Annotated in this window: 122 protein-coding genes (1 of these 122 only partly in view); 78 read left to right on the forward strand and 44 right to left on the reverse strand. The window is 70.5% G+C overall.

Features of this window, described 5'->3' with window-relative positions:
- The first annotated feature begins 528 nt into the window (after positions 1-528).
- The 38 genes from rpsL (at position 529) to truA (ending at position 24,185) form a co-directional block, all read left to right on the forward strand.
- A complete protein-coding gene (gene rpsL / locus KME79_RS15855; RefSeq protein WP_020542315.1) occupies positions 529-903 on the forward strand; it encodes a 30S ribosomal protein S12 in 375 nt (124 codons plus the stop codon).
- Positions 904-905: 2 nt separating this feature from the next.
- Positions 906-1,376: a 30S ribosomal protein S7 gene (rpsG, locus tag KME79_RS15860; protein ID WP_055505082.1), complete on the forward strand. Its 471-nt coding sequence runs from the start codon at positions 906-908 to the stop codon at positions 1,374-1,376.
- Positions 1,377-1,466: 90 nt separating this feature from the next.
- Entirely contained in the window at positions 1,467-3,515 is a 2,049-nt protein-coding gene (gene fusA / locus KME79_RS15865) for an elongation factor G (RefSeq protein WP_246639937.1), read from the forward strand.
- Between the two features lie 110 nt (positions 3,516-3,625).
- A complete protein-coding gene (gene tuf, locus KME79_RS15870; protein ID WP_219545096.1) occupies positions 3,626-4,819 on the forward strand; it encodes an elongation factor Tu in 1,194 nt (397 codons plus the stop codon).
- Between the two features lie 261 nt (positions 4,820-5,080).
- Positions 5,081-5,389, forward strand: coding sequence for a 30S ribosomal protein S10 (gene rpsJ, locus KME79_RS15875; protein WP_030912931.1), 309 nt, complete (start codon positions 5,081-5,083; stop codon positions 5,387-5,389).
- 14 nt (positions 5,390-5,403) lie between these two features.
- A complete protein-coding gene (gene rplC, locus KME79_RS15880; protein WP_148036778.1) occupies positions 5,404-6,057 on the forward strand; it encodes a 50S ribosomal protein L3 in 654 nt (217 codons plus the stop codon).
- A complete protein-coding gene (gene rplD, locus KME79_RS15885; protein WP_148036779.1) occupies positions 6,054-6,710 on the forward strand; it encodes a 50S ribosomal protein L4 in 657 nt (218 codons plus the stop codon). The genes rplC and rplD overlap by 4 nt, the downstream gene beginning before the upstream one ends.
- A gap of 38 nt (positions 6,711-6,748) precedes the next feature.
- On the forward strand, positions 6,749-7,051 hold the full coding sequence (gene rplW / locus KME79_RS15890; protein ID WP_148037290.1) for a 50S ribosomal protein L23: 303 nt from the start codon (positions 6,749-6,751) through the stop codon (positions 7,049-7,051).
- 187 nt (positions 7,052-7,238) lie between these two features.
- Positions 7,239-8,072, forward strand: coding sequence for a 50S ribosomal protein L2 (gene rplB / locus KME79_RS15895; RefSeq protein ID WP_148036780.1), 834 nt, complete (start codon positions 7,239-7,241; stop codon positions 8,070-8,072).
- An 11-nt stretch (positions 8,073-8,083) separates the two neighbouring features.
- Positions 8,084-8,362 (forward strand): 30S ribosomal protein S19, encoded by a 279-nt coding sequence (gene rpsS, locus KME79_RS15900; protein ID WP_030451498.1) that lies wholly within the window; start codon positions 8,084-8,086, stop codon positions 8,360-8,362.
- 29 nt (positions 8,363-8,391) lie between these two features.
- Positions 8,392-8,745, forward strand: a complete 354-nt coding sequence (rplV, locus tag KME79_RS15905) for a 50S ribosomal protein L22 (RefSeq protein WP_148036781.1) — start codon at positions 8,392-8,394, stop codon at positions 8,743-8,745.
- The gene (gene rpsC, locus KME79_RS15910; RefSeq protein WP_148036782.1) at positions 8,745-9,578 is read left to right on the forward strand and encodes a 30S ribosomal protein S3; all 834 of its coding nucleotides are present in this window, start codon (positions 8,745-8,747) and stop codon (positions 9,576-9,578) included. The genes rplV and rpsC overlap by 1 nt, the downstream gene beginning before the upstream one ends.
- Positions 9,579-9,580: 2 nt before the next feature.
- The gene (gene rplP / locus KME79_RS15915; protein WP_148036783.1) at positions 9,581-10,000 is read left to right on the forward strand and encodes a 50S ribosomal protein L16; all 420 of its coding nucleotides are present in this window, start codon (positions 9,581-9,583) and stop codon (positions 9,998-10,000) included.
- The gene (gene rpmC, locus KME79_RS15920) at positions 10,000-10,236 is read left to right on the forward strand and encodes a 50S ribosomal protein L29 (protein WP_080047279.1); all 237 of its coding nucleotides are present in this window, start codon (positions 10,000-10,002) and stop codon (positions 10,234-10,236) included. The genes rplP and rpmC overlap by 1 nt, the downstream gene beginning before the upstream one ends.
- Positions 10,229-10,528, forward strand: coding sequence for a 30S ribosomal protein S17 (gene rpsQ / locus KME79_RS15925; protein ID WP_148036784.1), 300 nt, complete (start codon positions 10,229-10,231; stop codon positions 10,526-10,528). Before rpmC ends, rpsQ begins: the two co-directional genes overlap by 8 nt.
- Positions 10,529-10,785: 257 nt before the next feature.
- On the forward strand, positions 10,786-11,157 hold the full coding sequence (gene rplN, locus KME79_RS15930; protein ID WP_148036785.1) for a 50S ribosomal protein L14: 372 nt from the start codon (positions 10,786-10,788) through the stop codon (positions 11,155-11,157).
- 8 nt (positions 11,158-11,165) lie between these two features.
- Entirely contained in the window at positions 11,166-11,465 is a 300-nt protein-coding gene (gene rplX, locus KME79_RS15935) for a 50S ribosomal protein L24 (protein ID WP_219545196.1), read from the forward strand.
- Entirely contained in the window at positions 11,465-12,040 is a 576-nt protein-coding gene (rplE, locus tag KME79_RS15940) for a 50S ribosomal protein L5 (RefSeq protein ID WP_148036787.1), read from the forward strand. The genes rplX and rplE overlap by 1 nt, the downstream gene beginning before the upstream one ends.
- A 5-nt stretch (positions 12,041-12,045) precedes the next feature.
- Positions 12,046-12,231, forward strand: coding sequence for a type Z 30S ribosomal protein S14 (locus KME79_RS15945; protein WP_132337023.1), 186 nt, complete (start codon positions 12,046-12,048; stop codon positions 12,229-12,231).
- 186 nt (positions 12,232-12,417) lie between these two features.
- Positions 12,418-12,816 carry a 30S ribosomal protein S8 gene (gene rpsH, locus KME79_RS15950; protein WP_148036788.1) on the forward strand — a complete coding sequence of 133 codons (399 nt, stop codon included), beginning with the start codon at positions 12,418-12,420 and terminating at the stop codon, positions 12,814-12,816.
- A 16-nt stretch (positions 12,817-12,832) separates the two neighbouring features.
- Positions 12,833-13,375 (forward strand): 50S ribosomal protein L6, encoded by a 543-nt coding sequence (gene rplF, locus KME79_RS15955; RefSeq protein ID WP_148036789.1) that lies wholly within the window; start codon positions 12,833-12,835, stop codon positions 13,373-13,375.
- Between the two features lie 2 nt (positions 13,376-13,377).
- Entirely contained in the window at positions 13,378-13,761 is a 384-nt protein-coding gene (gene rplR / locus KME79_RS15960; protein ID WP_148036790.1) for a 50S ribosomal protein L18, read from the forward strand.
- Positions 13,762-13,786: 25 nt separating this feature from the next.
- On the forward strand, positions 13,787-14,416 hold the full coding sequence (gene rpsE / locus KME79_RS15965; RefSeq protein ID WP_132509678.1) for a 30S ribosomal protein S5: 630 nt from the start codon (positions 13,787-13,789) through the stop codon (positions 14,414-14,416).
- Positions 14,417-14,418: 2 nt separating this feature from the next.
- The gene (rpmD, locus tag KME79_RS15970; protein ID WP_080043226.1) at positions 14,419-14,601 is read left to right on the forward strand and encodes a 50S ribosomal protein L30; all 183 of its coding nucleotides are present in this window, start codon (positions 14,419-14,421) and stop codon (positions 14,599-14,601) included.
- Between the two features lie 2 nt (positions 14,602-14,603).
- Complete coding sequence (rplO, locus tag KME79_RS15975; RefSeq protein WP_148036791.1) at positions 14,604-15,059, forward strand: 50S ribosomal protein L15; 456 nt, start codon at positions 14,604-14,606, stop codon at positions 15,057-15,059.
- A gap of 167 nt (positions 15,060-15,226) precedes the next feature.
- On the forward strand, positions 15,227-16,537 hold the full coding sequence (secY, locus tag KME79_RS15980) for a preprotein translocase subunit SecY (RefSeq protein WP_148036792.1): 1,311 nt from the start codon (positions 15,227-15,229) through the stop codon (positions 16,535-16,537).
- Positions 16,537-17,187, forward strand: coding sequence for an adenylate kinase (locus KME79_RS15985; protein WP_219545097.1), 651 nt, complete (start codon positions 16,537-16,539; stop codon positions 17,185-17,187). The genes secY and KME79_RS15985 overlap by 1 nt, the downstream gene beginning before the upstream one ends.
- A 109-nt stretch (positions 17,188-17,296) precedes the next feature.
- The gene (map, locus tag KME79_RS15990) at positions 17,297-18,100 is read left to right on the forward strand and encodes a type I methionyl aminopeptidase (protein WP_148036794.1); all 804 of its coding nucleotides are present in this window, start codon (positions 17,297-17,299) and stop codon (positions 18,098-18,100) included.
- A gap of 20 nt (positions 18,101-18,120) precedes the next feature.
- On the forward strand, positions 18,121-18,546 hold the full coding sequence (locus KME79_RS15995; protein ID WP_219545098.1) for a DUF1707 SHOCT-like domain-containing protein: 426 nt from the start codon (positions 18,121-18,123) through the stop codon (positions 18,544-18,546).
- A gap of 109 nt (positions 18,547-18,655) precedes the next feature.
- Positions 18,656-19,069, forward strand: a complete 414-nt coding sequence (locus tag KME79_RS16000) for a hypothetical protein (RefSeq protein ID WP_219545099.1) — start codon at positions 18,656-18,658, stop codon at positions 19,067-19,069.
- A gap of 310 nt (positions 19,070-19,379) precedes the next feature.
- A complete protein-coding gene (gene infA / locus KME79_RS16005; protein ID WP_012887858.1) occupies positions 19,380-19,601 on the forward strand; it encodes a translation initiation factor IF-1 in 222 nt (73 codons plus the stop codon).
- Positions 19,602-19,624: 23 nt separating this feature from the next.
- Positions 19,625-19,738: a 50S ribosomal protein L36 gene (gene rpmJ, locus KME79_RS16010; protein WP_003956441.1), complete on the forward strand. Its 114-nt coding sequence runs from the start codon at positions 19,625-19,627 to the stop codon at positions 19,736-19,738.
- Positions 19,739-19,956: 218 nt separating this feature from the next.
- On the forward strand, positions 19,957-20,337 hold the full coding sequence (gene rpsM / locus KME79_RS16015) for a 30S ribosomal protein S13 (protein ID WP_148036797.1): 381 nt from the start codon (positions 19,957-19,959) through the stop codon (positions 20,335-20,337).
- A gap of 43 nt (positions 20,338-20,380) precedes the next feature.
- A complete protein-coding gene (rpsK, locus tag KME79_RS16020; protein ID WP_020542285.1) occupies positions 20,381-20,785 on the forward strand; it encodes a 30S ribosomal protein S11 in 405 nt (134 codons plus the stop codon).
- 23 nt (positions 20,786-20,808) lie between these two features.
- Positions 20,809-21,435 (forward strand): 30S ribosomal protein S4, encoded by a 627-nt coding sequence (gene rpsD / locus KME79_RS16025; protein WP_148036798.1) that lies wholly within the window; start codon positions 20,809-20,811, stop codon positions 21,433-21,435.
- A gap of 105 nt (positions 21,436-21,540) precedes the next feature.
- On the forward strand, positions 21,541-22,557 hold the full coding sequence (locus tag KME79_RS16030) for a DNA-directed RNA polymerase subunit alpha (RefSeq protein ID WP_055506403.1): 1,017 nt from the start codon (positions 21,541-21,543) through the stop codon (positions 22,555-22,557).
- Positions 22,558-22,738: 181 nt separating this feature from the next.
- Positions 22,739-23,254, forward strand: coding sequence for a 50S ribosomal protein L17 (gene rplQ / locus KME79_RS16035; protein WP_219545100.1), 516 nt, complete (start codon positions 22,739-22,741; stop codon positions 23,252-23,254).
- A gap of 67 nt (positions 23,255-23,321) precedes the next feature.
- Complete coding sequence (truA, locus tag KME79_RS16040) at positions 23,322-24,185, forward strand: tRNA pseudouridine(38-40) synthase TruA (protein WP_219545101.1); 864 nt, start codon at positions 23,322-23,324, stop codon at positions 24,183-24,185.
- A gap of 1 nt (position 24,186) precedes the next feature.
- Here truA and KME79_RS16045 read toward each other — a convergent pair whose 3' ends face one another.
- Positions 24,187-25,044, reverse strand: coding sequence for a hypothetical protein (locus KME79_RS16045; protein ID WP_219545102.1), 858 nt, complete (start codon positions 25,042-25,044; stop codon positions 24,187-24,189).
- A 1,600-nt stretch (positions 25,045-26,644) separates the two neighbouring features.
- Here KME79_RS16045 and KME79_RS16050 point away from each other — a divergent pair.
- Positions 26,645-26,893 carry a hypothetical protein gene (locus KME79_RS16050; protein WP_219545103.1) on the forward strand — a complete coding sequence of 83 codons (249 nt, stop codon included), beginning with the start codon at positions 26,645-26,647 and terminating at the stop codon, positions 26,891-26,893.
- 467 nt (positions 26,894-27,360) lie between these two features.
- On the opposite strand, the gene KME79_RS16055 is transcribed toward KME79_RS16050, so the two are convergent.
- Entirely contained in the window at positions 27,361-28,800 is a 1,440-nt protein-coding gene (locus KME79_RS16055; protein ID WP_219545104.1) for a hypothetical protein, read from the reverse strand.
- A gap of 24 nt (positions 28,801-28,824) precedes the next feature.
- Complete coding sequence (locus tag KME79_RS16060; protein ID WP_219545105.1) at positions 28,825-29,514, reverse strand: CAP domain-containing protein; 690 nt, start codon at positions 29,512-29,514, stop codon at positions 28,825-28,827.
- A 388-nt stretch (positions 29,515-29,902) separates the two neighbouring features.
- Here KME79_RS16060 and rplM point away from each other — a divergent pair, with 388 nt between their 5' ends.
- The 3 genes from rplM to glmM all read left to right on the forward strand — a co-directional run bounded on the left by rplM (position 29,903) and on the right by glmM (position 32,340).
- A complete protein-coding gene (gene rplM, locus KME79_RS16065) occupies positions 29,903-30,346 on the forward strand; it encodes a 50S ribosomal protein L13 (RefSeq protein ID WP_219545106.1) in 444 nt (147 codons plus the stop codon).
- Positions 30,347-30,464: 118 nt separating this feature from the next.
- Positions 30,465-30,986: a 30S ribosomal protein S9 gene (gene rpsI, locus KME79_RS16070; RefSeq protein ID WP_148036805.1), complete on the forward strand. Its 522-nt coding sequence runs from the start codon at positions 30,465-30,467 to the stop codon at positions 30,984-30,986.
- 1 nt (position 30,987) lies between these two features.
- Entirely contained in the window at positions 30,988-32,340 is a 1,353-nt protein-coding gene (gene glmM, locus KME79_RS16075; RefSeq protein ID WP_148036806.1) for a phosphoglucosamine mutase, read from the forward strand.
- A 36-nt stretch (positions 32,341-32,376) separates the two neighbouring features.
- Here the strand turns inward: glmM and KME79_RS16080 are convergent, their stop codons facing one another.
- The 7 genes from KME79_RS16080 to coaA all read right to left on the reverse strand — a co-directional run bounded on the left by KME79_RS16080 (position 32,377) and on the right by coaA (position 38,654).
- Positions 32,377-32,844: a hypothetical protein gene (locus KME79_RS16080; protein ID WP_219545107.1), complete on the reverse strand. Its 468-nt coding sequence runs from the start codon at positions 32,842-32,844 to the stop codon at positions 32,377-32,379.
- 2 nt (positions 32,845-32,846) lie between these two features.
- Positions 32,847-34,202, reverse strand: coding sequence for an AAA family ATPase (locus tag KME79_RS16085; protein WP_219545108.1), 1,356 nt, complete (start codon positions 34,200-34,202; stop codon positions 32,847-32,849).
- 39 nt (positions 34,203-34,241) lie between these two features.
- The gene (locus tag KME79_RS16090) at positions 34,242-34,958 is read right to left on the reverse strand and encodes an ABC transporter permease (RefSeq protein ID WP_148036808.1); all 717 of its coding nucleotides are present in this window, start codon (positions 34,956-34,958) and stop codon (positions 34,242-34,244) included.
- A gap of 1 nt (position 34,959) precedes the next feature.
- Positions 34,960-35,874 carry an ABC transporter ATP-binding protein gene (locus tag KME79_RS16095; RefSeq protein ID WP_148036809.1) on the reverse strand — a complete coding sequence of 305 codons (915 nt, stop codon included), beginning with the start codon at positions 35,872-35,874 and terminating at the stop codon, positions 34,960-34,962.
- Positions 35,871-36,728 (reverse strand): ABC transporter permease, encoded by an 858-nt coding sequence (locus KME79_RS16100; RefSeq protein ID WP_219545109.1) that lies wholly within the window; start codon positions 36,726-36,728, stop codon positions 35,871-35,873. Before KME79_RS16100 ends, KME79_RS16095 begins: the two co-directional genes overlap by 4 nt.
- Complete coding sequence (locus KME79_RS16105; protein WP_219545110.1) at positions 36,721-37,629, reverse strand: ABC transporter ATP-binding protein; 909 nt, start codon at positions 37,627-37,629, stop codon at positions 36,721-36,723. Before KME79_RS16105 ends, KME79_RS16100 begins: the two co-directional genes overlap by 8 nt.
- A 107-nt stretch (positions 37,630-37,736) precedes the next feature.
- Complete coding sequence (gene coaA / locus KME79_RS16110) at positions 37,737-38,654, reverse strand: type I pantothenate kinase (RefSeq protein ID WP_148036812.1); 918 nt, start codon at positions 38,652-38,654, stop codon at positions 37,737-37,739.
- Between the two features lie 171 nt (positions 38,655-38,825).
- On the opposite strand from coaA, the gene KME79_RS16115 reads away from it, so the two are divergent.
- From KME79_RS16115 to tsaD, 12 genes are all read left to right on the forward strand, one after another.
- Positions 38,826-40,238: an alkaline phosphatase PhoX gene (locus tag KME79_RS16115; RefSeq protein WP_219545111.1), complete on the forward strand. Its 1,413-nt coding sequence runs from the start codon at positions 38,826-38,828 to the stop codon at positions 40,236-40,238.
- A gap of 40 nt (positions 40,239-40,278) precedes the next feature.
- Entirely contained in the window at positions 40,279-40,629 is a 351-nt protein-coding gene (locus KME79_RS16120) for a holo-ACP synthase (protein WP_148036814.1), read from the forward strand.
- A 10-nt stretch (positions 40,630-40,639) separates the two neighbouring features.
- Positions 40,640-42,127 carry an NAD(P)H-hydrate dehydratase gene (locus KME79_RS16125; protein WP_219545112.1) on the forward strand — a complete coding sequence of 496 codons (1,488 nt, stop codon included), beginning with the start codon at positions 40,640-40,642 and terminating at the stop codon, positions 42,125-42,127.
- Positions 42,128-42,227: 100 nt separating this feature from the next.
- Entirely contained in the window at positions 42,228-43,358 is a 1,131-nt protein-coding gene (gene alr, locus KME79_RS16130) for an alanine racemase (protein WP_219545197.1), read from the forward strand.
- Complete coding sequence (locus KME79_RS16135; RefSeq protein ID WP_219545113.1) at positions 43,355-44,443, forward strand: alpha/beta fold hydrolase; 1,089 nt, start codon at positions 43,355-43,357, stop codon at positions 44,441-44,443. The genes alr and KME79_RS16135 overlap by 4 nt, the downstream gene beginning before the upstream one ends.
- On the forward strand, positions 44,440-44,898 hold the full coding sequence (tsaE, locus tag KME79_RS16140) for a tRNA (adenosine(37)-N6)-threonylcarbamoyltransferase complex ATPase subunit type 1 TsaE (protein WP_148036817.1): 459 nt from the start codon (positions 44,440-44,442) through the stop codon (positions 44,896-44,898). Before KME79_RS16135 ends, tsaE begins: the two co-directional genes overlap by 4 nt.
- Positions 44,899-45,104: 206 nt before the next feature.
- Complete coding sequence (locus KME79_RS16145; RefSeq protein WP_187281615.1) at positions 45,105-45,752, forward strand: hypothetical protein; 648 nt, start codon at positions 45,105-45,107, stop codon at positions 45,750-45,752.
- Between the two features lie 2 nt (positions 45,753-45,754).
- On the forward strand, positions 45,755-46,288 hold the full coding sequence (locus KME79_RS16150; RefSeq protein ID WP_187281616.1) for a class F sortase: 534 nt from the start codon (positions 45,755-45,757) through the stop codon (positions 46,286-46,288).
- A gap of 31 nt (positions 46,289-46,319) precedes the next feature.
- A complete protein-coding gene (locus KME79_RS16155; RefSeq protein WP_219545114.1) occupies positions 46,320-47,249 on the forward strand; it encodes a phosphotransferase in 930 nt (309 codons plus the stop codon).
- A gap of 51 nt (positions 47,250-47,300) precedes the next feature.
- Entirely contained in the window at positions 47,301-47,945 is a 645-nt protein-coding gene (gene tsaB / locus KME79_RS16160; protein ID WP_219545115.1) for a tRNA (adenosine(37)-N6)-threonylcarbamoyltransferase complex dimerization subunit type 1 TsaB, read from the forward strand.
- An 11-nt stretch (positions 47,946-47,956) separates the two neighbouring features.
- Positions 47,957-48,388, forward strand: a complete 432-nt coding sequence (gene rimI / locus KME79_RS16165) for a ribosomal protein S18-alanine N-acetyltransferase (protein WP_219545198.1) — start codon at positions 47,957-47,959, stop codon at positions 48,386-48,388.
- Positions 48,381-49,412, forward strand: coding sequence for a tRNA (adenosine(37)-N6)-threonylcarbamoyltransferase complex transferase subunit TsaD (gene tsaD, locus KME79_RS16170; protein ID WP_148036822.1), 1,032 nt, complete (start codon positions 48,381-48,383; stop codon positions 49,410-49,412). The genes rimI and tsaD overlap by 8 nt, the downstream gene beginning before the upstream one ends.
- 14 nt (positions 49,413-49,426) lie before the next feature.
- Here tsaD and KME79_RS16175 read toward each other — a convergent pair whose 3' ends face one another.
- The 3 genes from KME79_RS16175 to KME79_RS16185 form a co-directional block, all read right to left on the reverse strand.
- Entirely contained in the window at positions 49,427-49,891 is a 465-nt protein-coding gene (locus KME79_RS16175) for a tetratricopeptide repeat protein (protein ID WP_148036823.1), read from the reverse strand.
- Between the two features lie 95 nt (positions 49,892-49,986).
- Positions 49,987-51,606 (reverse strand): coiled-coil domain-containing protein, encoded by a 1,620-nt coding sequence (locus KME79_RS16180; RefSeq protein ID WP_219545116.1) that lies wholly within the window; start codon positions 51,604-51,606, stop codon positions 49,987-49,989.
- 191 nt (positions 51,607-51,797) lie between these two features.
- Positions 51,798-52,970 carry a class I SAM-dependent methyltransferase gene (locus tag KME79_RS16185; protein ID WP_219545117.1) on the reverse strand — a complete coding sequence of 391 codons (1,173 nt, stop codon included), beginning with the start codon at positions 52,968-52,970 and terminating at the stop codon, positions 51,798-51,800.
- Positions 52,971-53,276: 306 nt separating this feature from the next.
- On the opposite strand from KME79_RS16185, the gene groES reads away from it, so the two are divergent.
- The 4 genes from groES to KME79_RS16205 all read left to right on the forward strand — a co-directional run bounded on the left by groES (position 53,277) and on the right by KME79_RS16205 (position 56,416).
- Positions 53,277-53,588, forward strand: coding sequence for a co-chaperone GroES (gene groES, locus KME79_RS16190; RefSeq protein WP_148036826.1), 312 nt, complete (start codon positions 53,277-53,279; stop codon positions 53,586-53,588).
- A gap of 72 nt (positions 53,589-53,660) precedes the next feature.
- Positions 53,661-55,280, forward strand: a complete 1,620-nt coding sequence (groL, locus tag KME79_RS16195; protein ID WP_148036827.1) for a chaperonin GroEL — start codon at positions 53,661-53,663, stop codon at positions 55,278-55,280.
- A gap of 348 nt (positions 55,281-55,628) precedes the next feature.
- Positions 55,629-56,264: a sigma-70 family RNA polymerase sigma factor gene (locus KME79_RS16200; RefSeq protein WP_148036828.1), complete on the forward strand. Its 636-nt coding sequence runs from the start codon at positions 55,629-55,631 to the stop codon at positions 56,262-56,264.
- Positions 56,261-56,416: a hypothetical protein gene (locus KME79_RS16205; RefSeq protein ID WP_187281617.1), complete on the forward strand. Its 156-nt coding sequence runs from the start codon at positions 56,261-56,263 to the stop codon at positions 56,414-56,416. The genes KME79_RS16200 and KME79_RS16205 overlap by 4 nt, the downstream gene beginning before the upstream one ends.
- Here the strand turns inward: KME79_RS16205 and KME79_RS16210 are convergent.
- Both KME79_RS16210 and KME79_RS16215 read right to left on the reverse strand, forming a co-directional pair.
- Entirely contained in the window at positions 56,377-56,754 is a 378-nt protein-coding gene (locus KME79_RS16210) for a DUF5319 family protein (protein WP_148036829.1), read from the reverse strand. The genes KME79_RS16205 and KME79_RS16210 overlap by 40 nt on opposite strands.
- Positions 56,755-56,790: 36 nt before the next feature.
- Positions 56,791-57,804, reverse strand: a complete 1,014-nt coding sequence (locus tag KME79_RS16215) for a helix-turn-helix transcriptional regulator (RefSeq protein WP_219545118.1) — start codon at positions 57,802-57,804, stop codon at positions 56,791-56,793.
- Between the two features lie 397 nt (positions 57,805-58,201).
- On the opposite strand from KME79_RS16215, the gene guaB reads away from it, so the two are divergent.
- Together guaB and KME79_RS16225 are read left to right on the forward strand one after the other, a co-directional pair.
- The gene (guaB, locus tag KME79_RS16220) at positions 58,202-59,683 is read left to right on the forward strand and encodes an IMP dehydrogenase (protein WP_219545119.1); all 1,482 of its coding nucleotides are present in this window, start codon (positions 58,202-58,204) and stop codon (positions 59,681-59,683) included.
- A gap of 15 nt (positions 59,684-59,698) precedes the next feature.
- Entirely contained in the window at positions 59,699-60,808 is a 1,110-nt protein-coding gene (locus KME79_RS16225) for a GuaB3 family IMP dehydrogenase-related protein (protein WP_219545200.1), read from the forward strand.
- Between the two features lie 12 nt (positions 60,809-60,820).
- On the opposite strand, the gene KME79_RS16230 is transcribed toward KME79_RS16225, so the two are convergent.
- From KME79_RS16230 to KME79_RS16265, 8 genes are read right to left on the reverse strand one after another with little or no spacing between them, the layout of a single operon-like run.
- Entirely contained in the window at positions 60,821-61,801 is a 981-nt protein-coding gene (locus tag KME79_RS16230; protein ID WP_219545120.1) for a serine hydrolase domain-containing protein, read from the reverse strand.
- Positions 61,798-62,268 (reverse strand): Clp protease N-terminal domain-containing protein, encoded by a 471-nt coding sequence (locus KME79_RS16235; protein WP_219545121.1) that lies wholly within the window; start codon positions 62,266-62,268, stop codon positions 61,798-61,800. The genes KME79_RS16230 and KME79_RS16235 overlap by 4 nt, the downstream gene beginning before the upstream one ends.
- On the reverse strand, positions 62,265-62,501 hold the full coding sequence (locus tag KME79_RS16240; RefSeq protein ID WP_148036834.1) for a hypothetical protein: 237 nt from the start codon (positions 62,499-62,501) through the stop codon (positions 62,265-62,267). Before KME79_RS16240 ends, KME79_RS16235 begins: the two co-directional genes overlap by 4 nt.
- 47 nt (positions 62,502-62,548) lie before the next feature.
- On the reverse strand, positions 62,549-63,316 hold the full coding sequence (locus tag KME79_RS16245) for an alpha/beta fold hydrolase (protein ID WP_219545122.1): 768 nt from the start codon (positions 63,314-63,316) through the stop codon (positions 62,549-62,551).
- 2 nt (positions 63,317-63,318) lie between these two features.
- The gene (locus tag KME79_RS16250; protein WP_219545123.1) at positions 63,319-63,768 is read right to left on the reverse strand and encodes an SRPBCC family protein; all 450 of its coding nucleotides are present in this window, start codon (positions 63,766-63,768) and stop codon (positions 63,319-63,321) included.
- Entirely contained in the window at positions 63,765-64,112 is a 348-nt protein-coding gene (locus tag KME79_RS16255) for an ArsR/SmtB family transcription factor (RefSeq protein WP_219545124.1), read from the reverse strand. The genes KME79_RS16250 and KME79_RS16255 overlap by 4 nt, the downstream gene beginning before the upstream one ends.
- Before the next feature lie 57 nt (positions 64,113-64,169).
- A complete protein-coding gene (locus KME79_RS16260; protein ID WP_219545125.1) occupies positions 64,170-64,544 on the reverse strand; it encodes a VOC family protein in 375 nt (124 codons plus the stop codon).
- A gap of 5 nt (positions 64,545-64,549) precedes the next feature.
- The gene (locus tag KME79_RS16265; protein ID WP_219545126.1) at positions 64,550-65,116 is read right to left on the reverse strand and encodes a TetR/AcrR family transcriptional regulator; all 567 of its coding nucleotides are present in this window, start codon (positions 65,114-65,116) and stop codon (positions 64,550-64,552) included.
- Positions 65,117-65,173: 57 nt separating this feature from the next.
- On the opposite strand from KME79_RS16265, the gene KME79_RS16270 reads away from it, so the two are divergent.
- Entirely contained in the window at positions 65,174-66,136 is a 963-nt protein-coding gene (locus KME79_RS16270; protein WP_219545127.1) for a DsbA family oxidoreductase, read from the forward strand.
- 20 nt (positions 66,137-66,156) lie between these two features.
- Here the strand turns inward: KME79_RS16270 and KME79_RS16275 are convergent, their stop codons facing one another.
- Genes KME79_RS16275 through KME79_RS16290 form a run of 4 tightly spaced genes read right to left on the reverse strand, consistent with a single transcriptional unit; the run spans position 66,157 to position 69,901 of the window.
- The gene (locus tag KME79_RS16275; protein WP_219545128.1) at positions 66,157-66,984 is read right to left on the reverse strand and encodes a class II fructose-bisphosphate aldolase; all 828 of its coding nucleotides are present in this window, start codon (positions 66,982-66,984) and stop codon (positions 66,157-66,159) included.
- Positions 66,985-66,996: 12 nt separating this feature from the next.
- Positions 66,997-67,899 (reverse strand): 1-phosphofructokinase family hexose kinase, encoded by a 903-nt coding sequence (locus KME79_RS16280; RefSeq protein WP_219545129.1) that lies wholly within the window; start codon positions 67,897-67,899, stop codon positions 66,997-66,999.
- Positions 67,899-69,032 (reverse strand): N-acetylglucosamine-6-phosphate deacetylase, encoded by a 1,134-nt coding sequence (nagA, locus tag KME79_RS16285; protein ID WP_148036843.1) that lies wholly within the window; start codon positions 69,030-69,032, stop codon positions 67,899-67,901. Before nagA ends, KME79_RS16280 begins: the two co-directional genes overlap by 1 nt.
- Positions 69,029-69,901 (reverse strand): SIS domain-containing protein, encoded by an 873-nt coding sequence (locus KME79_RS16290; protein WP_219545130.1) that lies wholly within the window; start codon positions 69,899-69,901, stop codon positions 69,029-69,031. The genes nagA and KME79_RS16290 overlap by 4 nt, the downstream gene beginning before the upstream one ends.
- 127 nt (positions 69,902-70,028) lie before the next feature.
- Between KME79_RS16290 and KME79_RS16295 the strand changes: the two genes are divergently transcribed.
- A complete protein-coding gene (locus KME79_RS16295; protein WP_219545131.1) occupies positions 70,029-70,799 on the forward strand; it encodes a DeoR/GlpR family DNA-binding transcription regulator in 771 nt (256 codons plus the stop codon).
- 44 nt (positions 70,800-70,843) lie between these two features.
- A complete protein-coding gene (locus KME79_RS16300; protein ID WP_219545132.1) occupies positions 70,844-72,574 on the forward strand; it encodes a glycerol-3-phosphate dehydrogenase/oxidase in 1,731 nt (576 codons plus the stop codon).
- On the opposite strand, the gene KME79_RS16305 is transcribed toward KME79_RS16300, so the two are convergent.
- Positions 72,569-74,494, reverse strand: a complete 1,926-nt coding sequence (locus KME79_RS16305; RefSeq protein ID WP_219545133.1) for a beta-propeller domain-containing protein — start codon at positions 74,492-74,494, stop codon at positions 72,569-72,571. The genes KME79_RS16300 and KME79_RS16305 overlap by 6 nt on opposite strands.
- Before the next feature lie 118 nt (positions 74,495-74,612).
- On the opposite strand from KME79_RS16305, the gene KME79_RS16310 reads away from it, so the two are divergent.
- Together KME79_RS16310 and KME79_RS16315 are read left to right on the forward strand one after the other, a co-directional pair.
- Positions 74,613-76,115 carry a succinic semialdehyde dehydrogenase gene (locus tag KME79_RS16310; protein ID WP_219545134.1) on the forward strand — a complete coding sequence of 501 codons (1,503 nt, stop codon included), beginning with the start codon at positions 74,613-74,615 and terminating at the stop codon, positions 76,113-76,115.
- Complete coding sequence (locus KME79_RS16315; RefSeq protein ID WP_308248932.1) at positions 76,097-77,773, forward strand: FAD-dependent oxidoreductase; 1,677 nt, start codon at positions 76,097-76,099, stop codon at positions 77,771-77,773. Before KME79_RS16310 ends, KME79_RS16315 begins: the two co-directional genes overlap by 19 nt.
- On the opposite strand, the gene KME79_RS16320 is transcribed toward KME79_RS16315, so the two are convergent.
- Positions 77,763-79,118 (reverse strand): pyridoxal phosphate-dependent decarboxylase family protein, encoded by a 1,356-nt coding sequence (locus tag KME79_RS16320; protein ID WP_219545135.1) that lies wholly within the window; start codon positions 79,116-79,118, stop codon positions 77,763-77,765. The genes KME79_RS16315 and KME79_RS16320 overlap by 11 nt on opposite strands.
- A 64-nt stretch (positions 79,119-79,182) precedes the next feature.
- Between KME79_RS16320 and KME79_RS16325 the strand changes: the two genes are divergently transcribed.
- The 4 genes from KME79_RS16325 to guaA are packed head-to-tail and all read left to right on the forward strand — an operon-like array spanning position 79,183 to position 83,497.
- Positions 79,183-79,656 (forward strand): Lrp/AsnC family transcriptional regulator, encoded by a 474-nt coding sequence (locus KME79_RS16325; RefSeq protein ID WP_246639931.1) that lies wholly within the window; start codon positions 79,183-79,185, stop codon positions 79,654-79,656.
- Positions 79,657-79,668: 12 nt separating this feature from the next.
- On the forward strand, positions 79,669-80,415 hold the full coding sequence (locus KME79_RS16330) for an N-acetyltransferase (protein WP_219545136.1): 747 nt from the start codon (positions 79,669-79,671) through the stop codon (positions 80,413-80,415).
- Between the two features lie 10 nt (positions 80,416-80,425).
- Positions 80,426-81,916, forward strand: a complete 1,491-nt coding sequence (locus KME79_RS16335) for a DUF885 family protein (RefSeq protein WP_219545137.1) — start codon at positions 80,426-80,428, stop codon at positions 81,914-81,916.
- A 9-nt stretch (positions 81,917-81,925) separates the two neighbouring features.
- Positions 81,926-83,497 carry a glutamine-hydrolyzing GMP synthase gene (guaA, locus tag KME79_RS16340; protein WP_372452436.1) on the forward strand — a complete coding sequence of 524 codons (1,572 nt, stop codon included), beginning with the start codon at positions 81,926-81,928 and terminating at the stop codon, positions 83,495-83,497.
- Positions 83,498-83,783: 286 nt separating this feature from the next.
- On the opposite strand, the gene KME79_RS16345 is transcribed toward guaA, so the two are convergent.
- Positions 83,784-84,218: a CBS domain-containing protein gene (locus KME79_RS16345; RefSeq protein ID WP_219545139.1), complete on the reverse strand. Its 435-nt coding sequence runs from the start codon at positions 84,216-84,218 to the stop codon at positions 83,784-83,786.
- A 124-nt stretch (positions 84,219-84,342) separates the two neighbouring features.
- Here KME79_RS16345 and KME79_RS16350 point away from each other — a divergent pair, with 124 nt between their 5' ends.
- Entirely contained in the window at positions 84,343-85,317 is a 975-nt protein-coding gene (locus KME79_RS16350) for a CapA family protein (protein ID WP_219545140.1), read from the forward strand.
- Positions 85,318-85,332: 15 nt separating this feature from the next.
- On the opposite strand, the gene KME79_RS16355 is transcribed toward KME79_RS16350, so the two are convergent.
- The 4 genes from KME79_RS16355 to KME79_RS16370 all read right to left on the reverse strand — a co-directional run bounded on the left by KME79_RS16355 (position 85,333) and on the right by KME79_RS16370 (position 88,373).
- Positions 85,333-85,950 (reverse strand): protein-L-isoaspartate(D-aspartate) O-methyltransferase, encoded by a 618-nt coding sequence (locus KME79_RS16355; protein ID WP_219545141.1) that lies wholly within the window; start codon positions 85,948-85,950, stop codon positions 85,333-85,335.
- Positions 85,951-86,044: 94 nt separating this feature from the next.
- The gene (locus tag KME79_RS16360; protein WP_219545142.1) at positions 86,045-86,893 is read right to left on the reverse strand and encodes a hypothetical protein; all 849 of its coding nucleotides are present in this window, start codon (positions 86,891-86,893) and stop codon (positions 86,045-86,047) included.
- Positions 86,894-87,240: 347 nt separating this feature from the next.
- Entirely contained in the window at positions 87,241-87,477 is a 237-nt protein-coding gene (locus KME79_RS16365; protein WP_308248933.1) for a DUF397 domain-containing protein, read from the reverse strand.
- Positions 87,478-87,515: 38 nt separating this feature from the next.
- Entirely contained in the window at positions 87,516-88,373 is an 858-nt protein-coding gene (locus KME79_RS16370) for a helix-turn-helix domain-containing protein (protein ID WP_219545144.1), read from the reverse strand.
- Positions 88,374-88,931: 558 nt separating this feature from the next.
- On the opposite strand from KME79_RS16370, the gene KME79_RS16375 reads away from it, so the two are divergent.
- Positions 88,932-89,366 carry an ATP-binding protein gene (locus KME79_RS16375; RefSeq protein WP_372452437.1) on the forward strand — a complete coding sequence of 145 codons (435 nt, stop codon included), beginning with the start codon at positions 88,932-88,934 and terminating at the stop codon, positions 89,364-89,366.
- A 9-nt stretch (positions 89,367-89,375) separates the two neighbouring features.
- On the opposite strand, the gene KME79_RS16380 is transcribed toward KME79_RS16375, so the two are convergent.
- Positions 89,376-89,783, reverse strand: a complete 408-nt coding sequence (locus tag KME79_RS16380; RefSeq protein WP_219545146.1) for an archease — start codon at positions 89,781-89,783, stop codon at positions 89,376-89,378.
- A gap of 156 nt (positions 89,784-89,939) precedes the next feature.
- Here KME79_RS16380 and KME79_RS16385 point away from each other — a divergent pair, with 156 nt between their 5' ends.
- Entirely contained in the window at positions 89,940-90,779 is an 840-nt protein-coding gene (locus KME79_RS16385; RefSeq protein ID WP_219545147.1) for a PhzF family phenazine biosynthesis protein, read from the forward strand.
- Between the two features lie 56 nt (positions 90,780-90,835).
- Here KME79_RS16385 and KME79_RS16390 read toward each other — a convergent pair whose 3' ends face one another.
- From KME79_RS16390 to KME79_RS16410, 5 genes are all read right to left on the reverse strand, one after another.
- Positions 90,836-91,255 (reverse strand): PIN domain-containing protein, encoded by a 420-nt coding sequence (locus tag KME79_RS16390; protein ID WP_219545148.1) that lies wholly within the window; start codon positions 91,253-91,255, stop codon positions 90,836-90,838.
- Complete coding sequence (locus KME79_RS16395) at positions 91,252-91,536, reverse strand: hypothetical protein (RefSeq protein WP_148036864.1); 285 nt, start codon at positions 91,534-91,536, stop codon at positions 91,252-91,254. Before KME79_RS16395 ends, KME79_RS16390 begins: the two co-directional genes overlap by 4 nt.
- An 85-nt stretch (positions 91,537-91,621) precedes the next feature.
- Positions 91,622-91,900 (reverse strand): hypothetical protein, encoded by a 279-nt coding sequence (locus KME79_RS16400; RefSeq protein WP_219545149.1) that lies wholly within the window; start codon positions 91,898-91,900, stop codon positions 91,622-91,624.
- A 505-nt stretch (positions 91,901-92,405) separates the two neighbouring features.
- Positions 92,406-93,407, reverse strand: a complete 1,002-nt coding sequence (locus KME79_RS16405; protein ID WP_219545150.1) for a zinc-binding dehydrogenase — start codon at positions 93,405-93,407, stop codon at positions 92,406-92,408.
- A 201-nt stretch (positions 93,408-93,608) separates the two neighbouring features.
- Positions 93,609-95,801, reverse strand: a complete 2,193-nt coding sequence (locus KME79_RS16410) for a M9 family metallopeptidase (protein ID WP_308248934.1) — start codon at positions 95,799-95,801, stop codon at positions 93,609-93,611.
- Positions 95,802-95,915: 114 nt separating this feature from the next.
- Here KME79_RS16410 and KME79_RS16415 point away from each other — a divergent pair, with 114 nt between their 5' ends.
- From KME79_RS16415 to KME79_RS16425, 3 genes are all read left to right on the forward strand, one after another.
- Positions 95,916-96,869, forward strand: a complete 954-nt coding sequence (locus tag KME79_RS16415) for a LysR family transcriptional regulator (protein WP_219545152.1) — start codon at positions 95,916-95,918, stop codon at positions 96,867-96,869.
- Between the two features lie 84 nt (positions 96,870-96,953).
- Positions 96,954-99,893 carry an ATP-binding protein gene (locus KME79_RS16420; RefSeq protein ID WP_219545153.1) on the forward strand — a complete coding sequence of 980 codons (2,940 nt, stop codon included), beginning with the start codon at positions 96,954-96,956 and terminating at the stop codon, positions 99,891-99,893.
- A gap of 191 nt (positions 99,894-100,084) precedes the next feature.
- The gene (locus KME79_RS16425) at positions 100,085-103,972 is read left to right on the forward strand and encodes a S8 family peptidase (protein WP_219545154.1); all 3,888 of its coding nucleotides are present in this window, start codon (positions 100,085-100,087) and stop codon (positions 103,970-103,972) included.
- Between the two features lie 40 nt (positions 103,973-104,012).
- Here KME79_RS16425 and KME79_RS16430 read toward each other — a convergent pair whose 3' ends face one another.
- Both KME79_RS16430 and KME79_RS16435 read right to left on the reverse strand, forming a co-directional pair.
- Positions 104,013-104,687 carry a polysaccharide deacetylase family protein gene (locus tag KME79_RS16430; RefSeq protein ID WP_219545155.1) on the reverse strand — a complete coding sequence of 225 codons (675 nt, stop codon included), beginning with the start codon at positions 104,685-104,687 and terminating at the stop codon, positions 104,013-104,015.
- 98 nt (positions 104,688-104,785) lie between these two features.
- Complete coding sequence (locus KME79_RS16435; protein ID WP_219545156.1) at positions 104,786-105,967, reverse strand: acyl-CoA reductase; 1,182 nt, start codon at positions 105,965-105,967, stop codon at positions 104,786-104,788.
- Between the two features lie 254 nt (positions 105,968-106,221).
- Between KME79_RS16435 and KME79_RS16440 the strand changes: the two genes are divergently transcribed.
- The 3 genes from KME79_RS16440 to KME79_RS16450 all read left to right on the forward strand — a co-directional run bounded on the left by KME79_RS16440 (position 106,222) and on the right by KME79_RS16450 (position 109,841).
- On the forward strand, positions 106,222-107,868 hold the full coding sequence (locus KME79_RS16440) for a hypothetical protein (protein WP_219545157.1): 1,647 nt from the start codon (positions 106,222-106,224) through the stop codon (positions 107,866-107,868).
- A 98-nt stretch (positions 107,869-107,966) separates the two neighbouring features.
- Positions 107,967-108,773, forward strand: a complete 807-nt coding sequence (locus KME79_RS16445; protein WP_187281624.1) for a CDP-alcohol phosphatidyltransferase family protein — start codon at positions 107,967-107,969, stop codon at positions 108,771-108,773.
- Between the two features lie 21 nt (positions 108,774-108,794).
- The gene (locus tag KME79_RS16450) at positions 108,795-109,841 is read left to right on the forward strand and encodes a sulfotransferase family protein (protein ID WP_219545158.1); all 1,047 of its coding nucleotides are present in this window, start codon (positions 108,795-108,797) and stop codon (positions 109,839-109,841) included.
- A gap of 80 nt (positions 109,842-109,921) precedes the next feature.
- Here KME79_RS16450 and KME79_RS16455 read toward each other — a convergent pair whose 3' ends face one another.
- Both KME79_RS16455 and KME79_RS16460 read right to left on the reverse strand, forming a co-directional pair.
- Positions 109,922-110,986 carry a glycosyltransferase gene (locus tag KME79_RS16455; RefSeq protein ID WP_219545159.1) on the reverse strand — a complete coding sequence of 355 codons (1,065 nt, stop codon included), beginning with the start codon at positions 110,984-110,986 and terminating at the stop codon, positions 109,922-109,924.
- Positions 110,983-111,063: the end of a bifunctional glycosyltransferase/CDP-glycerol:glycerophosphate glycerophosphotransferase gene (locus KME79_RS16460; RefSeq protein WP_219545160.1), read on the reverse strand. It continues 2,709 nt past the right edge of the window; the window shows 81 of its 2,790 coding nt (coding positions 2,710-2,790); its start codon lies off the right edge, out of view; it ends in the stop codon at positions 110,983-110,985. Before KME79_RS16460 ends, KME79_RS16455 begins: the two co-directional genes overlap by 4 nt.

The raw sequence follows: 111,063 nt of genomic DNA on the forward strand, positions 1-111,063 counted from the left end.
TTTTTTAATACCCTCTTCCCCTACACCCCCCCCTTCCGATCGCCCCTCGAAGGAGGGCCCGGGCGCTCGCTCGTTCCCGCCCTCTTCCCCCGCACGGAGGGTCGCGCGTACGGGGGAGCGCGAAGTCGTCATCTGCCCGTCGGGGGATGTTCTTGGTATGGTCGGCAGCAGACCAGATCTCGCTATATCATGAGGCGCGAGCAGTAGCCGGGCCTCTGGTGGGATGGACCGCGCGACACCCGGAGCGACAAGGCTTCCGAGCCTAGTCGCGGCGTTTTGACGTGTCGCGAGGTCCTGGTAACCTGGACCATCGTGCCCGTAGTTTGCGGGCTCTCGATCGTGCGCTCTTCAATGGCAGCGCAGGTCGGCTTCCTAGCTCGTAGTCCTCGTGGATGTGTCAGTGCGAACAGCGCGACACGCCCGAGCGCGGGGGCGTGGAGGCAAGGACAATTCGCAGGTCATGACACCGGCAGCACCTGCGAATTGCACAACTGACGTAACACCGGCCAGGCACGAAACGGAGTGGCAGTGCCCACTATTCAGCAGTTGGTCCGCAAGGGCCGGCAGGACAAGGTCTCCAAGACCAAGACTCCTGCCCTCAAGGGGAGTCCGCAGCGGCGCGGTGTGTGCCAGCGCGTTTACACCACGACCCCGAAGAAGCCCAACTCGGCCCTGCGCAAGGTGGCCCGTGTGCGGCTCACCAACGGCATCGAGGTCACGGCCTACATCCCCGGTGTGGGCCACAACCTGCAGGAGCACTCCATCGTGCTCGTGCGTGGCGGTCGTGTGAAGGACCTGCCGGGTGTTCGCTACAAGATCATCCGTGGTTCGCTCGACACCCAGGGTGTCCGCAACCGCAAGCAGGCCCGTAGCCGCTACGGCGCGAAGAAGGAGAAGAGCTAACTATGCCTCGCAAGGGTTCTCCTGGCCGCCGTCAGCTCATGGCTGACCCGGTTTACAGCTCCCCGCTGGTCACCGCCCTGATCAACAAGGTGCTTCTTGACGGCAAGCGCTCCATCGCGCAGTCGATCGTCTACGGCGCCCTTGAGGGCTGCAGGGACAAGACGGGCAACGACCCGGTCGTCACCCTCAAGCGTGCGCTCGACAACGTCAAGCCCACCCTCGAGGTTCGCAGCCGCCGCGTCGGTGGCGCGACCTACCAGGTGCCGGTCGAGGTGCGCGCCGCGCGCAGCACCACCCTGGCGCTGCGCTGGCTGGTGCAGTACTCCCGGGCCCGCCGCGAGAAGACCATGACCGAGCGCCTGATGAACGAGCTCCTCGATGCCAGCAACGGTCTCGGGGCGAGCGTGAAGAAGCGCGAGGACACCCACAAGATGGCCGAGTCCAACAAGGCCTTCGCCCACTACCGCTGGTAACCCCGGCGGGTTCGACGAGACGACGAGGACGCGAAGAAAGTGGCCACCACGACCGCACTTGACCTGGCCAAGGTCCGCAACATCGGGATCATGGCCCATATCGACGCGGGCAAGACCACCACGACCGAGCGCATCCTGTTCTACACCGGCATCAACTACAAGATCGGTGAAGTCCATGAGGGCGCAGCCACCATGGACTGGATGGAGCAGGAGCAGGAGCGCGGCATCACGATCACGTCCGCCGCGACCACCTGCATCTGGGACGGTCACACGATCAACATCATCGACACCCCGGGCCACGTCGACTTCACCATCGAGGTAGAGCGTTCGCTGCGTGTCCTCGACGGGGCCGTGGCCGTGTTCGACGGTGTCGCGGGTGTCGAGCCCCAGTCGGAGACGGTGTGGCGTCAGGCAGACGGCTACAACGTCCCCCGCATCTGTTTCGTGAACAAGATGGACCGCGTCGGCGCGGAGTTCCACCGCTGCGTCGACATGATGATCACTCGGCTGGCCGCGACGCCGGCCGTCGTCCAGCTCCCGTGGGGCGTCGAGGCCGACTTCAAGGGCGTCATCGACCTCATCAGGATGAAGGGCCTCATCTGGAGCGCCGAGGCGGCCAAGGGCGAGATGTATGACGTCGTCGACATCCCGGCCGACCACGTCGAAGCCGCTCGCGAGTGGCGCGACAAGCTGGTCGAGACCGTCGCGGAGAACGACGACGAGCTGATGGAGCTCTACCTCGAGGGCACCGAGCCCACCGAGGAGCAGCTGGTGGCGGCCCTGCGCCGCGCCACGCTGGCGAGCGCGCTCAACCCGGTGCTGTGCGGCACCGCGTTCAAGAACAAGGGCGTGCAGCCCCTGCTCGACGCGATCGTCGCCTACCTGCCGGCGCCGACCGACATCCCGGCCATCAAGGGCCACGCGGTCGGCGACGAGGGCACCGCGGTCGAGCGTCACGCCGACCCGGAGGAGCCGTTCTCGGCTCTGGCCTTCAAGATCGCCAGCGACCCGCACCTGGGCAAGATCACCTACATCCGCATCTACTCGGGCACGCTCGAGGCCGGTTCACAGGTCGTCAACTCTGTGAAGGGCAAGAAGGAGCGGATCGGCAAGATCTACCAGATGCACGCCAACAAGCGTGAGGAGCGCCCGTCGGCGATCGCCGGGCAGATCGTCGCGGTGATGGGCCTGAAGGACACCACCACCGGCGACACTCTGTCCGACCCGGTCAAGCAGGTCGTGCTCGAGTCGATGACGTTCCCGGCCCCGGTCATCAACGTCGCGATCGAGCCCAAGACCAAGGGCGACCAGGAGAAGCTGTCGACCGCGATCCAGCGGCTGGCCGAGGAGGACCCGTCCTTCCAGGTCCGCCGTGACGAGGAGACCGGCCAGACCGTCATCTGGGGGATGGGCGAGCTCCACCTCGAGATCCTGGTCGACCGGATGCGCCGCGAGTTCAAGGTCGAGGCGAACGTCGGCCGTCCGCAGGTCGCCTACCGCGAGACCATCCGCCGCAAGGTGGAGAAGGTCGACTACACCCACAAGAAGCAGACCGGTGGTTCCGGTCAGTTCGCGCGGGTCATCATCGACCTCGAGCCGCTGGGCGAGGGCAACGACGGTTACGAGTTCGAGAACAAGGTCACGGGTGGTCGCGTGCCGCGGGAGTACATCCCGTCGGTCGACGCGGGCGCCCAGGAGGCCGCCGAGTTCGGCGTGCTGGCCGGCTACCCGATGGTGGGCGTGAAGGTGACGCTCCAGGACGGTGCCGCGCACGACGTCGACTCCTCGGAGATGGCGTTCAAGATCGCCGGCTCGATGGCCTTCAAGGAGGCCGCGCGCAAGGCTGACGCCGTGCTCCTCGAGCCGATGATGGCCGTCGAGGTCACCACGCCCGAGGACTACATGGGTGACGTCATCGGTGACCTCAACGGTCGCCGGGGGCAGATCCAGGCGATGGACGAGCGGGCCGGCGCCCGCGTCGTCAAGGCGCTCGTGCCGCTGTCTGAGATGTTCGGCTACGTGGGTGACCTGCGTAGCAAGACGCAGGGGCGGGCGAGCTACAGCATGCAGTTCGACTCCTACTCGGAGGTGCCCCCGGGCATCGCCAAGGAGATCGTCGCGAAGGCCCGGGGCGAATAGTTCCCGGTCCCTGGCGGGACGGTGCGAGCCGTCCCGCCGCCTAGGGGTTCGGGAACACCCGGGCCCGAGTGTGCAGACGAAAGTCAGTCAGATTCTCAAGGAGAGAACCAGTGGGCAAGGCCAAGTTCGAGCGGACAAAGCCGCACATGAACATCGGCACCATTGGGCATATCGACCACGGTAAGACCACACTGACCGCGGCGATCACCAAGGTGCTCCACGACCGTTTCCCCGAGCTGAACGCCGCGACGCCGTTCGACAAGATCGACAAGGCGCCGGAGGAGAAGGCCCGCGGCATCACGATCTCGATCTCGCACGTCGAGTACCAGACCGAGAAGCGCCACTACGCGCACGTCGACTGCCCCGGTCACGCGGACTACGTGAAGAACATGATCACCGGTGCCGCTCAGATGGACGGCGCCATCCTCGTGGTCGCCGCCACCGACGGCCCGATGCCGCAGACGAAGGAGCACGTCCTCCTGGCCCGCCAGGTCGGCGTCCCCTACATCGTCGTGGCCCTCAACAAGTCCGACATGGTGGACGACGAGGAGATCCTGGAGCTCGTCGAGCTCGAGGTGCGCGAGCTCCTGTCCGCTCAGGAGTTCCCCGGCGACGACCTGCCCGTCATCCGCGTCTCCGCGCTCAAGGCTCTTGAGGGCGACGAGAAGTGGGCCGACAGCATCGTCGAGCTGATGAACGCCGTCGACGAGAACGTCCCCGAGCCCCCGCGTGAGACGGAGAAGCCGTTCCTCATGCCGGTCGAGGACGTCTTCTCGATCACCGGTCGCGGCACCGTCGTCACCGGTCGTATCGAGCGCGGCATCGTCAAGGTCAACGAGCAGGTCGACATCATCGGCATCAAGCCGGAGAAGACGACCACCACCGTCACCAGCATCGAGATGTTCAACAAGATGCTCGACGAGGGTCACGCCGGTGACAACGCCGCGCTGCTGCTCCGCGGCATCAAGCGCGACGACGTCGAGCGCGGCCAGTGCATCATCAAGCCGGGCACGACCACCCCGCACACCGAGTTCACCGGCCAGGTCTACATCCTGTCCAAGGACGAGGGCGGCCGCCACACGCCGTTCTTCAACAACTACCGCCCGCAGTTCTACTTCCGTACGACTGACGTGACCGGTGTGGTGAACCTCCCCGAGGGCACCGAGATGGTCATGCCGGGCGACAACACCGAAATGCGCGTTGAGCTGATCCAGCCCATCGCCATGGAGGAAGGCCTGAAGTTCGCGATCCGTGAGGGTGGCCGCACCGTCGGCGCCGGCCGGGTCGTGAAGATCATCAAGTAGCACGACCGCGGGGCGGCGGCCGGCCTCCTGGAGGGGCCGGCCGCCACACCACGAACGGGGCGGGCGGCCGCGAGGCGGCCCGGCCCGGGCACCACGGGAAAGCCGTGATTCAGCAGTGGCTTCGGGGCAACGACCGAAGTAACTGCCGGATCACGGAAGAAAAGGCAGATCACACGCGTCTGCTCGTGGGGCCACGCACTGAACAGCGGCACAAGCCGCACGATACTTTTTCTGACGACAGCGAAGGACACCGAGGCCACTATGGCGGGACAGAAGATCCGCATCCGGCTTAAGGCCTATGACCACGAGGTCATCGACGTTTCGGCCAAGAAGATCGTCGAGACGGTGACGCGGACTGGCGCGAAGGTCGCGGGCCCGGTGCCGCTGCCGACCGAGAAGAACGTGTACTGCGTCATCCGCTCGCCGCACAAGTACAAGGACAGCCGCGAGCACTTCGAGATGCGTACGCACAAGCGGTTGATTGACATCATCGACCCGACGCCCAAGACCGTCGACTCGCTCATGCGGCTCGACCTCCCCGCGGGCGTCGACATTTCGATCAAGCTCTGAGGGAACGCACTGACATGGCTAAGACGATCAAGGGCGTCCTGGGCAAGAAGCTCGGCATGACCCAGGTCTTCGACACGGACAACCGGCTGGTTCCGGTGACCGTGGTCGAGGCCGGTCCGTGCGTGGTGACCCGCGTCCGCAGCGCCGAGAAGGACGGCTACTCCGCCATCCAGCTCGGTTACGGGCAGGTCGACCCGCGGAAGGTCAACAAGCCGCTCGGCGACTACCTGCGTAAGCACGACATCACCCCGCGCCGTTACTTCGCGGAGATCCGCACCGACGACGCGAGCGACTACACCCTCGGCCAGGAGCTGCTGGCCGACACCTTCGAAGCCGGCCAGTTCGTCGACGTGACGGGCAAGAGCAAGGGCAAGGGCTTCGCCGGTGTGATGAAGCGTCACGGCTTCGGTGGTCTGGGCGCGTCGCACGGTACGCAGCGCAAGCACCGTTCGCCGGGTTCCATCGGTGGCTGCGCCACCCCGGGCCGTGTATTCAAGGGCCTGCGCATGGCGGGGCGGATGGGTAACGTCCGCACGACTGTGCAGAGCCTCAAGGTTCACGCCGTGGACGCCGAGAAGGGTCTCATCCTGATCAAGGGTGCGATTCCGGGCGCCAACGGCAGCCTGGTCCTCGTCCGCACCGCTGCCAAGAAGGGGGCCGCGAAGTGACCAGCATCGACGTGCTCGACGCGAGCGGCGCCAAGACCGGCTCCGTCGAGCTGCCTGACGAGATCTTCGGCGCGAAGGTCAACATCCCGCTGATCCACCAGGTCGTGGTGGCCCAGCAGGCGGCGCGCCGGCAGGGCACTCACAAGGCCAAGAGCCGCGGCGAGGTTCGCGGTGGCGGCAAGAAGCCGTACCGGCAGAAGGGCACCGGCCGCGCCCGTCAGGGCTCGACCCGTGCGCCGCAGTTCACCGGCGGTGGCGTCGTCCACGGTCCGGTGCCGCGCGACTACTCGCAGCGGACGCCCAAGAAGATGAAGGCCGCCGCGCTGCGTGGCGCCCTGTCCGACAGGGCGGCCGCAGGCCGCGTCCACGTGGTGAGCAGCCTGGTCGACGGCGAGACGCCGAAGACCAAGGCGGCCCTGCAGGCGCTGCGCGCCATCACCGAGGCCAGGTCCGTGCTCGTCGTGGTCGACGAGGACGACGAGATGACCTGGCTGAGCCTGCGCAACGCGCCGGAGGTCCACCTGCTGGACTCCGGGCAGCTCAACACCTACGACGTGCTCTGCAACGACGCCGTGGTCTTCACGCAGGAGGCGTACGACCAGGTCGTGGCCCGGCTGTCGGAGGGCGCTCGCACTGAGAAGGAAGACGCCTGATGGACAACACCGGTCAGCCGGTCGCCCGTAAGACGACCATGGAGCGGGTCTCCGACCCGCGCGACGTCATCATCAAGCCGGTGGTCTCCGAGAAGAGCTACGGCCTGATCGACGAGAACAACAAGTACACGTTCCTGGTGAGGAACACCGCGAACAAGACGCAGATCAAGATCGCGGTGGAGAAGATCTTCGGGGTCAAGGTCACCGGGGTGAACACGATCAACCGGCAGGGCAAGCGCAAGCGGACCCGCACCGGTTTCGGTAAGCGTCCCGACACCAAGCGCGCGATCGTGAGCTTGGCCGAGGGCGATCGGATCGACATCTTCGGTCAGATCGGCTGACCCGCGGGGGGCGCTGCCCCCCGCGATCCCCCCGGGGTCGCCGTCGGCGACGCGGGTGGGGTGCTCTGCACGTATCGCCGGTTCGAGACCCGCGGCTCCGAGGTCAGGGGCCGCGGGCGGGAACCGGCGGTGACACAAGAGATCCAGTTCTCTGGAGCTGGATTCCGACGAAGGATGAACGAAAAAGATGGGCATCCGTAAGTACAAGCCGACGACTCCGGGTCGCCGCGGGGCGAGTGTCTCGGACTTTTCCGAGATCACCCGCAGCACGCCCGAGAAGTCGCTGCTTGCACCCCTTCACGGTAAGGGCGGCCGTAACGTACACGGCCGGGTCACCGCTCGCCACCAGGGCGGCGGTCACAAGCGCGCCTACCGGATCATCGACTTCCGCAGGCATGACAAGGACGGCATTCCGGCCAAGGTCGCTCACATCGAGTACGACCCCAACCGCACCGCCAATATCGCGCTGCTGCACTACGCCGACGGCGAGAAGCGCTACATCATCGCGCCGACCGGCCTCAAGCAGGGCGACCGCATCGAGAACGGCCCCGGGGCCGACATCAAGCCGGGCAACTGCCTGCCGCTGCGCAACATCCCGACGGGTACTTTCATCCACGCGGTGGAGCTCCGTCCGGGCGGCGGCGCCAAGCTCGGCCGCTCCGCCGGCGCGCAGATCCAGCTGCTCGCCAAGGAGGGCCAGTACGCCACGCTGCGTATGCCCTCGGGCGAGATGCGCATGGTCGACGTGCGCTGCCGCGCGACGGTGGGTCAGGTCGGCAACGCCGAGCAGGCCAACATCAACTGGGGCAAGGCCGGCCGTATGCGGTGGAAGGGCAAGCGCCCGACCGTCCGCGGTGTCGCCATGAACCCCGTCGACCACCCGCACGGTGGTGGTGAGGGCAAGACCTCCGGTGGTCGCCACCCGGTGAACCCCAAGGGCAAGCCCGAGGGCCGCACCCGCCAGCCCAACAAGGCCAGCGACCGCCTGATCATTCGCCGGCGTAGCAAGAAGAAGCGGTAGGAGCAGCCAGAATGCCACGTAGCCTTAAGAAGGGTCCCTTCGTCGACGATCACCTTCAGAAGAAGGTGGACGCGCAGAACGAGAAGGGCACCAAGAACGTCATCAAGACGTGGTCGCGGCGCTCCATGATCGTTCCCGACATGCTCGGGCACACGATCGCCGTGCACGACGGCCGCAAGCACGTCCCGGTGTTCGTCACCGAGTCGATGATCGGCCACAAGCTCGGAGAGTTCGCCCCGACGCGGACCTTCCGCAGCCACGTCAAGGAAGACCGCCGCAGCCGGCGATAGACAGCCTTCAGAAGTCAGAGGAGTAAGCGATGGAAGCCAGGGCTCAGGCGCGGTTCGTCCGCGTCACGCCCCAGAAGGCCCGCCGCGTGGTGGACCTTATTCGCGGGCTGCCCGCTTCGGAGGCGCAGGCCGTGCTGCAGTTCGCTCCCCAGTCGGCGAGCGAGCCGATCTACAAGGTGCTCTCGAGCGCGGTGGCGAACGCGGAGCACAATTTCGATCTCGACCCTCAGACGCTGGTCGTCAGCCGCGCGTGGGTCGACGAGGGCCCGACGCTGAAGCGGTTCCGTCCGCGTGCTCAGGGTCGTGCCTATCGGATCAACAAGCGGACGAGCCACATCACCGTGATCGTGGAGTCCCGCGAGCCGAAGGGAAGGACCCGATAGTGGGCCAGAAGGTTAACCCGCACGGGTTCCGCCTCGGCATCACGACCGACTTCAAGAGCCGGTGGTACGCCGACAAGCTTTACAAGTCGTACGTGGCCGAGGACGTGGCGATCCGTCGCATGCTGCAGAAGGGCATGGAGCGGGCCGGCATCTCCAAGGTGGAGATCGAGCGTACGACCGACCGCGTCCAGGTCGACATCCACACCGCGCGTCCGGGCATCGTCATCGGCCGCCGCGGCGCGGAGGCCGACCGCATCCGCGGCGACCTGGAGAAGCTGACCAAGAAGCAGGTCCAGCTCAACATCCTCGAGGTGAAGAACCCCGAGACCGACGCCCAGCTCGTCGCGCAGGGCGTGGCCGAGCAGCTGTCCAGCCGCGTCTCGTTCCGTCGTGCCATGCGCAAGGCCATGCAGTCGGCGATGAAGAGCGGCGCCAAGGGCATCCGGGTGCAGTGCTCGGGCCGTCTCGGCGGTGCTGAGATGTCGAGGTCGGAGTTCTACCGCGAGGGCCGGGTGCCGCTGCACACGCTCCGCGCGGACATCGACTACGGCTTCTACGAGGCCCGTACCACCTTCGGCCGGATCGGCGTGAAGGTGTGGATCTACAAGGGCGAGGCGGCGACCAGTCGCGCCGAGCGTGAGGCCGCCGCTGCCGGCGCCCGCGCCGGTCAGCGCCGCGAGCGGGACGACCGCAGGGGCGGCGGCGACCGTCCGCGTCGTTCCGGTGGTGCCCGTCGCGGTGGCCGTGGCGACCGCGCCCCCAGGACTGAGGCGGCCGCGCAGGCTGCCCCCGAGACCGGCCCGGCCGCGCAGCCGGGTGCTGAAGGGAGCTGACCATGCTGATCCCGCGCAGGGTCAAGCACCGCAAGCAGCACCGGCCTGACCGCAGCGGAGCCGCCAAGGGCGGCACCAGGGTCGTGTTCGGCGAGTACGGCATTCAGGCGATTGAGCACTCTTACGTGACCAACCGCCAGATCGAGTCCGCTCGTATCGCCATGACCCGTCACATCCGCCGTGGTGGGAAGGTGTGGATCAACATCTACCCCGACCGTCCCCTCACCAAGAAGCCTGCCGAGACCCGCATGGGTTCCGGTAAGGGTTCGCCGGAGTGGTGGATCGCCAACGTCAAGCCCGGACGCGTGATGTTCGAGCTGTCCGGCGTGGGCGAGACGGTCGCGCGTGAGGCGCTTCAGCGCGCGATCCACAAGCTGCCGATGAAGTGCAAGATTGTTAAGCGTGAAGTGGGTGAGGCGTGATGGCTAAGGGCCTGACCGCCGGAGAGCTGCGTGTGGAGGACCAGGACACCCTGGTCCAGAAGCTGAAGGAGGCGAAGGAGGAGCTGTTCAACCTCCGCTTCCAGGCGGCGACCGGTCAGTTGGAGAGCCACGGGCGGCTGCGTGCCGTCCGCCGCGAGATCGCCCGTATCTACACCGTGATGCGCGAGCGCGAGCTGGGCATCGTCACGGTCGAGAAGGAGACGAGCGATGGCTGAGACCGAGACCACCGGCACCACCGAGACGGACGCCGAGCGCGACCGCAACTTCCGTAAGGTCCGTGAGGGCCTGGTCGTCAGCGACAAGATGGACAAGACCGTCGTCGTCGCCGTCGAGGACCGGGTCAAGCACCGCCTGTACGGCAAGGTCATCCGCCGTACGACCAAGTACAAGGCGCACGACGAGTCCAACGCCTGCGGCGTGGGCGACCGTGTGCTTCTGATGGAGACCCGCCCCCTCTCCGCCACCAAGCGGTGGAGGGTCGTGGAGATCCTCGAGAAGGCCAAGTAGTTTTCTCGGATATACCGCGCCTCGTGGGGGTCACTCCCCATGACGGCGTCCAAGGACGCGAGGCCGTCAGGCCTCGCGTCGCCTGCGGTGCGGCCCCAGGAGCGGCTGCTCCGGGCTTCTGAACCTGAGGGTTCAGGGGGCCCGGGGCGCGGCCCCTGCGGGTTCGTGGCCGGGGGACCAAGACCATATCGGGTTCCGCCAGGCTCGGGCGGGGGCTTGCCTCCGTCCGAGAACCGGCGCGACTAACAGGAGTCAACGTGATCCAGCAGGAGTCGCGGCTCAAGGTCGCCGACAACACGGGTGCCAAGGAGATTCTCTGCATCCGTGTGCTCGGCGGCTCGGGCCGACGCTACGCCGGTATCGGCGACGTCATCGTCGCCACTGTCAAGGACGCCCTCCCGGGCAGCACGGGCGTCAAGAAGGGTGATGTCGTCAGGGCCGTCATCGTCCGCACCGCCAAGGAGCGCCGCCGGCCCGACGGCTCCTACATCCGCTTCGACGAGAACGCCGCCGTCATCATCAAGGACAGCGGCGACCCTCGTGGCACCCGTATCTTCGGCCCGGTCGGCCGTGAGCTGCGCGACAAGAAGTTCATGCGCATCATCTCGCTCGCTCCGGAGGTGCTGTAATGCCGAAGCTGCATGTGAAGAAGGGTGACCTCGTCGCCGTCATCGCCGGCAAGGACAAGGGCGCCAAGGGCCGGATCATCGCCACGCTCCCGCGCGAGGACCGCGTGGTGGTCGAGGGCGTCAACATGATCAAGAAGCACACCAAGGAGACCAACCAGGGTCCGCGTGGCGCCAAGTCTGGCGGCGTGCAGACCATGGAGGCTCCCATCCACGTGAGCAACGTGAAGAAGCTCAAGGACGACAGCCCGAAGGACAAGCCCGCCGACAAGAAGGCCGAGCAGGCCGACGAGACGGGTGAGGACAGCTGATGACTGCTACGACCACCGAGACCGAGCGCCCGACGCCGCGCCTCAAGACGAAGTACCGCGAGGAGATCGCGGCCAAGCTTCGCGAGGAGTTCGGCATCGAGAACGTCATGCAGATCCCCGGCCTGGTGAAGATCAAGGTCAACATGGGTGTCGGCGAGGCGGCCCGCGACTCGAAGCTGATCGAGGGCGCCGTCCGCGACCTGACCGTGATCACCGGCCAGAAGCCGGCCGTCGTCCGGGCCCGCAAGTCCATCGCCCAGTTCAAGCTGCGCGAGGGCATGCCGATCGGCGCGCACGTCACTCTCCGCGGTGACCGCATGTGGGAGTTCCTCGACCGGCTGCTGTCGCTGGCGCTGCCGCGCATCAGGGACTTCCGCGGCCTGTCGCCGAAGCAGTTCGACGGCAACGGCAACTACACGTTCGGCCTGACCGAGCAGGTCATGTTCCACGAGGTCGACCAGGACAAGGTCGACCGGCCCAGGGGCATGGACATCACGGTCGTGACCACCGCGAAGAACGACGACCAGGGCCGGGCGCTGCTCAAGCTTCTCGGCTTCCCCTTCAAGGAGGCCTGATCCAGATGGCGAAGAAGTCGCTGATCGCCAAGGCAGGGCGCAAGCCGAAGTTCCAGGTGCGCGCCTACACCCGCTGCTCGCGCTGCGGGCGTCCGCGCGCCGTCTACCGGAAGTTCGGCCTGTGCCGCGTGTGCTTCCGTGAGATGGCCCACCGGGGCGAGCTGCCTGGCATCACCAAGTCCAGCTGGTAGTTACCCTTGGGGGGCGGCGCGTGAGTCGCCCCCTTCGGGCGACCGCCCGCCGCACATATCTGTAAACATCAAAATCGGGAGCTCTCGCCGAGAGTTCCCATGACCACGCCGAAGGTCCACCGGCAGAGCAGTGCACTCCACTGACACTCGGCCGACTGGAAACCGCGGCGAGGAAGGCCACTGGCCATGACGATGACCGACCCGATCGCAGACATGCTCACACGTCTGCGTAATGCGAACTCGGCTTACCACGACAGCGTGTCGATGCCGTACTCGAAGATCAAGGCGCACATCGCCGAGATCCTCCAGCAGGAGGGCTACATCCAGGCCTGGAGCGTCGAAGACGCCAAGGTCGGCAAGAACCTCGTGGTGGAGCTCAAGTTCGGGCCGAGCCGTGAGCGTTCGCTGGCGGGCCTGCGCCGGGTTTCCAAGCCTGGCCTGCGGGTCTATGCGAAGAAGGACAACCTGCCTCGAGTCCTGGGCGGACTGGGCGTCGCGATCATCTCGACGTCCCACGGTCTCATGACCGACAAGCAGGCCGGCAAGCGTGGTGTGGGCGGGGAAGTCCTCGCCTACGTCTGGTAGAGGGGAGGAACACAGCATGTCACGTATCGGACGGCTGCCCATCCCTGTGCCCAGTGGCGTAGACATCACGATCGACGGCCAGGATGTCCAGGTCAAGGGCCCGAAGGGCACGCTCACTCACACGGTCGCGGAGCCCATCAAGGTGGGCCGCGACGACGACGGCGCCATCCAGGTCTCCCGTCCCAACGACGAGAACAAGGTCCGCGCTCTGCACGGGCTGTCGCGGACGCTGATCGCCAACATGGTGCAGGGCGTCACGCAGGGCTACTCCAAGTCCCTGGAGATCGTCGGCGTCGGTTACCGCGTCCAGGCCAAGGGCCCGACGCAGCTGGAGTTCTCGCTGGGCTTCAGCCACCCGGTCATCGTGGACGCCCCCCAGGGCGTCACCTTCCGCGTCGAGAAGCCGACCCTGTTCCACGTGGACGGCATCGACAAGCAGAAGGTCGGCGAGGTCGCCGCCAACATCCGCAAGCTGCGCAAGCCCGACCCGTACAAGGGCAAGGGCGTGCGCTACCAGGGCGAACAGATCCGCCGCAAGGTCGGAAAGGCTGGTAAGTAGGCATGGCTCCGAAGACTGCGTTCGGCAAGCACACGGCTGCCCGCACCGTCTCGCGGGCCCGCCGTCACCGCCGCGTCCGCAAGCAGGTCGTCGGTACGACCCAGCGTCCGCGCCTGGTCGTCAACCGCTCGACCCGCCACATGTTCGTCCAGATCGTGGACGACACGGTCGGCCACACGCTGGTGAGCGCGTCCACCATGGACCCCTCGCTGCGTGCGCTGGAGGCGGACAAGACCGAGAAGGCGAAGAAGGTCGGCGAGCTCCTCGCTCAGCGGGCCAAGGAAGCCGGGATCACCGCTGTCGTGTTCGACCGCGGTGGCAACCGCTACGCCGGCCGCATCGCGGCTCTGGCGGACAGCGCTCGCGAAGGCGGGCTCGAGTTCTGATGGCAACTGAGAAGAGGAACCACTGATGGCTGCAGCTCCGCGTCGCGGTGGCGGCACCGGTGGCGAGCGGCGGGACCGTCGTGACGACCGCCGCGGCGGCGCCGCCGACAAGGGCGTCTCGTACATCGAGCGCGTAGTGAAGATCAACCGAGTGGCCAAGGTCGTGAAGGGTGGTCGTCGCTTCAGCTTCACCGCCCTCGTCGTCGTCGGCGACGGCAACGGCATGGTCGGCGTCGGCTATGGCAAGGCCAAGGAAGTCCCGGCCGCCATCGCCAAGGGCGTCGAAGAGGCGAAGAAGCACTTCTTCAAGGTGCCTCGGATCCAGGGCACGATCCCGCACACGGTGCAGGGCGAGGAGGCGGCCGGTGTCGTCTTCCTGCGGCCGGCGTCCGCCGGTACCGGCGTCATCGCCGGTGGCCCGGTGCGCGCGGTCCTGGAGTGCGCCGGCATCCACGACGTGCTGTCGAAGTCGCTCGGCTCCGACAACCCGATCAACATCGTGCACGCCACCGTGGCGGCTCTGAAGGGCCTTTCCCGGCCCGAGGAGATCGCCGCCCGTCGTGGCCTGCCGATCGAGGACGTGGCTCCGGCTCGCATGCTCAAGGCCCAGCGCGAGGGTATCGCCGAGGCCGCGGCAGCGAAGGCGGTGAGCTAGTCGTGGCACGCCTGAAGATCACTCAGGTTCGCTCGAAGATCGGTGGCAAGCAGAACCAGCGTGACTCGCTGCGTTCGCTTGGCCTGAAGCGGATCGGCGACGTCGTCGTCAAGGAGGACAGGCCCGAGATTCGCGGCATGGTCTCCGTGGTGACGCACCTCGTCGAGGTGGAAGAGGTCGACTAGTCATGACTGACAAGGCTCCGCTCAAGATTCACGACCTGCGTCCTGCTCCCGGTGCCAACAAGCCGAAGACCCGCAAGGGCCGCGGCGAGGCGTCGAAGGGCAAGACCGCCGGTCGCGGCACCAAGGGCAGTCGCGCCCGCACGACCGTCCCCCTCGGTTTCGAGGGTGGTCAGGTGCCGCTGCAGAGGCGTCTGCCGAAGCTCAAGGGCTTCTCCAACGCCCTGTTCAAGACGACCTACCAGGTCGTCAACCTGGACAAGCTCGGTGAGCTGTTCCCCGAGGGTGGCGACGTCACCGTCGAGGCGCTGGTGGCCAAGGGCGCTGTCCGCAAGAACCAGCCGGTCAAGGTGCTGGGCACCGGGGAGATCTCGGTCGCGGTGAACGTGCAGGCGCATGCCTTCTCGAACACCGCGAAGGAGAAGATCGCCGCTGCCGGTGGCTCCGTGACCGAGCTGTAAGAGCAATTACGAGGCGTGGGGGCTCTGACAATGGGCCCCCACGCGCGTAGTGCGTTAGAGTTCGCGAGACGGCAGGATCCTGTCCTGCTCGATTGACCTGAGACTCAGATGGCAGACCCCCGCTCCATCGCATACTCACATCGCCTTATAGGCGCGCAGGAGGGACCGTGCTGACCGCGTTTACCCGGGCGTTCCGGACGCCGGACCTGCGCAAGAAGTTGCTCTTCACCCTGGGCATCATCGCGCTGTTCCGTCTCGGCTCGGTTCTTCCGACTCCGGGCGTTCACGTTCAGAATCTGGCGGCCTGCTTCGACCAGGCCCGTGAAGGCGCCAACGGAAACATCTACGGAATGGTGCAGCTGTTCAGCGGCGGCGCCCTTCTGAAACTTTCGGTGTTCGCTCTCGGCATCATGCCGTACATCACCGCGAGCATCATCCTGCAGCTGCTGGTGGTCGTGATCCCACGACTGGAAGCGCTGAAGAAGGAAGGCCAGTCAGGCCAGACGAAGATCACTCAGTACACCCGTTACCTGACCGTCGGTCTCGGTGTCCTGCAGTCGACCGCCTTCATCGCCCTGGCCCGCTCCGGTCAGCTGTTCCCGAACTGCCAGTCGAACGTGCTCATCAACCCCGACAACGTCTTCCAGATCGTGACCATGGTCCTCATCATGACCGCGGGCACGTCTGTGATCATGTGGCTGGGCGAGCTCATCACCGACCGCGGTGTCGGCAACGGCATGTCCGTGCTGATCTTCGCCTCGGTCGTCGCCATCTTCCCGTCGGAGATGGCCAACATCTTCCAGGCGAACAAGTTCACCTTCGCGGCCGTGCTCGTGATCGGTGTGTTCATCGTCGCCGCGGTCGTCTTCGTCGAGCAGGCGCAGCGCCGCATCCCGGTGCAGTACGCCAAGCGGATGGTCGGGCGCCGCATGTACGGCGGCACGTCCACGTACATCCCGCTGAAGGTCAACCAGGCCGGCATCATCCCGCTCATCTTCGCGTCCTCGCTGCTCTACCTGCCGCAGCTGGTCGTCTCGCTGTTCGCGAACGCGGAGGAGCCCAACACGGTCGTGCAGTGGATCTCGCAGAACCTCGCCACCGGCGACACGCCGATCTACATGGTGACGTTCTTCCTCCTGATCGTGTTCTTCACCTACTTCTACGTGTCCATCACCTTCAACCCCACTGAAGTGGCCGACAACATGAAGAAGTACGGTGGGTTCATTCCGGGCATCCGTCCGGGGAGGCCTACGGCCGAGTACCTCAACTTCGTGCTCAACCGTCTGACCACCCCCGGTGCGCTCTATCTGGGTCTGATCTCCATGATCCCGATTTTCGCGCTCGCGGTGTCCGGAGCGAGCCAGAACTTCCCGTTCGGAGGTGCGACCATTCTGATCATGGTTGGTGTCGGTCTGGACACGGTCAAGCAAATCGAGAGCCAGCTGCAGCAGCGTAATTACGAAGGCTTCCTGCGGTAGTGCGTCTCGTTCTAGTCGGGCCCCCTGGAGCGGGTAAAGGGACTCAGGCCCAGTTCATCGCATCTAACCTGTCCATCCCGAAGATTTCGACAGGTGACATCTTCCGTGCCAACGTCTCCGGGGGCACGGAGCTCGGCAAACTCGCCAAAACCTACATGGATCGTGGCGACCTGGTGCCTGACGAGGTCACCATCGCCATGGTCCGTGACCGCCTCTCGGAGGACGACGCGCAGGACGGGTTCCTGCTCGACGGCTTTCCGCGCAACGTGCCCCAGGCCGAGATTCTCAAGAAGATGCTCGCCGACTGGGGTCAGGCTCTCGACCTGGTGCTGGAGCTCGTGGTCGACGACGACGAGGTGGTCAGGCGGCTGGCGGGCCGGCGCACGTGCAGCCAGTGCGGGCGCATCTGGCATGTGGAGTTCGACGACAAGCAGGACGACTTGTGCGATGCCTGCGGTGGCACGCTGTTCCAGCGTGACGACGACAAAGAGGAGACCGTCAGGCACCGCCTGGAGGTCTATCAGGAGCAGACCGCTCCGCTGATCAACTTCTACGCCGACGAAGGCATCCTGGTCGGCGTGGACGCCACGGGCCCGGTCGAGGAGGTCACCCAGCGAGCCATGGACGCGATCCGTCCTTTCCTGGGGTAGCGCCACAGACCATTCGCGGAGGTGGCACGGTTGTCCGTGCCACCTCGCGGCTATTGTGGGGGGAATTGGGCTCCCATGTTGCCCGTTGAAGCCCTTGGGGGTGCCGTACGTGTTCAAACGAAACAAGCATGGAATTCAGGTCAAGTCCGCCGAGCAGCTGGAAAAGATGCGCGCTGCCGGCCTGGTGGTCGGGCGCACACTCGAACTGCTGAAGCGGTCGGTCGAGCCGGGTATGACCCCGCTCGACCTGGATGTCATCGCCGAGAAGGCGATCAGGGACGAGGGCGCTATCCCGTCCTTCAAGGGCTACCAGGGCTTCCCCGCGACGATCTGCGCGTCGGTGAACAACGAGGTGGTCCACGGGATCCCCACCGAGGCGCGCAAGCTGCGCGAGGGCGACATCATCTCGATCGACTGCGGCGCCATCCTCGACGGCTGGCACGGCGACTCGGCCGTCACGGTCCCGGTGGGCGAGGTGGAGCCGAAGCTGCTGGAGCTGATCCGCATCACCGAGGAGGCGATGTGGGCCGGCATCAGGACGCTCAGCCCCGGCCGCCATCTCTCCGACATCGGCCACGCGATCGAGCGGTACGTCAAGTCGCAGGGCAGGTTCGGCATCCCGCCTGAGTACGGCGGCCATGGCATCGGCACCGAGATGCACATGGACCCGTGGATCGCCAACCACGGCAAGGCCGGCCGCGGCCCGGTCATGGAGGCCGGCATGTGCCTGGCCATCGAGCCCATGGTCAACCTGGGTTCGGAGCGCACCCGCGTGCTGGGCGACGACTGGACCGTGGTGACCGTCGACGGCAAGCCGTCCGCGCACTTCGAACACAGCGTCGCGGTGACACATAATGGTCCTTGGGTGCTCACTGCTCTTGATGGGGGCAAAGAGCGCCTTTCGCAGCCGTAGACCCGAGCCCGGGAGTGGGAATGGCGCAGAGCCCCGAGATGCGCGCGTCCGACGTCGACCGTGACCGGGTGGCAGCCCTGCTGCGCGAGCACACCGCACAGGGCCGCATCACCATGGACGAGTTCAACGAGCGGCTGGAGGAGCTCTACAAGAGCAGGACCTACGGCGACCTGGCCAAGCTGACCGCCGACCTGCCCGACGTCGACCTGCGCAACCTCCCCGCCAAGATCCCTCAGCAGGAGGTCCCCGCCCGCCGCATGCATCCGGGGATGATGGCCGCCTGGAGCGCGTGGGCCGCCGCCAGCTCGATCAACTGGGTCATCTGGCTCATCGTCAGCGTCACGTCGGGTGACTTCGTCTACCCGTGGCCGCTGTGGGTGATGGGTCCCTGGGGCGCGATTCTGCTGGTGAGCACGATCTTCGGAGACGGCAAGCAGCGGAAGTAGACGCCTCCATCTGTGCACTAGTGCGCTCTGCGTATTCGTCCACAGAACGAAACCGCGCGGATTCCTAACGTGAACGGTGTCGAGAAACACCACTCACGGAGGAAACGAAATGCGCAAGGTCTTTGCGGCAGCCGCTCTCGCCGGTTCGATGGCCCTCACCGGTCTCGCCCTCGCTCCCGCCGCCCAGGCGGCCTCGGCGCCGGCCACCACGCAGGCGGCCTCCGCCACCGCCGGCACGTGGGGCAAGTACTACTCCAGCAACAGGAAGGCCTACACCTACGGCCAGACCTGGAAGTCGGGCGGCAAGGTCTACACGAAGTGGTACGGCAAGGAGTCCACGTCCAAGCACGGCTACGTCTGGTTCCGCTACGAGTACAAGAGCGGCAAGATCGGCAAGCACTTCTACCGCTGGAACGGCTCCCACAAGCACATCTGGAGCAAGCGGGACATCAAGAAGCTCTACACCTACACCTGCTGGGGCGGCCCCACCAAGTACTGCGGCGCGGTGCACCGCATCTACTGACCGTGAGCCCAGGAAGGCCCGCCGCTCCCCGGCGGGCCTTCCGTCGTGCCGGGGGTCATCACGTACGGGCGCGCGGGGGGAAGACGGCCCGAGGCGGTAGGAGGGTCGGGTAGACTGGCGAGTGGTTGTGTCGGGACATCTGGCACGCGTTTTCGCGTTTTCCGCCATGGTGCCGTACACTTCTTTGTCGGCTCACTAAGACTGTCACGCGTCGGCGGCCCTTGCCGGTCGCCGCTCTCTCCGAAGCGTGAGGTCGCGGCTGCTAGTGAACCGGAGCCTCAGACGATCGATCAGTGAAACGCGAGGGATTTTGGCCAAGAAAGACGGCGCCATCGAGATCGAGGGCACTGTGGTTGAGTCGCTCCCGAACGCCATGTTCCGGGTGCAGCTCGACAACGGCCATAAGGTCCTGGCCCACATCAGCGGACGGATGCGGATGCACTACATCCGGATTCTGCCGGACGACCGGGTAGTCGTGGAACTGAGCCCCTATGACCTCAGTCGTGGGCGGATCGTCTACCGATACAAATAAGACGTCTGAGGACATAAAGGACAATGAAGGTAAAGCCGAGCGTCAAGAAGATCTGCGACAAGTGCAAGGTTATTCGCCGGCACGGTCGCGTCATGGTGATCTGCGACAACCTGCGCCACAAGCAGCGTCAGGGCTAGTCGCCGCAAGGCTTCTCCGAGTCCGCCCCGATCAGGGTGCGGGCTCGACGCATGAGAAGTCTGCAACGTAAGCGCGTGTCACACCCGGGCAGGCAGGTCTCGTCAGAGACCTGGACCACTCGGGAGACCCCCGGTCGGAGGCCGGGGCCCTCCACCCCGGGCATGGGGAGGGGAAGTGGCGCGCAAGACCTCCGCCACAACGAAGGAGAATGCCCGCCATGGCTCGCCTGGTTGGCGTCGACCTCCCCCGCGACAAGCGGCTGGAGATCGCTCTCACCTACATCTACGGCATCGGCCGCACCCGCGCCCAGGAGATTCTCCAGGCCACCGGTGTGAGCCCCGACCTGCGTGTGCACCAGCTCTCCGACCAAGAGCTCGTCCCGATGCGTGACTACATCGAGGCGAACTTCAAGATCGAGGGTGACCTGCGCCGCGAGGTCCAGGCCGACATCCGTCGCAAGATCGAAATCGGTTGCTACCAGGGCATTCGGCACCGCAAGGGCCTGCCCGTCCACGGTCAGCGCACGCAGACCAACGCGCGCACCCGCAAGGGCAAGAAGAAGACCGTGGCCGGCAAGAAGAAGCCTGGCAAGAAGTAGTCCACAGCCGCGGACCGAAGACCTCAGGAGTTGAAGGCAAGCAATGCCTCCTAAGAGCCGTCAGGGCGCGCCGAAGAAGGTGCGCCGCAAGGAAAAGAAGAACGTCGCTCACGGGCACGCCCACATCAAGAGCACGTTCAACAACACGATCGTCTCGATCACCGACCCCAACGGGAACGTGATCTCCTGGGCCAGCGCGGGCCACGTGGGTTTCAAGGGCTCCCGTAAGTCCACCCCGTTCGCCGCTCAGATGGCCGCCGAGAACGCCGCCCGCCGCGCCATGGAGCACGGCATGCGCAAGGTCGACGTCTTCGTGAAGGGTCCCGGCTCCGGCCGTGAGACCGCGATCCGCTCCCTCCAGGCCACCGGCCTCGAGGTGGGCTCGATCCAGGACGTCACCCCGGTTCCGCACAACGGTTGCCGGCCGCCGAAGCGCCGCCGCGTCTGAATTAGCCCAGGAGATACAGAGAAATGGCTCGTTACACGGGCGCGGACTGCAAGCTCTGCCGCCGGGAGAAGACCAAGCTCTTCCTCAAGGGCAGCAAGTGTGAGTCCGCCAAGTGCCCCATCGAGATCCGTCCTTACCCGCCGGGTGAGCACGGCCGCGGACGCCCCAAGGAGTCCGAGTACCAGCTTCAGCTTCGCGAGAAGCAGAAGACCCGCCGCATCTACGGCGTCCTCGAGAAGCAGTTCCGCAACTACTACGAGGAAGCCGCCGGCAAGAGCGGCAAGTCGGGCGAGAACCTCCTCCAGATCCTGGAGAGCCGCCTCGACAACGTCGTCTACCGCGCCGGTTTCGCGCAGTCGCGCGACGCCGCCCGCCAGCAGGTCCGCCACGGCCACGTCATGGTCAACGGCAAGAAGGTGGACATCCCGTCCTACCGCGTTCGTGAGCACGACATCGTCGAGGTGCGCGAGACCAAGCGCAACCTGATGCCGTACGAGGTCGCCCGCGCCACCGCCGGCGAGCGCACGGTCCCGGCCTGGCTGGGCGTCGTGCCCGACAAGCTCCGCATCCTGGTGCACCAGCTGCCCGTCCGGCAGCAGATCGACACCCAGGTGCAGGAGCAGCTGATCGTCGAGTACTACTCGAAGTAGTCACTCGCCTTCCTGGTTCTCGTACGGATCCCGTACGAGAACTAGGCTGTTTCATCGGGGTGGCGTCATATAGCGGGCGCCACACGAAAAAGGGGAGACCCGCACATGCTGATCGCTCAGCGCCCGACTCTTCTCGAAGAGTCCATCGACGAGACGCGCTCCCGGTTCGTCATCGAGCCGCTGGAGCCGGGCTTCGGTTACACCATCGGCAACTCGCTCCGCCGCACGCTGCTGTCGTCCATCCCGGGCGCGGCCGTGACGAGCATCCGGATCGAGGGAGTGCTGCACGAGTTCTCGACCGTTCCCGGGGTCAAGGAAGACGTCACCGACATCATCCTCAACCTCAAGGAGCTCGTCGTCTCCTCCGAGCACGACGAGCCGGTCGTGATGTACCTGCGCAAGCAGGGCCCGGGTGAGGTCACCGCCGCCGACATCGCGCCGCCCGCCGGTGTCGAGGTGCACAACCCCGAGCTGCGCATCGCCACGCTCAACAGCAAGGCGAAGCTCGAGATGGAGCTGACGGTCGAGCGCGGCCGCGGCTACGTCTCCGCCGCGCAGAACAAGCAGCCCGGCCAGGAGATCGGCCGCATCCCGATCGACTCCATCTACTCGCCGGTTCTCAAGGTCACCTACAAGGTCGAGGCGACCCGAGTCGAGCAGCGCACCGACTTCGACCGCCTCATCCTCGACGTCGAGACCAAGCCGGCCATGAAGCCCCGCGACGCGGTGGCCTCCGCCGGTAAGACCCTCGTCGAGCTCTTCGGCCTGGCCCGCGAGCTCAACGTCGAGGCCGAGGGCATCGACATCGGCCCGTCGCCGACTGACGCCGCCCTGGCCGCCGACCTGGCGCTGCCGATCGAGGAGCTCAACCTCACCGTCCGCTCGTACAACTGCCTCAAGCGCGAGGGCATCCACACCGTGGGCGAGCTGGTCGCGCGGAGCGAGCAGGACCTGCTCGACATCCGCAACTTCGGCGCCAAGTCGATAGAGGAAGTCAAGCAGAAGCTGCACGAGATGTCGCTGGCGCTCAAGGACTCCCCGCCCGGGTTCGACCCGAGCGCGGTGGCCGGCGGCGGCTACGACGACGACGACAGCGCGTACGTCGAGACCGAGCAGTACTGACCCGCGCGGGGTCCTTCGCTGGGGCCCTTCGCGGTTGGCGGGAATCACGGATGGTTTCCGTTGAGGGCGCGCCGGCGGATCTCGCCGGCGCGGCCTTCGCATCGCGGCAGGCCGCTGGTGGCCTTCCGCCCGACCCCGGTACCTGGCACGGCCGGGGCGGTTAACTCACAAGGAGAGAGCAATGCCCAAGCCCACCAAGGGCCGACGTCTTGGCGGCAGCCCGGCGCACGAGCGGTTGATCCTGGCCAACCTGGCCACCGATCTGTTCCGCCACGGCCGGATCCGCACCACGGTCACCAAGGCCAAGCGTCTTCGCCCGCTGGCGGAGCGCCTGATCACCAAGGCGAAGAAGGGCGACATCCACAACCGTCGCCAGGTGCTCACGGTCGTCAAGGACAAGGGCGTCGTCCACCACCTCTTCACGGAGATCGCGACGACGTTCGCCGAGCGTCCCGGCGGTTACACCCGCATCACCAAGATCGGCGCGCGTAAGGGCGACAACGCCCCGATGGCCGTCATCGAGCTGGTGAGCGAGCCGCTGAACACGGTCACGCGCACCGCCGCCCCGGCTGCTCCCGCGGAGGAGCCGGCCGAGCCGAAGGCTGAGGAGAGCGCCGAAGTCTCCGCCGAGGCCAAGGGCGACGAGGCCGCCGAGGGTGCCGCCGAGGCGCCCGAGGCGAAGAAGGACGAGGCCTGAGACATCAGGCTTGACGGGCCCGGACCTCCTCATCGGGGTTCGGGCCCTTTTTCGTCCGCGTGTCTGCATGGAGGTGATCGTGGTACGGCTGCGGCTGAATCTCGGGTACGACGGGGGCGGGTTCTCCGGGTGGGCCCGTCAGCCCGCGCTGCGCACCGTACAGGGAGAGATCGAGCAGGCGCTCGGCCGGATCCTCCGGATCGCGGAGCCGGTGCTGACCGTCGCGGGGCGCACCGACGCGGGCGTGCACGCGCGCGGGCAGGTGGCGCACGTCGACGTGCCCGGCGAGGTGCTGGTGCGGCTTGACGGGAACCGGCCGCACGCGCTGGGGACGGACGAGAGGCTCTCTGTGCTCGTGCGGAGGCTTGGCGGGGTTCTCCCTCCAGATGTCCGTGTTTTTCGTGTCTCGGTGGCTCCTGAGGGCTTCGACGCCCGGTTCTCCGCTCTGTCCCGGCGGTACGCGTACCGGGTGAGCGACGCCGCGGGCGGCTGCGACCCGCTGCGGCGGCACGAGGTGCTGTGGCACAACCGGCCGCTCGACCTGGACGCGCTGAACGCCGCCGCCGCCCGGCTGCTCGGCGAGCACGACTTCGCGGCGTTCTGCAAGAAGCGCGAGGGCGCCACCACGATCAGGGAGCTGCAGCGGCTGGACTGGGCGCGCGAGCCCGGCGGGGTGCTGGTCGCGACCGTGGTGGCCGACGCGTTCTGCCACTCGATGGTACGGGCCCTCGTCGGCTCGCTCCTGGCCGCGGGCGACGGCCGGCGGCCGGTCGAGTGGCCCGGGCAGGTGCTCGCGGCGGGCGTACGCGACACGGGGGTGCATGTGGCGCCCGCGCACGGGCTCTGCCTGGAGGAGGTGCGCTACCCGGCCGATGCGGAGCTGGCGGACCGGGCGAGCGCCACCAGGCGGGTGCGCACCCTGGAAGTCTGATTCAGTTGTCGGTGATGCGGCGCTCCAGCACCTTGGCGGTCTCGTCGCGGAACTCGCTGCTCACCTTGACCAGGGTCTTCTCCTTGTCACCCGGGGTGTGGCCGTCGGCGTGGGTGGCGTAGCTGAAGACGATGTAGCGGCCCCACACCAGCCCGGCCGCGTAACCGCCGGCGATGTGCACCCGGTCGCCACCGGACCCCTCAGGGCCGGCGAGGCCGCGGAACCACAGGTTGCGGCTCAGGTTCTTGGCCTGGTCGACCTCCAGCGCGGCGTCCTTGCTGGGCAGGACGGCGATGCCGGTGGTCACCGCGTACCGGCGCTTGCGGTCGACGTACGTGGCGCGCAGCACGCGGCTGCACTGCTGCTCCTTGAGCGCCTCGGCGAACGGACCCGACGCGGCGTCCTCGCAGTCGTCGGCCACGGTCGACTTGACCCTGGTGAAGGCGGCGCCCGCGGCGTCCACCTTCTTGTCCGGGAACGCCTCCTTGAGCGACAGCGTCTTCGGGTCGGTGATCTCCGAGTTGAGCATGGAGGTTCCGGACGGCTCGGCGGAAGGGGTGACGGACGGGGCGGAGGTGGGGCTCGCCGTGGGGGCGCTCGCGGCCGTGTTCGCCGGCGCCGCCGTGTTGGCGGACCGTACGGCGAAGAAGCCGCCCGTGGCGACCCCGGCGAGCACCAGCACGCCGAGCGTGGCGAACAGCGCCCGCTTGCTCTTCGGCGGCTCCTGGACCTGGATGGCCGCGAACGGCGGCTGCCTGAAGGGGCCACCGGACGGGGCCAGCTCCCCTTGGCGGGGCAGCCGTCCCGGGGGGTCCGCTTGGCTGGGGACCAGTGCGGCGGGGTCTCCGTGGCCGGGCATCCGTCTGCCGGGGTCTCCCTGCTGGGGTACTCGTCCGGCGGGGTCTGCTTGCTGGGGTACCCGTCCGGCGGGGTCTGCCGGGTTGGGGGACCGCCTGGTCAGGGGCGTGATGGGACCGCCGCGTGGTGGGCTCTGGGGTGGGACGAGGCCGCTCTGGGGCGGGCTCTGGGTGTCGTGCGGTCCGCCGCGTGCCGGGCCTTGGGCGGAGCCGGTCGTGTACGGCGCGTTGCCTTGGGTCGGCTGGGGGTTGCCGAAACCTCCCGGAGGTGGGACCGGCACTCCCTGGATCACGCTGCCCGGAGGGTGTGGCCCGGCGTCAGGTGGTGTGACGCCTTCGGGTGTGTTCTGAGGGCCGGCTCCGGCTTGTGCCTCGGGGTCACTGCCTGGAGAGGCCGGTGGTTCCTCGCCCTGGAGGAGCCCGTCCTTGACCGGCTCCGCGGTCACCGGGCGCTCTTCGCGCCCTCCCGGGGTAACCGGGTGCTCCTGGCGTTCCCCGGGCGACGGGGTAACCGGGCGTTCCTCGCGCACCTCAGAGGACGCGGTCACTGGGCGTTCCTCACGCTCCGCGGAGGACGCGGGCCGACGGCCCCAGACCTCCGGGGCGAACGGCAGGTCGAGCTGGTCGCGCTCCGGTTCCTCGCGCTGCGGAGCGGGCGGCCACACGGGCACATCACTCGGTTCGGCCCGGCGGCCGGCATGCTCCCTGGGAGCGCCGGGCGGGCCACCCGTGCCATGAGCCCCGGCCGCGCCGGCAGGGGCGCCCTCGGCCTGAGGGCCACCTGCGGTGTGCGGAGTGTTGGTGCCGTGCGGAGTGCTCACGGCACGGAAGGCTCCGGTGGTGTGCGGATCGCCGCTGGCAGGGATCGTGGGGTGGGTGCCGCTCGGGTTCTGGCTGGGGATTCCCGGGGGCCCGCTCTGGCTGGGGGGTCCCGGGGGGTGAGGGTTGCCGGTGATCGGAGGGCCTGCCGTCTCTGGGGCGGGGTTGGTGGTGCCTTGCTGGGCGGCGGGGGAGAGTTTGGGGTCGAACAGGGGTGCCGGCGGTCCCTTCGGGCCGGGTGACGGCACCGGCATGCCGACGCCGAGTCCCGGCCCGCCCTTCCTGGCGAACGGGGGCACCTGGCCCGGGCGGGTGGGGCCCTCGACGTCGTCCAACTGTTCGCCGTACGTGGGGCGGGTCGGCTCCACGCCGTACGGAGGTCTCGGATCCTCCGTGGAGGACCCGTACGGAGGCTGGCCTTCGCGTGCGGGAGGCGGAGGCGCATCGTGGTCGGCGGGCGTCGGCGCGCTGAGCGGGACGGGGCGCGGAGCCATGGTGTTCGGGTCGAAGTAGTGCGACGGACCTGATGCCACGGGCTCGGGACCCCAGCCATCGGCGAGGTCGGGCGACTCGGATCCGGCCGGTGGAGGCGTGGTCCGGTCTTCCGCGGAGGGTTGGGCGGGCCAGTGGCGCCACATGGGGTCGGAATGCGTGGGGGGTGGTGTGGCCGGGAAGGCTCTGAGGTCTTCCGACGGGGGCTGGGCGGGCCAGTCTTGCCATGTGGGCTCGGACGGTTCCTCGGGTCGCGGGGGGTCGCCGTGCTCGCTGCGCTGGGGAGCGTGGGTGTCGTCGTCGGGCTCCAGCTCGCCGGTGGCGGCGGGCCACGGCGGCATGGCGGGGGAGCCGGTGACCGGGGCCGGCCACACCTGCATGCCGGCCGCCGCGGCGGTGAACGCCGGGGGAGGCTCCCAGCGGGGGGCGCCGGGGACGGCGGGCTCACCCCACGAGCTCTTCGGCGGCTGGGGCCAGGGGACGCCCGGCGGGGTGAAGGGCACGCCCGCCGACTCGTCGTCCTCGGCGTACCAGTCGTAGGCCGCGCCGTCCGCGTCCTGCACCTCCCAGGGCTGCGCACCGGGGTAGACCGGGACAGGCTGCTCGCCGCTCGCGGGCTCTCGTACGTCCGAAGGACGCGCGGGGCGCGACGCGGCGGGATCGGGCCCGGACTCCTGGACGGAGAGCCAGTCCTCGGCGGGGGCGGCGCCGGCGGGTTGCCAGGCGTCGTCGCGGGGTGGCTCGCCTTCGACCGTGAGCCAGGCTTGTCCCGAGGGGTCGTCCGGGTATGCCGGTGGGCCCCCTTGCTCTTTGGGGGGCTGGCGACCGAAGCTCGGCGGGGGCGTCGGAGGTGCGCTGCCCGCTTCCCTGCGCTCGTGCTCTGACCCGGGTCCCTGGCCACGCATAAGGCGAGCGTAGCGAGTGTCTCTAGATCGTTCCCCCGGTATGAGTGTTCCCGCGCTGATCGATCGTCACTTTTGCGGGATTTTCGCGTACGAAGTGAGAATTCAGGCCGCGCGAGCGCCCGTCAGCGCACGAACGTCGAGGGCCTTGAAGACCGTCGCCTTGGTGATGTCCTCGGCCGCCTGGAAGAGTCGCTTGGATGCCGTCTTGTCGGGATCGGACCCGTCCTTGTTCTGGAACCAGACCAGGACGGCGTAGTGGCCGTGCGTCCACACCTTGGCGCCGCCGCTGCCCGAGCCGAGGAACTTGGTCACCTCGTCCTTGCCCGCGAGGGGTTTGACGTAGTTGGACTTGTCGCCGGCCTTGGCGACCCTGGCGGCGTTCTTGGTCGTGCTGAGGTTGGCGACGCCGACCGTGCCGATGGTCTCGCCCTTCTTGTCACGGAAGCTGGCTCGCATCATCTGCGTGCACTTGCCGGCCTTGAGGGCCTTCTTGAGCTTGTCGCCGAGCACGCCGTCGTCGCACTTCTTGTCCTTGCTGGTGATCGTCATCTCGTAGGCGCGGCCCGAGGCGGTGATCTTCTTGGACTTGAAGAGCTCCTTCACGGTGAGCGGCTCCGGGTCCGTGCTGCGGCTGCCCGCGTAGCCGAACTCGCCGGGGGGCGCCGACGGGAGCGGGGCGGAGGTGCGGCGCTCCGAGCTGGACACGGCGGCGGGGTCGTCGGCGTTGAACATCACCGCCAGGCCGCCGCCGAGCAGGGCCAGCACGCCGACGCCGGCGAGCGAGGCCCAGAGCGGGCCGCGGGAGCGGGGGCCCTCGTCGTAGGGGCTCCAGGTCTGCCGGGGGGTGGCGGTCTTCTCGGCGGATTTGTCGGGCTTATCCGCCTGCTCTGCCTTGTCCGTCTTATCGGGCTTGCTGGACTTGGCCCTGCCGCGCCTGCCGCGGCCGGTCTCCTTGGCGGCCGGGTCGTCGCCGGGCGCGTCACCGGGAGGGCCGGACGGCGGCTGCGCGTTCGCGGCGGGCTGCGGGGCGCCGGGCGGGGGCTTCCTGTTGCTCGGCGTGAACGCGTCGGGCGCTCCTGGGCCGCCGGCGGCGAAGGGGTCGGACGGGTTCTGCGGGTCGGTGGAGAAGGGGTCCGCCGCCGCTTGCGGGCCGGTGCGCGGGCCCTGAGGGAAGGCGCCGGGTCCCTGCGGGCCGGTGGCGCGCGGGTCGGGCGCGCCCAGCGGGCCGGTCGGCGGGCCGGAGAAGGAGCCTGCCGCGCCCAGCGGGCCGGTGGGTGGGCCGGAGAAGGAGCCCGCCGCGCCCAATGGGCCCGTGGCGGGGCCGGAGGCGAACGGGTCGGACGAGCCCGGCCGGCCTGGCGCGCCCTGCTGGCGAGGGGTGAAAGCGTCGCCGGCCTGGGAGAACGGCCCCGATGGCGGTTGCCCGTCGGCACTCGGCTGGGCGGGTGTGAAGAAGCCGGAGTCGGTCTGGGGCTGGCGGTCTCTACGAGAACGACGCGGGGTGCCGTCCGTGCCGGTTTGCGGTTCCTCGGGAAAACCCATGCGGAGACATTACCGTGAAGGTGGTCACGAACGTCCGAAATCCTGCGTCCACCACGGCCCGCCGGGGCCGGACACGACGCCGACGCCGATGGCGTTGAAGTCGCAGTTGAGCATGTTGCGCCGGTGGTCGCGGCTGGCGAGCCAGCCCTGGACGGCCTCCTTGGCGGAGGCGTAGCCGCGGCCGATGTTCTCGGCGGTGCCGTTGACGTACCCGACCCGTTCCATCCGGTCCCACGGTGAGGCGCCGTCGGGTGATTCGTGGGTGAACTGCCCCGAGCGGGCCATTTCCATGGAGTGGGTGCGGGCCGCCCGGGTGAGCCTGGCGTCGGTCCTGAGCGGGCGGCAGCCGTTCCTCGCCCTGGCGGCGTTGGTGAGCCGGACGACGTCGGCGGCCATGCCCGGCATGCTCCTGATCGACTGGCCGTCGTCGTCGCCGAGCACCGAGACCGGGTCCTGGTCGGTGAAGCCGGCTATCTCGCCGGTGGGGCTCTTGGTGGGCCGGACGTCCGTCTTGCCGCGCGGCGTCGTGGTGACAACCTGCCGGGGGATCCGCTCGACGTGCGGCTGGGCCTTCTGTGGCGTGGTCTTGGGGGCGGCCTGGGCCGTCGTGGGCGGCGTGGTCTCGTTCAGGAAGATGTGGTCGTCGGGCATCGAGTCGCCGGACACCCGGCCGAGCAGCACTCCCGTGAGCAGGGCCGTCGCGAGCAGGCCCACGGCACCCAGGTGGTTTCGGCGCCGGATGGGCCGCTGGGTGTGCCGGGTGTGAGAACTCTGCCACATACCGCCACCAACGATAGAGATGTCGGGTCCTGGTAAAGAAGGGAATGCCGGGAACCGAAATCTATTCGTTCTGTGGTCAGGTAGAATCGCGACAGGTTATCGGTCTTTTGACTGCCCTCTCGGGGGCGGGTAACCTCTCGTTCGTTGTGTGCATAGGTCCGCGAGACCGATGCGCGGCGCGTCCGGCGTCATCTCCTATCACAGCCCTCTCGGGGCCGGGAGACGGAAGGTCCGGGCCGTCGTGTGCCCGCACCGACCGACCCCATAGCGCTGCCGTGTCCGGCGGCGCGCCGAAGACGCGAGCATAAAGAAGGCTACGACCGTGCGCACGTACTCACCGAAGCCCGCCGACGTCCAGCGTCAGTGGTACGTCATCGACGCGACCGATGTCGTCCTGGGCAGGCTGGCCAGCCACGTCGCGATCCTGCTCCGCGGCAAGCACAAGCCGATCTTCGCGAACCACGTCGACACCGGTGACTTCGTCATCGTCATCAACGCCGACAAGATCGCGCTGAGTGGCAACAAGCTTGAGCAGAAGAAGGCCTACCGCCACTCGGGTTACCCGGGCGGTCTGCGTTCCGTCAGCTACGGCGAGCTCATGGAGAAGCGGCCCGACAAGGCCGTCGAGAAGGCCGTCAAGGGCATGCTGCCGAAGAACTCCCTGGGCCGGAAGATGATCAAGAAGCTGAAGGTCTACGCGGGTCCCGAGCACCCGCACCAGGCCCAGCGGCCGGTGCCGTTCGAGATCACCCAGATCGCCCAGTAGACCTGCGGGGGGATGTCCCCCGTATGCCCCTCAAGGGGCAGTGAACCGAGTTTGATTTTCGTGGGGAAACCCCACGCCTTGCCCCCGATGGGGCAAGCGAAAGATTCAGAGGAGAACCGTGGCTGAGCCCACCGGTGTCGAGACGGCCGTCGAGGCCGAGCAGGAGGACTTCTCCACCGAGGAGTTCCCGTCCGAGTACACCACCGAATCCGCCGCCAGCGCCGACGCTCCCGTGCGCAAGCCCGTCACCACGGGCAACTCGTACGGCACCGGCCGCCGCAAGGAGGCGATCGCCCGCGTGCGCATCGTCCCCGGCACCGGCAAGTGGACGATCAACGGTCGTTCGCTGGACACCTACTTCCCCAACAAGGTCCACCAGCAGATCGTCAATGAGCCCTTCGTGGTGCTCGGCGCCGAAGAGGCGTTCGACGTCATCGCGCGCATCGACGGCGGCGGCGTGACCGGCCAGGCCGGCGCGCTGCGCATGGGCCTGTCCCGCGCGCTCGCGCTCCTGGACGTGGAAGTCAACCGCCCGCCGCTGAAGAAGGCCGGCTTCCTCACCCGTGACGCCCGCGCCACGGAGCGGAAGAAGTACGGCCTCAAGAAGGCCCGTAAGGCTCCGCAGTACAGCAAGCGCTGACTTGGCGCGGCTGTTCGGCACCGACGGGGTGCGTGGGGTCGCCGGGCGCGACCTCACGGCCGAGCTCGCCATGGACCTTTCGGTCGCGGCGGCTCATGTCCTCGGCGATGCAGGCGTGTTCGCCACCGGCTCCAGCCGCAGGAGGCCGGTGGCGGTCGTAGGCCGGGACCCGCGAGCCTCGGGGGAGTTCCTCGAGGCCGCCGTGGTCGCCGGCCTCGCGTCGTCCGGAGTGGACGTGCTGCGCCTCGGCGTGCTGCCCACCCCGGCCGTCGCCCATCTCACGGCCGCGCTCGGCGCCGACCTCGGCGTCATGCTCTCGGCCTCGCACAACGCGGCGCCCGACAACGGGATCAAGTTCCTGGCCAGGGGCGGCTTCAAGCTCTCCGACGCGGTCGAGGACGAGATCGAGCGGCGGCTCGGCGAGGAGTGGAGCTTCCCCGTCGGCTCGTCCGTGGGGCGGGTGCGTGACGCGTACGGCGAGGCCGACCGTTACATCAGCCACGCGCTCGACACCGTCAGCGCCCGGCTCGACGGGCTCCACGTCGTGGTCGACTGCGCCCATGGCGCGGCCCACATGGTGGCGCCCGAGGCGCTGCTGCGCGCCGGCGCGCGGGTGGAGGCCATCGGCGCCCGGCCCGACGGCCTCAACATCAACGACGGCTACGGCTCCACCCATCTCGACAAGCTGACGCAGGTCGTGGTCTCGCGCGGCGCCGACGTCGGCATCGCCTACGACGGCGACGCCGACCGCTGCCTGGCGGTCGACCACACCGGCGCGGTCGTCGACGGCGACCAGATCATGGCCATCCTGGCCGTGGACATGCACGAGCAGGGCTCGCTGGCCAAGGACACCGTGGTCGCGACCGTCATGTCCAACCTGGGCTTCAAGCTGGCCATGCGCGAGGCGGGCATCACCGTGATCGAGACCGCGGTGGGCGACCGTTACGTGCTGGAGCGGATGAAGGCCGAGGGCTACAACCTGGGCGGCGAGCAGTCGGGCCACGTCATCATGCTCGACCACGCCACCACGGGCGACGGCCTGCTCACCTCGCTCCACCTGCTGTCGGTGGTGGCCAGGTCCGGCCGGTCGCTGCGCGAGCTGGCGTCGGTGATGACCGCGCTGCCGCAGATCCTGATCAACGTCAAGGGCGTCGACCGGGGCAAGGCCGCCGCGCCGGAGCTCAAGTCGGCCGTGACCGAGGCCGAGGTCGAGCTGGGCGAGACGGGCCGGGTGCTGATCCGGCCCAGCGGGACCGAGCCGATGATCCGCGTCATGGTGGAGGCCTCCTCGGAGGAGGAAGCCTCCAAGGTCGCGGAGCGCCTCGCCGACGTGGTCCGCACCGTCTGCGCCTGAACGCGCCTCCGGGTACGGGATCGCCGTGCCCGGAGGTCAGGCGTGAGACCTGAGCTGGTCGTCGAGAGTCCAGATGCCTGCCTCGACCCCGCTCACCCGTCTCTGATAAAGCTCGCGTTCGGCGAGGATGCACAGATCACCCAACCCGAGCTTGCTCATGACGTGATCGGTCAGCGGGACTCCGGTTCCTGCCCCGTCGATGAGCGCTCGCAGGAACTCCGGCCCCCACTCCACGGAGTGAAGCACCCACGGCGCCTTGCCCTCGATGACCAGCCGCAGGAGCTGGGAGAGCTTGTCGGCATACTGGCGGCGCAGCCGGCCGTCGGCCAGCTGGGCGATGTGATTACCGGTCTCGATCACCGCTGTCACGGGGAGGATCAGCCTGCAGCGGCTGCGTTTGTCCGCAAGCTGGCCTGAGACCATCTCGCGGTCCTGGTTCTTCCCGGGGATGTCGAGAAGGTTGCAGAGGACTGAGGTGTCGACGAACTCGACCCGGCGGCTCATGGTCACCCAAGCCCCATCAGGCGGTCGAACTCGGTGTGGTCGTCGTTCTCGGGAGGACTCTGCTCCAGCAGCCCCGAGGTGATGACGGCTCCGAGGTCGCCTTGTGCCATCAGGCTCGGGTAACCAGCAAGATCCGGCAGCTTGGTGAGCCGGGAAAGACCTGTCTCGCGATCCCGGGTGCTGACCACCACGTTCCGGTGATCCTCTCGCGAAAGGGCCGACAGCAGCGCGGGGCTGTGTGTGGTGAACACCGTTTGGGCGGTGCGTTCCTCAGTAGCGCTCTTCACCAGCTTGAGGAGCTGCGAGGCCTGCGACGGATGCAGGCCGTTCTCCAGTTCCTCGATGACCAGCAAGGGGATCGCCGCTCCGTCCGTGGGCTCACGCCGGTTGAGGTCGAGGTCTCTGCCCTGGCGGAGCAGCGTCGTGGCGATGGCGATGAACCGCAGCAGACCGTCGCTCATCTCGCGGGCCGGCGTCGTGGCACCGTCTTCTCGCAGCGCGAGCATCAGGTCATCGAGCTCGGAGCGGATGAGCTCGATGCCGGATATCTCGTGGTCGACGAGAGCTTGGGCGTGCCGCAGCAGCCGCTCGTAGGCCGCGGGGTCGACGTGCTTGAGGTGCCCGACGACCGCGGAGATGTTCTCCGCGGTCCTGCGCAGGCGGATGTCCCGGCTGGGAACGTACTGGCGCATCAGATGCGGGACCGGGTCCAGATGGAAGACGCCGCGCAGAGTGTCCAGGACATCCTGCGCCGCTGCGGCCACATGACGCTCCGCATCAGTCGTCAGGTCCAGTCTGAGAGGCAGTTGCGCGGTCAGCAGCCGGGACGAGCGGAAGGTGGCCTTCGGATCGCGGCCCGGTCGCCCGTTGTAGTAGCGCGCTTCGATGCTTCCGCTTCCTTCGGAAGAGCTCACGCCATGCAGCAGCGTATGGAACGCACGCCCGGCCAGATCGTTGGTCCGCCGGAGCTTGCCGGAGAATCCTCGAAGCGATTCGCTGATGATCCCGGGCTCGGGGCGCACGCGGATCTCGACATCGAAAATGATCCCGACGTACGCGCCATGTTCGACGCGATCAAAGTTGATCACCTGACAACCCAGCCGGAACGTGTCCTCTCCATGGGGAGGGCAGCCCGTGATGCCCCCCCGCAACGGGCCTTCGTCCCCCCGCCTGCTGTCGAGGGAGTCGACGATGTCGCCACCCTCTGCGAGCCGCGAGAGCACCTCCAGCCCGTCGAGAGCGTTGGATTTTCCGCTGCTGTTCCGGCCGATGAGCAACGTCATGTCACCCAGCGGGAGGCGAGCGTCGCGAAAGGTCTTGAAGCTCGTCAGACTCAGCTGGGTCAGGCGCGCGGGCATGGCACAACGTTACACGCGGGTCGATCAGTCGCCTGGTCGCTATTCGTCGCCCGTCAGGGAGAAGACCCGCAGGCGGCGGCCGGCCCAGAAGACGGCGGCGACGGTGACGACGACCAGGGCGGGGACGGCGAAGGCCAGGGTGACCTCCGCCTCGAAGAACGGCGAGGTGACGACCTGGTCGGCGACCGTCTGGCCCCACTGCTGGATGGAGAAGCGCTTGGCCCCCGGCACCAGGCTGCCGACCAGCGACTCCCAGACGAGGGCGTAGATGATGCCGATCGTGACCGCGTGGCGGGTGACGACGCCGAGCAGCAGGAAGACGGCCGCGTAGGCGATGCCCGCGACGAGGGTGCCGAGGGCGAAGCCGGCGGCGATGCCGTCTTCGTTGCCCACGAGGATCCAGGCCGCCAGGTAGGTGGGCACGGCCGCGAACACGGCCACCAGCGAGGCAGCCACCGCGAACTTGGTCCACGCGACGAGCGGCCGGGAGATCGGCTTGGACATCAGGTGGATGATGGTGCCGTCGTCGATCTCGGGGGCGATCACTCCTGTGCCGGCGATGAGGCCGAGCAACGGCAGGAGGGTGCCGATGGCGAAGTTCTGCATCAGCAGCACGGCCGTGCGCTGGTCGCCGCCGCCGAAGAAGCTGAACATGAGGGCCAGGGCGATCAGCGCCAGGGGCAGCAGGAGCAGCAGGACGACCCTGCGCCTGCCCAGCAGCGCCCGGTAGGTGATGCCTGCCACGACGGTGTTCATGTCAGCTGCTCCTGTTGATCAGGTAGGAGAAGACGCTCTCCAGGTCCTCGTCGGCGGGTGACACCTCGTGCAGGCGCACGCCCTGGTCGCGGGCCACGCGGGGGAGCAGCCTGGCGAACCGGCGGAACTCGGTGGCCTGCACCTCCAGGCCGTCGAGGCTGAGCGTGACGCCCCCGGCGGAATCGTCGCGGATGAGGGCGGCGGCGAGCTTGCGGTCGTCGCTGGAGCGGATCCTGAACAGGTGGGGCCGGTCGGTCATGAGCCGGCGGATGTCGCGGAAGTTGCCCGAGGCGGCGTGGCGGCCCGAGACCAGCACCTCGATGTGCTGGGCGACCCGCTCGACCTCCTCCAGGATGTGGGAGCTGAACAGGATGGTCTTGCCTGCGGTGCCCATCGACCGGATGAGGTCCATCAGGTGGAGCCGCTGGCGTGGGTCCATGCCGTTGAAGGGCTCGTCGAGCAGCAGCACGCCGGGGTCGTGGACGAGCGCGGCGGCGACCTTGACCCGCTGGCGCATGCCCTTGGAGTAGGTCTCGACCCGGCGGTCCTTCGGCTCCTCCATCTCGACCGTGGCCAGGGCCTTGCGGGCGGCCTCCTCCGGGTTGGGCAGGCCGTGGAGCCTGGCCGCCGAGAGCACGAACTGCCAGCCGGTCAGGAAGCCGTAGACGCCCTCGCGCTCGGGCACCAGGCCGATGTCGCGGTAGACGTGGTGGTTCTTCCAGACGGCGGCGCCGTCGAGGGTGACGGTGCCGCCGGAGGGGGACAGGAACCCGGCCATCATGTGGAGGAGCGTCGACTTGCCGGCTCCGTTGGGCCCGAGCAGTCCGGTGACGCCGGGCCCGATCGTCATGGTGACGTCGTTGACCGCGACGACGTTGCCGTACCAGCGGGAGACCTGGGAGAGCTCGATCTTCACTGCGAGGCCGCCTTCCGGTAGCGCGCAGACAGGACCGCCATGGCGGCGGCGATGAGGGCCAGCACGATCAGGATCGGCGCCGGGCCACCGGGGTAGGCGCCGTCGGGGATGTGGGCCGTGCTGCCGAACAGCCACACCTGCGCGGCGTCGACCAGCCAGAACGGGTTGATCAGCCAGCCCCAGGCGCCGGCCGACCGGTAACCGGACTCGTAGAGCGCGGCGTAGATCATCGGCGCCGCGCCGGTGGACAGCAGGTAGACGGTGATCACCGAGGCGACGCCGAGCCCGCGCCGGGGCGTCAGCGCGGCCAGCGCCAGCCCCACGGTGGACAGCAGCACGGCCAGCACCGCGGCCATGGTCACCGCGCCGAGGTATTCGCCGGTGGGCGGCGGGCCGGGCATGTCGACGAGCAGGTCGCCGACGAACATCACCGTCAGCGGGACGGCCACCAGCAGGAACAGCGCCACGGTCATGGCCGCGACCTTGGCTCCGACGTACTCGGTGATGGTGACCGGGCGGGAGAGGTAGAGCGGCAGGACGCGGTGGCGCAGGTCGGGGGCGACCACGGTGGGCGCCTGGGAGGCCAGGAAGATGGCCACCACGGCCTGCATGACCACGGCGTAGCCGCTGTAGTCGCCGACCCGCTGCTGGATCATCGCCATCGTCGCGATCGAAACCACGACGGGGAACATCATGATGGCGGCCAGCGAGAACGGCATGATCTTGGATCGGGCGGGCCTGCCGAGGCCGAAGACGCCGCGCAGGCTGTGGACGCCCAGCGCCAGCACGGTGTGGTGGCGGCCCAGCCGGGGGCCGTCGTAGTGGCGGTAGCCGATGTCGTAGATCTCAGACATGGGCGGCCTCCCCCCTGAAGACGTCCTCGATGCGGTTGCGGCCCTGCTCCAGGCGGATGAGGCACAGGTCGAGGTCGGCGGTGGCGTCGCGGACGGCGTCGTAGGTCTCGGGGCCGCGCACCTTGACGAGGAGCATGCGGCCGTGCGGGGTGACGGTCTGGCCCAGCTCGGCCAGCCGCCCGGCCAGCGCGTCGGCGCCCTCCTCGACCTCGACCGTGATGGTCTCGGTGGCTTGGGTGAACTCGGTGATGGCGGACGAGCGCAGCAGCCGGCCGGAGTCGATCACGATGACGTGGTCGCAGACCCGCTCCAGCTCGCCGAGCAGGTGGGAGGTGACGAGCACGCTGATGCCGAACTCGGTGCCGATGCGCCGGATCAGGGTCAGCATCTCGTCGCGGCCCCGGGGGTCGAGCCCGTTGGTCGGCTCGTCGAGGAAGATCAGCTTGGGGTCGTGGACGATCGCCTGGGCGAGCTTGACCCGCTGCTTCATGCCGGTGGAGTAGCCGCCGATCGGGCGGTAGCGCTCTTCGGCGAGGCCGACGTGGCGCAGCACGTCGGCGGCGCGCTCGCGGGCGGCGGTGCGCGGCAGCCCCGACATCCGCGCGAGGTGGACGACCAGCTCGGTCGCGGACACGTCGGGCGGCAGGCACTCGTGCTCCGGCATGTAGCCGACCAGCCTGCGGATCTCGGCGCTCTGGGTGAAGGCGTCGAGGCCGAGCACGGCGGCCCGGCCCTCGGACACCGGCAGCAGGCCGAGCAGGATCTTGATGAGTGTCGATTTGCCCGCGCCGTTCGCCCCGACGAGGCCGGTGACGCCGGGACCGACGGTGACCGTGAGCCGGTCGAGCGCCGTGACGGTGGGGAAGCGTTTGGTCAGCCCCTCGATGGCGAGGATGTGCATGCCCCGGACCCTACCGGCCGGGGATGCCGCGAATCGTCGTCCCAAGGGATGAATGGGTGTCATCCCTGAGCCGGCATCGGGGCCCCGGCCAGGGTCCTCCTCAGGGATCAGGTCCTGCGCAGCACCACCCGCCGGACGGAGTGGTCGCGGCCCTTGTGCATGACCAGGTCGGCGCGGCCGCGGGTGGGGGCGATGTTGTCGATCAGGTTGCGTTCGTTGATGTCGCGCCAGACGTTGACGGCGAACTTCGTCGCCTCGTCGTACGGCATGTCCGCGATGTACTTGAAGTAGGACTTGGGGTCTTCGAAGGCGGTGCGGCGGAGCTTGTGGAAGCGGTCGACGTACCACGTGCGGACGTGTTCCACCTTGGCGTCGACGTAGATGGAGAAGTCGAAGTAGTCGTTGACGGCGAGGGAGGTGGGCGGGGCGGGCTGGAGGACGTTGAGCCCTTCCATGATGAGGATGTCTGGATTTTTCACGACCTGGGAGGCGCCGGGGACGATGTCGTACTCCAGATGGCTGTAGACCGGCGCGTGCACCTCGGCCGCCCCCGCCTTCACCTCCGCCACGAACCGCACCAGCGCCCGCCGGTCGTAGCTCTCGGGGAAGCCCTTGCGATGCATGATGCCCTTGGACTCCAGCACCGCGTTCGGATAGAGGAAGCTGTCCGTCGTCACCAACTCCACGTGCGGATGCTCCGGCCACCTCGCCAGCAGCGTGTGGAGCAGCCGCGCCGTCGTCGACTTGCCGACCGCGACGCTGCCCGCGATGCCCAGGACGTACGGCACGCGCCGCTCGTGATGCCCGAGGAAGGCGCTCAGCACGCTGCTGCGCTGCTTGGATCCGGTGAAATGGAGGTTGAGCAGCCGGGTCAGCGGCAGATAGATGTCGGTCACTTCGGTGAGGTCGATGGGGTCGTCAACGCCGCGCAGCTCTTCCAGCTCGTCCGCGGTGAGAGTCAAGGGCGTGTTCTTGCGGAGGTCGCTCCACTGCTCCCTGCTCAGTTCAACGTAACCGTTGTTCACCTTGGCAGCGTAACGACGCGGTCCAGCTTGCCCATCAGCCGGGGTATCCACAGGCTGTGGATGAAAACGGGGATTACCGATAACCAGTTCGGGGAAGGATGCAGGATTCGCCGGAATGGTGGGGATACCTGGGGTTATCGTGCGGGTAGTCGTCGCCGTCTCGGAGGTCGTGTGGACCGTCGCAGCTTCCTGGCCAGGGCGGCCGTGCTGGCGGCCGGGCCGTTCGCGGGGGTCGCGTGCGCGGGCGCGCGCGGCGGCGCCGTGCCCGTCACGGGCGACGGGCCGCGCGGAGGGTACGGGCGGCTGAGACCGGTGCGCGACCTGGCCGACGGCGAGGTCCGGCTGCACCTGCCCGAGGGGTTCCGCTACCGCTCGTTCGGCGCGGCCGGTGAGCGGTTACCCGGCGGCGGCGTGGTGCCGGGCAGCCACGACGGCATGGCCGCGTTCCGCGGCCCGCGCGACACCGCGATCCTCGTCCGCAACCACGAGGTCGGCGGCCCCGTCAGCGCGTTCGGCGACCCTGACCTCGCCTACGACAGGATGGCCGGCGGCGGCACCTTCACCCTGCGGGTCACCCGCGAAGGCGAGGTGCTCAGGAGCCGCCCGTCGCTCAGCGGCACACTGCGGAACTGCTCCGGCGGCCCCATGCCGTGGGGCGCCTGGATCAGCTGCGAGGAGACCGTGGACGGCCCCGACGTGGCCGGCGCCGGCAACGACCGGCTGACCAGGAAGCACGGCTACGTCTTCGAGGTCCCCCTGAAGGGCGCCGCCAGCGGCCGGCCGATCAGGGCCGCGGGACGGTTCGCGCACGAGTCCGCCGCCTTCGACCCCGCCACCGGCACCCTCTATCTCACCGAGGACAACTACCACCATCCCTCGGGTTTCTACCGGTACGTCGCGCCGGAGCACCCGATGCGGGCCGGGAGGCTGCTCGACGGCGGCAAGCTGCAGATGCTCGCGGTCAAGGGCGAGCCGCGCGCCGACCTGTCCGTGGGACACCGCACCGGCGGCACGTTCGCCACCACCTGGGTGGACATCGAGGAGCCCGACCCCGCACTGCCCGCCGGGACCTCCAGGGCCCAGGCCGGGAAGGCCGTCGGCGGGCAGGGCAGGACCGCGGGCGCGGCGGTCTTCGCCAGGCTCGAAGGCGCCGTCCACCACCGGGGCACCATCTACTTCGTCTCCACACAGGGCGGCGACGCGGCCCCGGACGACGACCCGCCCGACGGCTTCGGCGACGGGCGCGGCCAGGTCTGGGCGTACGAGACGTGGAGCGGCACGCTCAGGCTCGTCTACCAGTCGCCCCGCGCCGCCGCCCTCGACCTGCCCGACAACGTGACGGTCAGCGACCGCGGCACGCTCGTGCTCTGCGAGGACGGCGACGGCGACAACTACCTGCGCGGGCTCACCAGGAACGGGGAGATCTTCGACTTCTGCCGCCTGGAGCCCATCCCGGGCGATCCCGGCGCCGAGTTCGCCGGCACCACGTTCGGGCCCGGCGGGCACACCCTGTACGTGAACGTCCAGGCGGAGCGGGGCCGCACGATCGCCATCTGGGGTCCCTGGGCACGAGGCGCCTTCTGACGTCCCCGTCGAGCGGATCTTCTGGGGGTAACCTGGGGCGATGATCCTCGGCATCGGGGTCGACGTGGTCGACATCGCACGCTTCCGCGACGCTCTGGAGCGCACACCCGCGCTGCGCGAGAGGCTGTTCACCGAGGTCGAGCGGGATCTCGCGATCCAGTCGCTGGCCGCCAGGTTCGCCGCCAAGGAGGCCGTGGCCAAGGCGCTCGGCGCGCCGCGCGGGCTGAGCCACCTGGAGGCCGAGGTGCGCCGCGACCGCAGCGGCAGGCCCGAGCTGTGCGTCACCGGCGAGGCCGCCGAGGTCGCCCGCCGGCTGGGCGTCCAGCGCTGGCACGTCTCGCTGAGCCACGACGGCGGCGTCGCGATGGCTTACGTGATCGCCGAAGGATAGTTTGGTCAGGGTGTTCACCGCCTACACCGCCGACCAGATCAGGACCGCCGAGCGCGCGCTGATGGCCACCCTGCCGCAGGGCACGCTCATGCTGCGCGCCGCGACCGGGCTGGCCGCCGTCTGCGCCGCCATGCTTCCCCGCGTGTACGGGAGCCGCGTCGTGCTGCTCGTGGGCAGCGGCGACAACGGCGGCGACGCCCTCCACGCCGGGGCGGTCCTCGCCAGGCGCGGCGCGGGGGTGACGGCGGTGCTCGCCGGCTCCCGCGTCCACGAGGCGGGCCTGGCCGCGCTCCTGGCCGCGGGCGGGGTGTCCCGGAAGCCCGGTGGCGGGGACGACGTCCGCCGTGCCGTCGAGGGCGCAGACCTGATCGTCGACGGGCTGGTCGGGATCGGGGCGTCGGGGGCGTTGCGCGAGCCGTACGCCGGGCTGGCGGAGACGGCCGGTCACGCCGCCGCGCCGGTCGTCGCCGTGGACGTGCCCAGCGGCGTCGACGCCTCCACCGGCAGGGTCGAGGGGGGCGCGGTCCGGGCGGCGGTGACGGTGACGATGGGGGCGCTCAAGACCGGCCTGCTGGTCGACCCGGGCGCCGCACACGCGGGCCGGGTGGAGCTGATCGACATCGGGCTCGGCCCGTACCTGCCAGGCCCTGACGTCACCGCGCTCACCCGCGCGTCCGTACGGGCCACGCTGCCGCGACCGGCGGCCGCCTCCGACAAGTACCGCAGGGGAGTGGTCGGCGTCGTCGCGGGCAGCGACCAGTACACCGGCGCCGCGGTGCTCGCCGTCGGCGGCGCGCTGCACGCGGGGGCGGGCATGGTCCGCTACGCCGGGCCATCCCGGCCGGTCGGCCAGGTGCGGGCCCGCTGGCCCGAGGCGGTCGTGACCGAACTGGCCGAGCCGTCGATCGACGACGTGGGACGGGTGCAGGCGTGGGTGCTCGGGCCCGGGCTCGGCACCGGCCGATGGGCCCGCGAGCTGGTCCTCCGGGTGCTCGCCACCGACGTGCCCGTGCTGGTGGACGCCGACGGCCTGAACGTCGTGGCCCACGACGTCTCGCTGCTCCGCCGTACCGCGCCGGTCCTGATCACCCCGCACGCGGGCGAGCTGGCGCGGCTGACCGGGGCGGCGCGCGGTGACATCGAGGCGGCGCCGCTCGCGCACGCGCGGGCGGCGGCGGCCGAGCTGGGCGTCACCGTGCTGCTCAAGGGGTCCACCACGGTCGTCGCCGAGGAGGGCGAGCCGGCCCGGGTCAACGGCACGGGCACGCCGTGGCTGGCCACCGGCGGCACCGGCGACGTGCTGTCCGGCATCGCGGGGTCGCTGCTCGCCCAGGGGCTCGGCGCGCGGGACGCGGGCTCGTGCGCCGCCTACCTGCACGGCCTGGCCGGGAGGATCGCCGCCGACGGAGCGCCGCTCACAGCCGCCGCGGTGGCCGAGGCGCTCCCCGCCGCCATCCGGTCGCTGGACGAAGAAAGCGCGCGGAGCCTGGCGCCGTGAGCGGCGAGACCGTGGGCCCTGCCGTCATCGGGGTTCTGAGCGGCGGAAATCGCGCTCGACCACGTTCAGGAGCTGCCAAACTAGAAGGATGAGCTCCCCGATGGCGACGCCCGCGGAGGCGCGGGTAGACCTGACCGCGATCAGGCACAACGTGGCGCTGCTGCGCGAGCGGGCGTCCGGCGCCGAGCTGATGACCGCCGTCAAGGCCGACGCCTACGGGCACGGGCTGGTGCCCGCCTCCGAGGCCATGCTGGAGGCCGGCGCGGGCCGGCTCGGCACCGCGTTCGTCCAGGAGGCGCTCGACCTGCGCGCCGCCGGCGTCACCGCGCCGATCCTGGCCTGGCTCATCACGCCCGGCGAGCCGATAGGCGAGGCGATCGGGGCCGACGTCGAGGTGTCGGCCTCCGACGAGCGGCTGCTCGGCGAGATCGCCGCCGCCGCCCGCGCCACCGGTGTCACCGCCCGCGTCCACCTGGAGGCCGACACCGGCATGAGCAGGGGCGGCGCGCCGCTCGCCGCCTGGCCCGGCCTGCTGCGCAAGGCGCTGGAGCTGCAGGCGGAGGGCGCCGTCGAGGTCGTCGGCATCTGGTCACACTTCGCCTGCGCCGACATCCCCGGCCATCCAGCCGTCGAATCCCAGACCGACGCCTTCGAGACCGCGCTCAAACTGGCCGAGCAGGCGGGCGTGGCCGGCTCCCACGTGATCAGGCACCTCGCCAACTCGGCCGCCGTGATGACCCTGCCCAGGACGCACTTCGACATGGTGCGCGCCGGCATCGCCGTCTACGGTCTGAGCCCCGTCCCCGAGCTGGGCGACTTCGGGCTGCGCCAGGCCATGACGCTCGTCGCGCGCCTCGCCATGGTCAAACGGGTGGCGGAGGGCTCGGGGGTGTCCTACGGGCACCTCTACGTGACCGGCCGCGAGACCACGCTCGGCCTGGTCCCGCTCGGCTACGCCGACGGGATCCTGCGCCACGCGACCGACCGCGCGGAGGTGCTGGCCGGCGGCAGGCGAAGGCGGGTGGCCGGCCGAGTGTGCATGGACCAGTTCATGATCGATGTGGGTGACGACCCGTTGCGGGCAGGCGACGAGGTCGTCCTGTTCGGACCGGGAGACCAGGGCGAGCCGACCGCTCAGGAGTGGGCGGATACCCTCGGCACGATCACGCATGAGATCGTGACGAGGATCGGGGCGCGCGTGCCGAGGGTCTACGAGGGACAGAGGACATGACGACGACAACACGCCGCAGGTTCGGGATCGCCGGCGCGCTCGTCGGCGCGGCGTCCGCGGGCATCGCGGCCGCGGCCATGGCCAAGCGCTACGCGGTCGGCCGCATCCGCCTCCGCCCCGACCTGGAGGCCAGCGAGCCCTTCGGCGAGCTGGGCGGCAGCTCCCACACGCTCATCACCTCCGACGGCGTGGCCCTGCACGTCGAGGTCGACGGGCCGAAGGAGCGAAGGCCCCAGGAGGAAGGCGGCGACGACGGACACGACGCGCCGCTGACCGTCGTGCTGTGCCATGGCTACTGTCTCAGTCTCGAATCGTGGCACTACCAGCGCAGGGACCTGCGCGAGCACCACCGCGTCGTGGTGTGGGACCAGCGCTCGCACGGCCGCTCCCAGCGCGCCGTCTCCGGCGACACCTCGATCGACCGGCTCGGCGACGACCTTGCCGAGGTGCTCGACCAGTTCGTGCCGGGGCCGTGCGTGCTCGTCGGCCACTCCATGGGCGGCATGACGATCATGGCGCTGGCCGACCGCCACCCGGAGCTGTTCGGCGACCGGGTGCGCGGCGTCGCCCTCATCGCCACCTCCGCGGGCAAGCTGGCCGAGCTGACGCTCGGGCTGCCCGCTCTGGTGTCCAAGGCCGTCCACAAGGTCGCCCCGACCACGGTGTCGATGCTCGGACGCCGGGGCTCCCTCGTCGACCGCACCCGCCACGCGGGCAGCGACATCGCCTTCCTGCTGACCCGCTACATGGCCTTCGGCGACTCCAAGAACGTCAGCCCCACCCTCGTCGACTTCGCCGAGTCCATGATCAGGGCGACCCCGACCGAGGTGGTCGCCGACTTCTATCCCGCGCTGATGAACCACGACAAGCTGTCCGCGCTGCACGTGCTCGACCCGGTGCCGACCGCGATCATGGTCGGTGACCAGGACTGGCTGACTCCCCCCGACCACAGCCGCGCCATGGCCGAGGCGCTGCCCAAGGCCCAGTTCATCGAGGTGCCCGACACCTCGCACCTGATCCAGCTCGAACGTCCCGGCGCCGTCACCGACGCGCTCCGCGACCTGATCAAGAGGGTGGGCGTGTGAGGCTGCGCACCGCCGAGGAGACGCGCGCGTACGGCACGCGCCTGGCATCCCTGCTGCGCCCCGGCGACCTGCTGGTCCTGTCGGGCCCGCTCGGCGCCGGCAAGACCACGCTCGTGCAGGGCATCGCCGAAGGGCTCAAGGTCCGCGGGCCGATCACCTCGCCCACCTTCGTCATCGCCCGGGTGCACCCGTCGCTGTGCGGCGGCCCCGCGCTGGTCCACGCCGACGCCTACCGGCTCGGCGGCGACCTGGAGGTGGACGACCTCGACCTCGACGCCTCGCTGGAGGAGTCGGTGACGGTCGTCGAGTGGGGCGAGGGCCTGGTCGAAGGGCTCGCCGAAGACCGCCTGGAGATCCACATCGACCGCGAGTCGGGCGACGACGCCCGCACCGTGACCCTGCGCGGCGTCGGCCCGCGCTGGGCCGACACGCCGACTGACGCCGCACAAGAGTAAAACCCGCACCAACTCCGGGTCATGCTGACACCCTTGACGTACCTTCGCCATGACGAGAAACATGATCATTGGTAAGGGTTGGCCCAGAAAATCTGGGTATCAGGAGGGCGGTATCCACGAAACCGGTGGATGCTAGGAAAAGAGCGGCGGAGTGGGGTGCGGCGGTGCTCAGGGTCAGGCGAGTCGCTTATGCGGGGGCCATCCTCATGATCGGCCTCATGGGCTGCGCGGCGGAGGCGCAGACACCGGCGGAGAGCTCCACGCCGACCGGCAGCCCGACAGGCACGGGCCAGCCGACCGCCACCACCACCGCAACCACGACGGCCACCACGACGGCCACGGCGACCGCCACTCCGGCGGTCTCCTCCATCTCGGTCCAGCTCAACCCCGACCGCGTCACCGCGGGCGAGAGCTCCACCGTGTGGATCCTGGCCAACTGCCCGGCGCCGCAGGGCGGGCCCGCCCACACCGGCACCGCCACGTCCAGGGCGTTCGTCAGCGGGGTCACGCTCAACCCGACCACCTCGGGCGGCACGCCCAGCCCGACCGGCAACGCCGGGGGCGACTGGGTGCGCGGTCAGGCGCAGATCTCCGGTACGGTCCGGCGCGGCTCGTACCGCGTGGACGTCAAGTGCGACGGCACCAACCACTCGGGCCGCGCCACCCTGCGCGTGGCCCGCGCGGAACCGCTGCCCAGCGACGTGCCCACCAGGGCGCCCAGGGCGGGCGGCGGCGGCACGTTCGGCAAGGAAGTCGACGAGGGCACGTCGATCCCGCTCGGCGGCGTCGGCGCGGCCATCGGGCTGGCGCTCGCCGTCGGCGTCGGCGTGGCGGTCAAGCGCCGCCGGTCCTAGTCATGGCGAGTTCCGGACGGGTGGTGCTCGCGGGCGCCGTCACGGGCCTGGTGCTGGTCGCCTTCGGTCAGAGCATGCAGCAGCCCGAGCAGGCCGCGGCCGCGGTCGTGCCCGAGACCATCGGCATCCCGTCGATCGACGTCGAGGCGCCGCTGATGAAGCTCGGCGTGAAGAACGGCGAGGTCGAGCTGCCGCCCTACGAGAAGCCCGAGATGGCGGGCTGGTACACCGGCAGCGTGGTGCCCGGCGAGAAGGGCGCCTCGGTGATCATCGGCCACGTCGACACCAAGACCGCGCCCGCCGTGTTCTACAAGCTCCGCCACCTGCGCAAGGGCTCGAAGGTACGGGTCGAGCGGAGCGACGGCAAGACCGTCACGTACAAGGTCGACGCCGTCGAGCAGGTGCACAAGGACGAGTTCCCGCTCAGGAAGGTGTACGTCGAGGACGGGCTCAAGCTCGTGACCTGCGGCGGAAGGTTCGACGCGGCCCAGGGCGAGTACGTCGACAACATCATCGTGTACGCGTCGCGCGCCTAAAACCGGTTGCCCCGCACCCGATCATGGATGCATGAGCACTCGGACGAACCCGCCGGCGACCGGCGTGCGCGTACCCTGGCAGGACGTCCACGCCGGCGTGCGCGCCGCCGTGGAGGAGTTCCTCGGCGGCCGGGTGGCCGAGGCGGTCACCCAGGACGGCGGCTTCTCCCCGGCCGCGGCGGTGCGGCTGCGCACCGACGGGGGCCGCCGGGCCTTCGTCAAGACCGTGAGCCCGGAGCAGAACCCCGACTCCGTCCTCATCTACCGGGCGGAGGCCGCGATCTCCGCCGCGCTGCCCGCCGCCGTGCCCGCTCCCCGGCTGCTCACCTCGTTCGAGCTCGACGGCTGGGTGACGCTCGTGTTCGAGGACATCGAGGGGCGCCATCCGGTGACGCCGTGGCGCCGCGACGAGCTGGACCTGGTGCTGGCCGCCGTGCGCCGGATGGGCGCCGAGCTGACGCCGTCGCCGATCGACGCGCCGCCCATCGCGGAGCGGTTCGGTGACGCGTTCCGCGGCTGGCGCAGGCTGCTGGGCGAGGACACCGCCGGGCTCGACCCGTGGGCGCTGCGCCATCTCGCCGCGCTGGCCGAGCTGGAGTCCGGCTGGGCCGTGGGGGCCGCGGGCGACACGCTGCTCCACTCCGACCTGCGCGCCGACAACCTGCTGGTGGCCGGTGACCGGGTGTACGTCGTCGACTGGCCGTGGGCGTGCACGGGAGCCGCCTGGTTCGACCTCATGGCCATGCTGCCGTCGGTGGCCATGCAGGGCGGGCCGGCGCCGCAGGAGCTGCTGCCCGACCCGGCCCCGGCCATCACCGCCGCGCTGGCCGGGCTGACCGGCTTCTTCCTGCGGCAGAGCCGTCTGCCGGCCCCGCCGGGGCTGCCCACCCTGCGCGCCTTCCAGCACGCGCAGGGCGTCGAGGCGCTGGAGTGGCTGCGCCACCGCACGGGCTGGGCCTGAGGAGCGCGTACGGGCGCGGTGGGGTGTGAGCCGCGGGTAGGCTAAACAGTCGTGCTGGTCCTGGCCTTTGACACCGCGACGCCCGCCGTCACCGCCGCTGTCCACGACGGCGAGCGGGTGCTCGCCGAATCCACGACGATCGACGCGCGCCGCCACGGCGAGCTGCTGGCGCCGGCCGTCGAGCGGGTGCTCGCCGAGGCGGGCGTGCCGCTGCGCGAGGTGACGGCCGTCGTCGCGGGCTGCGGCCCCGGCCCCTACACCGGTCTGCGCGTCGGGCTGATGACCGCGCAGGCGCTGGCGGCCACGCTCGGCGTGCCCGCCCACGGCATCTGCACCCTCGACGCGCTGGCGTACGGCAGCGGCCTCGACGAGCCGTTCCTGGTGGCGACCGACGCGCGGCGCAAGGAGGTCTTCTGGGCCCGCTACGCCGACCGGCGCACCAGGCTCGACGGCCCCTCCGTCGACAAGCCCGCCGAGGTGCCCGTCGAGGGCCTGCCGGTGGTCGGCGCCGGAGCAGGTCTCTACCCCGGCGTGCTCGGCCCGGCCCGCGAGCCCGCCTACCCGCACGCCGGGTTCCTGGCCGCGCTGGCGGCCGAGCGCATCGCGGCGGGCGTGCCGCTCGACGAGGCCCGCCCGATCTACCTGCGCCGCCCCGACGCGGCCGTGCCGGGAGCGCCCAAGCGGGTGACGGCGTGAGACTGCGCCAGATGACCGAGGGCGACCTGCCGGAGGTCATGGCGATCGAGCGCGCCACGTTCCCGCTCGACGCGTGGAGCGAGGGCATGATGCGCGGCGAGCTGGCCGACCAGCCGCGCACCAGACACTACGTGGTGGCCGTGGTCGATGACGTGATCATCGGCTACGCCGGGGTCGCGGTCGCCGCCGACCAGGCCGACGTGCAGACGATCGCGGTGCTGCCGGCCCACCGCGGCACCGGCGTCGGCGCCGCCATGCTCACCGAGCTGCTGGCCGAGGCGCGCCGGCGCGGGGCTCGCGAGATCTTCCTGGAGGTGCGGGAGGACAACCCGGTGGCGCGCGGCCTCTACGAGCGATTCGGGTTCGAGAGCATCGGCACCCGCCGCCGCTACTACGACGACGGCACCGACGCGATCATGATGAGAGGGAAGCAGGATGGCTGACGCACCCCTGGTCCTGGGCATCGAGACGTCCTGTGACGAGACCGGCATCGGCCTCGTCAGGGGCCACACGCTGCTGGCCAACACCATCGCCTCCAGCATGGACGAGCACGCCCGCTACGGCGGTGTGGTGCCCGAGGTCGCCTCGCGCGCCCACCTGGAGGCCATGACGCCCACCGTGGACGCGGCGCTGGCCGCGGCCGGGGTGAAGCTCTCCGACGTCGACGCGGTGGCCGTCACCGCCGGGCCGGGGCTGGCCGGGGCGCTGCTGGTCGGCGTGGCCGCCGCCAAGTCGTACGCCCTCGGCCTGGGCGTCCCGCTCTACGGCGTCAACCACCTGGCCGCGCACGTCGCCGTCGACCAGCTCGAACACGGGCCGCTGCCCAAGCCGTGCATCGCCCTGCTGGTGTCCGGGGGCCACTCCTCGCTGCTGCTGGTGCCCGACGTGGCCGCGGACGTGATCTCGCTCGGGTCCACCGTGGACGACGCGGCGGGGGAGGCGTTCGACAAGGTGGCGCGGGTGCTCGGGCTGCCGTTCCCCGGCGGCCCGTACATCGACAAGGCGGCCCGCGACGGCTCCGGCACGGCGGTCGCCTTCCCTCGCGGCAAGATCGACGACGGCACGCTCGACTTCTCCTTCTCCGGGCTCAAGACCGCCGTCGCACGCTGGGTGGAGGCCCGCGAGGCCGCGGGCGAGCGCATCCACGTGCCCGACGTGGCGGCCTCGTTCCAGGAGGCGGTCGTCGACGTGCTGACCCGCAAGGCGTTGCAGGCGTGCCGGAAGTACGACGTGCACGACCTGCTCATCGGCGGCGGGGTGGCGGCCAACTCACGGCTGCGCGCCCTGGCCCAGGAGCGGTGCGACGCGGCGGGCGTGCGGCTGCGCGTGCCCCGCCCGGGGCTGTGCACCGACAACGGCGCCATGGTGGCCGCGCTCGGCTCCGACCTGGTGGCTGCCGGGATCGCGCCCTCCGCGCTGGACATCCCCGCCGACTCGTCCCTGCCGATCACGACCGTCAACGTCTGACCGCGCGGGCGCGCTCAGACGGTCTCGTCCAGTTGTTCGGCCAGCCGCTCCAGCCCGCCCTTGATGAGCCGGCCGTAGCCGTCGTCGCCGAGTGCGCCGATCTCGGCCCGCGCCTGCTGGAGGTGCTCGCGGGCGCGGCCGAGATCGCCCAGCTTCCGGTAGCACTCACCCAAGTTCAGGTGCAACGACGGATACAGGCCGGCCACCGATAGCGGCACCCCGGCCTCCGCCACCCGCTCGTCGGTGACCTGGCCGACGGCGGCGAGCGCCCGCAGGTCCCACGTCAGTTCCTCGTGCACGTCGTCCTGCACGTCGGCCATCGAGTGGGCGAGGACGCAGACATGCAGCGGGTCACCCTGCTCGCCGCCGATGTCGTCCCAGATCTGCGCGAACAGGTCACGAGCGGCATCACGCTGCCCTTGGTGGTGATGTAACTCCACTCCCTGGGCGATCCGGGCCATCGTGGGGTCGGTGGTCATGAGCGGCTCCTCCGCTGTCGCTGGCGATCATGGTGAGCCTACTCGTCGTGCGTCGCTCAGCGCCCTTCCGCCGGCTCGCGTACGGGGGAGCCGCGTCAGTCCTTGGCGCGGCTCGGTCGCAGGAGTGCTTCGGCGAGCGCCAGCATGGTCTCCTCCAGGGCGCCCAGACGCTTGTTGAGGTCGGTGGTGGCGGGCTGGACGATGTCCGAGACGGTCTCGGCGAGCGTGTCGCGGTCGGGGCGGGAACGGACGATCTCGGCGAGCGAGGCGGCCGCCTCGGTCAGCCGTTCGCCGTGGGTGTCGAGCAGCTCGCCGATGCCGAGGGCGGCGGGCAGGCCGTCGATCCGGCGGCCGACCGCCTCCAGGGTCTCGCCGGCCTGCTCGGCGCGGGTGTTGAGGCCGGTCAGGTGGGCGTCGAGGCCCTCGACCCGGTGGGCCAGGCGCTCCTCGGCCTCGCCCAGGCGCCCGTCGAGCGAGGTCAGGCGGTCGTCGATGCCGGCGAAGCGGTCCTCGTGGCGGCCCGCGGCCTTGCCGAGGCGGCCGTCGACGGCCTCCAGGCGCTCGTCCTGCGCGGTCAGCCGGTCCTCGACCGTGTCGAACCGCCCGACCTGGGCGGTCAGCCGCTCGTCGATGGCGTCGAACCTGTCCGCGTGCGTGACGAGGTGCCGGTCGACGGCGTCGAAGCGGCCGGTCAGCCGCGTGTCCGCGGCGTCGAGGCGGTCGGCGTGGGCGGTGAGCCGCTCGTCGATCACGTCGAAGCGGCCGGTGTGCGTGTCGAGGTGCTCGTCGATGGCGTCGAAGCGGCCCGCGTGGGAGGCCAGGCGGGCGTCGAGGGCGTCGAAGCGGCCGGTGTGGGAGGTAACGCGGGCGTCCACGCCGCGCAGGCGGGCGTCGACGTCGGCCAGGCTCTCCTCGGCCGTCTCGAACCGGGTGTCGAGCGCCATGAGCCGGCTCTCGACCCGGTCGACCCGGCCGTCGACGCCGTCGAAGCGCCCGGACAGGTGCTCGCCGACCTCGTCGACCCGGGCCCGCACCTCCCGGGCGGCGCTCGCCACCCGCTCGTCGAAGGTGTCGGACAGGTCGAGCACCACGCCCTCGACGCGGTCGGTGCGGGAGTTGAGCTCGGCCAGCGACTTGTCGAGCCGGGTGAACCGGCCGGCGGCCACCTCCATGCCCGCGCTCACCTGCGCCAGCCTGGCCGTGACGTCACCCATCCGCTTGGCCATGTCGTCGGTGAAGTCGACCACCGTCTGCAGCCGGCCCAGCGTCTCCTCCATCCCTTCGCACACGGCGGTGACGTCGGCGCGCAGCTTCGGCAGCTCCATGACCGGGTGGACGCGCTTGCCGACCGACTCCACGGCCGAGTCGACGCCGCCGACCTGCTCGCCCACCGCGTCGACGTGGTCGCGCACCGCCTCGACGTGCTGGGCCAGGCCCTCGGCCCACAGGGGCGGCTTGACGGCGATGTCGTCCAGCCGGCCGCTGACGGTCTCCAGGGTGCCGCTCAGACCGCCCAGCTCGCGCTCGCGCACCTCGCGCAGGAGCCATTCCATGCCCTCCAGCCGCTGGCGGATCTCGTCGAGCACGGCTCCCTGCGTGCGCTGCTCGTACACGTGATCCTGGGCGGCACGTGCCAGCAGTTCCCGCATCCGCTCCGAGATGGCGGTCTGGCCACCCGCCGCCTGCAGCAGAGTGGTGTGGTTGGAATGGTCCACCGAAAGGCTCCTTCGCTGTCGACGGTCTGCCGCGTAGCGGTGGGATGGTCCGATTTGCAGATAAGAAGGAGAACGCGGCTCACCGCAAGAGGGGGGAGGACTCCCGCCCGCCCACCTTAGCCTTTCGATCAAGGTCCGTCAGGGGCGAAGAAAAACGTCGCGCTTATCGGTGAATCGCCCTGATTTGTCATTCACGCAGGTGGGCTGGGGTCGCAGATCAGGACAGTGGGCTTATCGGATACGCGCGTCAGAATGACCACGGCGGTCCTGTCGCCGGAAAGCCTGAGGTCGGCCCGCAGGCGTTCTATATCGACCGCCGAGCCGCGTTTCTTGATGACGGCGTTGCCCACTCCGCGTTCCCTCAGCGCGGCCCTGAGCCGCTTCAGCGAGAACGGCAGCACGTGCTGTATTTCGTAGCGGGTGGCCCACGGGGTGTCGACCGGCTCGTCCCCCGAGATGTAGGCGATCATCGGGTCGGGCAGCCACCCGCGCACCAGCTCGGCCACCTCGCCGACGAGATGCGCCCTGACGGCCGCCCCGTCCGGCTCGTACACGTACCGCCCGACCGGGCCGGTGGCCGCGCGGGCGCCGGTGGCGGTGAGCGTGTGCCCGCCCGGCAGCAGCGTCGCGCGCCGCGCCCCTTCCGGCGGGCGGCCGGTCCACAGCGTGGCCTCCTTCACCTCGCCCTTGTACGAGACCCACTCGGCCTCCGCGTCGTCCGGGATGAACTCGTACGGGATGCCCGGAGCGACCTTCACGCAGCCGACCCGCGCCCTGCCCAGCAGGCCGAGCACCACGGGCCAGGACGGCGAGTAGGCGAGCGGGTCGAACGTCCTGCCCCTGGAGGTGCGCCGGGCGGGGTCGGCGAACAGCACGTCGTAGGCCTCCGGCCGCACCTCGGCGGCGTCGCCCACCCGTACGGTCACCCGGTCGGCCACCCCGAGCGCCTCGGCGTTGGCCCTCGCCACGGCGACCGAGAGCGGGTCGGTGTCCACGGCGTCGACCGCGCAGCCGGCCCGCGCCAGCGCCAGCAGGTCGCCCCCGACGCCGCAGCAGGCGTCGGCCACGCGGTGTCCGGGAGCCGCGCCCAGCCGCCGCGCCCGGTGGGCGGCCACCTCGGCCCTGGTCGCCTGCTCCAGGCCGTGCGGGGTGAAGAACATGCGCCCGGCGTCGGCGCCGAACTTGGCCTTGGCCCGCTCGCGCAGCCGGGCCTGGGTGAGCGCGGCCGAGGTGAGCGCGGCGTCGTGGGTCCTGCGCAGCCGCGTGGCGGCGGCGACGGGGTCGGCGCCGACGAGCTCCTGCGCCTCGGCCAGGGCTTCGCGGCCGCGCGGGGTCAGCAGCGCGGTGAAGGCGTCGAGATCCACGGCATACGACGGTAGCGCCCGTACGGAGTGCTTCCGGGCCAGCGTGTCGGCCCGTGGGGGGCCCGCGCGGACGTAGGCTGGAGCTCCAGGAGGCTCCGGAGTCCGGGTCGACCTTGTGAAAGCTTGCCCACGATCGCTGTGAGCAGACGAGTTCGTGTTGACTGTCAAGCCCCTCTTGCATATGTTTCCTGTTGGCACTCTCCCCTTGAGAGTGCCAACGTGCGACGAGGCAGGTCTGGCACCCGCGACGGCAGGCCCAGCTGGTCGCCTCTTCTAATCAGTCACATCTGAAGGGGAGGTCCGATCGTGACGACCGCCACCAAGGTTCCCGTTAAGCCGCTCGGCGACCGCATCGTGGTTCAGCCGCTTGAGGCAGAGCAGACCACCGCTTCCGGCCTGGTCATTCCCGACACCGCCAAGGAGAAGCCGCAGGAGGGCAAGGTCCTCGCGGTGGGTCCCGGCAACTGGGACGAGGACGGCGAGAAGCGGATTCCGCTCGACGTCAGTGAGGGCGACATCGTCCTCTACAGCAAGTACGGCGGCACCGAGGTCAAGTACGGCGGCGAGGAGTACCTCGTGCTCTCCGCCCGCGACGTTCTCGCGATCATCGAGAAGTAAGCCGGTTGTGTCGGGCCCCGGGCGCTCTAGAGCCCCCGGGGCCTTCGACGCTAGGAGAGGACTTTCAGCAAAATGGCCAAGATCCTGGAATTCGACGAGGACGCCCGGCGCGCGCTCGAGCGCGGCGTCAACGCCCTCGCGGATGCCGTGAAGGTAACCCTCGGCCCCCGCGGCCGCAACGTCGTCATCGACAAGAAGTTCGGTGCTCCGACGATCACGAACGACGGCGTGACCATCGCACGCGAGATCGAGCTTGAGGAGCGCTACGAGAACCTCGGCGCCCAGCTCGCCAAGGAAGTGGCCACCAAGACCAACGACATCGCGGGTGACGGCACCACCACCGCGACCGTCCTGGCCCAGGCCATGGTCCGCGAGGGCCTGCGCAACGTCGCGGCCGGCGCCTCGCCGCTGTCGCTCAAGCGCGGCATCGACAAGGCCGCCAAGGAGGTCAGCGACAAGCTGCTCGCCTCCGCCCGGCCGGTCGAGGACAAGAAGGAGATCGCCAACGTCGCGACGATCTCCGCCCAGGACGCCAAGATCGGCGAGCTGATCGCCGAGGCGTTCGACAAGGTCGGCAAGGACGGCGTGCTGACCGTCGAAGAGTCCAACGCCATGGGCATGGACCTGGAGTTCACCGAGGGTCTCCAGTTCGACAAGGGCTACCTGTCGGCCTACATGGTCACCGACACCGAGCGCATGGAGGCCGTCCTGGAGGACGCCTACATCCTGCTCACCCAGGGCAAGATCTCCTCCATCGCGGACTTCCTCCCGCTGCTGGAGCAGATCGCCCAGACCAAGAAGCCGCTGCTCGTGGTCGCCGAGGACGTCGAGGGCGAGGCCCTGGCCGTCCTGGTCACCAACAAGATCCGCGGCACGTTCACCTCCGTCGCCGTCAAGGCCCCGGGCTTCGGCGACCGCCGCAAGGCGATGCTGCAGGACATGGCCATCCTCACCGGCGGCCAGGTCGTCAGCGAGGAGATCGGCCTCAAGCTGGAGAACGTCGGCCTGGAGGTGCTCGGCACCGCCCGCCGCATCGTGATCGACAAGGACAGCACCACGATCGTCGACGGCGCCGGTGACGCCGCGGCCATCGAGGACCGCGTCAAGGAGATCAAGCTCGCGATCGAGCAGTCCGACAGCGACTGGGACCGCGAGAAGCTCCAGGAGCGCCTGGCGAAGCTGGCCGGCGGCGTGTGCGTGCTGCGCGTCGGCGCCGCCACCGAGGTGGAGCTCAAGGAGAAGAAGCACCGTCTCGAGGACGCGATCTCCGCGACCCGCGCGGCCATCGAGGAGGGCATCGTCTCCGGCGGCGGCTCGGCGCTGATCCACGTCGCCAAGGAGGTCGACGACCTCGGCCTGACGGGCGACGAGGCGACCGGTGTGGCCATCGTGCGCCGCGCGCTGGTCGAGCCGACCCGCTGGATCGCCGAGAACGCCGGTCTGGAGGGCTACGTCGTCACGCACAAGGTGGCGGAGCTGTCCGCCGGCAACGGCCTCAACGCCGCCACCGGCGAGTACGGCGACCTGCTCGCCCAGGGCGTCATCGACCCGGTCAAGGTCACCCGCTCGGCCGTGCAGAACGCCGCGTCGATCGCGGGGATGCTGCTGACCACCGAGGCGCTCGTCGTCGACAAGCCCGAGGAGGAGGCTCCGGCCGCCGGCCAGGGCCACGGTCACGGCCACGGCCACTGACCCACGTCCGGCTCCTCACGGCCCGCACCGGCTCCGGTGCGGGCCGTCGTGGTTTTCGGTCACCGCCCGGACCGGTTTCGCAGTCGTACCTGCTTTCGAAACGCCAGTGGTATGTCATGTAGCGGGCGGCGAATCTTGATGGAGAATGTCGGATTAATTCGGTAAACCTCAAGCAGGCGGTAAGCGTCCACGTCTGACAAATGTCGTGCGTATCGGGTTATTCGGTGAAATATTGCGCCACAGCCAAAGGCTTAGTGTTGTCATCCGATTACCGAGAGTTATCGTCGCGTCAATGTGACCAATCCGTAGCCGTTCGCCATGACGACATGCCGGATCAACGCGGGCATCATGCCTATCGTGAGCGAGGGAAGCGTCGCCGACGCCAAAATTGGGGTAAGGCTCGCGTCGAGACTTCCGGCACGGACGGATGACTCCGACCTAAGAGAACTGACAACCCTCGCCGTGCAGGGCGATCGCACCGCGATCGAATCCTTGCTCGGCGAGTTGCGTCCGATGGTGGTGCGCTATTGCCGCGCCAGGCTGGGCAGGGTGTCGGGGCAATATCACATAGCAGATGACGTGGCCCAGGAAGTGTGCATCGCGGTCCTGTCCGCGCTGCCGCGATACCGCGACATGGGACGGCCGTTCGCGTCCTTCGTGTTCGGCATCGCCTCGCACAAGGTGGCCGACGCGCTGCGCAGCTCCGTGCGCTCGGCCGTGCCGACGCAGGACCTGCCCGACGGGCCCGACGACGGGCCGGGGCCGGAGGAGACCGTCGTCCGCTACATCGAGGTGGAGCACGCCCGCAGGCTGCTCGCCCGGCTGCCGCGCAACCAGCGCGAGCTGCTGCTGTTGCGTGTGGTGTCCGGGCTGTCCGCCGAGGAGACCGGTAATGTACTCGGCATGTCACCAGGCGCCGTACGCGTCGCCCAGCACCGGGCGCTCGCCAGGCTGAGGCAGATGGCCGAGCTGGAGTCCGCTTGACGCCAGAGGACGAGAGCGACGCGCTGCTCGACGCGCTCGCCGCCGGAGGGCTTCCCGACCACCACGACCCCGCCGCGCGGGTGCTCGCCGTGCTGGTCGCGGACGTCCTCGATCAGCGGCGCTCCTCGGTGTCGATGACGCCGTCGACGTAGCCTCTGGCGTACTCCCAGGTGACGTAGTCGGCCGGGTCGGGATGGAACGCCGGCTCGTGCACCTGCGGCCGGCCCTGCTCGATCATCTGGCGCAGGTTGCCGCGCAGCAGGTCCCAGTCGAAGAAGTGCTGCTCGCCGCACTCCGGGCAGTCGAGCACGAGCCCCAGCACGCCCTGCGGTTCGAGCAGGGAACGGAAGACCTCCACGTCGGCCAGGTCGGTGATCGCCTCGTCGCGCTCGGCGGCGGTCAGCGGCTCGGCGTCGTCGAACCCGCCCATCGCCGAGGACGGGTCGTCGGGATCATCCGCGAACGGGTCGCGGGGGACGTCTTCCGGCACCTTCCCACCATAAGACCGGGGCGGCGCCCATGGTGGTCATTGGTCGAGCCATCCGCGCCGCGCCGCCTCCACACCCGCCTGGAACCGCGACTGCGCCCCCAGCTCGGTCATGGCCTCGGCGAACCTCGTGCGCACCGTACGGACCGACACGCCGAGGTGGCGGGCGATCGCCTCGTCCGACAGGCCCTGCGCGGCCAGGCGGACCACCTGCGCCATGGCGTCGCCCCTGCGCCCCCACGGCAGCGGGACCGCCCTGCTCCACAGCTCCTCGAACAGCGAGCTCAGCATGCCCACCACGATCGGGGTGCGCAGCAGGTAGAAGTTGTACGCGACCTCGGGCAGGTTGCCGCCCCACCGGGCGGGCAGGCCGGCGGCATCCGCCCCGGCCGTCATGAACCAGCTCGGCACCCTGTCGAGGGTCCGCATGCTGCCCCCGGTGGCGATCACGCGCGTCATCGCGTCGCGGACCCCCGGCAACGTCAGCGCGTCGACCGGCACGACGGCGCGGATCACCATCAGGCCCCGCTCCTGGGCGTCGATCCACGGGTCGGCGAACTTGCGGGCGAAGTCTGTCATCGTGCGCCCGTCGGGGATCGCGACGAGCAGGGTGAGCGGCGGCGCCTGCACCGCCATGCCCATGACGCTCTCGTACAGCACGTCGGCGCCGCTGACCAGCTCGACGGGGAACGGGCCGCTCCGGTAGTCGCGGCCCATGTCGTAGTCGCGGATCAATGTGCGGATCGAGCCCAGCGCGCTGTCGATCCTGCGGCTCTCCTCGGCGAGCAGGTCGAGGCGGTCCGCCACCAGCCTGCCCAGGGCGGCCGCGGGGTGCCTGGCGAGGTACTCGCCCGACTGCTCGTCGACCACCCCCAGCCTGACCAGGTCGTCGAGCTGGCCGGCCAAGGTGTCGACCGGGCCGTTCATGACCTCGGCGAGCTCGCTCCGGGTGGCCCGGTGGAGGCGCAGGACAGCCGTGTAGAGGGCCGTCTGGGTGGGGTCGAGGCCCAGCGTTTCGAGCGGATCGGCCAGGGTCCGCTGCTCGTTGCGCATCGTGGCGTGCTCCGTTGGGGGGATACGGCGTGCCTGAGGATAACCCGGCATCCGGCGGTTGTCCGCAGGTTGGGCCGGAGGGGTGCAACTTCGTGCAATTGCACGTTTTCACGTTGCGGCATGCCGAAGAGTGACCCAGGCTTAACAGAGCGTCGGCAGCCCAGGCGGCCGGAGCGACGCAGGCCATCAGGACGCGGAGGGGGGTTCGGTGGCCACGGCGCGCTCCCGGCCCGGATGCCGGTGGCCGGGGGGCGGACGGGAGATCGTTCCGCCCCCCGGCTCTTTCGATGCCGGGAGCACGACGAACCGTGGGGGTCCTCGTCCTCCCGGCATCCATACGTTTTGCGCACACCCTCTAGACTTGGCGTCATCAGGCGAGGCAGGGAGGGGCCGCGGCATGTCCAAGTTCACGGAGACGGGTCTGACGTTCGACGACGTGCTGCTCGTGCCGGCCTACTCGGATCTCCAGCCGGGCGAGGCCGAGACGGTCACCCGGCTCTCGCGCGGCATCACGCTCAACATCCCGCTGGTCTCCGCCGCGATGGACACCGTGACCGAGGCCCGCATGGCCGTCGCCATGGCCCGCCAGGGCGGCATCGGCATCCTCCACCGCAACCTGTCGATCGAGGAGCAGGCCCAGCAGGCCGACCTGGTCAAACGGTCCGAGGCCGGCATGGTCACCAACCCCGTGACGTGCAGCCCCGACGACACGCTGGCCGAGGTCGAGCGGCTGTGCGCCACCTACCGCATCTCCGGCGTGCCGGTCACCGACCCGTCGGGCATCCTCGTCGGCATCGTGACCAACCGCGACATGCGCTTCGAGACCGACCACACGCGTCCCGTACGCGACGTCATGACGAAGATGCCGCTGGTCACCGCCCCGGTCGGGGTCTCGCGCGACGACGCGTTCGCCCTCCTGCGGCGTAACAAGATCGAGAAGCTGCCCCTGGTCGACCCCGACGGCAGGCTGCGCGGCCTGATCACGGTCAAGGACTTCACCAAGAGCGAGCAGTACCCCCTGGCCACCAAGGACGCCGACGGCCGGCTCGTCGTCGGCGCCGCCGTGGGCGTCGGCGGCGACGCCGAGACCCGGGCCAGGGCGCTGATCGAGGCCGGCGTCGACGTCATCGTGGTCGACGTCGCCCACGGCCACTCCAAAGGCCTGGCCGACATGATCGGCAAGATCAAGGCCAACGCCAAGGTCGACGTCATCGGCGGCAACATCGCCACCAGGGCCGGCGCCCAGATGCTGGTCGACGCGGGCGCCGACGCCGTCAAGGTGGGCGTGGGCCCCGGCTCCATCTGCACCACCCGGGTGGTCGCCGGCGTGGGCGCGCCCCAGATCACCGCCATCCACCAGGCGTCACTGGCCTGCGCGCCGGCGGGCGTGCCGGTCATCGGCGACGGCGGGCTGCAATACTCCGGCGACATCGCCAAGGCCATCGCCGCCGGCGCCCACTCGGTCATGCTCGGCTCGCTGCTGGCCGGGTGCGAGGAGTCGCCGGGCGAGCTGATCTTCATCAACGGCAAGCAGTTCAAGTCCTACCGCGGCATGGGCTCGCTCGGCGCGGTGCGCAACCGCGAGCGGGGCGGCACCTCCTTCAGCAAGGACCGCTACGCGCAGGCCGAGGTCGGCGGCGAGGACAAGTACATCCCCGAGGGCATCGAGGGCCAGGTGCCCTACCGCGGGCCGGCCGCCGCCGTCGCCCACCAGCTCGTCGGCGGGCTGCGCCAGGGCATGTGGTACGCGGGCTGCCGCACCATCGAGCAGATGCACACCGACTGCGAGCTGATGCCCATCACCGCGGCGGGTCTCAAGGAGAGCCATCCCCACGACATCCAGATGACCGTGGAAGCTCCTAACTATCACAGAAGGTAATCCATGACTCAGCAGGTGGAGATCGGCCGGGGCAAGTCGGGCCGCCGGGCCTACTCGCTCGACGAGATCGGCCTCGTGCCGTCGCGGCGCACCCGCGACCCGGAAGAGGTCTCGATCGCCTGGCAGATCGACGCGTACCGGTTCGAGCTGCCCGTCGTCGTCGCCCCGATGGACAGCGTGGTCTCGCCGGCCACCGCGATCGAGATCGGCCGGCACGGCGGGCTGGCCCCGCTCGACCTCGAAGGTCTCTGGACCCGCTACGAGGACCCGACCCCGCTGCTGGAGGAGTGCGCCTCCCTCAGCGCCGAGGCGGCCACCAAGCGCCTTCAGGAGATCTACACGGCCCCGATCCAGGAGGACCTGATCGGGCGGCGCATCGAGGAGATCAGGGCCGCGGGCGTCACCACCGCCGTCCGGCTGTCGCCGCAGCGGGTCGTGCAGTACCACAAGGCGGTCATCGACGCCGGCGTCGACATCTTCGTCATCCGCGGCACCACGGTCTCCGCCGAGCACGTCTCCGGCCGGGCCGAGCCGCTGAACCTCAAGCAGTTCATCTACGAGCTCGACGTGCCGGTCATCGTCGGCGGCTGCGCCACCCACACCGCCGCCCTCCACCTGATGCGCACCGGCGCGGCCGGCGTGCTGGTCGGCTTCGGCGGCGGCGCCTCCCACACCACCCGCAACGTGCTGGGCGTCGCGGTGCCGATGGCGACCGCGATCTCCGACGTGGCGGCGGCCCGGCGCGACTACATGGACGAGTCCGGCGGCCGCTACGTGCACGTCATAGCCGACGGCGGCATGGGCACCTCCGGCGACATCGCCAAGGCCATCGCCTGCGGGGCCGACGCCGTCATGGTGGGCTCGCCGCTGGCCAGGGCCGCCGAGGCGCCGGGGCGCGGCTTCCACTGGGGCTCCGAGGCCCACCACCCCGACCTGCCGCGCGGGCGCCGGGTCGAGTTCGGCACCGTGGGCTCCCTGGCGCAGATCCTGCACGGTCCTTCGAGCGTGGCCGACGGGTCGATGAACCTCATGGGCGCGCTGAAGCGGACGATGGCTTCCACGGGTTACTCCGACATCAAGGAGTTCCAGCGGGTGGAGGTCGTGGTCTCGCCCGTCCAGAGCTGACCCCGCCGGCGGTCAGGGCCCGGTTCCGGCCATGCGGAACCGGGCGTCCAGGAGATCGCCGAAGGTGGCCATCAGGTCGCCCCAGTCGCCGTTCGCGTTGGCGACCACCGCGCGCGAGCTGTCTGGGTCGGCCATGGCGTAGCTCCACGAGCCCGGCACGGCTCCGCCCCCTCCCCAGACCGTGACGCCGCAGGAGAGCCGCTGGGAGTAGACGCCCAGGCCGTAACGGGTGTGCGGGACCCACCCCGTCCCCTCGGTGGAGACCGTGGTGAACATCTCCCGCCGCAGGCCGGGCGGGAGCAGCCGGTCGCGCAGCAGCGCGTGCAGGAACGCGTGCAGGTCAGCGGTCGTCGAGACCATGCCGCCGGCGGCCCAGGCCCAGCTCAGGTCCGTCGCGGTCACGTCGTGGATCTCCGCGTCGGGCTGCTTCGCGTAGTGCCGCGCGTGCGGCTCGCGGAGTGTCTGGTCGTCCCCGGGGAGGTACGTGCCGGTCAGGCCGAGCGGCCGGGTGACGTGCCGCGCGATCTCCTCGGCGAGCGTCGAGCCCGTCACCCGTTCGACGACCATCCCGGCGAGGTTGTAGTTGACCTTCGAGTAGCGGAAGCCGCCCGGCTCCTCCAGGGGCGGCGTCTCCAGGCCCGGGATGACGTCCGGCAGGCCGCTGGTGTGGTTGAGCAACCGCCTGACGGTGATCGTCGTGCCGTCGGCGCCGAGCTGCTCCTCGGTCAGGCCGGGCAGCCATGTCGCCACCGTGTCGTCCAGCGTCAGCCCGCCCTCGGCCACCAGCCGCAGGACCACCGTCGCGGTGAACGCCTTGGTGAGGCTGCCGATCCTGAAGTGCTCGCCCGGCCGTCGCGCCCGGCGGGTCGTCAGGTCGGCCACGCCCGCCGTGCCGAACCACGACCGGTCGGCGTCGCGTACGTCGGCGACGATCCCGGGCACCCCGCCGTCGGCCACCGCCCGGTCGAGGACGTGCTGGATTCCCGCGTTCATTCGCTGATCAGCTCCAGGGCTCGGGCCAGCAGGGCGGCGCGGTCGACGCCGGCCAGGGCGAGGGCGCGCGGGACCGTGCCCACCTCGGCGTGCAGGATCCCGACCAGCACGTGTGCCGGTCGCAGGTCCTTCTTGCGTGCCGCGGACGCGAAGCTCCGCTCCAGGGCGAGCCTGCCCGTGGCGCCCATGGCGGGCCGGCGGCCGGGTAGGACGCTCGACCGGGGGAGGCCGAAGGCGGCGGACACGCCGACGGCGCTCAGGCTGTGCTCGAACTCGCGGTCGAGCGCGACGCGGACGGCCTGGTGACGGAGCCCGGCCTCGGCGAGGACGCGCTGCGGCGCGGTGTCCTCCTGGGCCGCGACGGCCAGCAGGAGGTGCTGCGCCTCGATCGTCGCCGATCTGTCCCGCCGGGCCTCGGCCTCTCCCTCGGTGAGGATCGCGTGCAGGTACGCGTCGAACGGTCTCACGGTGAACGCCTCCTCAGCTTGACGCCCGCGGCGATGAGTCGCTTGGCGTGCTTGCGGTGGACCGCCTGACGCGTCACACCGAGTGCCTCGGCGACCTGCGGCCAGCTCCAGCCCGCCCGCATCGCCTCCTCGACGGCGGCGTCCTCCAGCTGGTCGGCCAGGCGCCGCAGCGCCACCACGGCCGCCAGCGCGTCGCCGGGCTCCTGGGGAGGGGGGATCTCACTCACGGGCATGCAAGCAACATTAGTTGACTAATCGGAATTTAGTCAACATAGGTTGCTTAGGCGAAGAAGGCGGCCAGCACCGGGGCGAGGGCGTCCGGCTGGACGTCGTGGGTCTGGCCGTCGAGGGATCGGTGCTCGGCCGCGGGGATGGCGTCCGCGGTGGCCTCGGCGGCGCCCTGGAGCCCGTTCGGGCTGGCGCCGCCGGACAGGACCAGGGCGGGGATGGTGATCGCCGACGCCAGGTCGTGCGGCACCCGGCCGCCGCCGAGCAGTTCGTCGTCGTACGCGAGAGTGGGCGCGATCGCCTCCAGCGCCGCCCACATCGGCTGGCCGCGCATGCCGTCGATGGCCTGGGCGGGCATCCCGACGTGGGCCATGAACAGCGCGACGGCCTCGCCTCTCATCCCGGCGGCGAGCAGCTCGCGCAGGCGGGCGGTGTACGCCCCGTTGCCGGGTTCGTCGATGTACGGCGGCTCGTACAGGGCGAGCCTGGTGATGCCGGGGCCGGTCGCCGCGGCTCTCAGGGCGAGGGCGGCGCCTGAGGAGATGCCGTAGACGTACGCCTCGCCGCCGGCCTCGGCGATGAGCGCCCGCAGGTCCTCGATCTCGCGTTCGGGCGCGTACGGCGGGGTGTCGGTGCTCTCGCCGCGCCCGCGCCGGTCGTACGCGTGGACGGTGAACGACGAGCTCAGCAGGGCGGCGAGCGGCCGCATCGGGCCCGCGGTGCGGTGGCACATGGCGCCGTCGACCAGGACGAGCGCGGGGCCGTCGCCGGAGCGCTCGTATCCGATCACGGTGCCGTCGGGTGAGGTGAGTGTCGGCATGATCAGGTGTCCTCCCGGTTCAGGCCGGCCAGATAGGCGTCGAAGCGGTCCAGGCTGGTGGCGAAGCCCGCCCGCGCTTCGGCGCTGAGGTAGGCGGCCGGCACGTTGGTCTGGTGGGTGACCACCTCGGTGCGGCCGTCGCCCAGGTCGCGGAAGGTGATCGTGGTCTTCATGCCGCCCTCGACGCCCGGCTCGATCCACACCAGCCGCTCGGGGCGGCGCACTTCGGCGTAGGTGGCCTTCATCGTGTAGGTGCCGCCGTCGTCGCCGACCATCGTGGTCTCGAAGGTGCCGCCCGGCCGCAGGTCGACCACGATGCCGTCGAGCGGGGTGGTGGTGCCGGCCGGACCCCAGAAGCAGGTGAGGTGCTCGGGCGTGGTCATGCAGTCGAACAGCAGCTCCGGCGACGCGCGGTGGACGCGCCGGTAGGTCATCTCGCCGGTCTCGGTCATGGCGTCTCCCCGTCCCGGTCGCGCAGGGCGGCCAGGTGCCGCTCCAGCCGGTCGTGGCGGTCGGCCCAGACCTCGCGGTGGCGGGCGATCCAGCCGGCGGCGGCGTCGAGCCGCTCGGTGTCGAGAGCGCACGGCCGCGACTGGGCGGTGCGGGTGCGGGTGATCAGGCGGGCGCGTTCGAGCACCTTCAGGTGTTTCGAGACGGCCTGCTGGGTCATCGCGAACGGCTCGGTGAGCTGGCTCACGGTCGCGTCGCCCTCGGCCAGGCGCTCCAGGATCGCGCGCCTGGTCGGGTCGGCGAGCGCCGAGAACACCAGGGACAGCTCGTCTTCAGCTACGGTCACACGCCGACCCTAACCACAACCACTCATTTGCACAACCATCTGGTTGTGCGAGACAAGTCAGGGCCAGGTGGTGGCTTCGGCGTCGAAGCGGTCGCTCTCCGCCGGCAGGACGCAGAGCAGGTGGCCGCCGGGAGCGCGCAGGATCCGGCATTCCTGCCAGCGGGAGACCTCGGTGGCGCCGAGGGCCACCAGCCGGGCCGTCTCCGCGTCGACGTCGTCGGTCTCGATGTCCAGGTGGTAGCGCGGGGCGTCGTCGACGGACTGGACGGCGAGGTCGAGTCCGGAGACGGCGCCGGGGAAGCTGGTGAACTGCTCGTAACCGGGCAGCGGCCGGGCGGGGACGCCGAGGGCGGCCGACCAGAAGGCGGTGGCCCGCTCGGCCTCGGCCGCCGGGGTGTCGATGAGGAGGGCGTAGACGCGGCTTCTGTGCATGGAGATCACTTACCAGCCGGGCGGAAGAGGCGCCAGAAGGCGAGCGCGACGTCGGCCGACGGCGTGTCCCGTGAGTCGATCACCCAGTGGGCGATCACGCCGGTCAGCGCGCCGGCGAGGTAGGCGGCGTGCGTGCCGGGCGGCACGTCCGCGAAGCCGGCGGGGCGGGCGCCGGCGGCGAAGCGGGTCTCCAGCTCGGCGGTGAGCCGCTCTCTGAGCCGGGCGCAGAAGCGCGGGCTGCCCTGGGTGCCGAGCATGCACGCGTACAGCTCGGCGTTGCCGTCGATGTGCGCGAAGAGCGTGGTCAGGGGATCGGGCGCGCGGTCGCGCGGGGCGTCCAGCGGGCAGAGGGCGGCGGCCCTGGCCACCTCGGCGACCGCCTCCTCCATGGCGTCGGCGGCCAGCGCGTCGACGTCCGGGTAGTGCAGGTAGAACGTGGCCCGGTTGACCCCGGCCCGCTTGGCGACGGCGGAGATCGTGATGGCGCCCAGGTCGCGCTCGGTGGCGAGGTCGAGGACGGCGGCGCGCAGGCTCGCCCGGGTGCGCCGGGCGCGTGGATCGTCGGGGTTCACGATGGTCACTATACGACAAATGTTGCTTAATCAACAGTTGTCGCATAGATTGTCGGCATGCGAATCGAGATCTGGGCCGACGTGGTCTGCGGCTGGGCCTACATCGGCAAGCGGCGAGTGGAGAGGGCGCTCGAAGGGCTGGACGCCGAGGTCGTGTGGCGGCCGTTCCGCATCGACCCGATGGCGCCCGCGCAGGCGGTCCCGCACGAGGAGGCCATGGCCGACCCGACGGTCGACGCCGCCCTGCGCCGGTGCGCGCCCGATCTCACCCCCGGCGAGAACCGGGTGCGCGTCGCCCTCGTCGCCGCCGAGGAAGGCTTCGGCTGGACGTGGGGTCCCGCCTGGCGGGCCGACAGCCACGACGCCCACCGGCTGATCGCCCTCGCCCTGGAGCACGGCGGTCCCGCCCTGCAGGACGCGGTGGCCGAGCGGGTGATGAAGGCCCACTTCCTCGACCGGCTCGACATCAGCGACCGCGCGACCCTCCACCGGCTCGCCGCCGACGCGGGCTTCGCCGGCGGGGGCGCGCTGCTCGACGCCGGCGCGGGCGACGAGCTCGTACGGGAGCTGCTGCTCAAGGGCAAGGCCATGGGCGTCAGGACCTCGCCGACCATCGTCGCCGGGTCCGAGGCGCTGGCCGGGGCCCAGCCGGCGGAGGTGATCAGGGAGTTCGTGCTCGCGGCGCGGCCCGCGCGCCGGCTGCCCGAGGAGGTCGAGCGCTACCGCCACGCGGAGTCGCTGCTCGACCAGCGTGACCCGCTCGGCGCGCTGGCGCTGCTCAGGCCGCTGCTGGACGCGCACGGCGACGACCGCAACGTGCTCATGCTCGCCGGGCGCTGCTACTACCTGTCGGCGCAGCTCGGCCGTGCCCGCGCGGTGCTGGAGCGGCTGGTCGCGGCCACGCCGGACGACGCGTACGCGCGCCACCTGCTCGGCCGCACCCTCCAGCGCCAGGGCCACGCGGAGGAGGCCGGTCCGCACCTGCGGATGGCGGCGGTGATGGCACCGGAGTACGCCTGACAGCCAGGCGCCCCGGGCGGTCAGGACGACGTGAGGACGGACAGGAGGTGGGTGACCTCGCGGGTGACGGCGTCCCGGCCGGACTTCACGTACTTGCGGGGGTCGACGACCGCCGCGTCGCGGGTGAGGTGGTCGCGGACGGCGCCGGTGAACGCCTTGTTGAGGTGGGTCGCGATGTTGATCTTCTTCATGCCGTTCCGTACGGCCTCGCGCAGGGTGTCGTCGGGCACCCCCGAGGAGCCGTGCAGGACCAGCGGGACCGGCAGCGCGGCCCGCAGCTCGGCGATGAGCGCCAGGTCCAGCACGGCGTCCTTGGTGGTCATCGCGTGGGAGGTGCCCACGGCCACGGCCAGCGCGTCCACGCCGGTCCTGGCCACGTAGTCCGCAGCCTCGTGCGGTTTGGTGCGGGCGCCGGGGGCGTGCACGCCGTCCTTGCCGCCGACCTCGCCCAGCTCGGCCTCCACCCAGACGCCGCGCGCGCGGCACCAGGCGGTCACCTCGGCGGTGGCGGCCACGTTCTCCTCGTCGGGAAGCGCGGAGGCGTCGAACATCACCGAGCCGAGCCCGAGCGCCACCGCCTCCTCGACCAGCGCGCGGTCGGTGGCGTGGTCCAGGTGTACGGCGACGGGCACCGAGGCCGCGCGGGCGACGGCGAGCGCGGCGAGCGCGACGGGCTCCAGCGCGCCGTGGTAGCGCACGCAGTTCTCGCTGATCTGCAGCACCACGGGCACGCCCAGGGCCTCGGCCCCGGCCACGATGGCGGTGGCGTGCTCCAGCTGGATGACGTTGAACGCGCCCACCCCGGCGGGGGACTGGCGGATGACGTCGCCGATTCCGGTGAGGGGCATGACGGGGCTCCTTCAGACGATCTCGATCAGCGGGTGGACGGCCTCGTACACGCCCGGGTCGAAGGCGCCGGCGACCGGCGCGGCCACCGCGGCGGCGCCCAGCGCGGCCGCCCGGCGCAGCAGCTCGGGCCACGGCCCCGGGGCGACCAGGCCGAGCGCCAGCCCGGCCACCAGCGCGTCGCCGGCCCCGGTGGGGTTGCCGTCGACCGCGTACGGCATGCGGGCGCGGAACGTGCCGTCGGCCGTGACCGCCAGCGCCCCCGACGCGCCCAGCGACACGATCACCGCCCCGGCGCCGCGGTCGCGCAGGGCCTCGGCGCCCTCCTCCGGGCTGCCGTGCGGGACGGCCCTGGCCAGCTCCTCGGCGTTCGGCTTGATGATCGCGGGGCGGCCGTCGGGCGCGTGGCGGAGCGGCTCGCCGTCGGCGTCGACGATCGCGGGCACCCCCCGGTCACGGGCGAAGGCGGCCAGCGTGGCGTACGTGGTCGCGGGAAGCCCCCGCGGCAGGCTGCCCGACAGCACGACGGCCCGCGCCTCGCGCAGCAGCGCCTCGTACGTGCGCAGGAAGTCGGCGAACTCGTCCTCACCCACTGTCGGCCCCGGCTCGTTGAAGAGCGTGTGCGCGGCGGGCTCGGCGACGACGAGCGTGGTGCGGGTCTCGCCCGCGACGGGCACCAGAGCGTGCGCCAGGCCCGCGGAGTCCAGGTCACGCTCGACGGCCCGGCCGGTGGGGCCGCCGGCCAGGCCGGTGACCAGCACGTCCTGGCCCAGGGCGGCCAGGACGCGGGCCACGTTGACGCCCTTGCCGCCCGCGCGCCGGTGGACCGCGGCGACGCGGTTCACCCCGTCCCAGGAGACCTGTGGCGTCTCGTAGGTGACGTCGAGTGCGGCGTTGAGCGTCACGGTGAGGATCATCAGGGCTCCGCGATCCAGGCGCCGCGCTTCATCACGCCCGCCACCTCCAGGTCGTCGCCGAGCACCACCAGGTCGGCGTCCTTGCCGACGGCGATCGAGCCGGTCCGGCCGGACAGGCCGAGCACGCGGGCGGGGGTCAGCGCCGTCATGCGCGACACCTCCGGCAGCGAGAGGCCCAGCTCGCGGACGGCCCGGCGGAAGGCGGTGTCCATGGTGAGCGTGGAGCCCGCGATGGAGCCGCCCTCGGTCAGCCGGGCCACGCCGTCGACCACCCGCACCCGCATCGGGCCGAGGAGGTACTCGCCGTCGCTCAGCCCGGTCGCCGAGATCGAGTCGGTGATCATCGCCACCCGGTCGGCCCCGGCCACCGCGCAGGCCAGGCGGAGCATGGCCGGGTGCACGTGCACGCCGTCGTTGATCAGCTCGACCGTGACCCGCTCGTCCTGCAGCAGCGCCGCGATCGGGCCGGGGTCGCGGTGACCGAGCTGCGGCATCGCGTTGTAGAGGTGGGTGGCCACGGTGGCGCCCGCCTCGATGCCGGCCAGCGTCCGCTCGTAGTCGGCAGCGCTGTGGCCGAGCGCGGCGACCACGCCTTCGGCGACGGCCATCCGGATCGTGTCGAGCGCGCCCGGCAGCTCGGCCGCGATCGTCAGCATCCGCACGTGCCCGCGCCCGGCCTTGACCAGCGCGGCGAACTCCGCCGGGGACGGCTCGCGCAGCAGCTCGGGGTCGTGCGCGCCGCAGCGCGCCCTGGCGATGTACGGGCCCTCGAAGTGGATGCCGGCCAGCAGGCCCTCGTCGCAGAGCTCGGCCAGCGACGCGGCGGCCGCGGCCAGGCGCTCGGGGGTGTCGGTGACCAGGCTGGCCACCGTCGTGGTGGTGCCGTGGCGCGCGTGCAGGGCCACCGCGTCGCGCGCCTTGTCCTGCTCGCCGGTGGGGAAGGACCCGCCCGCCCCGCCGTGGTTGTGCATGTCGACGAAGCCGGGCACGACGTGCCGCCCGCCCAGGCTGTGGCCGGGACGGGGGGCGGATCCGTGGCCGACATGTGTGATGCGGCCGTCCTCGATGGTCAGCCACCCCTCGTGAACTGCGTCGGGGGTCACGATGCGGGCGTCGGCGAGAGTAAGGCTCATGGAGAAAGGATCACAGATCGGGTGAGGTGGAGGGGCTCGTCGGGGTTGAGCCCGCGGGCGAACGCCCTGGCCACCGACACCCGCTGGGCGCGGACCAGCTCGGCCATCGGGTCCAGGTCGCTCTCGGTGAACGTGCCGCCGGTCGCCTCCACCTGCGCGCGCAGGCCCTCGGGGGCGGTGCCGAGCATCCAGGTGACGCGGCCGGGGCCGGCGATGCTGATCGGGCCGTGGCGGTACTCCATCGCCGGGTAGGCCTCGGTCCACGAGCGGGACGCCTCGCGCATCTTCAGTGCGGCCTCCTGCGCCAGCCCGACGGACCAGCCCGAGCCGAGGAAGGTGACCTGCTCGGCGGTGATCAGCTCGTCGGGCAGCGGCTCTGCCAGGGCCCGCTCGGCGTCGGCGATGACGGGCTCCAGGTCCTCGCCGAGGCTGGCGCGGAGCAGGGCGAGCTGGGTGGTGGCGAACCGGGTCTGCACGACCGAGCGCTCGTCGGCGTGGTCGAGCACGATCACCTGCCCGGCGGCCCGCATGATCGGCGACTCCGGGTCGGCGGTGATGGCCGTGGACGCGGTGTCGAGCCTGGACAGCAGGTCGAGCACCTCGGTGGTGGTGCCGGAGCGGCTCAGCGCCAGCACCCGGTCGTAGCGCCGCCCGGTGGGCGCCTCGGAGGCGGCGAACGCGTCGGTCTCGCCCTGCCCGGCGCGTTCCCGCAGGGCCGCGTACGCCATCGCGATGAACCAGGAGGTGCCGCAGCCGACGACGGCGACCCGCTCTCCCGGGCGGGGCAGCGCGCCGGCGGGGACGCCGGCGACCGCTCGGCGCCAGCAGTCGGGCTGGGAAGCGATCTCGGCTTCGGTATGGGTGGTCACCGCTACCTCCGTAATGCTTGTTTCTGCATTTTTTATAGCATAAAAGTGCAAAATTGGGCACTAGTGGCTACCGATGCGAGGGTATGCCACGCTTGCCCCCTTGACGGATCTCCGAAGGAAGGTGATCGTGTCCCGATACGACCGGTGGAACGCGATCCTCGAGCTGCTCGCGCAAGAAGGCAGGCTCTCCGTCGAAGACGCGGCCCGCGCGCTCGACGTCTCCACCGCGACCATCCGCCGCGACTTCGACCAGCTCGCCCAGCAGCAGATGCTCATGCGCACGCGGGGAGGCGCGGTCGCCCAGAGCGTCAGCTACGACCTGCCGCTGCGCTACAAGACCGCCCGGCACGCCGACGAGAAGCACCGCATCGCGGCCGCCGCCGCCGAGCTGGTGCGGCCCGGCGCCGTGGTCGGGCTCAACGGCGGCACCACCACCTCCGAGCTGGCCCGCGCGCTGGCCACGCAGGCGACGCTGGAGTCGGGCTTCACGATCGTCACCAACGCGCTCAACATCGCCGCCGAGCTGGTGGTCCGGCAGCACGTGAAGATCGTGGTGACCGGCGGGGTGGCCAGGCCGCAGTCGTACGAGCTGATAGGGCCGCTGGCCTCGGGCGTGCTGGAGGAGGTGACGCTCGACATAGCCTTCCTCGGCGTCGACGCGCTCGACGTGGAGCTGGGCGCCTCGGCGCACCACGAGGGCGAGGCGAGCGTCAACCACCTGCTCATCAGCCGGGCGGCGCAGGTCGTCGTGGTGGCGGACTCCTCGAAGCTGGGGAAGCGGGCATTTTCCCGTATCTGCCCCATCGAGGAGATCGACACCCTCGTCACCGATCAGCGGTTGCCCGAAGCCGACGCCGCCCGCTTCGCCGAGGCGGGCGTGAAGGTGATTCGCGCATAACGGGTAGGTATGGACCCAAGTCTCACAACGCAGGGGGAATGCGGATGGCCGCGGGTAAGTGCGTGGCCCGGCTCGGGCCCGTCGAGCGGGGGGCGGCGCTGGCGGCGATGGCGTCGCGCGAGCTGGACGTGGTCGTGGTCGGCGGCGGGGTGGTCGGCGCGGGCATCGCGCTCGACGCCGCCACGCGAGGGCTGGAGGTCGGGCTCGTCGAGGCCCGCGACTTCGCGTCGGGCACCTCCTCGCGCTCGTCCAAGCTGATCCACGGGGGCCTGCGCTATCTCGAACAGCTCAACTTCGACCTGGTCCGCGAGGCGTTGCAGGAACGGGCGCTGCTGCTGCAGCGCATCGCCCCGCACCTGGTCCGGCCGGTGCCCTTCCTGTTTCCGCTGACCCACTTCGGGTGGGAGCGCCCGTACGTGGGAGCGGGCGTGATGCTCTACGACACGCTCGGCTTCGCCTCCGGGCTCACCAGGGGCGTGCCGGGGCACCGCCACCTGTCCAGGAAGCGGGCGCTGCGGCTGGCCCCGGCGCTGCGGAAGTCCGCCTTCACCGGCGCCGTCCAGTACTGGGACGCGCAGGTCGACGACGCCCGCTACGTGATGACGCTGCTGCGCACCGCCGCCACCTACGGCGCCCACGTGGCGCCGCGCGCCCAGGCGGTCGGGTTCCTGCGCGAGGGGGAGCGGGTGACCGGCGTGCGGGTGCGCGACCTGGAGTCCGGCGACGAGCTGGACGTGCGCGCGCAGCAGGTGGTCAACGCCACCGGCGTCTGGACCGACGACATCCAGGAGCTCGTCGGCGGGCGCGGCCAGATCCACGTGCGCGCCTCCAAGGGCATCCACCTGCTGGTGCCGCGCGACCGCATCCACTCGCGCACCGGGCTCATCCTCCGTACGGAGAAGTCCGTGCTGTTCGTCATCCCGTGGGGCCGCCACTGGATCATCGGCACCACCGACACCGAGTGGACCCTGACCAAGGCGCACCCCGCCGCGTCCCGTGCCGACATCGACTACCTGCTCGACCACGTCAACGAGGTGCTGTCGGTGCCGTTGACCAGGGACGACGTGGAGGGCGTCTACGCGGGGCTGCGGCCGCTGCTGTCCGGCGAGTCGGACCAGACGTCCAAGCTGTCGCGCGAGCACGTGGTCGCGCACCCGGTGCCGGGCCTGGTGATGGTCGCGGGCGGCAAGTACACCACCTACCGGGTGATGGCCAAGGACGCCGTCGACGCCGTCGCCCACGGGCTCGACCAGCGGGTGCCGCCCTCGTGCACCGACCGCATCGCGCTGGCCGGGGCGGAGGGCTACCAGGCGCTGTGGAACTCGCGTCACCGGATCGCGTACGACTCCGGCCTGCACGTGGCCAGGATCGAGCACCTGCTGCAGCGGTACGGCTCGATGATCGACGAGGTGCTGGCGCTGATCGAGGCCGACCCGTCGCTGGGCAAGCCGCTGCACGGGGCCGACGACTACCTGCGGGCCGAGATCGTCTACGCCGCCACCCACGAGGGCGCCCGCCACCTGAACGACGTGCTGACCAGGCGCACGCACATCTCCATCGAGACCTTCCACCGCGGCACGGCCGTCGCCCAGGAGGCGGCCGAACTGCTCGCCGGCCCGCTGGGCTGGGACGACGAGCAGGTCAAGCGCGAGGTCGAGTACTACACCAAGCGCATCGAGGCCGAGCGCCTGTCACAGGAGCAGGACACCGACCAGGAGGCCGACGCCATCAGGCTCGGCGCCCCCGAGATCGTGCCGGTCGAGCCCTCGTCATGAGGTGAGCGGGATCCACGCCTGCTTCGCGAGCGTGGCCAGGTCGTTGACCTGCGCGCCCTCGTACGAGAACGTCCAGATCGCGTCGCCGATCACCATCGAGCGCTGGATGCCGGGCTGGTAGGCGAGGCCCTGCTCGGTGCGGCTCGGGTGCTGGATCGTGCCCGTCCTGGTCACCTCGGAGTCGGTGATCTTCAGTACGGTCGCGCCGGTCTCGAACGTGCCGTCGGCGTGGCTGCTGAGGGGGATGACCGCGGTGCCGGTCTTCGGCCAGTAGAGGAACGCGTGCGGGTCCCACTCGGCCTCGGAGCCGGAGTCCTTCTGGAACAGCTGCGACAGCCTGCGCGGGTTCGCCGGGTCGGCGACGTCGAACAGGGAGATCTGCGTGCCGAGCGTCCGGCCCTCCGTGCTGGCCTCCTGCCCGACGCCGATCAGCCGCCCGTCGCCCGCCGGGTGCAGGTACGCCGAGTAGCCGGTGATCTTCAGCTCGCCGGTGACCTTCGGGGTGGCCGGGTCGCGCAGGTCCAGCGTGTAGAGCGGGTCCACCTGGCGGAACGTGACGACGTAGCCGACCGGGCCGATGAACCGGACCGAGTAGATCCGCTCGCCCTTGCCCAGCCCGCCGACCTGGCCGACGGTCTTCATGCCGGCGGCGTCGAGCACGTGCACGCTGCTGGAACTGCTCCTGCCGTCGGCGGAGCCGAGCGTGGTGGCGACGCGCAGGTGGCCGTCGTGCTCCGACAGCGAGTACTGGTTCAGCAGCCGCCCCGGCACCTTGCCGGAGGCCGCGTACGAGGGCGCGCCTGCCCCCGAGATGTCGAACCGGTGCACCTCGGTCTCCTCGGGAGGCGGCCCCCCGGGGGTGGGCTCGTCCGGTGAGGGCTCGGTCGCCGGGGCCTGCTCGACGTCCACCGGCTGGATCGGCCACCACCAGCGCGGGTTGCTCGCCACGTACAGGCTCTGGCCGGTGCCGTAGACGATGTCGCCGTCGGCGGCCAGCGCGATCGGGTCCGACCCGGCGGCGGTGACGCCCTGGGCCAGGTCGAGCGTGTGCAGGGTGAGCATCGAGGTGCCGGTGTATTCGGCCGGGTGGCTGACCCGCTCGCACGGCACCGTGGCCTTCCTGACGGCGCCCGACGCGTCGGTGATCTCGATCTCGGGCAGCCAGGCGGTCAGCGGGGCGCCGCGGACCACGGCCTGGTTCATGGCCTTGCGCTCGGCCTCGCCGACGTTCTCCTTGGCCTCGGGGAAGGCGATGTCCGGCTGGCCGCGGGTGACGAGCCGGACCGTGGAGCCGACCATGCGAGCGTCCACATGGGCGCCCTCCGGCTTGATCGCGCCGATCACCTTCGGCTCGCCCGCGAGGTCGACGAGCACGTACCGGGTCTGGCCCGGCGGCGCGAACCCGTCGGCGATCCGGGTGGCGGCCATGCCGCCGCCCTGGAGCAGCACCAGCGCCCGGTCACCGGAGACGAGCAGGTCGGCGGGGGAGTAGCCGCCGTCGTCGCCCTTCAGGTCGAGCGAGCCGGTGACCTTCCTGGTGGCGGTGTCGATGACCCGGAGGACCCCGCCGCTGACCGTGAAGACGCGGTCGCCGTCGGTCTTGACCAGGTCGGGCTCGTCCACGCCGGCCTCGTGCACGTTCGTGGTGGAGTGGTCGGGGGTCGCCTTGGCCGTGCTGTCCCTGGCCGCCGTCGCGTCCTCCATGTACATGATCTGCGGGCCGCCGAAGCCCCACGGGCCCACGTTCGCGGCCGCCTTCTCGCGCAACCCGGCCAGCAGCTCGTCGCAGTCGCTGTAGGAGACCAGGCGGACTTGCCCGAGCGGGGTGCTGGGCGCCTTGTCAGGAGGTGCCGAGGTGCAGGCGGCGAGCGCCGCCACGAGCGCGGCGGCAGCCGCGATCGGCCGGGTGAGCGTCTTCATGCCCTCACAACGGATCAGCCCGGCGGCCGGTTCAAGGGTGAAGATCGGCTCTCCGCGGTGCGCCGATGTCCGCTGCCGATAACTACCGGTCGGTAGCCAACCCGAATATCCTTCTGGCATGCACGTCACCACCGGCAGGACCCGGCAGATCATCGCTCCGTTCACCGGCGAACCCCTCGCCGAACTCCCCCTGGCCGGCGCGGAAGATGTGCGCGAGGCGTACCGCAGAGCGCGGGCGGCGCAGGAGGAGTGGGCGGCCAGGCCCGTGCAGGAGCGGGTGAAGCCGTTCCTGCGGCTGCACGACGTGATCCTGGACCGGCGCGAGGAGATCCTCGACCTGCTCCAGGACGAGACGGGCAAGGCCCGTTCGCACGCCTTCGAGGAGGTGCTCGACGTCGCGGGCTGCGTGCTCTACTACGCCCGCCGGGCGCCCGGACTGCTCGCCCCGCAGGGGCGCAAGGGCGTGTTCCCGATCGCCACCCGGGTGAGCGAGCTGCGCCGGCCCAAGGGCGTGGTCGCGCTCATCTCGCCGTGGAACTACCCGCTGTCGCTGGGCGTCACCGACGCCGTGCCCGCGCTGCTGGCCGGCAACGCGGTGGTGCACAAGCCCGACACCCAGACCACGCTGTCCACCCGGTGGGCCGTCGACCTGCTGGTGGAGCTCGGCATGCCGCGCGACCTCTGGCAGGTCGTGCCCGGCGAGCCGGACGAGATCGGCGAGGCGCTGCTCGACGGCGCCGACTACGTGGCCTTCACCGGCTCCACCCGCACCGGCAGGAAGATCGCCGAGGAGGCGGCCAAGCGGCTCGTCGGCTGCTCGCTGGAGCTCGGCGGCAAGAACCCGATGCTGGTGCTCGACGACGCCGACCTGGACCTGGCCGTGCAGGGCGCGATCCGCGCCTGCTTCGCCAACGCCGGCCAGCTGTGCCTCTCGATCGAGCGGCTGTACGTGCACACGTCGCTGTTCGAGGCGTTCGCCGACCGCTTCGCCCGTCAGGTGCGCAACATGAAGCTCGCCCCCGGCCGCGACTGGTCGGTCCAGATGGGCTCGCTGACCCACCGCCACCAGCTGGAGACCGTCACCCGGCACGTGGACGACGCCGTGGCCCGCGGCGCGACCGTGCTCGCCGGCGGGAAGGCCAGGCCGGACCTCGGGCCGCTGTTCTACGAGCCGACCGTGCTGATCGGCGTCACCGACGACATGGAGCTCTGCCGCGACGAGACGTTCGGCCCGGTGGTGTCGCTCTATCCGTTCGCCTCCGACGACGAGGCGGTCGAGCTGGCCAACGACACGGCCTACGGCCTGAACGCCTCCATCTGGACCTCCGACACCTCCCGCGGCCGCGCGCTGGCCGCCCGGATCAAGGCCGGCACGGTCAACATCAACGAGGGGTACGGCGCCGCGTACGCCTCCTACGACGCCCCGATGGGCGGCATGAAGGCGTCCGGCCTGGGCCGCAGGCACGGCGCGGAGGGCCTGCTGCGCTACACCGAGTCGCAGACCGTGGCCGCCCAGGCGTCCTGGCTGCGCATCGAGCCGCCGTTCGACCTGGCCCAGGAGACGTGGGCGGACGTGCTGACCACCACGCTCAAGGTGATGAAGTGGCTGAGGGTCAAGTGAGCGGGTTCGACGTCGTCGTCATCGGTTCCGGGTTCGGCGGCGGCGTCTCGGCGCTCCGGCTGGCCGAGAAGGGCTACCGGGTCGCGGTGCTGGAGGCGGGGCGGCGCTTCGACCGGTCCTCGCTGCCCGCGACCTCCTGGCGGCTGCGCGACTTCCTGTGGGCGCCGTGGCTGGGGATGAAGGGCATCCAGCGCATCCACCTGCTCCGCGGTGAGAAGGGCACCGGCGTGATGGTGCTCGCCGGGGCCGGGGTGGGCGGCGGGTCGCTGGTGTACGCCAACACGCTGTACGAGCCGCTCGACCCGTTCTACCGCGACCCGCAGTGGGCCTCGATCACCGACTGGAAGGCCGAGCTGGCGCCCTACTACGACCAGGCCAAGCGGATGCTCGGGGTGACGGCCAACCCCGCGCACACCCCGGCCGACGCGGTCATGCTGAAGATCGCCGATCGGATGGGCGTGGGCGCCACGTTCCGCCCGGCCCCCGTCGGCGTCTACTTCGGGCCCGACGGCGCCGACCCGTACTTCGGCGGCGCGGGCCCCGAACGGCGCGGCTGCGTCCAGTGCGGCGAGTGCATGACCGGCTGCCGCCACGGCGCCAAGAACACGCTCACCGAGAACTACCTCTACCTGGCCGAGCGGGCCGGCGCCCGGATCTACGCCGAGTGCACGGTCACCTCGGTGCGCCCGCTGCCGTCCGGCGGGTACGAGGTGCTGGCCCGGCGGACCGGCTCGGCCAGGCGGCGCCGGGTCTTCACCGCCCGGCAGGTGATCTTCGCGGCCGGGGCCTGGGGCACGCAACGACTGCTGCACCGGCTGCGCGACGACGGCACGCTGCCCCGGATCTCGCCCCGGCTGGGCACGCTCACCCGTACCAACTCCGAGGCGCTGCTCGGCTTCGAGCGGCCGTCGCGCGGCGGCGAGAAGCTCAACGCCGGGGTGGCGATCACCTCGTCCTTCCACCCGGACGCCGAGACGCACATCGAGCCGGTCCGCTACGGCGACGGCTCCAACGCGATGGGTTTGCTGCGCACGCTGCTGATCGACGGCGGCCAGAACCGGTGGAAGGCGTTCGCCCGCGAGGCCGCCCGCCGTCCGCTGCGCGCGCTCGGGCTGCTCGACCTGCGCGGCTGGTCCGAGCGGTCGCTGATCGCGCTGGTCATGCAGGCCAAGGACAACTCGATCACGGTACGGCGGGGCCGGTTCGGGCTGCGGTCCACCCGGGGGCACGGCGAGCCGAACCCCACCTGGATCCCGGCGGGCCACGAGGCGGTCCGGATCGGGGCCGAGGAGGTCGGCGGCGAGCCGCGCGGGTCGTGGCTGGACCTGTTCGACATCCCCGCGACCGCGCACTTCCTCGGCGGCTGCGCGATCGGCGCCTCGCCGGGGGAAGGCGTGATCGACCCGTACCACCGGCTCTACGGGTACGAGGGCCTGCACGTCGTGGACGGGTCCTCGGTCGCCGCCAACCTGGGCGTGAACCCGTCGCTGACCATCACCGCGCTGGCCGAGCGGGCCATGGCGCTCTGGCCGAACGCGGGCGAGCCCGACGCCCGCCCGCCGCTCGGCACGGCCTACCGGCCCCTGCCCCCGATCCCCCCGCGCAGCCCAGCGGTCCCCGCCACGGCCCCCGCCGCGCTCCGGCTGATCACCCGCTGACCGCCTCGATCTCGTCCAGGAGCGCCGTCAGCGTGGCGTCGTCCGTGGCAGGGGCCATCACCGTGATCCGCAGGTGGCGGACCCCGGCCAGTTCGGTCGAGGTGAGGTAGAAGGTGCCGTCGCGCATCAGCCGTTCGCGGATCGCCACCTGGTCGCCGTCGCCGTGGCGGAAGCACACGATGTTGCTCTCCGGCTCGTACGGCACCGTGAACCCGGGGCGTTCGCGGGCCAGCTCCCAGAACCGGTGGGCGGTGTCGTACCGGGAGGCCACGTAGTCGCCGAGGCCGCGCTCGCCGCGCCAGGCCAGGTTCATGAACACCTTCAGCCCCAGCTCGGCCTTGGTGCACTCGACCGTACGGGCGATCTGGTCGAAGCCCTGGTCGCCGTAGAACAGGTAGCTGGCCTCCTGCTTGAAGGCCGCGTCCAGGTCGCTCTCCCTGCGCACCAGCACCGCCGCCGACAGGGCCGAGGTACGCAGCATCTTGTGCGCGTCCCAGATCACCGAGTCGGCCAGCCCGATGCCGTCGAGCAGGTGGGCGTGCCGGTCCGACAGCAGCGCCGAGGCGCCGTGCGCGCCGTCGACGTGGAACCACACCTCGCGCTCGCGGCACCACTCGCCGATCGCCCGCAGGTCGTCGTACAGTCCGGTGCCGGTGGCGCAGGCCGCCGCGACCAGCGCCATCACCCGCTTGCCCGAGACGTCCGGCAGTCTGGCCGGGTCGATCCGGCCCAGTTCGTCCGTCTCCAGCGGCACCACCGCGCGCTGCCCGAGCCCGAGTATCGAGACCGCGCGGGAGATCGAGTAGTGCGCCGACGGCGAGGCCAGGATCACCAGGTCGCCCGGCACGCCCTCCTCCCACGCCTCCGGCGCCACCCGCGCCCTGGCCGCCAGCATCGCCGTCAGGTTGGCCAGCGAGCCGCCGTGCGTCAGCACGCCGCCGCCGGCCGGGAAGCCCACCTTGTCCAGCATCCAGCGCAGGACCTCGAACTCGACCGTGGCCGCCGAGGCGCCCATCTCGTAGATGTTCATCGGGTTGTTGATCGCGCCGTGCACGAGGTCGGCCAGCGCGGCGGGGAAGTCGGGGGAGGCGGTCTGGTGGGCCAGGAACGCCGGGTGGTGCAGCCGCGTGCTCTCGGCGAGGAAGGCGCGCAGGAAGCCGCGGTACGACGCGGGGGTCATGCCGCCCTTGACGATCAGCTCACGCAGGCCCAGCCGGTCCGCCAGCTCGCGCGGCGGCGTGCGCCTGAGCACGGGGGCCTCGCCCCGCTGGCTCTCCGCCACGTAGGCGGACAGCTCCTCGACCGTGATGCCGGCCGACTCGGTGAACTCCTCAACGTTCCACATATCTCGAAATAGTGAGGACATCATCGGCGTGCGGCTAGTGTTGCCGAATTGGAGGGCAATTTCCATGCATAACGCCGAACTGGATTCGATCGACCTGGCCATCCTGGCGGCACTGCAGCGCGACGCCCGGCTGCCGAACAAGGATCTCGCCGAGCGGCTCGGCGTCGCGCCCTCCACCGCGCTCGAACGGGTGCGCGCGCTGCGGCGGCGCGGGATCATCACCGGCTTCCGCGCCTCGGTCGACGTCGCCAAGCTGGGCCGGCCGCTGCAGGCGCTGCTCGCGCTCCGGGTACGGCCGCACACCAGCCAGCTCGTCGACCCGCTGCGGAGCTTCGTGCTGTCGCTGCCCGAGACGATCACGCTCTTCCACGTGGCCGGCGCCGAGGACTTCCTGGTGCACGTGGCCGTGGCCGACGCCGAGCACCTGCACCGGCTCTGCCTGGAGAGGTTCCTGGTACGGCCCGAGATCGTGCACCTGCAGACCACTTTGATCTTCAAGAGTGAGGATCAACCCGTCCAGCGGCCCTCCGAAATGTGAAAATATCCGCCCATGGCCTTGCGGATCACCACCCTCTCCGAGCGCCCCGAGTTCATCCCCACCCTGTGGGACATGGACCACTCCTGGCCGGAGTTCATGATGAAGGACCCGATCGCCGACTTCTTCTACGCGGTCGCCGACACGGCCTACACCGACTACGTCCTGGTCGCCGACGACGACGCCGAGCCGGGCCGGCTGGCCGCGCGGGGCTGCACGATGCCGTTCACGCTCAAGGACGGCGAGCTGCCCGACGACGGCTGGGACGGCGTCATCAGGCGCGCCTGGCTGGCCCGCGAGCGCGGCGAGCGCCCCGGCCGCATTTCCGCCCTGGAGATCACCGTCCGCCGCGACCTGCTCGGCAAGGGCGTCTCGCCGCTCATGGTGGCCGCCATGCGCGCCAACGCCGCCCGCCTCGGCTTCGACGAGCTGGTAGCGCCGGTCCGCCCCAACCACAAGCACCTGGAGCCGCACACCCCCATGGCGGAGTACGCCTTCCGCACCCGCCCCGACGGCCTGCCGCACGACCCGTGGCTGCGCGTCCACGTACGGGCGGGCGGCGAGATCGTCAAGGTGGCGCCGCGCTCGATGACGATCGCCGGCACGCTCGCCGAGTGGCGCGGGTGGACAGGCCTGCCGTTCGACCGGCCGGGCCCGGCGGAGGTGCCGGGCGCGCTCAACCCCGTCCACGTCGAACCCGGCCACGATCACGCTGTCTACGTCGAGCCCAACGTCTGGGTCAGCCACCCCCTCGGCCGCTAGCGTTTCCGGCATGACGGAACTTCAGCCCAGATTGCGGGCCATCACCGACCTGATGGTCCCGGAAGCACGCGAGTCAGGCGGACGGCACGAGTACGACGGCGCCGTCCAGGACCTGTCTCCCGAGGGCGTGCGCGCCGGCCTGACCCGGCTCGGCGACGGCGACCTGCCGGAAGACCCCCACGACGCCCGCCACCTCCAGGTCTTCGAGGAGGGCCTGCGTTTCGAGCTCGGCGAGCTCGCGCTGCACCGCAAGAACCCGCTGCTCCACCTGTCCAACCTGGACCTCGCCTGCTACGACCGCGACTACGGTCCCGAGGAGCGGCGCGCCGCCGCCAAGGCCGCCCACCTGGCGCTCTGGCCGGAAGCGGTACGGCACGCGACCGCCTCGCTCGACCAGGTCAGCGCCCCCGTGGCGCAGTCCCTGCTCGGCGCGGTCAAGGGCCTGGCCGCAGGCGTCACCGACCAGGCCGCTCTGGAGGCGCACGCCCGCCTGGTCGCCCACGTCGAGCGGGCGGCGGAGACCGGCGACCCGGACGCCGCGCTCGGCGCGGACGCACTGGCCCGGCTCATGGGCACCGTCGAGGGCCTGGACGTCGACCTGGGCAGGCTGGCCGAGCGCGCCGACGCCGAGCGCGACCGCCTGACGGCTCGCCTCGCCGACGCCTGCGACCGGCTCGGCCAGGGCGGCAGGCCGCCGCTGGACGTGGTCCGCGAGCTGGTCAAGCAGCATCCCGACGCCGACGGCGTGATCGAGGCGGCCAGGATCGGCACCGAGAAGGCCATCGCGTTCACCCGCGACAAGGACCTGGTGCCCTACCACGACGGCACGTGCCTGGTCGGCCTCGCCCCCGAGTCGCGCCGCTGGGCGATGGCGATGATGTCGTGGAACGCCCCCGGCGAACCCGAAGGCCCGTCCTGGTACCACATCACCCCGCCGGACCCGTCCTGGCCGAGGCAGGACGTCGACGAGTGGCTGGAGGTCTTCAGCGAGACCACGCTGCCCGCCATCAACGTGCACGAGGTCGCGCCCGGCCACTTCTCCCACGGCCTGGCCCTGCGCCGGGCGCCGTCGGACGTGCGGCGGCTGCTGCAGTCGTTCTCGTTCGCCGAGGGCTGGGCGCACTACGCCGAGGAGCTCTGCGTCGAGGAGGGGTTCGAGGCGGGCGACCCGCGCTTCGAGATCGGCGTCTGGGTGGAGGCGCTCATCCGCGTCACCCGGCTGGCCTGCGCGATCGGCGTGCACACCGGCGCGATGACCGTCGACGACGCGGCCGCGCGCTTCGCCTCCCACACCCACCTGGCGGGCCCCGCCGCGATGGCCGAGGCCAGGCGGGCCACCTTCGATCCCACGTACGGGCGCTACACCTGGGGCAAGCTGATCATCATGGATCTGCGCGAGCAGGCCAGGCAGGCGTGGGGCGCGGGCTTCACCCTCCAGCGCTTCCACAAGGCCCTGCTCGACCTCGGGTCACCGCCGCTCGGTCTGCTGTCGATAGACTGAGTGCACCGCATTCGCCTTTGGGGGGTTCCTTCGGTGTCTGAGTTCGACACGGTCCTGGTGGTCGACTTCGGCGCGCAGTACGCGCAGCTCATCGCCAGGCGGGTGCGCGAGTGCCACGTCTACTCCGAGATCGTCCCGTCGACCATGACGGTCGAGGAGATGATGGCGAAGAACCCCAAGGCGATCATCCTGTCCGGAGGTCCCTCGTCCGTCTACGCCGACAACGCCCCCGACGTGCCCCACGGCCTCTTCGAGACCGGGGTGCCCACGTTCGGCATCTGCTACGGCTTCCAGGCGATGGCGAGGGCGCTGGGCGGTGAGGTGGCCCGCACGGGCGTCGCCGAGTACGGCGGCACCTCCCTGGAGGTCCTCGACGAGGGCGTGATCTTCGCGGGCCTCCCGTCGTCCCAGAAGGTCTGGATGTCCCACGGCGACAGCGTCGCCGCCGCCCCCGAGGGCTTCCTGGTGACCGCCTCGACCCGCGAGACCCCGGTCGCCGCCTTCGAGCACCCCGGCCGCGGCCTCTACGGCGTGCAGTTCCACCCCGAGGTCCTCCACAGCGAGCACGGCCAGCAGGTGCTCAAGCACTTCCTGGAAGCGGCCGGCTGCCGCCCCAGCTGGACCATGCTCAACATCGTCGAGGAGTCCGTCGAGGCGGTCCGCCGCCAGGTCGGCGACGGCCGCGCCATCTGCGCCCTGTCCGGCGGCGTCGACTCCGCGGTGGCCGCCGCCATCGTCCAGCGCGCCATCGGCGACCGGCTCACCTGCGTCTTCGTCGACCACGGGCTGCTGCGCAAGGGGGAGGCGGAGCAGGTCGAGCGCGACTTCGTGGCCGCCACCGGGGTGCGGCTGCGGGTGGTCGACGCCTCCGATCGCTTCTTGAAGGCTCTCGAAGGGGTCTCCGACCCGGAGGAGAAGCGCAAGATCATCGGCCGGGAGTTCATCCGGGTCTTCGAGGACGAGCAGCGCGCCATCATGGCCGACGGTCCGGTGGACTTCCTCGTACAGGGGACGCTCTATCCGGACGTGGTGGAGTCCGGCGGGGGGACGGGCACGGCCAACATCAAGTCCCACCACAACGTCGGCGGGCTGCCTGAGGACCTGCAGTTCAAGCTAGTGGAGCCGCTGCGCACGCTGTTCAAGGACGAGGTGCGGCGGGCCGGCGAGGAGCTCGGGCTGCCGTCGGCGATGGTGTGGCGCCAGCCGTTCCCTGGGCCGGGTCTGGGGATCCGGATCGTGGGCGAGGTCACGCGCGAGCGTCTCGACCTGCTGCGCGAAGCCGATGCCATCGCTCGTGAGGAGCTGTCGCGGGCGGGGCTCGACCGGGAGATCTGGCAGTGCCCGGTGGTGCTGCTCGCCGACGTGCGGTCTGTGGGGGTGCAGGGGGATGGTCGTACGTACGGGCATCCCGTGGTGCTGCGGCCGGTGACGTCCGAGGACGCGATGACGGCCGACTGGTCGCGGGTGCCTTATGACGTGCTGTCGCGGATCTCCACGCGGATCACGAACGAGGTGCGTGAGGTCAACCGGGTGGTGCTGGACGTCACCAGCAAGCCCCCGGGCACCATCGAGTGGGAGTGACTCCCGCCCGCCATCGGTCAACCCGCGACGGGTGCACGCTGCTCAAACTAAGATGAAGTTGTAGTTTAACGAACAAGATCGACTTGGAACTACCATTTCCTTGACCCGGGACAAGGCTCATCAGCCTTTTCGAGTGCGGATATGAATGAAGGCCCCAAGTCCGAAAGCCAGAAGGACAAGCGCAAGAGCGATTGGCGCTTGCCAGCCGAGCGCGTAACTGACAACGGTGGCGATACTCCAGAAGAGGCACCGGGGGCCGTGTGAACGGCCCCCGCGCCCGGCTGGATCAGGAGGATGCGTAGACCCGGTGGACGAACTCCGCGAGCTTGTTGTCGGGGAGTTCCTTGGCCAGGTCGGCCTCGCTGACCATGCCCACGATCCGCTTGTCCTCGATCACGGGCAGCCGCCTGATCTGGTGCTGTTCCATCTTCTCCAGCGCCTCTTCGACGCTGCTGTCTGCCTCCACCCACACCAGGCCGTGGGCGAGTTCGCTTGCCGTGGTGCTGTCGAGGTCCTTGCCCTCGGCGCAGCACTTGATGACGATGTCCCGGTCCGTGATGATGCCCTTGAGCCGGTCGTCGTCCCCGCAGATCGGCAGTGAGCCGACCGACAGGTCACGCATCATCTGCGTGGCTCTGCGCAGGCTGTCGTGCTCGCCGATGCACTCGGCGCCTTGGTGCATCACGTCCTGGACCTTCTTGCCGATTCCCGGTGTGCTCATCGCTGCCTCCCCGAGAAGGTCGCTTGCGCTTCCACCTGACGCCTACCCCCAGATGGCGGATCATTGCAGGTGGCGGTGGTGTTTTCCGGGCGTTTGAGCACGTCGTCGGGGGCAGGGGAACCTCGTGGTTGTCACGCTCGCGCTGGCGGGCGACACGATGCTCGGTCGTGGCGTCGGGGACCTGCTGGCCGATTACAACGACCCGGACGCGTTCGTCTCGGACGGGGTCCGCGAGTACCTGTCCGAGGCCGACGCCATCCTGCTCAACCTGGAGTGCTGCGTCTCCAATCGCGGCGACTCGATGTTCGCGCCGGGCAAGGTCTTCCATTTCCGCGCCCCGCCGCAGGCGGTCGATCTGCTCGCCGAGCTCGGCGTCAGCTGCGTCACGCTGGCCAACAACCACGCGCTGGACTACGGCTACGACGCGCTGCTCGACACCCGCGCCCATCTCGAACGCGTGGAGATCCGCGCGGCGGGTGCGGGCGCCACCCTGGACCAGGCGCGCGAGCCGGTCATTCTCGCCACACGGGGGCTGCGCATCGCCGTCATCTCCGTGACCGACCACCCGGACGACTACGCGGCCGCCCCCGACCGGCCCGGCGTCGCCTACGCCGACCTGCGCTCCGGCGTCCCCGGCTGGCTGACGGACACGGTGACGAGGATGCGTACGGAAACGGACGCCGTGCTGGTCATGCCCCACTGGGGTCCCAACATGACGACTGGGCCGCTGCCGTACATCCTCGGCGCGGCCAGGATCCTCACCGACGCCGGGGCGACGCTGATCGCCGGCCACTCCGCGCACGTCCCGCACGGCGTGGCGCCGCCGGTCCTGTACGACATGGGCGACTTCATCGACGACTACGCGGTGGACCCGGATCTGCGCAACGACCTGTCGCTGCTGTTCCTCGTGACCGTCGACGAGCTCGGTCCGGTACGGCTGCGCGCCGTGCCGCTCAAACTCGACTACTGCCGCACCGTCCTGGCCGAGGGCGCGGAACGCTCCTGGCTCGCCCGGCGTTTCATCAGCGCGTGCGAGGCGCTCGGCACGGCGGCGGTCTGGGAGGACGACCTGCTCATCGTGGACCTGCGGAGAGGATGACGCCCGCATGATCGCTTACCGCGTGTGTTCGCCGATGAGGGGGACGAACCGGGCAGGCGTCAGGAGGCGCAGCCACGCCAACTGACCCTGCCGCTTGGTGTACAGCGTGACGATGTCGGCCGCTTCGCCCGTGATCGGCATGACCAGCCGCCCGCCCTCGGCCAGTTGCGAGACCAGTGGCGCGGGCACCGTCGGCGCGGCGGCCGACACGATGACGGCGTCGAAGGGCGCGTGGGCGGGCAGGCCGGCGGTGCCGTCGCCGACCAGCACCTCGACGTTGGTCACACCGGCCGCGGCAAGGTTGGCCCGGGCGTGTCCAGCCAGGTCGGCATGGCGTTCCAGCGAATAGACCCACCTGGCCAGTCGGGCCAGCAGGGCGGTCTGATAGCCGTACCCGCTGCCGATCTCCAGGACGGTCTCCGTGCCCGCGAGCCCCAACGCGTCGATCATCTGGGCGACCAGGGACGGCTGCGAGGTCGGCTGCCCGTGACCGATCGGGATCGGCTCGTCGAACTGGGCGCGCGCGGCGGAGCCCGGCGGCACGAACCGCTGGCGCGGCGTGTCGGCGAAGGCGGCCAGCAGCCGGGGATCGGTCATGCCCATCTCCCGAACGACCTCCACCAGCGTGCGCATCGCCGAGCCCTCCTCCCTGCCTCGCGGCTACCCCGGCCCAGGAGCCGCTAACAGCTCACGAGCATGGGCCCGCCTGGCGAACCCGGGGTATGGCTCACACGGGATCGGTCGGGATGTGGGCGTAACCGAGCAAAGTGACGCCGCACCTGGTCAGGTCCGCAGCCTCCACACCATTGTCCTCGGCGTCCTTGGTCGAGAGGACCTTGTCCAGACACGAGATCTGGGAGTGCGGGACGAGCCCCAGGTGGTAGTAGAACGTAAGGCCCCGGGCGCCGGCATAGCCGCCGAACCTGCGTTGCGGTTTGGACCAGCACCCGTTCTGATCGGGCACGATCAGTTCGTCCTTGCCCCAGAACAGGCCTTCGACGCCGGCATTGCCGTAGGCGTCGCGAGTCCTGGGATCCGCGGACCCGAAGGGGTACAACAACTGATCCTCCGGCACTTTGCCGGTGATCCGCCCGGTTGCCTCCAGGTGCATGAAGTCCGTGCCGTTATAGGTGACGTTGTAAACGAACGACTCGATCTTCAGGTCGGGATAGGCGGCTGTCGAGGCCGACGTCACCTTGGCCTGGGTAATCGGGTCTGAAGGCTTCGGGCAGGTGAGGGTTTCCGATCCGACCGGATTGACGATGAGCCTGAAGGCAACAGCCGCGCCGAAGACCACGGCCATCGCACCTACGAGTACGGCCGTCCACGCCTGGCCTGTCAGGCGGCGCGGCCTGTTCGGGGAGCTTTCTCCTCCAGTGCGGGCGTCCGAAGGGCCATCCCCGCCGGCGCGGGCGATCTCATTGGATGCAGTGATTACGCCGAACACCGCGGCTACACCCGAGGCGACCCAGCTCATTGCCTCCAGGCCGATGAGAACGGCGACGCCTCCCATCACCAGGCTGGTCAGCGAGGCGAGTACCAACAGCCATCTGCGTGAGTTGCCACCGTCTCTCATAGCCACGACAGTCTCCAGGGAGCAGCAACAAGTGCAAGGGTGACGTTCGAAGAAAGAGAGGCGTTGACAGCTTCCGACGCGAGTTGCGAAAGAGAGACCTTATAGGTGGAAGGCTAGAAGGTCTGGACCTTGAACCTGAGTAGGTGGATGGCCGTAAAGGACGGCTCGCCGATCAGACCCGCTTCCGCTCATGCTGCTTTTACGCCACGCGGCGTTCAGCTCGGGAGATGCAGTCATCATGCCCCCCCTTCAGGTGTAGGAGTCGCTGCGACGTTCGGACGAGAGGTGCTCGCGGGTCTCGGCTTGGTCGTCCGACGGGGTGTGCCGTCCTCTGCAGGAGTGATCTCTCAAACGAGGTCGTCGAACTCCCCTGCGATGATTCCATGTCGAAACGCGGCGAACTCGCTGCGGGTGAAGTACAGCCTGGGTCCATCAGGGTCTTTGGAGTCGCGCAGTGCGACGAGGGGGCCGTGGCCGGCTTTGTGATCGGCTTCGAGCGCCTGGGTGTCATCGTCGTCTAACAGCGCTACTTCGACACAGTTTCCGCCCGTGCCGTTCGAGAACGTGGACTTTCGCCAGGTCAAAGGGGAAGGTCGCTCTGGCCCAGTGTCCCGCTGGTGGCTCATCTCGTCCCTCCAGTCACTTGCTCGATCAGACGTCGGGTCTGATCTGGCCCGAGCGCCCGTGCGCGAAGGTGATCGAATAGTCGATTGTAGGCGTTTACGTCGTGAGGCTCTTCCAGGTAGATACTCCCCCTCCAATACTCAAGGTACACAACGTCTGGATCTGAGAGGTTTGGAAACTTCAGGATGCTGAAGCCCCCGTTCATTGCGGGATGAGCTCCGCTGGAGAAGGGCAGCACTTGGATGTTGATGGAGTTCTGCGACGACAGTTCGTGCAGGTGGCGCAGTTGACGATGCATGAGTCCTTCCTCGCCCACCACGCGCCGAATGACCGCCTCGTTCAGCACCATCCACATCTCGGGTGGGTATGCGGACTTGAGTACCTCTTGACGCTTCATCCGGATCGCGAGGCTGAGGGCCAACTCCTCCTCAGAAGGCAGGGCCGGTTCCGCGCTCATGATCGCGCGCGCGTACTCCTCCGTCTGGAAGAGGCCGGGTACGTACTCAGTCTCGTAACCGGTGATGGATGACGCGTCCTCTTCGAGGCCCACGTAGCTCTGGAAGTATTCCGGGATCGTGTCGGACAGCTTGTCCCACCAGCCGCGTTTCCGCGCATCGCGGGCGAGTTGGAGAAGCACTTCCCTTGTGTGCGCCGGCACCTCGTAGATCTCCAGCAGCATGGTGACATCAGCGATCCGCGCTCCCACCGTCGCTGCCTCGATGCGGGTGATGGTTGGTGCCGAACACCCCATCAGCTCCGCGACCGTCTCGCGGGACATCCCCTTCTCCTTGCGCAAGCCGCGCAATACCGCGGCCAGGCGGCGCTGTCGTGCTGATGGGCTGCGCTGAGCTGTCATCTCGTCTCCGGAAGAAACGTTATCGATCTTGGGGGCAAAACTGATCGGCGTGCATCCTGCCAACTATCTTGCACTTAAAGTAGTCATCAAGGCACACTCTGCGATGGGCAACGCTTGAACAGGGCCGGGTTTCTCCGCCCGGCTTCCTTCGTAGCGAGGGCACGGTTGTTGTGGATCAGCACGACGTACAACGTGTGTCAGTACCCCCGACCTGCTGGATCGGTGCCGCACATGAAGGGCGGTTGGATCGATGCGACGCAAGCGAACCCGAGACACGCAGCCGATGGTGACTCGGGAGCACGAGCAGTTCCACCACCTGACGCGACTGGCCTGGGGTCTGTCGAGGCGAGGCCTGGCCGTTTCGGTGCAGTTGCCGAGGCGCGATGAGCCGTGCGTCGCGGTCCAACGGGTGTCGGGGCCGTTGCTCGTACGGGCCTCTCTTCAGGGCGAAAGGTGGGTGTTCTCGTGGGGGCGAGGCCGGGACCGTTGCGTGGATGCGCGGGACGAGGCCGCGTGCGAGCGGGTGTGGGAGGTGGCGCAGTGAGGGAGCGGGCACTGGTGGACCTGACGGTTCCAGGGAGTGCGGCCTGGGTCTGCCTGGTTCGCCGTTGGGTGGCAGACGCCCTGACGGTGGCGGGGCATCGTGACGTGGACGGCGCCCGGCTCGTCGCGAGCGAACTGGTGGGGAACGCCGTGCTGCACACCGGGTCCGGGCGGCCGGGCGGGCTGGTGAGGGTGAAGGTCTTCGAGGTCAGCGCCGCGACGGCCAGGGTCGAGGTGATCGACGAGGGGGCGGCGACCGTTCCTCTTCCCCGTCGGTCGGATGACGATGAGTGTGGTGGCCGGGGGTTGTGGCTGGTTCAGCGGACGGCGATCAGCTGGGGAACCCGGACCGTGCCGCGGCGGTGGAACCTGGTGTGGGCCGAGGTGTCCACGCTGGACGTGCTCGACACGCCTGACCTCGGTTCATCGCCCCGACGCCGACCAGGCTGAGCCGGATGCCTATACGTCCACCACGGCCTGCGCCCGCCATATCCCGTCCACCCAACCGAACCGCAGGTTGTGCGTGACGACCGCCTTCGGCACCGCGCCGATCCGCTCCACCGTCTCCAGCGGGACCGTGGCCAGCCGCGCCTCCACCCGCTCCACCGGGAACTCGGTCGGCTCGTCGATCGACATGTCCACGGGCAGGCGGCCGAACATCTCGATCTGGTAGATCACCTCTTGCAGCACCGCGACGAGCACCTCTTCGTCGCTCTCCTCGGTCACCACGAAGGTCACGCTGTCGTCGGGCCGCGCTCCCTCGATGTCGGCGAAGCTCTCCACCAGGCCCCGCATCGCCTCGGCCAGGCAGCCTTCCCTGGAGTCCGCCCAAGCCTCCACCGCGACGTCGGCGGGATGCGGCACCACGCGATGACCACCCCGGCTCATAACGCCACTTCAGCAGCTGCCCGCGCCGCCGGGAATCCCCTGACCTTCAAGAGTTCATCCTGATTCCCCCGGTGTGTCCGGACCCGCTTCGCCCGCGAGGTCGCCGCGCTCACGTTTTGGTCCTAGCGTTTCACCATGGACCTACTGCGATACGTGGCCTTCAGTGAACGAGCTGACGGAGGAAACCCCGCTGGAGTCGTCCTCGACGCCGGCGGGGTCGGCCCCGAGAAGATGCTCGAAGTCGCTGCGGAGGTGGGCTACTCGGAGACGGCCTTCGTGACAGAACGGACCGACCGGACTCTTTCGGTTCGATATTTCAGTCCGAAGGTGGAAGTGCCCTTCTGCGGCCATGCCACCATCGCGACGGCAGTGGCCTTCGCGGACGTGCACGGGCCCGGAGACCTGCTCATGCACACGCAAGCCGGGCCCATCAAGGTGACGACTTCGGTGAACGCGGCTGGACACACCGTCGCCACCCTCGTCAGCGTTCCGCCACGCGTGGAAGCGCTGGATCACGCGCTCCTTGAGGATCTCCTGTCGGTTCTGGGCTGGTCGTCAACCGATCTGGACTCCGGACTGCCCCCCGGAGTGGCCAACGCCGGCGCTTCTCATCCGATCATCGCCGCCGCCACTCGTGAACGTCTCGCGGACCTGACCTACGATTTCCCCGCCCTGGCCGAGCTGATGGCCAAAGCCGGCTGGACGACGGTCGACCTTGTGTGGCGGGAGCGGGTCGATGTGTTCCACGCCAGGAACCCCTTCCCGCCAGGGGGTGTGGTGGAAGATCCGGCGACCGGTGCCGCCGCGGCGGCGCTCGGTGGCTATCTGCGTGCTCTCGGACTCCTCGCGCTGCCCGCGACCGTGACCGTGTACCAGGGCCATGACATGGGCCGCCCGAGCACCATCACGGTGTCGATACCCGCGGATCCGGCGATCGGCATCTCGGTCACGGGGACGGCGGTGGCGCTGCCGTAGGCGAAAGCCGCGGTGCCGTTGCGCACCGGCTGAGGGACAGCTTGCCGCCTGCGAGGCTATGCTCCGGGGCCGGCGATCTCGATGACGTGCAGGGATTGCTCGAAGGCGTGGACCGCGCGCTCCCAATGGTTCTTGTCCAAGGTGAGCACTGGGCACACGGAGGCGTCGGCGATGGCGGCGACATGCGCATCGCCCCAGTCGAGACCGGTACGAGTGATCGCTGACGCCAGCGCGATCCCGTGATCCGGCTCCCGCAAGCCGGCGACGGTGATCTGTTGCATGGTGGCGATGCCGAGGAGCAGGTCGGCCGCGTCCTTGGACCCGGAATCCACCGAAGCCCCCGAGACGGCCAGGACCGACAGGACCATCGGCTGACCTTCGGCGTCGAAGCGGGCGACCATCTCCATCAGGTTGCTGTCGCCCCTGGCTAGTTCGATGAGGATGCCGGTATCGAGGATGAGCGGCGGCAAGGTCACTGTCCGCCGCCCTCGGAGTAGCGGGGGCTGTCGGCGAGTTGCCTCTTGACGTGGGCCATCATGCGATCGACACGTGCGTGGTCGGCATTCGCGTGAGCGCGGGTCAGATGGGTCTCGAGGAGTGCCTTGCGGCGGCGCTCCTCACGAACACGCGCGGCGAGGGCTTCGTTGACGTACGCCGACAGGGACTTGACGTCGTCGTCGCCGACTCGGCTCTTCACGTAGTCGACGAGGTCGGGGTCGAGGGTGACGGCGATACTGGGCTTGGGCCGGCTGCTCATAGGCTCATGCTAATACCGTCCTATGATCTTTTAGCCTCATAGCGGTAACCGATGGCGGCGCGCAGGGGGCGCGGATGCGTGAGAGCTACTTCTCCGTTCGCTTGGCCAGCGCCCGAACCGTCTTGATGTCGTCGTCCGTGACGTTGGTGCTCTGGTCCTGCGCTTCGTGGCTGACGATCACCTGCCCCACCTTTCGGTTCCGTACGGTGTCCAGGCCTTGGGGTTTCAACCAGCCTGACGGCAGGGGAGTGGTGTTGGGGCCGGGCGACTGCTGGGCCAGGAACTTGGTGTGGGCTGATTCGAGCTTGATTCCGTCGTGCCAGTTGCGGACGTTCCAGAAGAAGAGATTGAGCCCGAGGAGCACCCATCGACAAGCTGGAACTCTGAGCTGCGAGGTTCTGGTGGATGCGGGTGCCTTCGTCGATCTGGGCTGAGGTGTACTCGCGTAACCGCCCTGGACGCACGACTCGGCTCTTATGGGCGGCGAATAGCAAGCCCTGTCAACGGCATGGAATGGCCGTATAAGAATATGGCGAATTGGTTGGGGCAAACTATGTGCATTTGAGTGCTTCGGACCGTGCGGGGCGCCCGCGAAGGCGTCCCGCACGTTCGCACACGAGCTCCTAGTACTGTCGTTCCTCATGCTGGCAGTACTGGCGCTTCCAGCCGCCGCCCTTCTTCTTCGACTGCTTGCAGTAATAGCACCGCTTGTTGTTCTCGGTCATCCACTTGCACGGTGCGCCGGCGTTGGTGGACGCGCAGTTCCTGAGCGAGGTCGCGCTGTCGGCGCTCTGCGCCTGCGCAGCGGCGGAAGGGACTAGAGCGGCTGCCGCAAGGGCCCGCGATCCCTTCGGACTCGTGAAGGCACATCAGACGCAGGTCAAGAGGGTCTTGCCGAGGGCGGTGCGGGCGGCGATGGCCGCGTGCGCGTCGGCCGCGCGCTCCAGCGGGAACGTCTGCCCGATGTGCGGCCGAAGGCGTCCCGCCGCGGCCTCGGCCAGCGATCGCTCGATCAGCTCCCGTACCCGGACGGGTTCCGGCGCGCCGTCCGTGATCCCGATCAACCGCACGCCGCGGGCGGCGGCCTCCTCGGCCGTGAAGTCGGCGAACGTGCCACCCGCCGCGCCGTACGCGAAGAACCGGGCGCCGCTCACCGCCGCATCCAGCGCCTGGCGGCCGAGCGGGCCGCCCGCCCCGTCGAACACCGCCTGGACGCCGCCGGTCAGGTCGCGGACCCGCTCAGCCCAGCCCTCCTCGGTGTAGTCCACCGCCTCCTCGGCGCCGGCCTTGCGCGCCAGGTCCAGCTTGGCGTGCCCGCGCGCCGCCCCGATCACCCGTGCTCCGGCGGCGGTCGCGAGCTGGGTGATGACGACGCCGAGGCTCCCGCCCGACGCCGTGACCAGCACCGGGTCGCCCGGCCGGATCCCGGCCCGGTCCACGACCCCCATCCCGGTCGGCCCGTCGTGCAGCAGCGCCAGCGCCTCGTGCGGACCGAGCGCGTCCGGGATCGCCACCAGGGTCTCGGTACGGGCGACCGCCTTCGTGGCGTACCCGCCGACCGGAGCCAGGATCGGGCTGCCCTCGTGCACGGGCTTCCCGGTACGGGCGACGACCCGCCGGCCGGTCCACCCGGGGTCCACGCCTTCTCCGACGGCCACGACCGTCCCCGCCACTCCGTCACCCGGCACGTACGGCGGCTCCACCGGGAAGAACCCCTCCCCCCAGCCCGCCCTGAGCTGGGTGTCGAGGAACAGCACGTCCACGGCGACCACCTCGATCAGGACCTGCCCGGGCCCGGCGACCGGATCCGGCGCGTCCCGCGCCACCAGCACCTCGGGGTCTCCGAACGTGGTCACTTCGATGATTCGCATGCCACTCGCTCCGCTCTGTCTCCCGGTCTCTGTCTCCGACAGCCTGCAACCTCGACCAAAGTTGAGGTCAAACCGGTGAGTCTCCGTGCTATCGGAGCGGGGCCGAGGGCGACGCCTCGTGGTTTCGAGCCGGCTATGCAGTGCCCGCGACCAGCGCAGCCGGCCGGGACAGACCCCGGCCGGCTGCGGTCGCCGTCGGACTCAGTGCTCGGTCAGCACCGTCGCCCCGCTGAACGACTGGGCCGCGTGCAGGCTCACGTAGTGGTAGCCCTCCGCGGGGCTGGTGACCGTCAGGGTGTGGGCGTTGCCCGCGCCCGTCGCCCGCTGCGTGAAGGACGAGGCGGTGGCCCAGGAGGTGCCGCTGTAGTAGAGGTCGGCGTCGCCGGTGCCGCCCGACGAGGTGATGGTCAGTCTCGCCGTCCCCGCCGGCACGTACAGGTAGAGGTACGCGTAGTCGCCCGTCGTCGCCGACAGGCCGCCGCGCCGGCAGTTCTGGCCGAGCTCGCGCGGGTCGGCGCCGGCGCACTCGGCACCACCACCACCGCCACCACCGCCGCCGCCGACCGAGCCCAGCCAGGTGCGCCAGTCCGCGTCGTACCGGCTGCCGATCGTGCTGGTCAGGAAGGTCCGCGCGGTGTTCCACGCCCCGGTCCGGTACGCGCGCAGCACGGTCTGGACGTCGGCCGGGTGCCGCTCGTACAGGTAGCGGACGGCCAGGTAGCCCCACCGGTAGACGCGGGTGGAGTCATGCGCGTACGTGGTGTTCCACAGCGTGGACAGCGCGTACGTGCCCTTGGCCGCCTCGGTGACGGCGGCGTCGTAGGTCAGCTTGCGATACCCGTACGACACGTACTCGGCGAAGCCCTCGATCCACCAGATGGTCGGCGTGCTGATCCCGGCGGTGAAGTCGCCGTACATGGTGAAGCGGCCGTCCAGGTAGTGGGTGTACTCGTGGTTGAGGTTCCAGATCTGGAAGTCCGGACGCAGCCATTCGGCCTCGTACGCGATGAACCTCGGCTGGTTGCCCGCCGCCGCCGGGTCGCCTTCCAGGTACATGCCGCCGTTGTTCGTGTCGATGCCGAACATGGCGCCCGCGTACGTCCGGTAGTCGGTGCTGGAGTCGTACACCACCACTTCCAGCGTGGTGTTGCGGTCGTCCGCGACCGGGCCGCTGTCACGCGCCAGGTTGTGGAAGTACGCGTCCTGCCCGGCCAGGCTGGCGCAGCTGGCGGAGAGCTGCCCGGACGTCATGTGCTGGGCGCGGATGCGGATGCCGGAACCGCAGGCGTGGGTGATCGGCAGCACCTCGGCCGCCAGCCGGTTCCGCAGGTCGCAGGTGCCGTAGGACGAGCAGTTGGCGCGGTCGTAGAAGTCGGCCATCTCGGCGACGCCCACCCACAGGGGGGCGGTGGCGCCGGTGATCGACGAGCGGTCGAGCAGGTTCCTGGCCAGCGGCCGGACGGTCGTCCGCAGGTCGGCGTGCTGGAGGAAGCGGCCCAGCTCGCGGCCCGCGTTCGAGACGAGGTACGACCGGTCCGTGCCGAGGAGTGATAGGTGTCGTGTCGCGAACGCGTACAGCGAGTCGAGCACGCCGCGGTCGGCCCGGACGGCGCTGACGAACGCCGGCAGCTGGTGGCCCCGGAACAGCACGGTGTAGACGTTGTTGACCGCGTTCAGCATCGGCCAGGAGGCGTCGTACGTGCTGTCGTAGCCGTCGAGCAGGCGCTTGACCACCCACAGGTAGCGGTCGTTCTGCTGGGCGCTGTCGATCAGCGTGACCGCCTCGGCCAGCACCTCGCCGTTGGCGTCGCTCACCGTGAAGGCGCGCGGGGCGCCGAAGAACGCGTCCAGCCCGGCCATGACGGCGGTCCGCAGGGACGGGCCGTACGCGCCGACGTCCGACGGGTTGTACCACTGGACGTAGTAGCCGGCCCGCAGGTAGAGGACGAGCTGGGCGGTCCCGGCGCTGTTGTCGCCCGGGTAGTTCACGCCGTCGTCCCTGAGGGCGTACGCGACGCTGGTCATCTGCGCTTCGCGGAAGGCGTGGTACGCGTCCGCGCCCGTCAGGGAGAAGAGCGTGTTCACGCACTCGGTGGTGGACGCCTTGATCTGCCGCACCAGCGCGCCGCCGGTGCGGCCGGTGAAGTCGCCCACGGAGCAGGCGGCGGCCTTGAGGGTCCTGGCGGCCGGCTCGTCGTAGTCGCGGCGGAGCGCGTCCTTGGACGCGGGCAGCGGCGCCCGGTCCTCGACGGCCAGGGATTCCTTCCGTACGTGGTCGTCGATGGTCGTCGTCGTGGCCGCGGCCGGGGGCGGTTCGGCCGTGACCGACGCGCTCGCCGGCATGGGCGCCGCGAAGGGCAGCAGCAGGGCTGCCAGGACTAACAGCTTTCGCACGAGAACCTCCGGGGGGTGACGCATGGATGCGAGGCCGCCCTGAGTGTGGAAGCCGTTGCCGAGCCGCGGTCATACAGCCGGGCATAAGAGTTGCGTATGCCCTAATTTCTGGACATGGACCTCGATCTCAGGCACCTCCGGATGGTCTGCGCGATCGCCGACACGGGCAGTGTGACGCGGGCGGCGGCGCGTCTCGGCCTGTCCCAGCCCGCGATGACCAACCAGCTCAGGAAGGTCGAGGCGATCGTCGGGGGCGAGCTGTTCGTCCGCAGCCACGTGGGCGTCGAGCCGACGCCGCTGGGCCGCCAGGTCGTCGCCCGCGCCAGGATCGTCCTGTCGGAGCTCGACACCCTCTTCGGCGACCTGCGCGACGCCGGCGAGACCGCGGGGCTCCAGCTGGGCTGCATCCACCTGGCGTGCGTGGCCGGCGTCGTGGACCGGGTCGCCGAGGAACTCCCCGGCCGGCCCATCTCGCTGCGGATCGAGCCGTCCGCCGTGCTCCTCGCCGAGGGACTGGCACACGGGCGGCTGGACGCCGCGCTCATGGGCATGATCGAGGGCTTCGACGTGCCCATGACCGCCCCCGTGGTCACCCGCACGCTGATCCCGCGCCACCCGATCTTCGTGGCGCTGTCGGCGGGCCACCGGCTCGCGGGGGAGGCCGAGATCGACCTCGCGCACCTGCGGGGCGAGCGCTGGATCAGTCCGCCGGGCGCCGAGGACGGGTCGCTGGCCGCGCTGCGCGCCTCCTGCCGGGCCGCCGGGTTCGAGCCCGACGTCCGCTACGACGCGCCCAGCGGCGCCGGTCGCCCCCTGGTCGCGGCCGGTCACGGCGTCCGGCTCGTGGACCCCACCTGGCCCGCCGCCGAAGGCACCGTCGTCCGTCCTCTGGCGGGCGAGCCGCAGGTCGCCAGGCTCGTCGTGGCGTGGCGGCGGGACCGTCTCAGCCATGACGCGGCCGCCGCCGTCTATCGCGGCCTGGCCCGTGCCTTCATCGACCACGTCGAGGACAACCCGGTCTTCAGCGCCTGGTGGCACGCCCACCCGGAGGCCCATCCGCTGCTGTGAAGACCTGGCGTCGTGTGCTCTCTGACGACTATGATGATCTAGCTCAGGTCCAGCCTGTCGTTTCACGGTAGGGAGCACCCGGCTGTGGCTGGTGCGGCGACTCCCGGCGCCGGTGCGCCGCGGCTGATGGCGGTGCCCGCGTTCGTGGGCCGCGAGTCCGAGCTCGCCGCGTGCCGGCGGGCGCTGGCCGGGGAGCCGGCGATCGTGCTCGTCGAGGGAGAGGCCGGGGTCGGCAAGAGCCGTTTGCTGCGGGAAGTCCTGGACCGCGGCCTGGTGGCCTTCTGCCCGCCCTTCCGCGAGCCGTACACGCTGGGCCCGATCGTCGACGCGGTCCGCCAGGCCGCCGGCAGCGTCGCGGGGCTGGGGCTGAGCGCGCTCGCCGGGGCGCTGCGGCCGCTGTTCCCCGAGTGGGCGGACGGGCTGCCGCCCGCGCCTGAGCCGCCCGAGGACGCCCGCGCCGCCCGCCACCTGCTCTTCCGCGCGCTGGACGAGGTGTTGGACCGGCTGCGGGTGTCGGTGCTGGCGGTGGAGGACGCCCACTGGGCCGATGAGGCCACGCTGGAGTTCCTGCTGTTCCTGGCCGCCCGGCACCCGTTGCGTACCGGCCTGGTCGTGACCTACCGCCCGGACGACGTGCCGCAGACCTCGTTGCTGCTGCGGCTGTCGTCCCGGTTGCCCGCGACGGGGCTGCGGCTCACGCTGGAGCCCCTGGACGTGGCGCGCACCGGCGCCCTCGTGTCGTCGATGCTGGACGACGAGCCCGTCTCTCCGGCCTTCGCCCAGTTGCTGCACCGGCACACCGACGGGGTCCCGCTGGCCGTCGAGGAGTCCGTGCGCCTGCTGTACGAGCGCGCGGACCTGACCCGCAGGAACGGGGAGTGGGCGCGGCGCGAGCCGGCGAGCATCGACGTGCCGCCGACCGTGCGGGACGCGGTACTCGAACGGGTCGCGCGACTCCGCCCCGCCGCGCGGGCCGTCCTCCAGGCGGCGGCGGTGCTGTCCGCCCCGGCGGACGAAGCCACCCTCACCGCCCTCGTACACAGACCCGACGATCACGGGCCGGACGGTGGCGGGCGGAACGGTGGTGGGCCCGACGATCACGGGCCGGACGGTCTCGCGGTGCCGCTGGACGGGCTGGGGGAGGCGCTGGCCTCCGGGTTGCTGCGTGATGACGGCGGGTCGCTGTCGTTCCGGCACGTGCTCGCCTCCAGAGCCGTGTACGAGGCGATCCCTCCGCCGCGCCGCCGGGCGACGCACCTGAGAGCCGGTCGCGTCCTGGCTTCACGGACGCCGCTTCCGGTGCCCCAGCTGGCCCGCCACTTCCGCGAGGCGGGGGACGTGGCCGCCTGGCGGCGCTACGCCGAGTGGGCCGCCGACCTCGCGCTGGCCACCGCCGACGAGGCCGGCGCCGCGTCCCTGCTGTACGACCTGGTCACCCATCAGGCGTCGCCCCCGGCCGACGCCGCCCGGCTGGTCCTGAAGATCCCGTTCTCCTCCTTCACCGGTGACGACCGCTTCCAGGGCCTGGTCCGGAGCCTGCGAGCCGCGCTGGAGCCGGGCAGGCTGCCGCCCGAGGACGCGGCGGAAACCCGATACCAGCTCGGCCGCGTACTCATGATCATGGAAGAGTACGAGGCGGGCCGGGCCGAGCTGAAGAAGGCGGTCGCCCACCTGCCGCCGGGCTCCCTGAGCGCCGCGCGGATCATGACCTACCTCGGCTGGCCGCGCGAGCCGTCCACGCCCGCGGCCACGCACCTGCGCTGGTTGCGCCGCGCCGCCGCGGCCGCCGAGTCGGTGCCGGCGGGGGAGCGGCTCAACCTCCTCGTCGAGCGCGCCACCGCGCTCCTGCTGCTGGGAGAGGAGGAGGGATGGGCGGAGGCGCGCCGGATGACCGGCGAGCCCGCCGACGCGGAGGAGGCGCGCCACCTCGGGAAGGCCTTCCTGAACCTCGGGGACGCCGCGGTGCGCTGGGGCCGCTACGGGGACGCCGCGTGCTATCTGGCGCGGGCCGAGCTGATCACCGAGCGCCACCGGTTCCTCCGCTACCGGGACGTCATCCTGGCGACGCGCCTCCATCTCGACTGGCACGAGGGCCGCTGGCGGGGGCTCGCCGACCGGGCCGCCGGCCTCGTGGACAACGACGCGGTGCAGCCGGTGACGAGGCTGGAGGCCATCCTGGTGGCCGCGCTGCTGCGCTCGGCCGCTGGTGACGCCGGGGCGGGGGAGCGGTTCGAGCACGTGCTGGCGGAGAGCCGGCGGTACGGCGCCGTCGAGCTCCTGGCCGAGCCCGCGGCGGCCCTGTGCGGGCTGCTGCTCGCGAACGGAGACGTGGAGCAGGCCCTGCGGGTCACCGACGAGCCCGTCCGGCAGGTGGCGGAGAAGGGCATCTGGCTGTGGGCGGTGGACCTCGCCCCCGCCCGCGTCCAGGCGCTGGTCGCCGCCGGGCGGACGGACGAGGCCGGCGAGCTGGTCGGCGCGTTCGCCGCGTGGGCGCGCGGGCGGGACGCGCCGGCGGCCGGGGCCGGGCTGGTGCTGTGCCGCGCGATCCTCGCCGAGGTACGCGCCGGTCCCGTGGAGGCGGCGGCGGCGTACGGTCGCGCGGCGGACGCCTGGCAGCGGCTGCCCCGGCCCTATGACGCGCTGCTCGCCCAGGAACGGCAGGTCGCCTGCCTGCTGGCGGCGGGTGAGACCGAGGCGGCCCTCCCGCTCGCCCGGCTGGTGCACCAGGGGCTGACCGCGCTCGGCGCCCGAGCGGCGGCGGAGCGGCTGGCCGGCCTGCTCCGCGCGCATCAGCTGGAGGTGCGCGGGCGCGGGCGGCGCGGCTACGGCGACCAGCTCTCGCCCCGCGAGCTGGAGGTCGTCCGCCTGCTCGCCACCGGCAAGACCAACCGGGAGATCGCGGCCGTCCTGTCGAGATCCCCGAGAACGGTCGCCGCACAGGTCAACTCGGCCATGCGCAAGCTGGGGGTCAACTCCCGCACGGCGCTCGCGGTCGGCGCCGTCGAGGCCGGCCTCGTCTGCTGACCGCGAACCGGCGCCTTCTGTCATTTATTAGGTCATCCAACCCATGACAAGGGTGGTGGACTCGCGCAAGCTCGCTGCGTGAAGACCCCTCCGGGCGACCTTCGGGACGACTCTCCGGCCGACGAGGACGCGCCGCCCGAAACGGCCGAGGACGAGGACGAACCGCTCTGACACCCCCAGGAGAACCCCCCATGAAGATCTTCACCGGCGTGCGCCGACGATGGCCGGTCGCGGCCGTCGCGGCGCTCGCGATGGCCGCGACGGCGGTGCACGCGCCGGCCGCCGCGGACGAGAAGGCCGGGAAGGAGCCCGCCGCCGCGCCGATCACCCTCGACGGCGTCAAGCCCGGCAAGCACGAGATCACCCTCATCACCGGCGACAAGGTGACGCTGACCGACGAGGGCGGTCGCTACCGCTTCGAGGCGAAGGCCGCGCCCAGGCCCGGCCATGCCCTGCCCACCTTCCACGGCCAGGGCGGACCCGACGGCTTCTACGTCTACCCCGACGACGTGCTGCCCGCGATCGCGGCGGGCCGCGTCGACCGCGCGCTCTTCGACGTGAAGTACCTGGCCGAGCACGGCTACGCGGACGACACGTACACGCCGGTGATCGTGCAGTACCCCGGGAAGGCCGGGAACCGCGGGGCCGCCGCCGACGCGCTGCCGGCCGGCACCCCGACCGCGACGCTCGACAGCATCAACGGCGCCGCGCTGGCCGTGCCGCACGACCGGACGGCCGCGTTCTGGTCCGCCGTGCTGGGCGGCACGCCCGAGGCACGGACGGCGGGCACGCTCGGCGCGGGGCTCGCCAAGGTGTGGCTCGACCGCAAGGTCGAGGCCGACCTCGACCGGAGCGTGCCGCTGGTCGGCGCGCCGCAGGCGTGGGCCGCCGGCCTGGACGGCGCCGGCGTGAAGGTCGCCGTCCTGGACACCGGGATCGACGACACGCACCCGGATCTCGCCGGCAAGGTCGCCGAAGCCCGGTCGTTCGTCGACGGGGTCGAGACGGTGAAGGACGGTCACGGTCACGGCACGCACGTCGCCTCCACCATCACCGGCAGCGGCGCCGCCTCCGACGGCAGGCAGAAGGGCGTCGCGCCCGGTGCGGAGCTCGCCGTCGGCAAGGTGCTCGACGACAACGGCGACGGCCAGTGGAGCGACGTCATCGAGGGCATGCAGTGGGCCGCGACCAGCGGCGCCAAGGTCGTCAACATGAGCCTCGGCGGCGGCCCCACGGACGGCGCCGATCCGCTCAGCCAGGCGCTCGACAACCTGACGGCCGAGACCGGCGCGCTGTTCGTCGTCGCCGCGGGCAACGCCGGCCAGGCCGAGAGCGTCGGCACGCCGGGCGCCGCCCGGTCCGCGCTGACCGTCGCGGCCACCGACAAGGACGACAAGCTGGCCGGGTTCTCCAGCCGCGGCCCGCGGACCGACGGCGCGCTCAAGCCGGACATCGCGGCCCCCGGCGCGGAGATCGTCGCCGCCCGCGCCGCGGGGACGAGCATGGGCACCCCCACCGGCGAGGCGTACACGTCGGCGAACGGCACGTCGATGGCCACGCCGCACGTCGCCGGCGCGGCGGCGATCCTCGCCCAGCGGCACCCGGACTGGACGGCGGCCCAGCTCAAGACGGCGCTGATGAGCACCGCCAAGGACGTGGGCCTGACCGTGTACGAGCGCGGATCGGGCCGGCTCGACCTGGCGAACGCGGTCACCCAGCGACTCCACGCGGCCACCGCGAACCTCGACTACGGCTACGTCGAGGCGGGCGCCGCCCCGGTCAGCAAGGAGCTCGCGTACGTCAACGCGTCGGACCAGCCGGTGACCCTCACCCTGACCCCCGCGCTGGCGACCACCGCCGGTGAGGCGGTCCCGGCGGGCGTCCTGACGGTGGACGGGACGCTGACGATCGCGCCAGGCCAGACGGGCACGGCCACCGTCACGCTCTCCCCGGCGGACCTGCCCATCGGCGCCTACACGGGCGCGGTCACCGCCACCGACGACCGGGGCACCCGGCTTACCGTCCCCGTCGGCCTGCTCCGCGAGCCGCCGAAGGTCAAGCTCACCATGCGCTTCCTCGACCGCGAAGGCGCTCCCGTCGATCCGAAGATCCTGTCCGTCATCGACGTGACCGGCGACCGGGGCAACCTCGCCGGCCGTGCCCGGGCGGAGTCGCCCGGCGTCATCAGCGTCATGGTGCCGCAGGGCGTCTACAGCGTCACCAGCGATCTCTCCTGGATCGACCCGGTGACGTACGTGCCCAGCACCGCCTGGCTGGTGAACCCGGAGGTCGAGGTCGCCGGGGACACCGAGGTCACGCTCGACGGCCGCGAACTCCGGGAGATCCGCTTCGACACGCCCAAGCGGGCGGTGTCGTCACCGGAGTCGCAGACGTACACCCACGTCCAGCAGACGATGAAGAACGGCGTCTCCTGGTGGAGCTACACGTCCTCCGCGCCCTTCTACCAGCACTGGATCACCCCCACCAAGCGCCTCACCAGGAGCAAGCTGCTCTTCACCACGAGCTGGGGCCTCGCCCTGCCCGAGGTGACCATGGAGGTGCGCGGGCGGGACCCGCTCAAGCTGAACCCCGCGGTCTGGCCGCACGCCGGGAAGATCGCCAGGGGCGCTCCCATGGAACAGGTTCCCTTCACCGGTGACCTGAAGGCGAAGCTGGTGAACGTCGGCGTGGGCGAGAACCTGGCCGGCCTCGATCTGCGGGGCAGGCTGGCGCTGCTCGACGACGGCGGCGACTGCGGCGGACGGGTGGAGATCTTCCGGAGGATCCGGGACGCGGGAGCGGCCGGGGTCCTGATGTGGCCGTCGGCGCCGTTCGGATCCTGCGGGTTCGGGCCGCTCATCCCCCAGCCGGTGTACGCCGAGCAGGGCGACACCAGCACGGAGGTCGGCATCCCCTACGTGACGGTGGCCCCGGCCGAGGCGAAGGAGCTGATCAGGCGGCTGGCGAAGGGACCGGTCACCATCACCGTCAAGGGCACGCCCAAGTCGCCCTACGCCTACCAGCTGCACCCCGTGGAGCGGGACCGGATTCCCGCGTCCATGACGTACAAGATCACCGATCGGCGGCTGGCGGCCATCGACACCCACTACCACTCCGGCACGCCCATGGACTACGAGTCCTCTTCCTGGCCGGTGGCCAAGGACCAGCGGAACGTCTACTCGGCCTACCTGCCGATCGTCCGGGCTCCGGACAGGCGCACCGAGTACGTCGGCCCGATCGACCCCGAGGTGGTCGTCGTGCGCCAGACGAGCAGCGAGGAGCGGAACCTGCTCCGCACCATGCACGTGTTCGACAAGCCGGGCCGTCTCACCCAGCGATGGAACGCCGGGCCGTTCACACCGGGCGCCTTCACCGCGTCGGAACCCGTCCGCCGGGCGGCCGACGGGCAGGGACTCGGGTTCTGCCCGATCTGCCGGCAGGGTGACGTCCTGTGGGCCCCCTACACCTTGATCGGGCCTCCGGGCCAGTTCGGGGACACGTACATCGGTGGTGCCCGCCTGTTCAGGGACGGCACGGAGATCCCGGCCGGCGACACGGGCGGCCTCCCGTCGTTCGTCCTGCCGAAGGAGGCGGGTGACTACCGGCTGACCCTCGACGACCCCGGCAACAGGACCACGGCGGAGTGGACCTTCCGCTCCCGGTCCGTGACCGAGGACGCCACCCAGGGCTTGCACTGCCTGGGCGCCCTGTTCGGCATCACGGACCCGTGCCGGCCGGAGCAGGTCGTGTTCGTCTCGTACGACCTGACTGACAGCATCGGGCTGGACAACAGCGTGCCGGCGGGAAGGCGGCACACCTTCGGCGCCCGCGTCTACCACTCGCCGACGACCGGGCGCGTGCCGGCCGTCTCCGGCCTGAAGCTGTGGACCAGCACCGACGACGGCGCGAGCTGGACCCCGGCCGACGTCCGGCGCGGCCGGGACGGCGTCTACACCGTCTCGGTCACCTATCCCCGTCTGTCCGCCACCAAGGGAGCGGTGAGCCTGCGGGCCGAGGCCTGGAACGCCGCGGGCGACCGCGTCACCCAGACCAGCCTGCGCGCCTTCACCCTCCGCTAGCCGGGGGTCCCGTGGCTCTCCCGCAAATGAGCCACGGGACCTACGGGTAGCTGACGCCCGACCGCAGCTTGCCGCTGTAGAGCTGCGGCACGGTGACCAGGTGGTAGCCCCGCTTCTTCAGCTCCCTGATGACCTCCGGCATGGCCTGGACGGTCTGCGGCACCGTGTCGTGCATCAGGATGATGCCGTCGCGCTTGGCCAGGCTGAGCACCTTGGCCTTGATCTTCTTCTTGTCCTTCAGCGCCCAGTCGTGGGTCGTGCCGGTCCACTTCACCTCGGCGAGGTCCAGCTCGTCGGCGATGCGCAGCACGCGCTCGTCGGTGTGGCCGAACGGCGGCCGGAACATGGTCGCCGTCAGGCCCGTGGCCTTCTTGATGGCCTGCTGGCCGGCCTTGATGTCGTCGAAGATCTCGTCGTCGAGCCGGGGCGTCAGCGAGAAGTGGGAGTAGGTGTGGTTGCCGATCGCGTGTCCTTCGGCGAGCGTCCGCTTCGCCAGCGCGGGGCGCTGGTCGACGTACTTGCCCGTCAGGAAGAACGTGGCCTTGGCGCGTTCCTTCTTGAGGATGCGCAGGAGCTTCGCCGTGCTCTTGCCCGGGCCGTCGTCGAAGGTCAGCGCCAGACACTTGACCTCGGCACAGTCGATCTTCGCCTGGGCGGTGGTGGCGGGGGTGCCGCTCAGCGCCAGCGACCCGGCGAGCAAGCCATGAATCAGCACAGCCAACACCCTACGGCCCGTGCCTCCACGTGTTCGATCATGCTCGGGAGAAGGCGCAGGTCGCGGACTCTTGGACCGTTTTTCGTTATCGACCCGTGTCAGGCGAACACCGTCACCAGACGGGTGAACTCGCTCGCGACGTCCATGCCGTCCCACACCCGGTGGAAGCTGAGCGCGTCGCCGAACGGCACCATGCGGTCGACGCCCCGCCCCGCCAGGGCATGGGCCAGCTCCATCAGCTCCTCGCGGGAGAAGCCGAAGTGGGTCATCGTCTGGTCGCGCCGTCCCACCAGGGGGATCAGCTCGGCCAGGGAGCCGAGCCTGGCGTGCGCGAACGTGCCGGCGCCGAGCCAGCGCCGGGGCGCGGTGATCGCGGTGGCGAGCGCGAGGGCGTCGTCGTGGAGGTCGGCCGCCCGTTCGTAGGCGGCCACCCGCCGCTGCACCGCCATGGCCGCGTCGACCGCCCACCCGCGCCGCTCGACCGCGAGCGCGAGGCAGGCGGCGAAGGCGGCGCGGGCCGCGTCGCAGTCGGCGCGCGACCCGACCCAGAACGCCGTGCGCGGCGAGGAGCAGGCCGCCTGGTCGAACCAGTAGGAGTCGTTCACGAACCCCTCCGCCACCGCCGCCCGCGCGGCGCGCGGCGCGCCCAGCCACGCCGAGGCCCGCACCACCGCGAACGACGACCGGTCGGGGAACGTCAGCTCCCGCGCGTGCGGGGCCAGCGGATGCCGGCGGATCTCGTGCGCCGCCCGGTCGCCGCCCCAGATGACGCGCAGGTCGCAGGCCGAGGAGAGGGCGGCCGTGATGGTGGGGGAGCGGTCGTAGCAGATGATCCGCTGGGTGGCGGCCACCACCGGGTCGGCGTCGTCGAGCGCCTCCTGCAGCGCGTCGACGATCGTGGCGGCCATGGGACCCGCGCGCGGGGACAGCCGCACGACGTTGCGGTTGCCGGTCAGCGCCGACAGCGCCCACGAGTAGACGAACACGGTGTCGACGTCGGCGGGCGGGACGTGGAACGCCAGGCCGCGCGGCATCCGTACATGATCACCGCGCAGCGCGTCGATGGTGCGCAGCAGCTCGCCGGGACGCAGGAAGGAGCCGAGCGTGCCGAGCTCGGGATGGCGGCGCGCGAGCGCCGGGCGGAGCAGCAGCCGGCCGAACGCGACCAGGAAGTCGAGGATGCGGTCGTCGCCCACGGACAGGCGGCTCCCGGCCATGACCTCGTCGAGCAGGTGGTCGACGGTGACGGGCGGACCGGCGGGGAACCTGACGTCGAGCATCACGTCACCGCCCGGCCGCTGACACCCACCACGTGCATGCACTCTCCGTGTTGAGAACGCAACAAAGTGTAGTTGAGCCGGGCGTCAACTGAAACCGCGTCCCCTGGGGGAGTAAGGGAAGCGTATAAGGACGCGTGGCGCTGATCGGCGACTGCGAAGGTTCGACGGGGCGCGCCAACCGCACGGAGGGACACCATGCACGATTCCAACCACTGGTACGGTCACTCCCGCGTTCCCGGCCGGAAGCGGGTCCGATGCGCGTGATCGACGGCGCCGAAGGCGTCGAGCTGAGAGCGGGCCCGGGCGAGGCGCCGGGCAACGTCCGGCTGATCGGCGGCGCGATGCTGCTGTGGTCGGACACGGGTGAGATCACCTGCTGGCGGGCCGCCGCGCTGGAACTCCTGGACCGGTTGCTGCCCGCCGCCGCGCGGGTCCTGCTGGTCGGCCCGCACCCGATGGAGCTGGTCGACCGGGTGGCCGGGCGGGCCGTTTCCGTGGCGGCGGTGCTGCGTTCGTTCCCCGACGCGTGCGCGCTGGGCGAGCGGCATCCGGGCATCGACGTCCACTGCGGACGCCTGGATCTGCTCGACCCCGACGAGCCGTACGACCTGGTGCTGGCGCTGGACGGGCTGGCCCGCACGCACTCGGCCGAGGCGCCGGCGGTGCCGTGGCGACGGTCGCTGGCCGCGCTGGCCGGGCTCGCCGCCCCGGGCGGGCGGCTGGTGCTCGGGGTGCGCAACGACCTCGGGGTGGACCGGCTCCTCGACGCGCGCCCGCCGGACCGTGACGGCCAGTGGGAGCCGCACGGCTGCGACCCCACCTACCCGAGCGGGCCGGTCACCCTCGACGCCGCGCTGGCGTCGGCGGGGCTCCGCGCCGAACGCTGCTACGCGGCCTACCCCGACGGCCGGGCGCCCCGGGCCGTGCTCGCCCGCGAGCTGCTCGGCATGGAGCTGCCGGAGGCGCTCACCTTCCCGCTGAGCGGGAGCGAGGCGGAGCGGATGCCGGCGGCCGACCCGCTGCGGCTGACCCGGCTGGTGTTCCGCCACCGGCTGGGGGACGAGCTGGCCCCGCTCTGGCTGGCCGTGGCCACCCGGGGGGAGCCGTCGTCCGCGAACCTGCCGCTCGGCCTGGTCGAGGAGGGGGCGTCCGTGCACGAACTGGTACGCGACGGCACGGGTCCGATGATCGCCCTGCGGCTGCCCGGCGGCGAGGCGCGGCCGGTACCGGCGGGCCGGGTCGTGGAGGAGATGCTCGTGGAGGCCTGCGCCCGCGAGGACGTCCGGGCCGTCCGTGTGCTGCTCACCGCGCTCGCCCAGTGGGTGGAGGACGGCGGCGACGTCACCGCCACGGCCGACGCGCTGGTCTGGGACGGGGAGTCCTTCCATCCGGTCGCCCCCGGCCCCGTCCCGCCGCCCGGGGGCGCCGGGCCGCCGCCGGCCGTGGTGCTCTGCCGGATGCTGTGGCGGTTCGCGGTGCGGTTGCTGGCCGCCGGGCACCACCATCCGTGGCCGTGGCCGCTGGAGAGCGACCAGCTCACGCTCACGCTGTGCGGCATGGCGGGCAGGCCGTGCGACCGCGCCGAGCTGGAGCTGGCCCGCAGGCTCGACGCCGAGCTGGGCCCGCCCGCCGGGCCGGACGATCCGGCGCCGACGTACCGCGACCTGCTGCGCGCCAGGGACCGGCTCGCCGAGCAGCTCGCCGTCGCGCTGGCCAGGGTCTCCCGGCTGGAGAGCCGGCTCAAGCACCGCGAGCGCGCGCTGGCGAGGGCGCGCTCGCGCCTGCGGCGCAGCCGCCACAACGCCTCCGCCTACCGCAGGACGCTCGGTTACCGGCTGTCACGCGGGCTCTCCGGCCCCCGCCGGGCCGCTCGCCGGGTCATGCGCCTGTTGTACGGATGACGTCTGCGGCGGCAGATGGTCAAGAACAGGCATGGACATCCTCTAGTAGTAGCAGAGAGTAAAGATTCAAACACGGCAGGTCGTCATGCTGTTGGTCCATGAGGACCTATTCGCTCGATGACGTCCACGAGACACGCAAGCGGAGAGACTCCTGGTGGACGGTGTACTTCGTGGACCCGATCGCCTGCCGGGTCGCGCTCGTGGTCGCCAACCGTACCCAGATCACGCCCAACAACCTCACGGTGTTCTCGCTGGTCCTCGGCGCGGCGTCAGCCGTGTGCCTGGCGGCGGGCGAACTGGCGGCCGGCGCGCTGCTCTTCTACCTGAGCTTCATGATCGACTGTGTCGACGGCAAGATCGCCAGGTTGAAGGGCACGGGGACGCCCTTCGGGCTCTGGCTCGACTACGTCGGCGACCGGGTGCGGGTGGTGCTGTGCGCCGCCGGGCTCGCCTACGGGCAGTACGAGCGCACGGGGGAGGTCGCATACATCCTGCTCGGCGCCGCCGTGGCCGTGCTCGACCTGTTCAGGTACGTCAACGCGCCGCAGATGAAGCGGGTCCACGCCGCCATCAGGGGGGAGCGGAACGCCGAGGAGGCCCCGCCGGACCTGGTGCCGGCGCCGCGTGAGGAGGACGCCGAGGCGCCCGTGCCGACGGGCTTCCTGCAGCGGCTCAACGCGTTCCTGGCCCGCCACCGGGTGCGATCGCACCTGATCAGCGGGATCGAGTTCCACGCGGCCGTGTTCGTGATCGCGCCCCTGATCGGGGTGGTGGCGCTGATCCCGGTGGCGGCGGCGGCCAGTTTCCTGCTTCTCGCCAACGAGGTCTTCCTGGTTTACCGGATGTGGCTCTTCGCCCGCAGGCACGGAGCCGCTCAGGAGAGCCGAGAGCACGTTCTCGTCTAAGTTTTCGGGGGTTAGTACGAAATGTCTGACAGGCCGGTGTTCGTCATCGGGTGCCCGCGCTCCGGGACCACGATGCTCCAGCTCATGCTCCACTCCCACCCTCGGCTGGCGGTGGCGCCGGAGACGAAGTTCGTCCTTCCCGCCTACTACCGTCGCCGGGTCTTCGGCGACCTGCGGGACGCCGCCCGCCGCCGCCCGCTGGCCGAGTGGATCGCCGGCGACCGCAGCACCAAGTTCCGCGAGCTGAAGATCGCCAAGGCCGACTTCGTCCGCGAGGCCGTGGAAGGGCCGGGCTCGCTCGGCTCCGTCATCGGGACCGCCTTCCGCATGTACGCCGACCGCTTCGACAAGCCCCGCTGGGGCGACAAGCGGCCCAGCTACGTCAAGCACACCGACCTGCTGCTCAGGCTCTTCCCCGACGCCCAGTTCATCCACCTGATCAGGGACGGGCGCGACTGCGTCGCCTCGCTCAAGGAGATGCCCTGGTACACGGCCGACTCCTTCCACGCGATCGCCACCTGGGCCGAGGCCATGGACGCGGGGGAGCGGCTGCGCCGGACGCTGCCCGAGGACACCTACTTCGAGCTGCGGTACGAGGACCTCACCGACGATCCGGAGACCGAGCTCAAGAAGCTCTGCGTGTTCCTGGACGAGGACTTCTCGCCCGCCATGGTCTCGCCGCGCGAGGCAGCCAGCATGGCCGTGCCGGTGCACAAGGTCTGGCACAGCAACACGCACGGCGAGGTCACCCGCAGCAGGGTGGGGAGCTGGGCCAAGCGGCTGGACTCCTGGGAGATCTCGCTGTGCGAGCACGTGTTCGGCGAGCGCCTCGAAGCCAACGGCTACGAGCTGTCCGGCGCGCCCAGCGCGGCCAAGGAGCACGTGGCGGCCTGCAACAAGACGATGGCCAGGCGGCGTACCAGCCGGCTGCGCAAGGGCTTCCGCGACCGCATCAACAGGATGCGCGAGCCCAGCCCCGTGGCGGCCCTGCTCACCAGCGGCCAGCGGGTGCTGGCGGGCGTCCCGCAGCAGCGCAACGAGTCGCCCGAACTGGCCGAGCACAACTGATCACCGACGGCGCCGGCGCGGGGGCACGGCGCCGTCAGCACGAAGGGCCCGCCGGTCACCGCCGGCGGGCCCTGTGTGGTTCAGCGCTCCAGGTGCGCGAACAGGGACTCCCAGCGGTCCAGCACGCGGTCGAGGCGGAAGGCCTCGGCGCGCTCGCGGGCGGCGGCGCCCAGCCGGCGCCGCTCGCGGTCCGATCCGGTGAGCGAGCCCAGCCGCTCCGCCAGCGCGTCCACGTCACCGGGCGGCACGAGCACCGGCCGCGCCGACCGAACCCCGCCCGACACGTCGAACGCCACCGCCGGCACCCCGTGCGCGGCGGACTCCAGCAGCACGATCGGCAGCCCCTCGTGCTCGCTGCTCATCGCCAGGAGCGAGGCGGCGCGGTACTCGGCCGGCATCTCGCCGGCGGGCACCCGCCCGCGGAACACCACCCGGTCCGCCACCCCCTCCCGGGCGGCGTGCGCGCGCAACCGGTCCAGCTCCGCGCCGTCGCCGATCAGGTGCAGCTCCCACGGCGGCGGCGCGCCCGACCGGGCGAAGGCGGTGATCAGCCGGTCGAACCGCTTGACCCCTTCCAGCCGTCCCACCCCCAGCACGCGCGGCGCCGAGAGCTCCGACACCCGGCGGGGCCAGTGCGCCAGCGGGTTCGGCAGCGTCCAGGCGTTGGGCAGCAGGGCCTGCTCCGAGAAGCGCCACGCGTCGTCCTCGCTGAGGAACACCGCCTGCTCCAGCTCCCGGTAGTGCTTCTTGATCGAGCCCAGGTGCCAGCAGCCGCTCGCGTGCTCGTACGAGCCGTGATACTGGCCGATCGCCCGCAGGTGCTCCGGGATCAGCCCGGCCGTCCTGGTGACCACTCCCGGTGAGGTGAGGACCGCGTAGCCGGGGCGCATCGTGCCCAGCAGCTCCCGCAGCCTGCGGCGGGACCGCCGGCGCGCGATCCCGCCCTCCTGCCCCACCGGCGCGCTGCTGACCAGGTGCCGGTGGTAGCGCGGGTGCTCGACGTAGGGGAAGGGCGACGCGGCCCGGTGCAGGCCGATCACGTGCACCTCGTGCCCGCGCCGCGCCAGGCCCTGGGCGAGGGTGTGCGTGACCTGCTGGATGCCGCCGAGCGTGTCGGCGTCCAGACACGCGAAGACGACGTTCATGCCGCGTTCCCCGCGGAATCAGCGTCCGGCGCGGGCCCGGCGTTCGCCGCGTCCGCGGGGGTGCCGAGGTTTCCGGA

Origin of the sequence: Nonomuraea harbinensis (assembly GCF_019396385.1) — a bacterium.
In the GTDB taxonomy this organism is placed as follows: domain Bacteria; phylum Actinomycetota; class Actinomycetes; order Streptosporangiales; family Streptosporangiaceae; genus Nonomuraea; species Nonomuraea ferruginea.

What these genes read in the sequence shown, in the direction of transcription:
- KME79_RS16175 (WP_148036823.1), bottom strand. Translation starts at nt 49,891, where the DNA reads ATGACCACCGACCCCACGATGGCCCGGATCGCCCAGGGAGTGGAGTTA.
- KME79_RS16450 (WP_219545158.1), top strand. Translation starts at nt 108,795, where the DNA reads ATGTCTGACAGGCCGGTGTTCGTCATCGGGTGCCCGCGCTCCGGGACC.
- KME79_RS16045 (WP_219545102.1), bottom strand. Translation starts at nt 25,044, where the DNA reads ATGCCCGGCCACGGAGACCCCGCCGCACTGGTCCCCAGCCAAGCGGAC.
- rplR (WP_148036790.1), top strand. Translation starts at nt 13,378, where the DNA reads ATGGCTCCGAAGACTGCGTTCGGCAAGCACACGGCTGCCCGCACCGTC.
- KME79_RS16250 (WP_219545123.1), bottom strand. Translation starts at nt 63,768, where the DNA reads ATGACCGAGACCGGCGAGATGACCTACCGGCGCGTCCACCGCGCGTCG.
- KME79_RS16145 (WP_187281615.1), top strand. Translation starts at nt 45,105, where the DNA reads ATGATCGGCCTCATGGGCTGCGCGGCGGAGGCGCAGACACCGGCGGAG.
- KME79_RS16440 (WP_219545157.1), top strand. Translation starts at nt 106,222, where the DNA reads ATGCGCGTGATCGACGGCGCCGAAGGCGTCGAGCTGAGAGCGGGCCCG.
- KME79_RS16155 (WP_219545114.1), top strand. Translation starts at nt 46,320, where the DNA reads ATGAGCACTCGGACGAACCCGCCGGCGACCGGCGTGCGCGTACCCTGG.
- KME79_RS16425 (WP_219545154.1), top strand. Translation starts at nt 100,085, where the DNA reads ATGAAGATCTTCACCGGCGTGCGCCGACGATGGCCGGTCGCGGCCGTC.
- rplC (WP_148036778.1), top strand. Translation starts at nt 5,404, where the DNA reads ATGGCTAAGACGATCAAGGGCGTCCTGGGCAAGAAGCTCGGCATGACC.
- fusA (WP_246639937.1), top strand. Translation starts at nt 1,467, where the DNA reads ATGGCCCATATCGACGCGGGCAAGACCACCACGACCGAGCGCATCCTG.
- KME79_RS16355 (WP_219545141.1), bottom strand. Translation starts at nt 85,950, where the DNA reads ATGCGCACGCTGGTGGAGGTCGTTCGGGAGATGGGCATGACCGATCCC.
- KME79_RS16445 (WP_187281624.1), top strand. Translation starts at nt 107,967, where the DNA reads ATGAGGACCTATTCGCTCGATGACGTCCACGAGACACGCAAGCGGAGA.
- KME79_RS16330 (WP_219545136.1), top strand. Translation starts at nt 79,669, where the DNA reads ATGGCCTTGCGGATCACCACCCTCTCCGAGCGCCCCGAGTTCATCCCC.
- KME79_RS16385 (WP_219545147.1), top strand. Translation starts at nt 89,940, where the DNA reads ATGGACCTACTGCGATACGTGGCCTTCAGTGAACGAGCTGACGGAGGA.
- truA (WP_219545101.1), top strand. Translation starts at nt 23,322, where the DNA reads ATGGAGGTGATCGTGGTACGGCTGCGGCTGAATCTCGGGTACGACGGG.
- KME79_RS16370 (WP_219545144.1), bottom strand. Translation starts at nt 88,373, where the DNA reads ATGACAGCTCAGCGCAGCCCATCAGCACGACAGCGCCGCCTGGCCGCG.
- KME79_RS16215 (WP_219545118.1), bottom strand. Translation starts at nt 57,804, where the DNA reads ATGCGCAACGAGCAGCGGACCCTGGCCGATCCGCTCGAAACGCTGGGC.
- KME79_RS16310 (WP_219545134.1), top strand. Translation starts at nt 74,613, where the DNA reads ATGCACGTCACCACCGGCAGGACCCGGCAGATCATCGCTCCGTTCACC.
- guaB (WP_219545119.1), top strand. Translation starts at nt 58,202, where the DNA reads ATGTCCAAGTTCACGGAGACGGGTCTGACGTTCGACGACGTGCTGCTC.
- rpmJ (WP_003956441.1), top strand. Translation starts at nt 19,625, where the DNA reads ATGAAGGTAAAGCCGAGCGTCAAGAAGATCTGCGACAAGTGCAAGGTT.
- KME79_RS16325 (WP_246639931.1), top strand. Translation starts at nt 79,183, where the DNA reads ATGCATAACGCCGAACTGGATTCGATCGACCTGGCCATCCTGGCGGCA.
- KME79_RS16360 (WP_219545142.1), bottom strand. Translation starts at nt 86,893, where the DNA reads ATGAGAGACGGTGGCAACTCACGCAGATGGCTGTTGGTACTCGCCTCG.
- rpsS (WP_030451498.1), top strand. Translation starts at nt 8,084, where the DNA reads ATGCCACGTAGCCTTAAGAAGGGTCCCTTCGTCGACGATCACCTTCAG.
- rplW (WP_148037290.1), top strand. Translation starts at nt 6,749, where the DNA reads ATGGAGCGGGTCTCCGACCCGCGCGACGTCATCATCAAGCCGGTGGTC.
- rplB (WP_148036780.1), top strand. Translation starts at nt 7,239, where the DNA reads ATGGGCATCCGTAAGTACAAGCCGACGACTCCGGGTCGCCGCGGGGCG.
- rpsJ (WP_030912931.1), top strand. Translation starts at nt 5,081, where the DNA reads ATGGCGGGACAGAAGATCCGCATCCGGCTTAAGGCCTATGACCACGAG.
- rplO (WP_148036791.1), top strand. Translation starts at nt 14,604, where the DNA reads ATGACTGACAAGGCTCCGCTCAAGATTCACGACCTGCGTCCTGCTCCC.
- KME79_RS16435 (WP_219545156.1), bottom strand. Translation starts at nt 105,967, where the DNA reads ATGCTCGACGTCAGGTTCCCCGCCGGTCCGCCCGTCACCGTCGACCAC.
- groL (WP_148036827.1), top strand. Translation starts at nt 53,661, where the DNA reads ATGGCCAAGATCCTGGAATTCGACGAGGACGCCCGGCGCGCGCTCGAG.
- rplV (WP_148036781.1), top strand. Translation starts at nt 8,392, where the DNA reads ATGGAAGCCAGGGCTCAGGCGCGGTTCGTCCGCGTCACGCCCCAGAAG.
- nagA (WP_148036843.1), bottom strand. Translation starts at nt 69,032, where the DNA reads ATGAGCCTTACTCTCGCCGACGCCCGCATCGTGACCCCCGACGCAGTT.
- rpsG (WP_055505082.1), top strand. Translation starts at nt 906, where the DNA reads ATGCCTCGCAAGGGTTCTCCTGGCCGCCGTCAGCTCATGGCTGACCCG.
- rplQ (WP_219545100.1), top strand. Translation starts at nt 22,739, where the DNA reads ATGCCCAAGCCCACCAAGGGCCGACGTCTTGGCGGCAGCCCGGCGCAC.
- rpsQ (WP_148036784.1), top strand. Translation starts at nt 10,229, where the DNA reads ATGGCTGAGACCGAGACCACCGGCACCACCGAGACGGACGCCGAGCGC.
- KME79_RS16030 (WP_055506403.1), top strand. Translation starts at nt 21,541, where the DNA reads ATGCTGATCGCTCAGCGCCCGACTCTTCTCGAAGAGTCCATCGACGAG.
- KME79_RS16395 (WP_148036864.1), bottom strand. Translation starts at nt 91,536, where the DNA reads ATGAGCAGCCGGCCCAAGCCCAGTATCGCCGTCACCCTCGACCCCGAC.
- rpsD (WP_148036798.1), top strand. Translation starts at nt 20,809, where the DNA reads ATGGCTCGTTACACGGGCGCGGACTGCAAGCTCTGCCGCCGGGAGAAG.
- KME79_RS16245 (WP_219545122.1), bottom strand. Translation starts at nt 63,316, where the DNA reads ATGCCGACACTCACCTCACCCGACGGCACCGTGATCGGATACGAGCGC.
- KME79_RS16120 (WP_148036814.1), top strand. Translation starts at nt 40,279, where the DNA reads ATGATCCTCGGCATCGGGGTCGACGTGGTCGACATCGCACGCTTCCGC.
- KME79_RS16270 (WP_219545127.1), top strand. Translation starts at nt 65,174, where the DNA reads ATGCGAATCGAGATCTGGGCCGACGTGGTCTGCGGCTGGGCCTACATC.
- KME79_RS16240 (WP_148036834.1), bottom strand. Translation starts at nt 62,501, where the DNA reads ATGCCCGTGAGTGAGATCCCCCCTCCCCAGGAGCCCGGCGACGCGCTG.
- KME79_RS16280 (WP_219545129.1), bottom strand. Translation starts at nt 67,899, where the DNA reads ATGATCCTCACCGTGACGCTCAACGCCGCACTCGACGTCACCTACGAG.
- KME79_RS16455 (WP_219545159.1), bottom strand. Translation starts at nt 110,986, where the DNA reads ATGAACGTCGTCTTCGCGTGTCTGGACGCCGACACGCTCGGCGGCATC.
- rpsH (WP_148036788.1), top strand. Translation starts at nt 12,418, where the DNA reads ATGACGATGACCGACCCGATCGCAGACATGCTCACACGTCTGCGTAAT.
- rplE (WP_148036787.1), top strand. Translation starts at nt 11,465, where the DNA reads ATGACTGCTACGACCACCGAGACCGAGCGCCCGACGCCGCGCCTCAAG.
- KME79_RS15945 (WP_132337023.1), top strand. Translation starts at nt 12,046, where the DNA reads ATGGCGAAGAAGTCGCTGATCGCCAAGGCAGGGCGCAAGCCGAAGTTC.
- KME79_RS15995 (WP_219545098.1), top strand. Translation starts at nt 18,121, where the DNA reads ATGGCGCAGAGCCCCGAGATGCGCGCGTCCGACGTCGACCGTGACCGG.
- rimI (WP_219545198.1), top strand. Translation starts at nt 47,957, where the DNA reads ATGACCGAGGGCGACCTGCCGGAGGTCATGGCGATCGAGCGCGCCACG.
- KME79_RS16415 (WP_219545152.1), top strand. Translation starts at nt 95,916, where the DNA reads ATGGACCTCGATCTCAGGCACCTCCGGATGGTCTGCGCGATCGCCGAC.
- KME79_RS16335 (WP_219545137.1), top strand. Translation starts at nt 80,426, where the DNA reads ATGACGGAACTTCAGCCCAGATTGCGGGCCATCACCGACCTGATGGTC.
- rplP (WP_148036783.1), top strand. Translation starts at nt 9,581, where the DNA reads ATGCTGATCCCGCGCAGGGTCAAGCACCGCAAGCAGCACCGGCCTGAC.
- KME79_RS16275 (WP_219545128.1), bottom strand. Translation starts at nt 66,984, where the DNA reads ATGCCCCTCACCGGAATCGGCGACGTCATCCGCCAGTCCCCCGCCGGG.
- KME79_RS16345 (WP_219545139.1), bottom strand. Translation starts at nt 84,218, where the DNA reads ATGAGCACACCGGGAATCGGCAAGAAGGTCCAGGACGTGATGCACCAA.
- KME79_RS16080 (WP_219545107.1), bottom strand. Translation starts at nt 32,844, where the DNA reads ATGAGCCGCCGGGTCGAGTTCGTCGACACCTCAGTCCTCTGCAACCTT.
- alr (WP_219545197.1), top strand. Translation starts at nt 42,228, where the DNA reads ATGGCGACGCCCGCGGAGGCGCGGGTAGACCTGACCGCGATCAGGCAC.
- KME79_RS16300 (WP_219545132.1), top strand. Translation starts at nt 70,844, where the DNA reads ATGGCCGCGGGTAAGTGCGTGGCCCGGCTCGGGCCCGTCGAGCGGGGG.
- rpsM (WP_148036797.1), top strand. Translation starts at nt 19,957, where the DNA reads ATGGCTCGCCTGGTTGGCGTCGACCTCCCCCGCGACAAGCGGCTGGAG.
- KME79_RS16230 (WP_219545120.1), bottom strand. Translation starts at nt 61,801, where the DNA reads ATGAACGCGGGAATCCAGCACGTCCTCGACCGGGCGGTGGCCGACGGC.
- rpsK (WP_020542285.1), top strand. Translation starts at nt 20,381, where the DNA reads ATGCCTCCTAAGAGCCGTCAGGGCGCGCCGAAGAAGGTGCGCCGCAAG.
- rpmC (WP_080047279.1), top strand. Translation starts at nt 10,000, where the DNA reads ATGGCTAAGGGCCTGACCGCCGGAGAGCTGCGTGTGGAGGACCAGGAC.
- KME79_RS16405 (WP_219545150.1), bottom strand. Translation starts at nt 93,407, where the DNA reads ATGCGAATCATCGAAGTGACCACGTTCGGAGACCCCGAGGTGCTGGTG.
- KME79_RS16085 (WP_219545108.1), bottom strand. Translation starts at nt 34,202, where the DNA reads ATGCCCGCGCGCCTGACCCAGCTGAGTCTGACGAGCTTCAAGACCTTT.
- KME79_RS16090 (WP_148036808.1), bottom strand. Translation starts at nt 34,958, where the DNA reads ATGAACACCGTCGTGGCAGGCATCACCTACCGGGCGCTGCTGGGCAGG.
- KME79_RS16055 (WP_219545104.1), bottom strand. Translation starts at nt 28,800, where the DNA reads ATGGGTTTTCCCGAGGAACCGCAAACCGGCACGGACGGCACCCCGCGT.
- rplF (WP_148036789.1), top strand. Translation starts at nt 12,833, where the DNA reads ATGTCACGTATCGGACGGCTGCCCATCCCTGTGCCCAGTGGCGTAGAC.
- KME79_RS16000 (WP_219545099.1), top strand. Translation starts at nt 18,656, where the DNA reads ATGCGCAAGGTCTTTGCGGCAGCCGCTCTCGCCGGTTCGATGGCCCTC.
- KME79_RS16100 (WP_219545109.1), bottom strand. Translation starts at nt 36,728, where the DNA reads ATGTCTGAGATCTACGACATCGGCTACCGCCACTACGACGGCCCCCGG.
- KME79_RS16150 (WP_187281616.1), top strand. Translation starts at nt 45,755, where the DNA reads ATGGCGAGTTCCGGACGGGTGGTGCTCGCGGGCGCCGTCACGGGCCTG.
- tsaD (WP_148036822.1), top strand. Translation starts at nt 48,381, where the DNA reads ATGGCTGACGCACCCCTGGTCCTGGGCATCGAGACGTCCTGTGACGAG.
- rpsE (WP_132509678.1), top strand. Translation starts at nt 13,787, where the DNA reads ATGGCTGCAGCTCCGCGTCGCGGTGGCGGCACCGGTGGCGAGCGGCGG.
- KME79_RS16105 (WP_219545110.1), bottom strand. Translation starts at nt 37,629, where the DNA reads ATGCACATCCTCGCCATCGAGGGGCTGACCAAACGCTTCCCCACCGTC.
- KME79_RS16260 (WP_219545125.1), bottom strand. Translation starts at nt 64,544, where the DNA reads ATGCACAGAAGCCGCGTCTACGCCCTCCTCATCGACACCCCGGCGGCC.
- KME79_RS16200 (WP_148036828.1), top strand. Translation starts at nt 55,629, where the DNA reads ATGCCTATCGTGAGCGAGGGAAGCGTCGCCGACGCCAAAATTGGGGTA.
- KME79_RS16320 (WP_219545135.1), bottom strand. Translation starts at nt 79,118, where the DNA reads ATGTGGAACGTTGAGGAGTTCACCGAGTCGGCCGGCATCACGGTCGAG.
- KME79_RS16305 (WP_219545133.1), bottom strand. Translation starts at nt 74,494, where the DNA reads ATGAAGACGCTCACCCGGCCGATCGCGGCTGCCGCCGCGCTCGTGGCG.
- KME79_RS16135 (WP_219545113.1), top strand. Translation starts at nt 43,355, where the DNA reads ATGACGACGACAACACGCCGCAGGTTCGGGATCGCCGGCGCGCTCGTC.